The organism is Streptomyces sp. NPDC019531 (assembly GCF_044903305.1).
GTDB lineage: Bacteria > Actinomycetota > Actinomycetes > Streptomycetales > Streptomycetaceae > Streptomyces.
Window position 1 is genome coordinate 1 of sequence record NZ_JBJDQL010000014.1, and the last position, 115,343, is coordinate 115,343.

General features: G+C 70.0%; 89 protein-coding genes and 2 pseudogenes. 32 read left to right on the forward strand and 59 right to left on the reverse strand.

Going from position 1 to position 115,343, the window contains the following annotated elements; genetic code table 11:
* From ACI2L1_RS18520 to ACI2L1_RS18595, 16 genes and pseudogenes are all read right to left on the reverse strand, one after another.
* Nucleotides 1-176 (reverse strand): annotated as a pseudogene (locus ACI2L1_RS18520) (sulfate adenylyltransferase small subunit); the annotation flags it as partial.
* Nucleotides 173-736: an adenylyl-sulfate kinase gene (gene cysC / locus ACI2L1_RS18525; protein WP_362656982.1), complete on the reverse strand. Its 564-nt coding sequence runs from the start codon at nucleotides 734-736 to the stop codon at nucleotides 173-175. The pseudogene ACI2L1_RS18520 and the gene cysC, both read right to left, overlap by 4 nt.
* Nucleotides 736-1,443, reverse strand: coding sequence for a phosphoadenylyl-sulfate reductase (locus tag ACI2L1_RS18530; protein WP_404740387.1), 708 nt, complete (start codon nucleotides 1,441-1,443; stop codon nucleotides 736-738). Before ACI2L1_RS18530 ends, cysC begins: the two co-directional genes overlap by 1 nt.
* Complete coding sequence (locus tag ACI2L1_RS18535) at nucleotides 1,440-1,619, reverse strand: hypothetical protein (RefSeq protein WP_404740388.1); 180 nt, start codon at nucleotides 1,617-1,619, stop codon at nucleotides 1,440-1,442. Before ACI2L1_RS18535 ends, ACI2L1_RS18530 begins: the two co-directional genes overlap by 4 nt.
* On the reverse strand, nucleotides 1,616-3,313 hold the full coding sequence (locus ACI2L1_RS18540) for a nitrite/sulfite reductase (RefSeq protein WP_404740389.1): 1,698 nt from the start codon (nucleotides 3,311-3,313) through the stop codon (nucleotides 1,616-1,618). Before ACI2L1_RS18540 ends, ACI2L1_RS18535 begins: the two co-directional genes overlap by 4 nt.
* 126 nt (nucleotides 3,314-3,439) lie before the next feature.
* Nucleotides 3,440-3,523: a putative leader peptide gene (locus ACI2L1_RS18545; protein ID WP_349817346.1), complete on the reverse strand. Its 84-nt coding sequence runs from the start codon at nucleotides 3,521-3,523 to the stop codon at nucleotides 3,440-3,442.
* A gap of 127 nt (nucleotides 3,524-3,650) precedes the next feature.
* A complete protein-coding gene (locus ACI2L1_RS18550; protein WP_404740390.1) occupies nucleotides 3,651-4,223 on the reverse strand; it encodes a GNAT family N-acetyltransferase in 573 nt (190 codons plus the stop codon).
* A gap of 17 nt (nucleotides 4,224-4,240) precedes the next feature.
* Nucleotides 4,241-5,536 (reverse strand): hypothetical protein, encoded by a 1,296-nt coding sequence (locus ACI2L1_RS18555; RefSeq protein WP_404740391.1) that lies wholly within the window; start codon nucleotides 5,534-5,536, stop codon nucleotides 4,241-4,243.
* A gap of 149 nt (nucleotides 5,537-5,685) precedes the next feature.
* The gene (locus ACI2L1_RS18560) at nucleotides 5,686-6,975 is read right to left on the reverse strand and encodes a GAF domain-containing protein (RefSeq protein WP_404740392.1); all 1,290 of its coding nucleotides are present in this window, start codon (nucleotides 6,973-6,975) and stop codon (nucleotides 5,686-5,688) included.
* Between the two features lie 340 nt (nucleotides 6,976-7,315).
* Entirely contained in the window at nucleotides 7,316-8,950 is a 1,635-nt protein-coding gene (locus ACI2L1_RS18565) for an acyl-CoA dehydrogenase family protein (RefSeq protein ID WP_404740393.1), read from the reverse strand.
* A 776-nt stretch (nucleotides 8,951-9,726) separates the two neighbouring features.
* Nucleotides 9,727-10,710 (reverse strand): 2,3-diaminopropionate biosynthesis protein SbnA, encoded by a 984-nt coding sequence (gene sbnA, locus ACI2L1_RS18570; RefSeq protein WP_404740394.1) that lies wholly within the window; start codon nucleotides 10,708-10,710, stop codon nucleotides 9,727-9,729.
* Nucleotides 10,711-10,741: 31 nt separating this feature from the next.
* Nucleotides 10,742-11,773, reverse strand: a complete 1,032-nt coding sequence (gene sbnB, locus ACI2L1_RS18575) for a 2,3-diaminopropionate biosynthesis protein SbnB (RefSeq protein WP_404740395.1) — start codon at nucleotides 11,771-11,773, stop codon at nucleotides 10,742-10,744.
* Nucleotides 11,770-12,756, reverse strand: coding sequence for a TauD/TfdA family dioxygenase (locus ACI2L1_RS18580; RefSeq protein WP_404740396.1), 987 nt, complete (start codon nucleotides 12,754-12,756; stop codon nucleotides 11,770-11,772). Before ACI2L1_RS18580 ends, sbnB begins: the two co-directional genes overlap by 4 nt.
* A 13-nt stretch (nucleotides 12,757-12,769) precedes the next feature.
* Entirely contained in the window at nucleotides 12,770-14,857 is a 2,088-nt protein-coding gene (locus tag ACI2L1_RS18585) for an amino acid adenylation domain-containing protein (RefSeq protein WP_404740397.1), read from the reverse strand.
* A gap of 80 nt (nucleotides 14,858-14,937) precedes the next feature.
* Nucleotides 14,938-17,415 carry a Pls/PosA family non-ribosomal peptide synthetase gene (locus tag ACI2L1_RS18590; protein ID WP_404740398.1) on the reverse strand — a complete coding sequence of 826 codons (2,478 nt, stop codon included), beginning with the start codon at nucleotides 17,413-17,415 and terminating at the stop codon, nucleotides 14,938-14,940.
* A 35-nt stretch (nucleotides 17,416-17,450) separates the two neighbouring features.
* A complete protein-coding gene (locus ACI2L1_RS18595) occupies nucleotides 17,451-18,629 on the reverse strand; it encodes a heparan-alpha-glucosaminide N-acetyltransferase domain-containing protein (RefSeq protein WP_404740399.1) in 1,179 nt (392 codons plus the stop codon).
* 615 nt (nucleotides 18,630-19,244) lie between these two features.
* Here ACI2L1_RS18595 and ACI2L1_RS18600 point away from each other — a divergent pair.
* Both ACI2L1_RS18600 and ACI2L1_RS18605 read left to right on the forward strand, forming a co-directional pair.
* A complete protein-coding gene (locus ACI2L1_RS18600; protein WP_404740400.1) occupies nucleotides 19,245-20,387 on the forward strand; it encodes a YihY/virulence factor BrkB family protein in 1,143 nt (380 codons plus the stop codon).
* 111 nt (nucleotides 20,388-20,498) lie between these two features.
* A complete protein-coding gene (locus ACI2L1_RS18605; protein WP_404740401.1) occupies nucleotides 20,499-21,164 on the forward strand; it encodes a helix-turn-helix domain-containing protein in 666 nt (221 codons plus the stop codon).
* On the opposite strand, the gene ACI2L1_RS18610 is transcribed toward ACI2L1_RS18605, so the two are convergent.
* The 9 genes from ACI2L1_RS18610 to ACI2L1_RS18650 form a co-directional block, all read right to left on the reverse strand.
* A complete protein-coding gene (locus ACI2L1_RS18610) occupies nucleotides 21,147-21,548 on the reverse strand; it encodes a VOC family protein (RefSeq protein ID WP_404740402.1) in 402 nt (133 codons plus the stop codon). The genes ACI2L1_RS18605 and ACI2L1_RS18610 overlap by 18 nt on opposite strands.
* A gap of 52 nt (nucleotides 21,549-21,600) precedes the next feature.
* Complete coding sequence (locus ACI2L1_RS18615) at nucleotides 21,601-22,233, reverse strand: VOC family protein (RefSeq protein ID WP_404740403.1); 633 nt, start codon at nucleotides 22,231-22,233, stop codon at nucleotides 21,601-21,603.
* Between the two features lie 425 nt (nucleotides 22,234-22,658).
* Nucleotides 22,659-23,702 (reverse strand): LacI family DNA-binding transcriptional regulator, encoded by a 1,044-nt coding sequence (locus ACI2L1_RS18620; protein ID WP_404740404.1) that lies wholly within the window; start codon nucleotides 23,700-23,702, stop codon nucleotides 22,659-22,661.
* Between the two features lie 178 nt (nucleotides 23,703-23,880).
* On the reverse strand, nucleotides 23,881-25,695 hold the full coding sequence (locus ACI2L1_RS18625; RefSeq protein ID WP_404740405.1) for a family 43 glycosylhydrolase: 1,815 nt from the start codon (nucleotides 25,693-25,695) through the stop codon (nucleotides 23,881-23,883).
* Complete coding sequence (locus ACI2L1_RS18630; protein ID WP_404740406.1) at nucleotides 25,692-26,600, reverse strand: carbohydrate ABC transporter permease; 909 nt, start codon at nucleotides 26,598-26,600, stop codon at nucleotides 25,692-25,694. Before ACI2L1_RS18630 ends, ACI2L1_RS18625 begins: the two co-directional genes overlap by 4 nt.
* On the reverse strand, nucleotides 26,600-27,484 hold the full coding sequence (locus ACI2L1_RS18635; RefSeq protein ID WP_404740407.1) for a carbohydrate ABC transporter permease: 885 nt from the start codon (nucleotides 27,482-27,484) through the stop codon (nucleotides 26,600-26,602). The genes ACI2L1_RS18630 and ACI2L1_RS18635 overlap by 1 nt, the downstream gene beginning before the upstream one ends.
* Nucleotides 27,485-27,503: 19 nt before the next feature.
* On the reverse strand, nucleotides 27,504-28,835 hold the full coding sequence (locus tag ACI2L1_RS18640) for an ABC transporter substrate-binding protein (protein WP_404740408.1): 1,332 nt from the start codon (nucleotides 28,833-28,835) through the stop codon (nucleotides 27,504-27,506).
* Nucleotides 28,836-29,218: 383 nt separating this feature from the next.
* Nucleotides 29,219-30,307 (reverse strand): LacI family DNA-binding transcriptional regulator, encoded by a 1,089-nt coding sequence (locus ACI2L1_RS18645; RefSeq protein ID WP_404740409.1) that lies wholly within the window; start codon nucleotides 30,305-30,307, stop codon nucleotides 29,219-29,221.
* A 250-nt stretch (nucleotides 30,308-30,557) separates the two neighbouring features.
* A complete protein-coding gene (locus ACI2L1_RS18650) occupies nucleotides 30,558-31,571 on the reverse strand; it encodes a hydroxyacid dehydrogenase (protein WP_404740410.1) in 1,014 nt (337 codons plus the stop codon).
* A 298-nt stretch (nucleotides 31,572-31,869) separates the two neighbouring features.
* Between ACI2L1_RS18650 and ACI2L1_RS18655 the strand changes: the two genes are divergently transcribed.
* From ACI2L1_RS18655 to ACI2L1_RS18675, 5 genes are all read left to right on the forward strand, one after another.
* Nucleotides 31,870-32,145 carry a hypothetical protein gene (locus tag ACI2L1_RS18655; protein WP_404740411.1) on the forward strand — a complete coding sequence of 92 codons (276 nt, stop codon included), beginning with the start codon at nucleotides 31,870-31,872 and terminating at the stop codon, nucleotides 32,143-32,145.
* Nucleotides 32,142-33,674, forward strand: a complete 1,533-nt coding sequence (locus ACI2L1_RS18660; RefSeq protein WP_404740412.1) for a glycosyl hydrolase family 28 protein — start codon at nucleotides 32,142-32,144, stop codon at nucleotides 33,672-33,674. The genes ACI2L1_RS18655 and ACI2L1_RS18660 overlap by 4 nt, the downstream gene beginning before the upstream one ends.
* Nucleotides 33,675-33,679: 5 nt before the next feature.
* On the forward strand, nucleotides 33,680-37,021 hold the full coding sequence (locus ACI2L1_RS18665) for an alginate lyase family protein (RefSeq protein WP_404740413.1): 3,342 nt from the start codon (nucleotides 33,680-33,682) through the stop codon (nucleotides 37,019-37,021).
* A 28-nt stretch (nucleotides 37,022-37,049) separates the two neighbouring features.
* Entirely contained in the window at nucleotides 37,050-38,303 is a 1,254-nt protein-coding gene (locus ACI2L1_RS18670) for an alginate lyase family protein (RefSeq protein ID WP_404740414.1), read from the forward strand.
* Nucleotides 38,304-38,395: 92 nt separating this feature from the next.
* Entirely contained in the window at nucleotides 38,396-40,003 is a 1,608-nt protein-coding gene (locus tag ACI2L1_RS18675) for a carboxylesterase/lipase family protein (RefSeq protein WP_404740415.1), read from the forward strand.
* Between the two features lie 52 nt (nucleotides 40,004-40,055).
* On the opposite strand, the gene ACI2L1_RS18680 is transcribed toward ACI2L1_RS18675, so the two are convergent.
* Both ACI2L1_RS18680 and mmuM read right to left on the reverse strand, forming a co-directional pair.
* Nucleotides 40,056-41,111: a LacI family DNA-binding transcriptional regulator gene (locus ACI2L1_RS18680; protein ID WP_404740416.1), complete on the reverse strand. Its 1,056-nt coding sequence runs from the start codon at nucleotides 41,109-41,111 to the stop codon at nucleotides 40,056-40,058.
* 199 nt (nucleotides 41,112-41,310) lie between these two features.
* Nucleotides 41,311-42,252: a homocysteine S-methyltransferase gene (gene mmuM, locus ACI2L1_RS18685; protein WP_404740417.1), complete on the reverse strand. Its 942-nt coding sequence runs from the start codon at nucleotides 42,250-42,252 to the stop codon at nucleotides 41,311-41,313.
* An 88-nt stretch (nucleotides 42,253-42,340) separates the two neighbouring features.
* Between mmuM and ACI2L1_RS18690 the strand changes: the two genes are divergently transcribed.
* Entirely contained in the window at nucleotides 42,341-43,462 is a 1,122-nt protein-coding gene (locus ACI2L1_RS18690) for an aminoglycoside phosphotransferase (RefSeq protein WP_404740418.1), read from the forward strand.
* A gap of 98 nt (nucleotides 43,463-43,560) precedes the next feature.
* Here the strand turns inward: ACI2L1_RS18690 and ACI2L1_RS18695 are convergent, their stop codons facing one another.
* The gene (locus tag ACI2L1_RS18695) at nucleotides 43,561-45,657 is read right to left on the reverse strand and encodes an autotransporter (protein WP_404740419.1); all 2,097 of its coding nucleotides are present in this window, start codon (nucleotides 45,655-45,657) and stop codon (nucleotides 43,561-43,563) included.
* 189 nt (nucleotides 45,658-45,846) lie between these two features.
* Between ACI2L1_RS18695 and ACI2L1_RS18700 the strand changes: the two genes are divergently transcribed.
* Nucleotides 45,847-46,935, forward strand: a complete 1,089-nt coding sequence (locus ACI2L1_RS18700) for a family 43 glycosylhydrolase (protein ID WP_404740420.1) — start codon at nucleotides 45,847-45,849, stop codon at nucleotides 46,933-46,935.
* A complete protein-coding gene (locus ACI2L1_RS18705) occupies nucleotides 46,932-48,344 on the forward strand; it encodes an RICIN domain-containing protein (RefSeq protein WP_404740421.1) in 1,413 nt (470 codons plus the stop codon). Before ACI2L1_RS18700 ends, ACI2L1_RS18705 begins: the two co-directional genes overlap by 4 nt.
* Before the next feature lie 22 nt (nucleotides 48,345-48,366).
* Here ACI2L1_RS18705 and ACI2L1_RS18710 read toward each other — a convergent pair whose 3' ends face one another.
* Together ACI2L1_RS18710 and ACI2L1_RS18715 are read right to left on the reverse strand one after the other, a co-directional pair.
* Nucleotides 48,367-49,440, reverse strand: coding sequence for a pectinesterase family protein (locus ACI2L1_RS18710; protein WP_404740422.1), 1,074 nt, complete (start codon nucleotides 49,438-49,440; stop codon nucleotides 48,367-48,369).
* Nucleotides 49,441-49,491: 51 nt separating this feature from the next.
* Complete coding sequence (locus ACI2L1_RS18715; RefSeq protein WP_404740423.1) at nucleotides 49,492-51,174, reverse strand: rhamnogalacturonan lyase B N-terminal domain-containing protein; 1,683 nt, start codon at nucleotides 51,172-51,174, stop codon at nucleotides 49,492-49,494.
* Between the two features lie 193 nt (nucleotides 51,175-51,367).
* On the opposite strand from ACI2L1_RS18715, the gene ACI2L1_RS18720 reads away from it, so the two are divergent.
* The 3 genes from ACI2L1_RS18720 (at nucleotide 51,368) to ACI2L1_RS18730 (ending at nucleotide 56,173) form a co-directional block, all read left to right on the forward strand.
* Nucleotides 51,368-52,405: a rhamnogalacturonan acetylesterase gene (locus ACI2L1_RS18720; protein ID WP_404740424.1), complete on the forward strand. Its 1,038-nt coding sequence runs from the start codon at nucleotides 51,368-51,370 to the stop codon at nucleotides 52,403-52,405.
* A gap of 69 nt (nucleotides 52,406-52,474) precedes the next feature.
* Entirely contained in the window at nucleotides 52,475-54,166 is a 1,692-nt protein-coding gene (locus ACI2L1_RS18725) for a DUF2264 domain-containing protein (RefSeq protein ID WP_404740425.1), read from the forward strand.
* Between the two features lie 24 nt (nucleotides 54,167-54,190).
* On the forward strand, nucleotides 54,191-56,173 hold the full coding sequence (locus ACI2L1_RS18730; protein ID WP_404740426.1) for a PE-PGRS family protein: 1,983 nt from the start codon (nucleotides 54,191-54,193) through the stop codon (nucleotides 56,171-56,173).
* Nucleotides 56,174-56,195: 22 nt separating this feature from the next.
* Here ACI2L1_RS18730 and ACI2L1_RS18735 read toward each other — a convergent pair whose 3' ends face one another.
* The 3 genes from ACI2L1_RS18735 to ACI2L1_RS18745 form a co-directional block, all read right to left on the reverse strand.
* A complete protein-coding gene (locus tag ACI2L1_RS18735; RefSeq protein WP_404740427.1) occupies nucleotides 56,196-57,662 on the reverse strand; it encodes a hypothetical protein in 1,467 nt (488 codons plus the stop codon).
* 199 nt (nucleotides 57,663-57,861) lie between these two features.
* Nucleotides 57,862-58,653, reverse strand: coding sequence for an alpha/beta fold hydrolase (locus tag ACI2L1_RS18740; protein ID WP_404740428.1), 792 nt, complete (start codon nucleotides 58,651-58,653; stop codon nucleotides 57,862-57,864).
* Nucleotides 58,646-59,233: a TetR-like C-terminal domain-containing protein gene (locus ACI2L1_RS18745; protein WP_404740429.1), complete on the reverse strand. Its 588-nt coding sequence runs from the start codon at nucleotides 59,231-59,233 to the stop codon at nucleotides 58,646-58,648. Before ACI2L1_RS18745 ends, ACI2L1_RS18740 begins: the two co-directional genes overlap by 8 nt.
* A gap of 89 nt (nucleotides 59,234-59,322) precedes the next feature.
* Here ACI2L1_RS18745 and ACI2L1_RS18750 point away from each other — a divergent pair, with 89 nt between their 5' ends.
* The 4 genes from ACI2L1_RS18750 (at nucleotide 59,323) to ACI2L1_RS18765 (ending at nucleotide 63,140) form a co-directional block, all read left to right on the forward strand.
* Nucleotides 59,323-59,862, forward strand: a complete 540-nt coding sequence (locus tag ACI2L1_RS18750) for a hypothetical protein (RefSeq protein ID WP_404740430.1) — start codon at nucleotides 59,323-59,325, stop codon at nucleotides 59,860-59,862.
* 631 nt (nucleotides 59,863-60,493) lie between these two features.
* The gene (locus ACI2L1_RS18755) at nucleotides 60,494-61,120 is read left to right on the forward strand and encodes a sigma-70 family RNA polymerase sigma factor (RefSeq protein ID WP_404740431.1); all 627 of its coding nucleotides are present in this window, start codon (nucleotides 60,494-60,496) and stop codon (nucleotides 61,118-61,120) included.
* 7 nt (nucleotides 61,121-61,127) lie between these two features.
* Entirely contained in the window at nucleotides 61,128-61,832 is a 705-nt protein-coding gene (locus ACI2L1_RS18760; RefSeq protein ID WP_404740432.1) for a hypothetical protein, read from the forward strand.
* 63 nt (nucleotides 61,833-61,895) lie between these two features.
* Nucleotides 61,896-63,140, forward strand: coding sequence for an MFS transporter (locus tag ACI2L1_RS18765; RefSeq protein WP_404740433.1), 1,245 nt, complete (start codon nucleotides 61,896-61,898; stop codon nucleotides 63,138-63,140).
* Nucleotides 63,141-63,159: 19 nt separating this feature from the next.
* Here the strand turns inward: ACI2L1_RS18765 and ACI2L1_RS18770 are convergent, their stop codons facing one another.
* The 10 genes from ACI2L1_RS18770 to ACI2L1_RS18815 form a co-directional block, all read right to left on the reverse strand.
* Nucleotides 63,160-63,960, reverse strand: coding sequence for an ABC transporter permease (locus tag ACI2L1_RS18770; RefSeq protein WP_404740434.1), 801 nt, complete (start codon nucleotides 63,958-63,960; stop codon nucleotides 63,160-63,162).
* Nucleotides 63,961-63,965: 5 nt separating this feature from the next.
* Nucleotides 63,966-64,769: an ABC transporter permease gene (locus tag ACI2L1_RS18775; RefSeq protein WP_404740435.1), complete on the reverse strand. Its 804-nt coding sequence runs from the start codon at nucleotides 64,767-64,769 to the stop codon at nucleotides 63,966-63,968.
* Between the two features lies 1 nt (nucleotide 64,770).
* Nucleotides 64,771-65,775 carry an ATP-binding cassette domain-containing protein gene (locus ACI2L1_RS18780; RefSeq protein ID WP_404740436.1) on the reverse strand — a complete coding sequence of 335 codons (1,005 nt, stop codon included), beginning with the start codon at nucleotides 65,773-65,775 and terminating at the stop codon, nucleotides 64,771-64,773.
* Between the two features lie 165 nt (nucleotides 65,776-65,940).
* A complete protein-coding gene (locus tag ACI2L1_RS18785; protein WP_404740437.1) occupies nucleotides 65,941-68,808 on the reverse strand; it encodes a glycoside hydrolase family 2 TIM barrel-domain containing protein in 2,868 nt (955 codons plus the stop codon).
* Between the two features lie 25 nt (nucleotides 68,809-68,833).
* Nucleotides 68,834-69,706 (reverse strand): carbohydrate ABC transporter permease, encoded by an 873-nt coding sequence (locus tag ACI2L1_RS18790; RefSeq protein WP_404740438.1) that lies wholly within the window; start codon nucleotides 69,704-69,706, stop codon nucleotides 68,834-68,836.
* Complete coding sequence (locus ACI2L1_RS18795; RefSeq protein WP_404740439.1) at nucleotides 69,703-70,668, reverse strand: carbohydrate ABC transporter permease; 966 nt, start codon at nucleotides 70,666-70,668, stop codon at nucleotides 69,703-69,705. Before ACI2L1_RS18795 ends, ACI2L1_RS18790 begins: the two co-directional genes overlap by 4 nt.
* A gap of 20 nt (nucleotides 70,669-70,688) precedes the next feature.
* A complete protein-coding gene (locus tag ACI2L1_RS18800) occupies nucleotides 70,689-71,954 on the reverse strand; it encodes an ABC transporter substrate-binding protein (RefSeq protein WP_404740440.1) in 1,266 nt (421 codons plus the stop codon).
* Between the two features lie 229 nt (nucleotides 71,955-72,183).
* Nucleotides 72,184-74,028, reverse strand: a complete 1,845-nt coding sequence (locus ACI2L1_RS18805; protein WP_404740441.1) for a glycoside hydrolase — start codon at nucleotides 74,026-74,028, stop codon at nucleotides 72,184-72,186.
* Nucleotides 74,029-74,186: 158 nt separating this feature from the next.
* Nucleotides 74,187-75,434 (reverse strand): ROK family transcriptional regulator, encoded by a 1,248-nt coding sequence (locus tag ACI2L1_RS18810; protein ID WP_404740442.1) that lies wholly within the window; start codon nucleotides 75,432-75,434, stop codon nucleotides 74,187-74,189.
* A 116-nt stretch (nucleotides 75,435-75,550) separates the two neighbouring features.
* A complete protein-coding gene (locus ACI2L1_RS18815; RefSeq protein WP_404740443.1) occupies nucleotides 75,551-76,804 on the reverse strand; it encodes a D-arabinono-1,4-lactone oxidase in 1,254 nt (417 codons plus the stop codon).
* 99 nt (nucleotides 76,805-76,903) lie between these two features.
* On the opposite strand from ACI2L1_RS18815, the gene ACI2L1_RS18820 reads away from it, so the two are divergent.
* The 4 genes from ACI2L1_RS18820 to ACI2L1_RS18835 all read left to right on the forward strand — a co-directional run bounded on the left by ACI2L1_RS18820 (nucleotide 76,904) and on the right by ACI2L1_RS18835 (nucleotide 82,140).
* Nucleotides 76,904-77,911 (forward strand): hydroxyacid dehydrogenase, encoded by a 1,008-nt coding sequence (locus ACI2L1_RS18820; protein WP_404740444.1) that lies wholly within the window; start codon nucleotides 76,904-76,906, stop codon nucleotides 77,909-77,911.
* Between the two features lie 46 nt (nucleotides 77,912-77,957).
* Nucleotides 77,958-78,656: a pyridoxamine 5'-phosphate oxidase family protein gene (locus tag ACI2L1_RS18825; RefSeq protein ID WP_404740445.1), complete on the forward strand. Its 699-nt coding sequence runs from the start codon at nucleotides 77,958-77,960 to the stop codon at nucleotides 78,654-78,656.
* Between the two features lie 59 nt (nucleotides 78,657-78,715).
* Nucleotides 78,716-80,038, forward strand: a complete 1,323-nt coding sequence (locus tag ACI2L1_RS18830; protein WP_404740446.1) for a radical SAM protein — start codon at nucleotides 78,716-78,718, stop codon at nucleotides 80,036-80,038.
* 623 nt (nucleotides 80,039-80,661) lie between these two features.
* Nucleotides 80,662-82,140: a cellulose binding domain-containing protein gene (locus ACI2L1_RS18835; RefSeq protein ID WP_404740447.1), complete on the forward strand. Its 1,479-nt coding sequence runs from the start codon at nucleotides 80,662-80,664 to the stop codon at nucleotides 82,138-82,140.
* A 239-nt stretch (nucleotides 82,141-82,379) separates the two neighbouring features.
* On the opposite strand, the gene ACI2L1_RS18840 is transcribed toward ACI2L1_RS18835, so the two are convergent.
* The 7 genes from ACI2L1_RS18840 to ACI2L1_RS18870 all read right to left on the reverse strand — a co-directional run bounded on the left by ACI2L1_RS18840 (nucleotide 82,380) and on the right by ACI2L1_RS18870 (nucleotide 88,883).
* Complete coding sequence (locus ACI2L1_RS18840; protein WP_404740448.1) at nucleotides 82,380-83,069, reverse strand: GntR family transcriptional regulator; 690 nt, start codon at nucleotides 83,067-83,069, stop codon at nucleotides 82,380-82,382.
* 64 nt (nucleotides 83,070-83,133) lie between these two features.
* On the reverse strand, nucleotides 83,134-84,135 hold the full coding sequence (locus tag ACI2L1_RS18845; RefSeq protein WP_404740449.1) for a proline racemase family protein: 1,002 nt from the start codon (nucleotides 84,133-84,135) through the stop codon (nucleotides 83,134-83,136).
* A 76-nt stretch (nucleotides 84,136-84,211) separates the two neighbouring features.
* Nucleotides 84,212-85,141 carry a dihydrodipicolinate synthase family protein gene (locus ACI2L1_RS18850; RefSeq protein ID WP_404740450.1) on the reverse strand — a complete coding sequence of 310 codons (930 nt, stop codon included), beginning with the start codon at nucleotides 85,139-85,141 and terminating at the stop codon, nucleotides 84,212-84,214.
* A gap of 28 nt (nucleotides 85,142-85,169) precedes the next feature.
* A complete protein-coding gene (locus ACI2L1_RS18855) occupies nucleotides 85,170-86,567 on the reverse strand; it encodes an FAD-dependent oxidoreductase (protein ID WP_404740451.1) in 1,398 nt (465 codons plus the stop codon).
* Entirely contained in the window at nucleotides 86,560-86,859 is a 300-nt protein-coding gene (locus ACI2L1_RS18860) for a (2Fe-2S)-binding protein (RefSeq protein WP_404740452.1), read from the reverse strand. Before ACI2L1_RS18860 ends, ACI2L1_RS18855 begins: the two co-directional genes overlap by 8 nt.
* Nucleotides 86,856-88,010 carry an NAD(P)/FAD-dependent oxidoreductase gene (locus ACI2L1_RS18865; RefSeq protein ID WP_404740453.1) on the reverse strand — a complete coding sequence of 385 codons (1,155 nt, stop codon included), beginning with the start codon at nucleotides 88,008-88,010 and terminating at the stop codon, nucleotides 86,856-86,858. Before ACI2L1_RS18865 ends, ACI2L1_RS18860 begins: the two co-directional genes overlap by 4 nt.
* Before the next feature lie 54 nt (nucleotides 88,011-88,064).
* Nucleotides 88,065-88,883: a hypothetical protein gene (locus ACI2L1_RS18870; protein WP_404740454.1), complete on the reverse strand. Its 819-nt coding sequence runs from the start codon at nucleotides 88,881-88,883 to the stop codon at nucleotides 88,065-88,067.
* A gap of 191 nt (nucleotides 88,884-89,074) precedes the next feature.
* Here ACI2L1_RS18870 and ACI2L1_RS18875 point away from each other — a divergent pair.
* The 3 genes and pseudogenes from ACI2L1_RS18875 to ACI2L1_RS18885 all read left to right on the forward strand — a co-directional run.
* Nucleotides 89,075-89,360 (forward strand): annotated as a pseudogene (locus ACI2L1_RS18875) (GTPase RsgA); the annotation flags it as partial.
* Between the two features lie 407 nt (nucleotides 89,361-89,767).
* A complete protein-coding gene (locus ACI2L1_RS18880; RefSeq protein ID WP_404740455.1) occupies nucleotides 89,768-91,240 on the forward strand; it encodes an ATP-binding protein in 1,473 nt (490 codons plus the stop codon).
* Between the two features lie 346 nt (nucleotides 91,241-91,586).
* Nucleotides 91,587-92,498, forward strand: a complete 912-nt coding sequence (locus tag ACI2L1_RS18885) for a helix-turn-helix domain-containing protein (protein WP_404740456.1) — start codon at nucleotides 91,587-91,589, stop codon at nucleotides 92,496-92,498.
* Nucleotides 92,499-92,779: 281 nt separating this feature from the next.
* Here the strand turns inward: ACI2L1_RS18885 and ACI2L1_RS18890 are convergent, their stop codons facing one another.
* From ACI2L1_RS18890 to ACI2L1_RS18900, 3 genes are all read right to left on the reverse strand, one after another.
* Nucleotides 92,780-93,574, reverse strand: coding sequence for a hypothetical protein (locus ACI2L1_RS18890; protein WP_404740457.1), 795 nt, complete (start codon nucleotides 93,572-93,574; stop codon nucleotides 92,780-92,782).
* 262 nt (nucleotides 93,575-93,836) lie between these two features.
* Nucleotides 93,837-95,297, reverse strand: coding sequence for a glycoside hydrolase family 76 protein (locus ACI2L1_RS18895; RefSeq protein WP_404740458.1), 1,461 nt, complete (start codon nucleotides 95,295-95,297; stop codon nucleotides 93,837-93,839).
* A gap of 33 nt (nucleotides 95,298-95,330) precedes the next feature.
* Nucleotides 95,331-96,944: a glycoside hydrolase family 27 protein gene (locus tag ACI2L1_RS18900; protein ID WP_404740459.1), complete on the reverse strand. Its 1,614-nt coding sequence runs from the start codon at nucleotides 96,942-96,944 to the stop codon at nucleotides 95,331-95,333.
* A gap of 205 nt (nucleotides 96,945-97,149) precedes the next feature.
* Between ACI2L1_RS18900 and ACI2L1_RS18905 the strand changes: the two genes are divergently transcribed.
* The gene (locus ACI2L1_RS18905) at nucleotides 97,150-98,319 is read left to right on the forward strand and encodes a glycoside hydrolase family 76 protein (RefSeq protein WP_404740460.1); all 1,170 of its coding nucleotides are present in this window, start codon (nucleotides 97,150-97,152) and stop codon (nucleotides 98,317-98,319) included.
* Nucleotides 98,320-98,464: 145 nt separating this feature from the next.
* Here the strand turns inward: ACI2L1_RS18905 and ACI2L1_RS18910 are convergent, their stop codons facing one another.
* The 4 genes from ACI2L1_RS18910 to ACI2L1_RS18925 all read right to left on the reverse strand — a co-directional run bounded on the left by ACI2L1_RS18910 (nucleotide 98,465) and on the right by ACI2L1_RS18925 (nucleotide 102,698).
* Nucleotides 98,465-99,496 (reverse strand): LacI family DNA-binding transcriptional regulator, encoded by a 1,032-nt coding sequence (locus tag ACI2L1_RS18910; RefSeq protein WP_404740461.1) that lies wholly within the window; start codon nucleotides 99,494-99,496, stop codon nucleotides 98,465-98,467.
* 93 nt (nucleotides 99,497-99,589) lie between these two features.
* Entirely contained in the window at nucleotides 99,590-100,885 is a 1,296-nt protein-coding gene (locus ACI2L1_RS18915) for an ABC transporter substrate-binding protein (RefSeq protein ID WP_404740462.1), read from the reverse strand.
* Nucleotides 100,886-100,939: 54 nt separating this feature from the next.
* Nucleotides 100,940-101,851, reverse strand: coding sequence for a carbohydrate ABC transporter permease (locus ACI2L1_RS18920; RefSeq protein ID WP_404740463.1), 912 nt, complete (start codon nucleotides 101,849-101,851; stop codon nucleotides 100,940-100,942).
* Complete coding sequence (locus ACI2L1_RS18925; RefSeq protein ID WP_404740464.1) at nucleotides 101,835-102,698, reverse strand: carbohydrate ABC transporter permease; 864 nt, start codon at nucleotides 102,696-102,698, stop codon at nucleotides 101,835-101,837. The genes ACI2L1_RS18920 and ACI2L1_RS18925 overlap by 17 nt, the downstream gene beginning before the upstream one ends.
* A 326-nt stretch (nucleotides 102,699-103,024) precedes the next feature.
* Here ACI2L1_RS18925 and ACI2L1_RS18930 point away from each other — a divergent pair, with 326 nt between their 5' ends.
* The 5 genes from ACI2L1_RS18930 (at nucleotide 103,025) to ACI2L1_RS18950 (ending at nucleotide 109,533) form a co-directional block, all read left to right on the forward strand.
* Complete coding sequence (locus ACI2L1_RS18930) at nucleotides 103,025-104,353, forward strand: glycoside hydrolase family 125 protein (RefSeq protein WP_404740465.1); 1,329 nt, start codon at nucleotides 103,025-103,027, stop codon at nucleotides 104,351-104,353.
* A gap of 215 nt (nucleotides 104,354-104,568) precedes the next feature.
* Complete coding sequence (locus ACI2L1_RS18935) at nucleotides 104,569-106,128, forward strand: hypothetical protein (protein ID WP_404740466.1); 1,560 nt, start codon at nucleotides 104,569-104,571, stop codon at nucleotides 106,126-106,128.
* Nucleotides 106,129-106,405: 277 nt separating this feature from the next.
* Nucleotides 106,406-107,497 (forward strand): ribosome small subunit-dependent GTPase A, encoded by a 1,092-nt coding sequence (gene rsgA / locus ACI2L1_RS18940; RefSeq protein WP_404740467.1) that lies wholly within the window; start codon nucleotides 106,406-106,408, stop codon nucleotides 107,495-107,497.
* A gap of 165 nt (nucleotides 107,498-107,662) precedes the next feature.
* On the forward strand, nucleotides 107,663-109,054 hold the full coding sequence (locus ACI2L1_RS18945) for a DNA-3-methyladenine glycosylase 2 family protein (protein WP_404740528.1): 1,392 nt from the start codon (nucleotides 107,663-107,665) through the stop codon (nucleotides 109,052-109,054).
* Nucleotides 109,051-109,533 carry a methylated-DNA--[protein]-cysteine S-methyltransferase gene (locus tag ACI2L1_RS18950; RefSeq protein WP_404740468.1) on the forward strand — a complete coding sequence of 161 codons (483 nt, stop codon included), beginning with the start codon at nucleotides 109,051-109,053 and terminating at the stop codon, nucleotides 109,531-109,533. The genes ACI2L1_RS18945 and ACI2L1_RS18950 overlap by 4 nt, the downstream gene beginning before the upstream one ends.
* Here ACI2L1_RS18950 and ACI2L1_RS18955 read toward each other — a convergent pair.
* Together ACI2L1_RS18955 and ACI2L1_RS18960 are read right to left on the reverse strand one after the other, a co-directional pair.
* Nucleotides 109,530-109,901: a PPOX class F420-dependent oxidoreductase gene (locus tag ACI2L1_RS18955; RefSeq protein WP_404740469.1), complete on the reverse strand. Its 372-nt coding sequence runs from the start codon at nucleotides 109,899-109,901 to the stop codon at nucleotides 109,530-109,532. The two genes, ACI2L1_RS18950 and ACI2L1_RS18955, sit on opposite strands and share 4 nt — an antisense overlap.
* A 77-nt stretch (nucleotides 109,902-109,978) precedes the next feature.
* Nucleotides 109,979-110,461 carry a DUF456 domain-containing protein gene (locus tag ACI2L1_RS18960; protein WP_404740470.1) on the reverse strand — a complete coding sequence of 161 codons (483 nt, stop codon included), beginning with the start codon at nucleotides 110,459-110,461 and terminating at the stop codon, nucleotides 109,979-109,981.
* A gap of 342 nt (nucleotides 110,462-110,803) precedes the next feature.
* Here ACI2L1_RS18960 and ACI2L1_RS18965 point away from each other — a divergent pair, with 342 nt between their 5' ends.
* On the forward strand, nucleotides 110,804-113,353 hold the full coding sequence (locus tag ACI2L1_RS18965; protein ID WP_404740471.1) for a protein phosphatase 2C domain-containing protein: 2,550 nt from the start codon (nucleotides 110,804-110,806) through the stop codon (nucleotides 113,351-113,353).
* A gap of 54 nt (nucleotides 113,354-113,407) precedes the next feature.
* Nucleotides 113,408-115,150 carry a pyruvate dehydrogenase gene (locus ACI2L1_RS18970; RefSeq protein WP_404740472.1) on the forward strand — a complete coding sequence of 581 codons (1,743 nt, stop codon included), beginning with the start codon at nucleotides 113,408-113,410 and terminating at the stop codon, nucleotides 115,148-115,150.
* Nucleotides 115,151-115,343: the final 193 nt, after the last annotated feature.

Consider the following 115,343-nt stretch of genomic DNA (forward strand, 5'->3'; position numbering starts at 1 on the left):
GCGAGGTGCAGCATGACGATCGAGTCCTTGCCGCCGGAGAACAGGATCACCGGCCGCTCGAACTCACCCGCCACCTCACGGAAGATGTGCACCGCCTCGGACTCCAGCGCGTCCAGGTGGGACAGGGCGTATGGAGCCTCCGTGCCCTCCTCCGCCTTGGCAACGGTCGTCGTCATGCCAGTCCCCTCTCGGTGAGCAGCGCGTGGACCGCGGCCGCGGACTCCTGAACGGTCTGGTTCTGCGACTCGATCCGCAGATCGGGCGACTCGGGCTCCTCGTAGGGGTCGTCGACCCCGGTCAGCCCGGACAGCTCACCCGCGGCCTGCTTGGCGTACAGGCCCTTCACATCGCGTACGGAGCACACCTCGACCGGAGTCGCCACGTGGATCTCCAGATACGCGGCACCGCTCTCCTGGTGGCGCTTGCGCACCGCCTCACGGCTGTCGGCGTACGGCGCGATGACCGGGACCAGTGCCTTGACGCCGTTACGGGCGAGCAGTTCGGCGAGGAAGCCGATGCGCTGCACGTTGGTGTGCCGGTCCTCGCGGCTGAAGCCGAGACCCGCCGAGATGAACTCGCGGATCTCGTCGCCGTCGAGCACCTCGACGAGGTGGCCCTCCTCGCGCAGCCGGCCTGCCAGCTCGTACGCGATGGTGGTCTTGCCGGCACTCGGCAGACCCGTGAGCCAGACGGTGGCTCCGGTCGTCACGTGTGACTCCTTGTCAGTGGTGGTCATCAGTGCAGCCCGCACTCGGTCTTGGCGTTCCCGGCCCAGCGGCCGGCGCGGGCGTCCTCGCCCTCCAGGACGCGGCGGGTGCACGGGGCGCAGCCGACGGACGCGTAGCCGTCCATCAGCAGCGGGTTCGTCAGAACGCCGTGCTCGCTCACATAGGCGTCCACGTCGTCCTGGGTCCAGCGGGCGATCGGCGAGATCTTGACCTTCTGGCGCTTCTCGTCCCAGCCGACGACCGGGGTGTTCGCCCGGGTCGGGGACTCGTCGCGGCGCAGTCCGGTCGCCCAGGCCAGGTAGCTCTTCAGGCCCTCTTCCAGCGGCTGGACCTTGCGCAGCTTGCAGCACAGGTCGGGGTTGCGGTCGTGCAGCTTGGGGCCGTACTCGGCGTCCTGCTCGGCGACCGTCTGGCGCGGGGTGAGCGTGATGACGTTGACGTCCATCACGGCCTCGACCGCGTCCCGGGTGCCGATGGTCTCCTCGAAGTGATAGCCGGTGTCGAGGAAGACGACATCGACGCCCTTGAGGACCCGGGACGCGAGGTGGGCCACCACCGCGTCCTCCATCGAGGAGGTCACGCAGAAGCGCTTGCCGAAGGTGTCGACGGCCCACTGGAGGATCTCCAGCGCGGAGGCGTCCTCCAGATCGCGGCCCGCCTGCTCGGCGAGCGCCTTGAGATCGTCGGTCGTGCGCTCTTCCTGAACCGTGGTCATATCTGCTTTCCCCCTGCTTCGGTCTGCTGAAGGCCCCGGGCGAGCAGCCCGAGGAACTTCAACTGGAATGCGCGGTTGCATGCCGCGCATTCCCAGGCACCGTGGCTCTGCTCGCTGGGACGGAGGTCCTCGTCGCCGCAGTAGGGGCAGTAGAAGGGGGCGGCCCGCTCGCTCATGAGAGGGCCTCCTCGCTGGCACGTGAGGCCCAGGCGGCGAACCGCTCGCCCTCCTCGCGCTCGGCCTGGAACCGCTTCAGAACACGCTCGACGTAGTCGGGCAGCTCGTCGGAGGTGACCTTCAGGCCACGCACCTTGCGGCCGAAGCCGGCCTCCAGGCCGAGTGCGCCACCGAGGTGCACCTGGTAGCCCTCGACCTGCTCGCCCTGGTCGTTGAGGACCAGCTGGCCCTTGAGACCGATGTCCGCCACCTGGATACGGGCACAGGCGTTCGGGCAGCCGTTGAGGTTGATGGTGAGCGGCTCGTCGAAGTCCGGGATACGACGCTCCAGTTCGTCGATCAGGGAGGAGCCGCGCTGCTTGGTCTCGACGATGGCGAGCTTGCAGTACTCGATGCCGGTGCAGGCCATGGTGCCGCGCCGGAACGGCGAGGGCTTGGCCGTCAGGTCCAGCGCCTCAAGGGCCTCGACCAGCGGCTCGACCTGGGCCTCCTCGACATCGAGGACGATCATCTTCTGCTCGACGGTGGTCCGCACCCGGCCCGAGCCGTGCGCCTCCGCGACCTCGGCGATCTTCGTGAGGGTGGCGCCGTCGACGCGGCCGACGCGCGGGGCGAAGCCGACGTAGTAGCGGCCGTCCTTCTGGCGGTGCACACCGACGTGGTCGCGCCAGCGGCCCGAGGGCTCGGCGGGCGCGGGACCGTCGACCAGCTTGCGCTTCAGGTAGTCGTCCTCCAGGACCTGGCGGAACTTCTCCGGGCCCCAGTCGGCGACGAGGAACTTCAGACGGGCGCGCGTCCGCAGGCGCCGGTAGCCCCAGTCGCGGAAGATGCCGACCACGCCGGCCCACACCTCGGGCACCTCGTCCAGCGGCACCCAGGCACCGAGCCGGACGCCGAGCTTCGGGTTGGTGGACAGACCGCCGCCGACCCACAGGTCGAAGCCGGGGCCGTGCTCGGGGTGCTCGACACCGACGAACGCGATGTCGTTGATCTCGTGCACCACGTCGAGCAGCGGGGAGCCGGAGATCGCCGTCTTGAACTTGCGCGGCAGGTTGGAGAACTCCTTGCTGCCGATGTAGCGCTCGTGGATCTCGTCGATGGCCCAGGTGCCGTCGATGATCTCGTCCTCGGCGATGCCGGCGACCGGCGAGCCGATGACCACACGCGGGCAGTCACCGCAGGCCTCGGTGGTGGAGAGGCCGACCGCCTCCAGGCGGTTCCAGATCTCCGGGACGTCCTCGATGCGGATCCAGTGCAGCTGGATGTTCTGCCGGTCGGTGACATCCGCGCTGCCGCGCGCGAACTCCTGCGAGATCTCACCGATCACGCGCAGCTGCTGGGTGGTGAGGCGTCCGCCGTCGATCCGCACCCGCAGCATGAAGTACTTGTCGTCCAGCTCCTCCGGCTCCAGGATCGCGGTCTTGCCGCCGTCGATCCCGGGCTTGCGCTGGGTGTACAGCCCCCACCAGCGCATACGGCCGCGCAGGTCGTTGGGGTCGATCGAGTCGAAGCCCCGCTTGGAGTAGATCGTCTCAATGCGTGTCCGCACATTGAGACCGTCGTCGTCCTTCTTGAACTGCTCGTTGCCGTTCAGCGGGGTGTGGTGCCCCGCGGCCCACTGACCCTCACCGCGGTGACGGCTCACCTTGCGGCGGGGCGCTGCGGCAGCAGGGTTCTGCGGGGTGGCGGCCATGGTTGTTACGTCCTTCGGGACAGGCGGGAAGCGGCTCATACCTGCGCGTACGGGCGCATGGGTGTACACGCGCGTCGTTGCGCAGGGAGGAGAACGAGAGGATGTGTCGGGTGACGCTGCGGCTCGTCAGCGCACCGGACAGATGGCGCTGGACATGCGGCCGAGGTCGACGTGCCGCCGACTCACCAAGGCAATTCCAGTTCCAGACATGACGGAAGCGTGGCACGGCGATCTGGACACAGTCCAGCTTTATCCGCCATGTGGACACCCTTGTCTCGTCAGGCGAGACGAGGGTGTCATTGGTCACAAAGGTTCCGAGGCCCCTTGTTCCCGCAGGTCAGGCCGGGTAAGCCCCAGGCCAGGGGCCCGGTGCGGGCACCTCCGCCTCCTCCTCGACCTTGGTGTCGAAGAGCCTGAAGCCGCGGCGCTGGTAGTTGTCCATCGCGTGCTCGCCGTCCTTGCTGCAGGTGTGCACCCAGACCCGCTTGGTGTCCGTCAGTCCCGGCCAGCGGTCCGCGAGGTCCCAGGCGCGGGCGGCGCCGTAGGACAGAAGGTGACCGCCGATCCGCCTGCCGCGGAAAGCCGGGATCAGGCCGAAGTAGACGATCTCGACGACGCCGTCGTCCTGGGGTTCCAGCTCCACGTAACCGGCGGGGGTGCCGTGGTCGTAGGCCACCCAGGTCTCCACGCCGGGGCGCTCCAGGTGCTCCTGCCAGTGGACGTACGTCCAGGAGAGCCTGTCGGTCCAGCGGATGTCGCCGCCCACCGAGGCGTAGAGGTAGCGGCTGAACTCGGGGGAGGGGAGTTCGGCACGGCGGACCTGCACGTCGCCCTGCGGGGCTTCGGTGGGGAGGAGGTCGGTGGGAGCGGTCTGTTCCAGGGACCAGGTGGTCACGGGGATGTTCGGCATGAGGGCCAGGGAATCATCTAGCCCAGAGATCTGTCGATCGACGCCAGTGGCACTGCGAACAGCGTCCTGCCCGACTGGGACCACACATCGCCCGTCTGTTCCCAGTACGACAGGGACTCCGACTCTCCGCTCCAGCAACTTCGGGTCTCGTCCGCGCCGCAGCGGGCGGCCTTCGCCGGGGTCGAGCCGTTCTGGCGCCACAGGGTGCCGTGGTCGCCTTCCGTCTCGGCCGCCCGGCCCAGGTACCACTGGGAGTCGTACGACAGGACCGGGCCGGAGCCGGAGGCCTTGGTGGCGTACGCCTCGGCCACGCGCGCGTAGCCGCCGGTGTCGGTGGCCAGGAGGCCGGAACGACCCGGGTCGCCACTGAAGTCGTAGCGCCACAAGCGGCCGGCCGTGTCGCCGTCGCCGGAGACCCACTCGCTCGCGACCAGGCTGTCCGGGGCGGTGCTGCGGTCCAGGGAGAGGTAGTCGGGGCGGGCGGCGCCCGCCTCGGACGTCAGACGGTAGGAGCCCACGGCGGGCAGGACCCACTGGGCACCGTTCGCCGACCAGCCGCCGCGGACCTTGCCGACCAAGCTGCTGTCGACGGTGGCCCGCTGGACGCGGTTCATGTCGTAGACGTACAGCGCGTCGCCGCCGTCGCCGCTCGCGGTGACCAGCAGTTTGTTCTGGTACCAGACCATTCCGGAGACCTGCGAGACGAGGCCGCGATAGTCGCGCCCGCCGTCCACGGGGACGGCGAGGAGGACCCAGGAGTAGGTGAGCCGGTTCAGATTGTCGGCGTCGACGAAGGCGACCCGGGCGAGGCCCCCGCCGTTCGCAGTGGTGCCGGTTCGGCTCCACGCGGAGAGGATCACGCGGTTGGTGCCCCACAGGCCGTCGTCGTCGGCGTCCCCGGAGGTGGTGACCGCTCCGGCCCGCCAGGACCGGGTGTCGGCGGTGTCCCAGCAGTAGGCGGCGGTGGCCGCCGGTGCCACGGGCAGCGCCCTGCGCTCGCCGGCCGTGCAGCCGGTCGCGTCGCGCAGGCTCCGGTCGGCGGAGTCGAGGACGGCTGAGACGCCGACCGGACGTCCCATCGAGGAGGAGAGGCGGTCGAGGGAACCCTGCGGGACCTGGGACTCCCTGAGCCGCAGCGGGTCGGTCTCGGCGGCCGAGGTGAGCGCCTTGAGTGTCCCGGGATTGGCGGCGACCGTGGCCTGTGAGGCGCTGATCATGGTGGCGGCGGCGGTCAGCGCTATGGCGGTCCCGGCCAGGAAGGCACGCAGCGCTCGGCCCCGCTTCTGCCTGCGGTGTCTGCCACGTTGCTTCATACGTCCTCCCGAGGCGGGCCAACTGCGCCTGATGATCCGTACGTTGACCGAGAAGCAGGTGGGGCGGCCCGTAGGGGGATGCTACGGCAGTGAAGCGCGGTTGGGGACGAAGACCCTGCAATTATGCGGAAGTCGCACACTAGGGATGGTCAGTCCGTACCTTCGGACGCACGGGCGCCGAGCACGGCCGGTGCGGTCGAGTGCGGCAGCAGGTCACCTGGGCTTTCCGGCAGCAGCACCTCGACCTCGGCGTCCTCGCAGAAACGATACGGCCGGTGTTCCAGGAACGCCCCGAGATACCGCCGTACCCGGGACATCTCCGCCCGCACGGTCACCGTACGGCCCGGATCACCGAACATGTCCTCGGCCAGGCCCGCCGCACTGCGGCCCGAACGGTGCAGGGCCAGCAGGTAGAGCAACTCGGCATGCCGGGGACTCAGTTCGTGGCTCCAGCTGCCCGCGCCGCCCGACACCGTCACCGTCCAGCGGCGCTGATGCGCGAGGTCGAGGACGATCCGGGTGACACTCTGCGGCTCCGGCTGATCGGCGGCGCGGATCAACCAGCCGCCCGCCAGCGGCTCCAGCGCGCACAGCCCGAGCGCCGGCAGCCACCGGCGGCCCGCCGAGGGGGACTTGGGCAACGCGATCCGGTTCGGATACGGCATTCCGGTCACCGCCGCCGTCCAGCCGCCCTTGTCGACCACCAGGGCCCGGCCGCCGAGCCGGGCGAGCACCGGCGCAGCCACCGCGCGCAGTCGCTCCAGCGAGGTCAGATGCAGCTCGCGCAGCCGCGCCTCGGCGAGCTTGGCCACCGAGTCGACCCAGGAAAGGGTGGCCGGGTGCATGGTCTCCAGTGGGCCGCTCACGTCGACCACGCCGATGAGCCGGCCGTCCCGGGGGTCCTTGATGGGGGCGCCGGTGCAGGTCCAGGAGGTCTGCGAGCGCACGAAGTGCTCGGAGGCGAAGACCTGTACGGGGCGGCGCACCACCACCGGGGTGCCTATGCCGTTGGTGCCGACGACGTTCTCCCGCCAGTCGGCGCCGAGTGCGAAGCCGGTGCCGTCGGCCTTGCGCAGCACGGGGGAACTGCCCTCCCGCCACAGCACCCGGCCGTCCTCGTCGGCGACCACCATGATGTGGTGGGCCAGGTCCGCGACCGACAACAGCCCCTCCCGCAGCACCGGCAGGACGTGCCGGAGCTGGGTGCCCTCGCGGCGCCGCTGCACCTCATCGGGCGGCAGCAGACCTGACCGGAAGTCGTGGTCCGGGTCGACGCCACCGCGCAGCATGCGGCCCCAGGACTCCTCGATCACGGGGCGCGGAGCCATGGGCGCACGCCGGCCGGACAGCGTGGCGGAGCGGACGTCGCTCAGCACCCGGGCCGCGCGTGCCGAGTCCACGGCGGCGAGCTGGGTCACATGTGTCGGCGAGAGCGGCACGGGTCCGTCCTTTCCGGTCCGTTCTGACTGTCCGTCCAATAGTGCCGTTCGTCTCTGAGTGAGGAACACAGTCCGCTCATAGACGCCAGGAAGTTGCAACCCCCTGCAACCCTGGTGGTGCGGTCCGGCCTGTTTGAAACTTGAGCGAACGCCGTCTCGCAGCGGCGTGTCTCGGCCTCTGGGCCATATCGGGGGTGGTGCCGTGTCGGCGCAGCACCACCCCCGTTCACTTCCGCGGTAGGGGCTGCCTCGATCGGTGCGTCGGCGTCTGCGGGACCGTGGTGGTATCTCGCGCCCCGCGGCGGAGCCGCAGATCGATACAGCCCCGCGCCCCTGGGGCTCAGGCCTGCGGCCTGGCCCCATTCACCACCTTCGCCAGATCCAGGCTCGGCGGCAGCGTGCCGAAGGCCGTTCCCGCGTCACCGCCCAGGCGGGATGCGCAGAACGCGTCGGCCACCTCCGCAGGGGCGTACCGCACCAGCAGCGAACCCTGGAGGACCAGCGCCAGTCGTTCGGTGAGGCGCCTTGCCCTTCCCTCGATGCCGTCCAGGTCGGCCAGTTCCGTGAAGAGGCTCTTTGTCGCCGCGTCCAGACGGTGGTCGGCGCCCCGGGACTCGCCGATCTCCAGGAGGTAGGCGTTCAGGGACTGGGGTTCTCGTTGCAGGGCCCGTACGACGTCCAGGGCCTGGATGTTGCCGGCGCCCTCCCAGATCGAGTTCAGCGGCGACTCCCGGATCAGGCGGGGCAGGCCCGACTCCTCCACGTAGCCGTTGCCGCCCAGGCACTCGGCGGCCTCCGCCGTGAGGGGGGTGCAGCGCTTGGTGATCCAGTACTTGGCCGCCGGCACCGCGATCCTCAGGAAGGCCCGCTCCTGCTCGTCGCCCTCGTCGTAGGCGGCCGCGAGACGCAGGGCGAGGGTGGTCGCCGCCTCGGACTCCAGGGCCAGGTCGGCCAGGACGTTGCGCATCAGCGGCTTGTCCACGAGCTTGCCGCCGAAGGCCTCGCGATGGGTGCAGTGGTGGATCGCCTGGGCCACGGCCTGGCGCATCAGTCCCGCCGAGCCCAGGACGCAGTCGAGCCGGGTCGCGGCGACCATCTCGATGATGGTGCGGACCCCTTGCCCCTCGTCGCCGACCCGGCGGGCCCAGGTCCGGTCGAACTCGACCTCGCTGGAGGCGTTGGAGCGGTTGCCGAGCTTGTCCTTGAGGCGCTGGAGGAGAAACGTGTTGCGGGTTCCGTCCTCCAGGACGCGGGGGACGAGGAAGCAGGTGAGTCCGCCCGGGGCCTGGGCGAGGACCAGGAAGCCGTCCGACATGGGGGCCGAACAGAACCACTTGTGGCCGGTGACCTCGTAGGTCTCGCCGTCGGGGAGGGGGAGTGCGGACGTCGTGTTCGACCGGACGTCGCTGCCGCCCTGCTTCTCCGTCATGCCCATTCCGAACAGCGCCCCGGCCTTGAGATGGGCGGGCCGCGGTTCGCGGTCGTAGACCATGGAGGTCAGGCGGGGCTCCCACTCGGTGGCCAGGTCCGGGTCGGTGCGCAGGGCGGGGACCGCCGCGTGGGTCATCGACAGCGGGCAGCAGTTGCCGGCGTCGACCTGCGTCCACAGCAGGAACGCGGCCGCGCGCCTGACGTGTCCCCCGGGGCGGGACCAGGCGGCGGTCAGGCCCGCCGAGACGCCCTTGCCGAGCAGTCGGTGCCAGGCCGGATGGAACTCGACCTCGTCGATACGGTGGCCGTGGCGGTCGTGGGTGTGCAGCCGGGGCGGGTTCTCGTTCGCCTGGACGCCCCACTCCTGCACCTGTGCCGAGCCGCAGGCCCGGCCGAGCGCCGACAGCTCACCGTGCACCTCGTCGAGCAGGCCCGGGTCGAGGTGCCGTTCGACGGCCGCCCTCAGAGCGCGGTCGGCGCAGTAGACGTCGTAGCCGATCAGGGGCGGGGGCTGGTTGGTCACCATGTGCGTGCTGCCTGCCATGTCTGCGAACGTACCCCGGGGTACCGGGTCGGTCACCTCACGGACGGCGCGTGGCGTGCTGATCGCGGAAGGGGCCCGCGGGTCTCCGGCACTGTCGCGGACCTGGTCGACGGACCTCCGCACCGGCCGGGGAGCAGACCGGTGGGCTCGTGTGTTGGCCGCAGTGCCGGTTCGCGGGCCTCCGTATGGCTGTGGGGCGGGTCCGTGCCCCTGTGCTGGCGCAGTGCCGGTTCGTGGACCCCGGGGCGGGACCGGCGACCCCGTGCGGGCTGTGGCGCCGGCGTGGGAATCCCCTTCTGTTTCTGTGCTGCGGGGCCGGGCCCGTGTCTTCTGTGTCGGCCTGCGAGTTGGTCTTGAGGTCCCGTGTTGTGCCGGGGAGCCGTTCCGTGGGCCCCGTGTGGGCTGTGGCGCCGGTCTGAGATCCCCTTCTGTGCTGTGGGGCCCGCTCGTGGCTTCTGCGTTGGCCTGTGCTGTCTGTCTTCGGGTCTCATGTGTGCCCGTGGAGTTCGCCGAGGCATCGTGTTGGCCGCAGCGCCGGGTTCGTGGGCTTCGTGTCGGCCGCGGGCGCGACCGCGCCCCACTGCGTGGGCTGTGGCGGCGGCCCGGGAATCCCCTTCGTACCGGGACCCCCGTGTCGGCCCCCGGACCGTGTGTGTCGCGGCGTCGGCCCGAGGCGTGCAGTGCAGGGGGTGCCGCCCGAGGAGCTTCCCCGGAGGCGCCGCGGACGCCCGCCCTGGGGGAGGACGGGCGTCCGCATCCATGGGCGGGGGCCGTGCTCACGCGAGGTGGGCCATCACCTCCGCCGTCTGGTGGACCGGGTCCGCCTCGGGGATGCCGTGCGGCCAGCCCGCCCGGTACACCGTGTCGAGATAGCGCTCGCCGAGGTCCGGGGCGATCGCGACCGCGGTGAGGCCACGGCGGCCGTGGGCGGACAGCCACTGGTGGGCGCCGCTGACGACTGTGCCGGTGGAGCCCCCGAACATGAAGCCCCGGGCGGCCAGCCGGCGGCAGATCTGGAGGGTGTCCGGCTCCTCGACCAGCACCACGTCGTCGATGTACGACTTGTCGAGCAGTTGCGGCGGCACGCTGGTGCCGAGCCCCGGGATCATCCGGACGCCGGGCGGCCCCCCGAAGGTGACCGAGCCGACGCTGTCGACGGCGACGATCCGCACCGGGCGCCGCCACTGCCAGAACCAGCGGGCGCAGCCCATCAGGGTCCCGGTGGTGCCGGCCCCGACGAACAGGACGTCCAGGTCCGGGAAGCGCCGCGCGATCTCCGGGGCCGTGGTGCGGTAGTGCGCCCGCCAGTTCCCCTCGTTGCGGTACTGGTTGAGCCACACGTACCGCTCGTCCGAGGCGCACAACGCCCGCACGTACGCGATCCGGGCGCCCAGGTAGCCGTCGTGCAGGTCCGGTTCCCTGACGATGTGCACCCGGCTGCCGAGCGCCTCCATCAGCCGGATCGACGCCAGGTTGCAGCGCGAGTCGGTCACGCACAGGAAGCCGTAACCCCGGCTCGCCGCGATCATGCTCAGGGCCACCCCCAGGTTCCCCGACGACGACTCGACCAGGACCGACCCGGGCCGCAGGATGCCGTCGCGCTCGGCCGCGTCCACCATCTCCCGGGCCGCCTTCAGCTTGATCGACCCGGCGAAGTTGAAGCCCTCGCACTTCAGGAACAGCGCAAGCTCCAGCGCGGCCCGCAGGTCGACGTAGAGGTCTGACTCGTTGAACTCCGAAGGATCGGATATGACGGGCATGACGCCCCCCTCCTCATGCGCCACAGGTCTTTCAGCCGTACCGGCGCAGCTCGTTGAAGAACCCGTCGACGACGTGCAGTTCGCCGCGCCGGGCCAGTTCGTCGTGGACGAACCGGCCGACGGCGAGGTCCAGCACCCCCAGGCCGAAGGGGGAGAACACCACCGTCCGGTCCGTCGGGACGGTCACCCGTCCGGTCAGCACGTCGTCGAGCGTGCCTTCGATGAAGTCCCTGCTCCCCGTGAGCTGTTCGGCCAGATGCGGGGAGGTCTCGGCCTTGAGGCAGTGCTCGACGTCGTCGACGAAGTTGGCGGAAGCGAGCAGGATCTCCGGGTCGAGATCGCGCAGGGAGACATGCAGGACCAGGGGGTGATGGCCGAACCACGACGGATCGTGGACGTGCGGTTTGCCGGCGACCGTGGCGAAGACCACCAGGTCGCTGGAGCGGATGAGGGATTCGGCCGTGTCGTGCACGACGGCCTTCCCCGGTGCCCCGGACCGCTCCAGATAGCCGCGGAACCCGGCGGCGCTCTCGGCGGACAGGTCGTGCACGCCCGTCTCCTCGAACTCCCAGCCGGTGGCGGTGAGATGGGTGTGGATGTAGCGGGCGATCAGCCCGGTGCCGATGAACCCGACCCGGCTCGGCCGGACCCGTCCCGCGCTGAGCTTCCCGGCCGCCAGCGCCGCCGACGACGCGGTGCGCGTGGCGCTGATGACCGAGCTCTCCAGACAGGCGAACGGATAGCCGGTCTCGGGGTCGTTGAGGATCAGCACCGCCGACGCGCGCGGCAGCCCGGACTTGATGTTCTCCGGGAAACTGGAGACCCACTTCAGACCGTCGACCCTGAGCGGTCCGCCCAGCGAGGCGGGCAGCGCGATGATCCGGGACGACGGACGGTCCGGGAACTTCAGGAAGTACGACGGCGGGTTCACCGAGTCGCCCGCGCCGTGCAGCCGGTACACGGCCTCCACGAGGTCCGCGATCTCCGGTTCCCTTCCGTGCAGGGCCTGTTGGACCTGCTCGCCGGTGACGAGCGCGAAGGACGGGGCGCCGACGGTGCTCATACGCCGCTCACCTCGCCGTCGGCGCGCAGCACCGGGTTGCCGAGCGCGGCCAGCACCTCGCGCGGCCCCTCGAAGGGCTCACGGCCGTGCGCCGTACGGATGTTGTCGACGAGCAGCAGATCGCCGTCCTGCCACGGCTCGCGCACGGTGTGGGTGTCGTACACCTCGTTGATCGTCCGCACGACGTCCACGTCGATCGGATCGCCGTCGCCGAAGCGGGTGTTGAAGGGCAGTCCGTCGGCGCCGTACATCTCCACCAGGTATTCGTGCACTTCGGGCTCCATGGTCCACTCGTTGAGGAACGCGATCTGGTTGAACCAGCAGGGCAGGCCGGAGTCGGAGTGCCGGAGCACCGCGCCGCGCCGCTGCCGGGTGTGAAGGGAGCCGTCGCTCTGCCAGGCGAACTCGATGGCGTGCCGGCGGCAGTAGCGCTCGACGGCTTCTCGGTCGCCCGTGCCGAAGGCCTCCTCGACCGACGCCCCGATGTCCTCGTGGTAGGCGCGGGTGAGCATCCAGCCCTCGCGTTCGAAGCGGGAGACCAGATCCCGGGGCAGGTCTCGCAGTACCGCCGACGCGTCGGCGAGCGCGGTCGCACCTCCCGACCCGGGCGCCTCCAGGCACGCGTACAGCAGCACGCTCGGGAACTCCAGGCCGTAGCTGATCTCGTGGTGCATGCACATCTGCTGGTTCGGCGGCCACTTGGTGGACGAGTACACGCCGTCCGCGTAGCGGCGCCGGGGCGCGAAGGGCTCGCGGTCGGGCATCAGTCCTTCGGCGAGCCGCCGGAAGACGGCCTCGGTGGTCGCGGGGTCGGCGAGACCCAGACCGCGCACCAGGACGGAGCCGTGCTCAAGGACGAGGGCGTGCAGCGGGTCATGGTGCTCCGCGGCCCAACTCGCCGGGTCGCCAACGGACTTGGCATGCAGGATCGGCGGAGTGCCGGGGGCCAGGTCCAGGTACGGAAGGAGACTCGTGGATGACATCTCGGGGTTCCTTTCAGCTGCGCCGGTCGAGCAGGTCCGCCAGGTCCGCGAGGACCGGGTGACGGACGACGTCCTTGAGGGTGATCGCCCGGTCCAGGGCGATCGCGAGACGCACGGCGGACAGCGAGCTGCCACCGCGGTCGAAGAAGTGGTCGAGCCGGCCGATCCGGTCGACGGGCACGCCGAGCACCTCGGCCCAGGCGTCCGCCAGCCGCCGCTCGCCGTCCGTCACGGGCTCGCCCGCCACCGTGGCGTCGAGATCCTCGGCGAGCGCGGTGAGCGTGCGGCGGTCGGTCTTGCCGTTGGCGGTCAGCGGCAGCCACTCCCGCCAGTGCACGACGGCGGGCACCATGTACGACGGCAGCGACGCGGCCAGCCGCTCCCGCACCGTGTCGGCGGCCACCGGCTGGGGCCCGGTGCAGAACGCGGCCAGCTGCGCGCCCCGTACGACCACGACGGCCCCGTCGCGCACCCCGTCCACCCTCAGCAGCGCGTTCTCGATCTCGCCGATCTCCACGCGGAACCCGCGGATCTTGACCTGGGTGTCCCGGCGGCCGAGGAACTCCAGCCTGCCGTCGGACCGCCAGCGCCCCACGTCACCGCTGCGGTAGAGCCGCTCACCGGGCCGGTACGGGTCCTCCATGAACGCGGCCGCGGTGCGCTCGGGGTCGTTGACGTAGCCGCGCCCCACGCACACCCCGGAGAAGACGATCTCGCCCGGCGCGCCCAGCGGCACGGGGAGCAGGTCCTCGTCGACGACGTAGACCCGCACATTGCGCACCGGCCGCCCGAGCGGGACCCGGTCGCCGTCCGGCACCCGGTCCATCACCTCGTGGTTGGTGTCGTCCGAAGTCTCGGTCAGACCATAGGCGTTGGCCAGCCGGATGCCGGGCGCGGTGGCGAACCAGCGCTGCACCAGCTCCCGCTTCACCGCCTCGCCGGTCACCGACACACAGCGCAGATCGGCCAGTTCGCGCGGCCGCTGCCCCAACTCGGCGAGCACGGCCTCCAGATACGACGGCACGATCTGGAGCACGTTGACCCGCCCCCGGACCACCGTGTCCACGAACCGCGGGACGTCCAGGATGGTCTCCTGGTCGATGACCAGTGTCCGCCCGCCCACGATGACGGCGGCGTGCAGCTGCCACAGCGAGATGTCGAAGCACTGCGGCGCGGTCTGCGCGACCACGTCGTCCTCGCCGATCCCCAGGTCCTCGACCTTGGCGAGCACATGGTTCAGGAAGCCGGCGTGCTCGCACATCGCGCCCTTGGGCTCACCGGTGGAGCCGGACGTGAAGTAGATGTAGGCCAGTTGACCCGCCGCGACCGGAATCCCGAGGTCGTCGTCCGGGTGGCCCTCGGCGTACGCGGCGTCCACGAACAGGGTCCCGGCCGTCGTGCCGGAGAGCGAGCCGGTGCTGTCCTGCTCGGTGACGACGAGCCCGCAGCCCGCCCGGGACAGCGTCCTCGTCACCCGCTCGGCCGGGAAGTGCGGCTCGATCGGCAGATACACCCCGCCCGCCTTGAGCACGCCGAGCACGGCCGCCATCCAGTCCAGGTTCCGTTCCATGACGACGGCGACGACACCCTCGGCCTCAAGGCCGCGGGCCAGCAGCGCCCGACCGACCTGGTTGGCCCGGGAGTTGAGCTCGGCGTACGTCCACTGCCGCTCGCCCTGTACGGCGGCCACGGCGTCCGGGTGCTTCTCGACCCGCTCCTCGAAGAGCTCGTGCACCCGCCGGTCCGGGAGTTCACGCTCCGGGCCCGCCAACTCCTCCAGCTGGAAGCGGAGTTCGTCCTCGGACAACAGGCTTGCGCGGTCCGGGTGGGTGAGTGCGGTGAGGTGGTATCCGGCGATGCGGGCGGCGGCCTCGGAGTCCAGGACCCCGGCGCGGTAGCGCAGTCGCAGGGTGCCGTCGGTGACGGTGACCCGCAGGTCGTCGCCGGGAGCGTTCTCCGCCTCGCCCGAGAGGGCGGCGAGGACCCTGGTGTGGGCCGTCAGCAGCGCGGCGGGATCGGTCGGTGTGCCCTCGGGCAGCCGGACCGCGTACTCCATGACGTCCGGTATCGGACCGGGCCGTCGGTGCGGAACAGTTTCCATGACTTTCTTCCCCCTGTTTTCTTCGTGCAGGCAGTGCAGGCAGTGCAGGCAGCGCAGGCAGTGCAGGCAGTGCAGGCAGCTCAGGCGCTTGGGACGCGTCGCAGCGCCACCGCCGGATTCCCGCCCCAGTGCGCCCCCGGCGGCATCTCCTCGCCCTTCATCAGGAAGGCGTCGGCACCGAGCACGGCGCCGTCTCCCATCTGGACGCCGTAGTGGACCAGCGCGCCCGCCCCGAGGGTGCAGCCGTCGCCGATGACGATGTGGTCGGACTTGAAGGTGCCGTCCTCCTGGGAGTGGGCCTGCACCTTGGAGTGATGGCCCAGCGTGGTGTCGCTGCCGATCGCGACCAGGGTCCGCTCGGTGACATAGCAGCCGTCGTCGAAGACCCGGCGGCCCAGGCGCATACCGAGCGCCCGCCAGACCAGGCTCTTGAACGGGGTGCCGTTGAACACTGCCAGATGGTGGTCGGGCACCTTCCACAGCCGCTCGTGCCACCAGAAGTACGGGTCGTAGATGGAGCACAGCCGCGGCTGGAGCGGCCGGAACCGGGTGATCACGCGCTCCACCAGCACCCAGTAGCCGGTGGCCAGCAGCAGGCCGGCCATCAGATAGCCGCCGATGAGCAGGCCGCCGACAACGCCCTGGCCGCCGTAGAGATCGACGGTCGCGAAGCCGAGCAGGGTCAGCAGGAACCAGTGCAGCCAGCGCAGGAACAGGAACAGGGCCATCGTGCGGGCGTTGGAGCGGTTCTTGGCCGACAGACGGCGGCGCAGTTCGTCGCCCTCCCGCAGGTGGTCGAAGCGGGTGTCGCGCTCCACCGTGCGCGGGATCTCGAAGGGAGGCGAGCCCAGCAGGCCCACGCCCTCGCGGAGTTCGCCGTCGAGCGGGACCATCACCTTCGTCGCCAGCAGGCAGTTCTCGCCGGTACGGCCGCCGGCCGGGTAGGCGATGTGGTTGCCGAGGAAGTTGTGCCCCCCGATCGCCACCCGGGAGACCCGGAACGATGTACTGGAGTACTCGGCGTTGAGGATCGAAAGACCGTCGGCGACCATCGTGCCGCTGCCCACGGTGGCCAGGTACGGCGTCTCGTGCGAGACCTCGGTGCCGAAGTTCGAGCCGGTCTGCTCGACGTGTGAGAGGTCGTAGCCGATGGACCGCAGGTAGTGGACGATGTACGAGCTGTCGCCGCACAGCCACTTGAAGAACCTGATGTTGGTCATGCGGGCGATCGCGCGCTGTACCGAGTAGTGGAAGCCGTACAGCGGATAGACCCGGTCCGCCTTGAGCGTCAGGTTCAGCAGCCGGGGCAGCACGGTGACGGTGACGAGGCCCAGGGCCACGGAACCGATGAAGAGGGCGACGGACAGGGGCAGCGCCTGGGCGTAGAAGGCCGTTGAGGTCAGTTCCTTCGCGTTCGGTTCGAGCAGCGGGTCGAGCGCCGGTATCAGGTCCATCAGCAGGAAGCCGCCGCCGAGGCCGAGCGGGACGTACACCAGCAGCGTCTGGAGCAGCGCCACCAGGGCGTAGCCGGCCCGGCGCGGGGTGGTGCAGCGGGCGGCGGGCACGCGGACGTGGTCGACGTCGGTACGGCGGGCCGGTGAGCCGTGCCAGCGCTCGCCGGCGGGGATCGCGGCGCCGTCGTACAGCGCGGAGGAGTGGCCCAGCTGGCCGCCGTCGCCGATCGACGTGCCGATGTCGAGGACGGTCTTCTCGCCCACGAAGACGTCCCGGCCGAGGGTGACGGGGCCGGTGCGGATACGGCCCGCGTGTGCCCGGTAGCCGAGGAACAGGGCGTCCTTGCGGATCACCGTGCCGGCGCCGACGGTGAGCAGGTCGGTGCAGACGGGCACCGAGTGGGACAGGATCGTCACACCGGGCCCGATGCGGGCGCCGAGGGCCCGCAGGTAGAGGACGTACAGCGGGTTGCCCGTGAACAGGACCATCGGGTTGGCGTGCAGCAGCGCCTTGACGAGCCAGAAGCGGACGTAGGCGAGGCCCCACACCGGGAACTCCGTCTCCTTCCACCGGCCCACCAGCAGCCACTTCGCCACCACCGGCAGGGTGCACACGGCGAGGAACAGGGCGCCGCCGAAGACCAGCGAGCGCAGATAGACGGAGAGCACCCCGTCACCGCCGGATATCCAGGAGTACCCCCCGGCCAGGGCGGTACCGGCGACGAAGCAGTACACGGCGAACGCGAGGAACTGCAGGGCCCCGCACAGGACATAGCGGGCGGTGCTGCCCGGCGGCGGGGGCGGCTCGGCCGGCCGTGCGGGCGCCGGTTCGGCGGCCGGGGCCTCGGCGAGCGCCGCCGCCAGACTGCGGATCGTCGGATGGCCGTAGACGTCCCTCATCGACACGGGCGGAAGGTCGTCCCGCTTCCTGACCCGGGCGCAGAACTGCGCCATGACCAGCGAGTTGGCGCCGAGGTCGTCGAAGAAGTGGCTGTCGAGGGGCACTTGATCCGTTTTCACGACACCGGCCAGCACCTCGGCGAAGACCTGCGCGGTGCCGTCCACCGGGGCGACTGTCGTGATCTCGCCGGGATTTACCACCACTTGAGCTCCTAGATCATTACTTTTGGCCTTATGGACTATTCGGTGTGCCTGCTAAGTCGGGCCGGGCTGTCCACCGGTTCCGGGGTCGGCGGCGGTGTTACGGCCTCGCGACACCGCCGGGCCGCGCCTGCGACGACCGTTTCCAGCGGGCCACGCCCGACGTGCCGCCAGGAGAGGGCGAACAGGAGCGCTCCGGTGGTCATCACGGCGTAGAGGAGCTCGGGGGAGCCGGAGAGCGCGCCGGTGGCGAGCAGGAGCACATGGGCGGCGTAGAGGGTGAGCGGCATGCTGCCCGCCGCAGCGAGCGGCGTGAGCGCCCGCGTGAGAAGGGCGCTCCTGGTCAGCAGCAGGGCGCCGCCGAGGATCGCCGCCGCCGATCCCAGGGTGAGGAACATGTCGAACGGCGTGGTCGCGTGCGGCGCGCGGGAGAGCAGCGCCCACCAGGTCGCGCCGTCCGGGCTGTCCCACAGCGCCTCGGCGCGGGAGGCGCCCGGGAACTCCGCGCGCCACAGGTGCCGTAGCCCATCGAACCGGAACAGGACCAGCGACGACACCAGCCAGACACCCGCCACCAGGGCGAGGCCGCCTCCGAGGAGCCGGGACGCGACCTTTCGTGATGTCAGGTCAAGCCGCCCGATGGCGAGTCCGGCACACAGATAGGCGGTCCAGGCCAGCACCGGGTAGCCGCCGTGCACGAGCAGGTCCGACACCAGGCCGAGCGGGTCGGTGACCACGTCCTGGAGGGTCGGGTCGCCGTCGAAGACGGGCTCGGGCAGTACGCCCCGCAGCGCGTGGACGGCGAACGGTGCCCCCGCGGCCAGGGTCAGGGAAAGACCCGCCAGGGCCCGTGGGCCGAGGCCCAGCAGCGGGATCGCGATCAGGAACAACAGGGCGTAGAACGCCAGGATGACGTCGACGTCCAGGTCCGCGGCGCGTGAGGCGTAACCGAGCAGCAGCCCGATCAGCGCGATGACACCGGCCCGTGCCGCCACCGCGGCGGCCGCGGGCCGACCGGTGACCGGCCGGCGTCCGCCGGTCGTGAACGCCAGTCCGATCCCGGCCGTCACGGCGAACGTCGCCGAGGAACGGCCGCCCGCGAACATCCAGGCGGGCGTGGGTGACCCGGCCGCGTCGAACGCGCCGAACACGTGAACGGAGAACATTCCGAGCAGCGCGAGACCCCGTGCCACATCGACCCCCACGATTCGCGGCACGGCATGTTTCGGTACGTACGGAGCAGGCATGAGAATTCTCCAGAGAGGAATACGACGGAATAGTGCCCGCTGTTCAGCACGCAGCGGAAAACCATGATGAAGAACCCCCGTGGTTCCGGTGTGCCGGAAGAAAAAGAAGTGCCGTGAGACACTGAATGAGAGAGGAGGAGGAGCGGTTCGGTATGCGCCTGGAGTGACCACGCGGCGGTTGCGGGGCGGTCGGTTCGAGCCTTGGTCAGGGCCCTGAGAATGCAATCCGAATTCTTTCGAGGTGCTCATGAACGGGTCAAGCACGTTTCAGTCAATGGCGGTTTCTTGCTGGTCGACCGTTCGCTGGCGGTATGACCCGTTCGTGCCGTTCGATGGCGTCACCGGGGAACTCGCCTCACGGATGGCGCATATGTCATCCGGCATTCCGGTTTCCGGGGGCCATAAATTCAGCCACCGGGTTCATGACAGAAAAGGGGTTCGATTTCCTTGACGATTTCCGCGGAGTTGCCCGACGTTTTCTGCCGCATGACGGAACCGAACGCGAGCGGGCGTTCCCCGCACGGATGTGCCCCGGACCGGGACCGGGGGATGAGTGCACGCTCCCACGGCGGATACCTTTAGGTCGTGCAGCCAGCAAGCGAATCCCCTCAGCGGCCCTCCGGCCGTCTCCACCGGGCGCGTGCCCTCTACCGGAACGTGTCGAAGCGCAGGACCGCCTGGCTGCTGCTCAAGGACACGGTCAACTCGTGCATCGAGTACCGCATCCTGGGGCTCGCCGCCGAGGCCGCGTTCTTCTCACTGCTGTCGGTGCCGCCGCTGCTGCTCAGCCTCATCGGCCTGCTCGGCTACGTCGACGACTGGACCGGCACCGACACCATCACCAGCCTGGAGGCCAACCTCCTGCACGCCGCGCGCACGGTGCTGTCGGACAAGGGAGTACGGCAGATCGCGCAGCCGATCCTCGACGACGTGATGAAGGGCGGCCGTCCCGACGTCATCTCCGTCGGCTTCCTGTTCGCCCTGTGGTCCGGATCGCGCGCGGTGAACGTCTTCATCGACACCATCACCGTCATGTACGGCCTCGACGGGGTCCGGGGCATCGTCAAGACACGGCTCGTGGCGTTCGCGCTGTTCATCGCGGGGCTGCTGCTCGGGTCGGTGGCGCTGCCGCTGGTGGTGGCGGGGCCGGACGCGGTCGTACGGATCGTGCCGTGGTCGGAGACCCTGGTGCAGGTCCTGTACTGGCCCGTGGTGATCGTGCTGTCCATCGCCTTCCTGACGACGCTGTTCCACGTCTCGGTACCGGTGCGCTCACCGTGGATCGAGGACGTCCCCGGCGCGCTGGTGGCCCTGGCGATGTGGGTGCTGGGAAGCTTTTTGCTCCGCATCTACCTCCAGAACACCATCGAGGGCGCGACGATCTACGGCTCACTGGCCGCGGCGGTGGCGGTGCTGCTGTGGATCGGGGTCTCGGCCTTCGCGGTCCTGGTCGGCGCCGCGGTGAACGCCGCGATCGACCGCGTGTGGCCGGCGGCGGCCACGGCGGCGGCGCGCGCGGCGAACGAACGGATGCGGGAGGCGCAGGTCGCGGAGTATGTCGCCCGGGCGGCGGCGATCCGTGACTCCGACCCGGACCCGGAGGATCCCGACATGCCCTCTGAGTTCCCGGAGAGGTGGTCGCGCTTCCTGCCGCCGGAGGATGTGTCGTCCCGTCTGCGGACCCATGCGAAAACGACGCATCCCCCGCACAAGCCGGAGGGTTCCTGACGGGGGGTACGTCCTCGGCCGCGGGCCGGTGGGGGCTGGTCGCGCACACGCGGCTGAGCCGCATGTAGATACAGCCCCGCGCCCCTGAAGGGTGCGTCGTAACCTGGGTTTGTGTACGTGGAACGTGCGTCCAGGCTTGAGGGCGCTGTCATCTGGGCCGGGGACGGTGCCGGACGCGTCCTGCCCGACGGGTGCATGGATCTGCTCTGGAACCAGGGGCGACTGCTCGTCGCCGGGCCCGACACTCGTGCCTACGTCACCGGGGGTGCCCCGAGCAGCTGGGTCGGGCTGCGCTTCGCGCCCGGTTCCGCGCCCGCGTTCCTGGGCGTGCCCGCACACGAACTGCGGGACCTCCGTGTCGAGTTGGCCGATCTCTGGCCGGCTTCCGAGGTACGGCGGCTGCGTGGCCGTATCGCAAAGGCGCAGGACCCCGCCACGGCCCTCGAAGGGATCGCCCTGGAGCGAGCCGATCCACCCCACCCCGTTCTCCGTGCCCTCGTCGCATCCCTCGACGCCGGTCGTCCCGTCGCCGTGATCGCCGATGAACTCGGCCTCGGCGCACGGCAGTTGCACCGCCGCTCGCTCGCCGCCTTCGGGTACGGGCCGAAGACCCTCGCCCGCATCCTGCGGTTGCGGCGGGCGCTCGTGCTGGCTGGGGCCGGGGTGCCGTTCGCGGAGACGGCGGTGCGGAGCGGGTTCGCGGACCAGGCCCATCTCGCCCGGGATGTACGGGAGTTGACGGGGCTGCCGCTCGGGCGGCTACTCGCCGTCGGCTAGCGGGGCGTACAGGTCGACGCCGTTGCCGTCGGGGTCGTGCAGACAGGCGTAGCGCTGGCCCCAGTCGGCGTTCCAGGGCTTGAGTTCGCCGTGGAAGCCCTCTGCCACCAGCTCCTCGTAGACGGAGTCGACCTCGGTGGGGTCGGCGCAGCGCAGTGCGAGGCCGGTGCGGCTGCCACCGGTCGGTGGCTGCCAGGCGGGGTGGAAGGAGCGGACCGTGTCCTCGGTGTCGAGCATCAGCCGCACACCTCCCGGGAGTTCGGCCTCCGCGTGCGGCTGTGACTCGGCCCCTTCGGGGAACGGGAACCCGAGCCGCCGGTAGAAGGCGACCGAGGCGGCCATGTCGGAGGCCACCAGACCGATGGCGTCGAATCGTGGAGTCATGGGGCCACCGTAGGCAGGGACCGGGCCCCGGGTCTTGAAGGAATCGGACACGTCAGTCGAAGGTCACCGGCCCTTGGGGGGTGTCCACCGTGAAGGAGAGGCCCAACGGGCCCTCGGTGAGGGTGAGTTCGGTGTCCAGTGCGGCCAGCAGGGGGAGGATCTCGGCCGGCGTCGGAGCGGTCGCGGTGAGGGAGAGGAGGGGCGTGGTGGGGAGGTTCGAGGTCGTGGGATGGGCGGATGTACCCCAGTCGATGAGGAAGGGGACCAGACCGGAGGGGTGCTGGGTGTCGCCGTCCGTCAGGCGCCACCGCAGGAGAGTGCCGTCGGGTCTGCGACGGCTCATCGGGCGGATGTCTCCGGGGTCGTAGCCACGGGCCCGGGCGGTCGCCACCGCCGTGTCCAGGTCGGGCGGGCTGATCGCCCAGGTCACCGTGCGGGCGGTGGTGAGGGTGCCGACGTCGAACGGGCGCGGGCCCATCGGCTCCGGCTGGTCCGGATCCGGGCCGATGATCTCCAGGTAGGCGGTGCCGCCGAGGGACACCAGGTGGTTGCGGGTGCCGAGACCGACGTGCACACCGCCCGGGGCGGGCGTCACCCCGGTGCGCCGGGTGAAATCGGCGACCGTCGCCGCCAGGTCGGGGGTCGCGAGGACGAGATGGTCGAGGTGTGCGGGAATCGCGTTCACCGCGCCGAGGCTACGCACCGCCGACCGCACGATGGAACACCTGTACGGCGACACACCGGTCATCCACCGGGTACGGACCACTCCGCCGTAGCGGGACGGACCGTCCCCGGCCGGTCCCGGGACGCGGGGAGGTCTCGCCGTGCGCACCTCGGGACTGTGGCGCTGCGCCGTGCCAAGCGAAGCGAGCCGCCCCAGGGGGAACCACGGGGGGAACCACGGCGGTTCGGAAAGGGAGACCTCCTCGGAAGCCAATAGGGCAGTGGCCGCCGGCGCGTCATGGTCGTCCGCAAAGTGCTCGCCGCCGCCCTGACCGGGACAGCGGCCCCCCTTCCGTGCCGCAACGTTCGACGCCCGTCCGCCCCGGCCAGTTCCCGAGACGGGCCGGCGTGGAGGCGCACGCCGGGGCACCGGGCGCAGACCCTGATTCAGCCGCGCGGCGGCGCCGTGCTCGCCCGTTCCACGAGGCGTGTCGACAGCTCCGTGCGGGTGCTCTCCGGGCGGTCGCCCTCCATCATGCGGACCAGGAGGCGCAGCGCCGTGGCCGCCATCTCCGACAGGGGCTGGCGGACGGTGGTGAGGGGTGGGCTGGTCCAGCGGGCCTCGGGGAGGTCGTCGAAGCCGATGACGCTCATGTCGTCCGGGACGCGCAGGCCCCGCTCGGCCAGGGCCTCGTACACGCCGAGGGCCATGTGGTCGGAGCAGACGAAGACCGCGGTGGGGGGTTCGGGCAGGTCGAGGAGTTCGAGCATGCGGCGGTGGGCGATGCTCTCGTCGAAGGCGGCGTGACGGACGTACTCGGGACGCTGCCGTATGCCCGCCGCCGCCAGCGCGGAGCGGTAGCCCGCCACCCGCGCCCCGCTGCACATCTTGCGGTGGTGCCCGGCGACGACCGCGATGCGCTCATGGCCCAGCGCGAGCAGGTGCTCGGTGGCCGTCACTCCGCCCTGCCAGTTCGCCGCGCCCACGGAGACCGCGCCCACCGGTGGCTCCACGACCGGGTCGATCAGGATGTAGGGGATGCGGTGCTGGTCCAGCCAGCCGTACTGCGAAGGGGTCAGCTCGGCCAGGTTGAACAGCACTCCGGAGGAGCCGCGCGCGGTGAGCTTGTCCATCCAGCCGCGGTCCGCGCGCCCCGCCCGGGTCCGGGTCAGCCCGGCCGAGACCACCACCTCAAGGCCCGCGTCGTGGGCCGCCGCCTCCACTCCGTGCAGCACCGCCCCCGACCAGGAGGTCTCCAGCGAGTGCACGACCAGGTCGACCATCCCCGATGCCTTCGCCGCGTCGAACCTCGGTCTGCGGACGTAGCCGAGTCTGTCCAGTGCCTCGGTGACCCGGCGACGGGTCTCCGGGGCCACGTCCTCCCGGCCGTTGACCACCTTGGACGCGGTCGGCACCGACACGCCCGCCTCCCGGGCCACGACCGCCAGCGTCGGACCGGCAGCCACGCTCGCACTTCCCGTGCGGACCATCGGGAACCACCTCTCCGGCCCGCCCGAGGGCCATGAAAGTTTCGACCAGCGCGGAAACTGTCAGCGCGAAACAGTAAGCGCTTCCTACCCTAGGTTCGCCCAGTGAAGTGGGGAAGAGGTCGGGCTTCGCAGGTCTTGGTGTTTCCGTCACTTTCGAAACTTCGAACGCGCCGGCGAGCTATCCACAGCTGAGCCGGAACCCGCGGAAGTCAGCCGTGAAGGCCGCGTCGACCAGGTCCACCGCGTGGATTCCGGCCATCGCACCCGTGAACCGCAGCTTGGATCCGTGATCGTCGGAGAGCCGGCTGAAGTCCAGCCCCGGACCGACGGGAGTGCGGACGCGGTCGTCGTCGGTGTCGTCCGTGCCGCGCGCGTACCAGAAACGGGCCACCCCCTCCTCCACGGTCACACCGAGCGTGAACGCGCTTTCCGCGTCGGCGTCCAGCACGGCCACCTGCCGGGTGTTCCCTTCGTCCCGCTCGACCAGGCTGAGCACGGTCCGCCCGCCGCCCCGCCACTGCTGCCCGCGCTGCTCCTCGCCCTCGGGCTCCGCCCAGGTCAGGTCGAGGGCCAGATACGACTCGGTGTTGTACCAGAGCGCCAGCCCGGCGGCGTGCGTGAAGGTGCGCGGCCGCGCCTCCACGACGACCTGCGCCTCCGCCCGGTGCTCGGTGATCCGCTGAGCGAGCAGACTGTGCGCCCACCGCGATTCCGGTCCGTGCCGCCCGCGCAGCCGGATCCAGCCGGGACGTACGGCGGTGTCCGCCCAGGACGGGTCGGGAGCGGCCCGCAGGGAACTCCAGGGCCAGCCCAACGGGTCTTCTGGGTCTTCTGGGGTCGCGAGTTGCTCCGACGGGTACGGATCCGTGGGTACGTCGACCTCGGCCGCGGGGCGCGGAGGCGCGGGCACGTCGCCCCCCGGACGTGTGGGTACGGCGGTCTCGGTCCGTGGGTGCGTGGGTACGGTGCCCTCGTCCTCCGGGTGCGGGTGTGTGGGTACGGTGCCCTCGCCCACCGACCGTGGCTGCGTCGGTACGTCGACCTCGCCCACCGACCGTGGCTGTGTCGGTACGTCGACCTCGACCGCCGGATGCGCACCCCCGTGTCGCATCCTCGGCCAGCCCTCCGCGTTCCACGTCACCGCCTGGATCGCCGTCTCCCGGCCGAGCGGGCAGCGCGGCCCGTCCGGTGTGTGCAGTGGGCGGGCCGCGAGGTGGCTCAACACCCAGCTGTCGTCGGGCAGTTGGACCAGCTCACCGTGTCCTGCCTTCTGCAGCGGCAGCGAGGGATCGTCCCGGGACGTCAGCAACGGACGGTCGTCCAGTTCGTACGGCCCGGTGATCTCCCGGCTGCGGGCCACCAGCACACCGTGCTCGAAACCGGTGCCGCCCTCGGCGAGGACCAGGTAGTACCAGCCGTCCCGCCGGATCAACTTCGGCCCCTCGACGAGCCGTTCGTGCTGAAGCAGCAGGTGTGCGTCACCGACGGGCGCCAGCGTCTCCCGGTCAAGCTCGGTCAGCACGATCCCGGCGAAGCGCCGACCGCCGGGACGATGGTCGTTCTGGAGGTTGAGCAGCCACAGTCGGCCCTCGTCGTGGAAGAGCGCGGGGTCGAAGCCGTGGCTCGCGATCCTGCGCGGTGCCGTCCACTTGCCGGCCGTCTCCGTGGCCGTGGAGACATAGGTGTCCGTGTCGAAGTACGGCGTTCCCACCGAGCGGACGATCGAGTAGACCACCCAGAAGCGCTCGCCGTCCCAGCTCAGGGAGGGCGCCCAGATGCCGCCCGAATCGGGGACGCCCGCAAGGGAGTCGCCCGGGACCGCGCCCTCGACATGCCCCGCGTACTCCCAGTGCGCGAGGTCGCGTGAGCGGTGCAGCGGGATCGTCGGGAACCACTCGAAGGAGCTGGTCGCCACGTAGTACCGGTCACCGACGCGGACCATCGACGGGTCGGGGGCGAAGCCGCGGATCACCGGGTTGTGCAGCAGGGTCACTTGAGGGCCCCGAGGGTGACTCCGGAACGCCAGTAGCGGCGCATCGCGACCATCATGATCGCCATCGGGACGATGGACAGCAGGGCACCGGTGAGGACCAGGCTGGTGAGGTCGACGCCCGACTCCAGGCGCTTGCCGGACCAGTTGTAGAGGCCGATGTTGAGCGTCCAGTTGTTCTCGCCGCGCAGCACGGTCAGCGGCAGGAAGAAGGCGTTCCAGGTGTTCACGAAGGCCAGCAGGAAGACCGTCGCGCCGCCCGTCGTCATCATCCGCAGCACGATGCTGAAGAAGATCCGCAGCTCGCCGGCGCCGTCGATACGGGCCGCTTCGAGGAGTTCGAAGGGGATCGTGGCCTCGGTGTACACCTTGGCGAGGTACACGCTGAACGGGTTGATCAGACAGGGGACCAGCATCGCCCAGGGCGTGTCGACCAGGCCGATCTCCGAGAACAGCAGATACAGCGGCAGCGTGAGCAGCGCGATCGGGATCAGGAAGGAACCGACGACACACGCGAACACCAGGTTGCGGCCCGGGAAGTCGAAGCGCGCGAGACCGTAGCCGGTCGCGAGCGCCAGCAGCGTGCCACCCAGCGAGCCGACACCGGCGTACAGGAACGAGTTGGCGGTCCAGCGCAGGAAGATGCCGTCCTCATAGGTGAACAGCTGATGCAGGTTGTCCCACAGATGCCAGCCGGAGAACCACAGGCCGTTGGACTGGTAGAGCCCGGTGCGGTCCTTGGTGGAGGCGACGATCAGCCACCACACCGGAAACAGGCTGTAGACGCTCGCCAGGGAGAGGCCCACCAGGAGGAACCGCTGCCCGCCCCGTGAACGGGCAGCGGAGTCGGGTGTGTTGAGACGGCGGACGTGCTGCGTCCTGCGAGGGCGTTCCTCGGTGAGCGTCATCAGTCGGCCTCCTTCGAGGTGAACCGGTAGAACAGGAAGGAGGCGACACCGAGGATCAGGGCGAGCAGTACCGAAAGCGCCGCCGCGTAGTGGTAGTTGCCCGCGTTGAACGCCTGGTTGTAGATGATCATGATCGGGGTGAAGGAGTCACTGACCGTCTGCGGGGTGACGTTGCGGAACAGCGCGGGCTCGTTGAAGATCTGCAGCATCTGGATGATCGACAGCATGCCGGTGAGCACCAACGCGCCCCGCACGAACGGGATCTTGATGCTCAGCGCGATCCGCCACTCCGTGGCCCCGTCCAGGCGCGCGGCCTCGAACAGCTCACGGGGTACGCCCTGGAGCGCCGAGTAGATGATGACCATGTTGTAGCCGATGCCGTGCCAGGTCAGCAGGTTGCCGATGGACGGCCACACCATCGAGGGCGCGAAGAAGTTCCAGGAGAACCCGAAGACCTCGCCGAGCGGGGTGAGCGGACCGACATCCGGGCTGTACAGGTTGAGCCACACGATCGCGGCGACCACGCCCGGAATCATGTACGGCACCAGCAGCAGGATCCGGAACCGCCCGGCCGCCTTCGAGGACAGCGCGTCCAGGAGCAGCGCGAGCACCAGACTGACGAGCAGCATGACGGGGATCTGCACACAGGCGAACAGCACGACCCGCAGCACGGAGCCCATGAACGCCGAGTCGGTCAGCCCCTGTTGGTAGTTGTCGAGCCCGGAGAACTCATCGGTCGCGCCGCCGAGCCCCAGCCCGGAGGACTGCGACCGGTACAGCGACTGGTAGACGGCGTACCCGATCGGCAGCAGGTACAGGAAGACGAAGCCGAGCTGGAAGGGCACCGTGAAGGCGGCACCCTTCCAGCGCAGAGAGCGAATCATCAGAAGCAGCCCTCAGCCTCTAGCCCTTGACGCTGATGCCGCGGGACTTCAGGTCGTTGACCGTCCACTCCTGCATGTGGGCGAGGAGCTCGGTCACCGTCTGCTCCTTGCTCACCACCTTGGCCCAGCCGGCCTGCATCTCGGTGAACATGGCGGTCCAGTCGGGCCCGAACGTCCAGTCGGTGGTGACGGTCTTCAGACTGTCCTTCACGATCTGCTGCCCCGCCTGGTAGTTGGACCCGAGCAGCTTCTCGGAGACCGCCTCGGGCACATACGAGTTGCTGTCGGCCAGCGCCGGCATCACGCCGTTGCCGGTCTCCGGGCTCGCCATCGTCTTGACCGCGCCGGTGTTCGTGGACATCCACAGCGCGGCCTCGGCGGCCTGCTCCTGGTTCTTGCAGTCCTTGGTCACCAGGGTCACGCTGCCGGTCAGGTTGGTGCCGGCCGGAGTCTTGGCGGCCTCACCGGCGAAGGCCGGCCAGGGCGACAGCGCCCAGTCGCCGAACGACTTGGTGAAGTTCTGCACCATGCCGGCCATCTGCCAGGTCGAGATCTGCCGGGTGGCGGTCCCGCCGTTGTCGTAGTTGCGCTGCACGGCCGCGTAGTCGGCGAACGACAGCTTGCTGTTGAGGTCGTTGTCGACGATCTCCTGGATCACCTTGGCGGCCTTCAGGGTGCCCGCGTCCTGGAAGTCCACCTTCCAGGAGTTGCCGTCGATGGAGTACCAGTGCGCCCCGGCCTGCATGGCCAGCACCTCAAGCGTGCTCGGGTCCTCACCGGCATAGTTGGTGATCTTGATGCCGTGCTTCTTCAGCACCTTGCCCGCGGCGATGAACTCGTCCCAGGTCGTCGGCGCCTCGATGCCGTACTTCTTGAAGATGTCGGTGCGATAGATGGTGAAGTTCGGCGAGGAGCTGGTGGGAACGCCGTACGACTTCCCCTGCACCTGCGCACTCGCCCACGACCCGGTGTTGAACTTGGCCTTCTCGCCGTCGACGTACTTCGAGATGTCGGCCAGCGCGCCCTGCGCGACCCAACTGGTCACGTACTCGGCGGTGTTCTGCACCAGACAGGGCGCGTTGCCCGCCTTCACCGCGTTGGTCAACTGCTTCTGCATGGTCAACTGGTCGGTGACCTTCGTGTACTTCAGCTGGATGTCCTTGTGCGAGGCGTTGAACGCCTTGACGACGGCATCCTGGCCGTTGGCCCAGCCCCAGAAGGGGAGGGTGACCGGGCCCGACGACTGCGGGTCGCCGGAGTCGGACCCGCCGCACGCGGTGAGCAGACCTGACAGCGCGAGTCCCGCAACGGCGGCGCGGGCGACCTTTCTCCGGGGGCTGCTGAAGTTCATCTGACCGTGTTCCTTCGCGAAGTAGGGCGTCTCGGAGAGGAGAGGGGGGCGGCGGCTCGGTGTCGGACCGGAAACGGCGGCCGGAAGTTCATCGGCTCGCGGTTGTGGGGGTCGGCGCAGCAGAAGCTGTAGTAACCGGTTGCTGGGACGTTAGGCCGACGGTCCTGTGGTTAGCAAGAGGTAGACGGCAATTTGTTACGCCGCTTTGTCCGTGAGGTTAGGACCGAGTGCGCGCCGCATGACGTCCCGGGATTGACGTACTGCCAGCTCAGAGAGCTCTTGGCGGGACGGAGACACGGCCCGGCCGAGCCGCTTCTCCGGCTCGCCCCGATCCGGATGGCTTACGAGAAACCGTTTACGAAACGATCTCTTTCCTCTTCCCGCTAGCGGGGTTGGGCGGGCGGCCGCACGGAGTTCCGTACGACGACATGGGTGCCCAGCACCAGATGGTCCCCGTCAGCCCCCCTGCGCCGGGTTCCGCCCCCTTCGCGGCGATCGGCGACGGCACGCAGGGCGACCCGGCCCATCTCCTCGTAGGGCACGTGGACGGTGGTGAGCTGGGGGGTGAGCTGGGAGGCGAGCGGGATGTCGTCGTACCCGACGATCGACACGTCCTCGGGCACCCGTAGCCCGGCCGCGCGCAGGGCCTGCATGGCGCCGGCCGCGACGACGTCCGTGCCGGCGAGGACGGCGGTGAAACCGAGCCCGTCGCGCAGGCACTCCTCGACGGCCTCGTACCCGTGCTCGTAGTCGTAGGGCCCGTGGCGCACCATGCCGGCCTCGAACGGCACGCCGTACGCCTCGAAGGCCCGCCGCGCCCCCTCCAACCGCCCTTGGGCGGTGGTGAGTTCGGAGTGCCCCGGCAACACGAGCACTTTCCGGTGCCCGGCCGACAACAGATGGCTGGCCATCGCGTAGGCGCCGCCCTCGTTGTCGTAGTCGACCGTGGTGGCCGGTACGTCGCCTTCGAGCGGAGGCCGGCCGACGAGCACGAGATGCGACCCGGCGGCGTCCAGGGAACGGGCGAACCTGGCCATGCGCAGCTGGTACTCGTCGTAGTCGTAGGCGCCGCCGAGCAGCACCACGGCCGCGACCCCCTGCTGGCGCATGAGGTTGACGAGGGTGAGCTCCCGCTCCGGATCGTCCCCGGTGGTTCCCACCAACGACAGCCATCCCCTGAGCGTGGCGGCCCCCTCAACACCCTTGGCCACGTGGGCGAACGCCGCACCGGTGATGTTGTTGATGAGGATCGCGACGGTGGGCGTACCCCCGCCGGCCAGCGACCGGGCATGGGCGTTGGTGACGTAGTCCAGGTCACGAACGACCTTCATCACCTTGCGGCGCAGGTCCTCGGAGACCGGATAGTTCCCGGACAGCACCCGCGAAACGCTGGCCACGGACACCCCGGCCCGCTCCGCCACGTCCCGGATGGTGGCCCGTCCGACGTCCCCGGACGCCTTGCGCTGACTCACCCTTGCGGCTCCTTAGCGATAGTGCCCCGGCCCCACAGGACCCAGGGTTCGGAAACCGTATCCCATTGTTACTCCGGCCCTGGTCGGGCGGTGCGAGCCTCAAAGGGTCGGCGAGCGCCCACCAGTTTCCACCGCACTCAGGACACCGGCAGGAGCCCGGCGGCAGGCGAACCGGTCGCGGGGCAGGCGAACCCCGGTCGCGGAGCAGGCGAACCAGTCGCCCCCACGGAACCCCGCAATCCGCATCACCTCAAGCCACCCGAGCCATGTCCGCGTACCGCACCTCATGCACCAACCCCTCCCCGGCCCCCACCCGCTCCAGCTCCTCCACCACGATCCGCCCGAGCCGCTCCAGCTCGTTCCCGAGCGACCCGGCGATATGAGGTGTGAGAAACACGTTCGGCAGTCGGTACAGCGGTGACTCCGAAGGCAGCGGTTCGGGCTCGGTCACATCGAGCACCGCACGCAGTCGCCCGGAAACCAGCTCGGCGGTCAGCGCGTCGGGGTCGACGAGCGCCCCCCGTGACGTGTTGATGAGCACGCCCCCGTCCCGGATCAGCCCGAGTCGCGCCCCGTCCAGCATCCGGTAGGTCTCCGGAATGTCGGGCGCGTGCAGCGACACGATGTCGCTGCGCCGCAACAGGTCCTCCAGCGACGTCGGTTCGGCCCCCAGCGCGGTCGCCTCCGCGGGACTGACGTACGGGTCGTGCAACAGCACGGTGAAGTCGAAGGGCCGCAGCAGCTCCAGCAACCGCCGGCCCACCCGGGACGCCCCGATGACCCCGATCCGCCGCCCCGCGTTCCCCGTGTCCGCGGTCTCCGCCGGAGCCGGATACACGTGGCCGACCCGGAACCGCTCCCGGTGATCGAACGCGTCCTTCCCGCACAGCAGGATCATCGCGAGGGTGTACTCCGCGACCGGCAGGGCATTGCCGGTGACCGCGCTGGAGACGGCGATCCCGCGTTTCCACAGCTCTTCGCCGACCAGTGGGCGGACGGAGCCCGCGGCGTGCAGGACGGTGCGCAGTCGGGGGGCCGCGGTGAGGACGCCGGCGTCGAGGCGGGGGCAGCCCCAGCCGGTGATCAGGACCTCGGCGCGGGCCAGGGCGTCCGCCGCGGCGGGGTCGGTGAAGTCCTGGACGACGAGCGCGGGATCGAGGTCGGCCGCCTCGCTCAGCCGGGTCATCAGGGGTGGGGGGAAGAGCAGGGGGAGGTGCACGGGATCCATCGCGAACACGGCCCTGGGTGGCTGAGGGCTGGGCATGTCACTCCTGACGCACTGGTAGAAACGGTTTCTGAAAACGCCTTCTACAGCAGATCTACCGTAGGTCTGAGGTCGAGGGGTGGTCAATCGGTGAACGGGTGGATCAAACAACCGGTTTCCATCCGCCCTCGGTGTCGGCGAGGTTACACAGTCTTTTCGAAAACCCGTCAATGGTCTTGACGCCGTTTCCGGACAGGGCAGAAGCTCTGCCCCAACGCAGCAACCGGTTGTCTTCCTGTCTTCCTGTCTTCCGGTTGCCGCGTTTCCATGACCGGACAGAGCAGGAGGTGGGTGTGTCGTGGACCAACATGCCGGTGCCGCGGCGGGGGCGGCAACGCTGAGCGGTCGCGCGATGAAGGTGTCGAGCGCGGTCGGCGTCGCCGGCGAGACCGTCACGGTGATGGCCGACGTCGACGACATCTCCGTGGACCTGATCAAGCAGGCGCAGACCGACATCGGTCGTCCCGATCCTGCTGATCTTCCTCGTCGCCCAGCGCGGCTTCGTCGCCGGCATGTCGACGACCGGTCTCAACCAGCCGTCCCCCCTCATCTGTTCGCAAGGAGCCACGCATGAACCCGCCCTTGTCCCGCCGTACGGCCATCCAGGCGGCCGGCGCCACCGCGCTCGCCGCGGGTCTGACCAACCTGACGGCCACGGCAGCACGGGCCGACGACACCGCCGCCGCTGCCGCACCGAAGCTGGTGACCTACCCCCGCCCCTCCGGGATGCCGACCAACACCAGCTTCCGGGTCCGCGTCCGTACCGCCCCCGATGGCGAGTGGCAGACCCTGGACATCTGGCGGCCCCAGCTGGGCGAGATCAACCCGACCACCGGCTCCAGCAAGACCTACGACTCCTCGCTGGCGTACTTCGACTTCCAGGGCTCCGTCGAGGTCGAGGTCACCTACCTCAAGGGCGGCACCAGCAAGGTCAGGGTGCGACCGGACTCGTACGGCATCACCCCCGAAGTCGGCGGCGACACCCTGGTGTTCACGCTCGACCAGCCGCGCAACGTCGTCGTCCAGATCAACGACGACATCTTCGACTGTCTCCACCTGTTCGCCCGCGCCATCGACAAGAAGCGGCCGGCCGAGGACGACCCGAACGTCCTCTACTACGGCCCCGGCGTCCACACCACCGCCGACGGCAACCTGCTCGTCCCCTCCGGCAAGACCGTGTACCTCGACGGCGGAGCCGTCCTCAAGGCCACCGTGATCTTCCGGAACGTCGAGCACGCCGGGATCGCCGGACGCGGTGTGCTCGCCGGGACCGTGGCCGGCGGTGCCCTCGTGGAGAACTCGCGGAACATCTCCATCGGCGCGGTCACCGTGCTCAACCCCAACGGCTACGCGGTCCAGTTGGGCGAGGCCACCGGTGTCACCATCAAGGGCCTCGGCTCCTTCAGCTCCAAGGGCTGGGGCGACGGCATCGACGTCTTCTGCTCCAGCGACGTCGTCATCGACGGCGTCTTCATGCGCAACTCGGACGACTGCATCGCCATCTACACCCACCGCTGGGACTACTACGGCGACACCACCAACGTCACCGTCCGCAACTCCACCCTCTGGGCGGACGTCGCCCACCCCATCAACGTCGGCACGCACGGCAACACCGACAACCCCGAGGTCCTGAAGAAGCTCACCTTCAAGAACCTCGACATCCTCGACCACCGCGAACCGCAGATGAACTACCAGGGCTGCATCGCCCTCAACCCCGGCGACTCCAACCTGATCAAGAACGTCCGCATCGAGGACGTCCGGATCGAGGACTTCCGCTGGGGCCAGGTCATCTACATGAAGGTCATGTACAACACGAAGTACAACACCTCGGTCGGCCGCGGCATCCAGGACGTCTACGTCAAGAACCTCAGCTACACGGGCACGAACGCCGAGCCCTCGCTCTTCCTCGGCTACGACGCCGACCACGCCATCAAGGACGTCACCTTCGAGAACCTGGTGATCAACGGGCTGGTCGTCGCCGACTCGATGAAGAAGCCGAGCTGGTACTACACCACCGACACGATCCAGTGGATCTCCAACGAGCACGTGACCAACCTGAAGTTCATCACCACTGCCGAGGCCGAGGCGGTCGCCACATCATGAGCACCATGCCCCCGCGAACCATCGCTCCGAGCCGTCGTGGCTTCCTCGGCGGCACAGCGGCCCTGCTGCTGGTGGCGGGTGCGAGCGGACTGCTCGCACCCGGCACCGCCCGGGCCACCGACCAGAAATCCGGCAGCCGCGCCTTCGCGCACCCCGGCCTGCTGCACAGCGCCGCGGACCTCGCGCGCATGAAGGACGCGGTCGCCGCCAAGCAATCCCCCGTCTACGACGGCTACTTGGCGTTCGCGGCCCATGCGCGCTCGAAGTCGACGTACACCGTCCAGAACACCGGACAGATCACCTCCTGGGGCCGTGGCCCCTCCAACTTCATGAACCAGGCCGTCGCCGACTCGGCCGCCGCCTACCAGAACGCCCTGATGTGGGCCGTCACCGGCGACCGCGCCAACGCCGACAAGGCCCGCGACATCCTCAACGCCTGGTCGGCCTCCCTGACCATGGTCACTGGTGCCGACGGCCCCCTCGGCGCGGGCCTCCAGGCCTTCAAGTTCGTCAACGCGGCCGAACTGCTCCGCCACACCGGCTACGACGGCTGGACGGACGCGGACATCGCCCGCTGCGAGCGCTCCTTCCTGGACGTCTGGTATCCGGCCGTCTCCGGCTACATGCTCTACGCCAACGGCAACTGGGACCTGACGGCCATGCAGACCATCCTGGCCATCGGGGTGTTCTGCGAGGAGCCGACCCTCTTCGAGGACGCGCTGCGGTTCGCCGCGGCGGGCGCGGGCAACGGCTCCATCGCGCACCGGATCGTCACCGACGCGGGCCAGGGCCAGGAGGCCGGCCGCGACCAGGGGCACGAGCAGCTCGCGTTGGGGATGACCGGGGACATCGCGCAGGTCGCCTGGAACCAGGGCGTCGACCTGTGGGGCTACGACGACAACCGTATTCTCGCCAACTTCGAGTACGCGGCCCGCTACAACCTCGGCAACGACGTCCCCTTCACCCCCGACCTCGACCGCACCGGCAAGTACATCAAGACGGCCGTCTCCGCGATCAGCCGCGGCAACATCCCGCCGGTCTACGAGATGGCCTACGCCCACTACGCCGGCGTCCGCGGCCTCGACACCCCGTACACCAAGGCGACCGTCTTCCGAGGTACCGGGGGCGCCCGGGTCGTCGAGGGCAGCAACGACGACGTGCCCAGCTGGGGGACCTTCGCCTACGCGACCACGACAGCGTCCTCGGAGACCGTGCCGACCCCTCCGGCGGGGATCACGGCGGCCGGGGACCGCACCCGGGTCACCGTGAACTGGCTGCCGTCCACCTGGGCCACCGGCTATACGGTCCGTCGTGCCACCCGGCCCGAGGGGCCCTACGAGGAGATCGCCACCGGCGTCGGCAAGCCGACGTACACGGACGACCGGGTGCGCCCGGGGCGGACGTACCACTACACCGTCACCGCCACCAACTCCCGGGGCAGCAGCGACGATTCGGCCCTTTGCTCGGCGACCGCCGGTCTCCCCGAGCCCTGGTCGACCCAGGACATCGGGGACGTCAGGATCCCCGGCTCGGCGGTCTTCGACGGCGAGCGCTTCGTGCTGGAGGCGTCCGGCACCGACGACACCCACCGGCTCGTGCATCTGCCCCTGCGTGGCGACGGCACGGTGACCGCGCGGATCGTGTGGCCGCTGAGCTCGCAGTACTCCAAGATCGGCGTCAGTGTGCGGGCATCCCTGGACGCGGACGCGGCGCACGCGGCCATGGTGATCCAGGGGCTGCCGCTGCACACCTGGAGCGGGGTCTTCTCGACGCGGCCGACCACGGGGGCCGCCGTCTCCGGGACCGGCAGCACACCCGTACCGCCCTCGCAGCAGACGGCGATCACCACGAGTGCGGCCTTCCCGATCTCCAGCCTCGGCGTGCTGCCGGAGTCGGCGACTCCGCTGGAGGCGCCCTACGTCGAGGCCGCGGGTGACGGCTACCGGCTGCGCACGCCCTACTGGGTGCGGCTGACCCGGCGCGGCCGTCGCTGCACCGGGGCGATCTCCCCGGACGGCATTCGCTGGACCGAAGTCGGCTCCGCCGAGGTCGAGTTGGGGCGCACCGCATACGCGGGCCTGCTCCTCACCTCCTGCCTGGGCGTCGACAAGGACTACGCCGAGACCGGCACCGGCGCCTTCGACAACGTCACCGTGACCTCCGCGTCCGGCGACGAGATCTGGTCGGTGCCCCACCCTGCCCGTACCGCCGGCGACTTGAGCGCGGTGAGCGGTGCCGACGCCGTCGAGCTGGCCTGGACCGACCCGGACCTCTCGGCCCGGTACAAGGTGCTGCGCGCCACCGATGCCGACGGCCCGTACCTCACCCTGGCGACCGGAGTCGGCCCGGTGGGGTCCGGCACCCGCATCCAGTACGCGGATGCCACGGGTGTGCCCGGGACGACCTACCACTACGCCGTCGCCAAGACCAACACCACCGGACGCGGACCGCTCTCGGAGCCGGCCGCCGCGCAGATGCCCACCCCGTCCGTACCGCAACTCACCTCCGCCGCCAAAGCGTTCGCCAACAAGGGGGTCGCGTTCCGGCACGTCCTGCGCGCCTCGCACGAGCCGGTCCGCTTCACCGCCACCGGCCTCCCCGACGGCCTCCGCGTCGACAAGCGCACCGGCCTCATCCACGGAACCCCGCGCGAGACCGGCGAGTTCACCGTCACCACCACCGCCGGCAACGCGGCGGGCGACGGCGCCGCAAGCCTCACCCTCACGGTGGGCACACCCCCGCCGTCCCCGTGGACGTACGGCGACCTCGGCGACGTGGTCCTCGACGACCGCGCCTTCGGGACCCTGGGTGTGGCCGCGATCCTCACCCCCGGCAGCACCGCCCACGATGACGGGACCTTCGTGGTGCGCGGTGCCGGAGTGGATCTCACCGCCAACAACCAGGGGATGACAGGGCAGTTCGTACGGCAGCCCGTCACCGGTGACTGCCAGGTCACCGCCCGCCTCGTCTCCCGTACCGGAGCCACCGCCGACCGTGTCGGACTGCTGATGGCCAAGTCGCTGTCGCCGTTCGACCAGGCGGCCGGGGCGATCGTCACCGGCGGCACCACCGCACAGCTCATGCTGCGCAAGACCGTCGCCGCTGGCTCCGCCTTCACCGGCAGCGGCGCCGTCCAACTCCCCACACTCCTGCGGCTGAGGCGCACCGGGACCGCCTTCACCGCAGCCGTCTCCACCGACGACGGCGCCACCTGGACCGACCTCGCCTCCGGCGAGATCCCCGGCTTCGGTGACGCCCCCTACTACGTGGGTCTGGTGGTCTGCTCCCGCAGTCCGCTGGCCCTCGGCACCACCACCTTCGACGAGGTGAGCATCATCCCCATCTGATTCCCCCCACGGAACGGAGATGCACCGAATGAGCCGCACTTCCCCCCACCAGCACCTCCAGCACGCCGAGTTGAGCCGCCGCGGTCTCCTCAGGACCGCCGGCGGTCTCGGCGCCGCGCTCGCTCTCGGCAGCGGTGCCTTCGCCGCCGGCACGGCGGACGCGGCGCCCTCGACCTGGACCCACCCCGGGATGCTCCACAATGCCGGGGACATCAACCGGGCCAAGGTCAGGGTCGCCGCGGGCAACGACCCCTGGCTCTCCGGCTGGAACAAGCTGGTCGCCAACTCCCATTCCCAGTCCACCTGGACCAACCGGGCCACGGCGACCATCATCCGCGGCGGCACCGGAGAGAACTACTCGCTGCTCTACAACGACATCGCGGCCGCCTACCAGAACGCCCTGCGCTGGAAGGTCGGCGGCACCGAGGCCAACGCCGTCTGCGCGGCGAACATCCTCAACGCCTGGTCGACCACGCTCACCACGGTCACCGGCAACGCGGACCGCTTCCTCGCGGCCGGCATCTACGGCTGGCAGTTCGCCAACGCCTGCGAACTCATGCGGGACTACGGCGGCTTCGACCTCGCCGCCGCCCAGGACATGATGGCGAGGGTCTTCTACCCGCTCAACAACGACTTCCTGACCCACCACAACGGCGCCTGCATCACCAACTACTGGGCCAACTGGGACCTGTGCAACATGGCCTCGATCCTGGCCATCGGCATCCTCAACGAGGACAGCGCCAAGTACGACCAGGCCGTCACCTACTTCAAGTCCGGCGCGGGCAACGGCTCCATCGCACACGCGGTGCCCTACCTGTACACCGACTCCGACGGCTATGCCCTCGGTCAGTGGCAGGAGTCCGGCCGCGACCAGGGTCACACCGTCATGGGCATGGGCCAGATGGGCGCCGTGTGCGAGATGGCCTGGAACCAGGGCGACGACCTCTACTCTTACGACAGCCGCCGCTTCATGAAGGCCGCCCAGTACGTCGCGAAGTACAACCTCGGCAGTGACGTCCCCTTCACCACCTACAACTGGGGCACGGGCACGACGTGCGCCGCCTCCTCCCAGACCGTGATCTCCTCCGCCTCCCGCGGCCAGGTCCGTCCCGTCTGGGCGATGCTCCACTTCCACTACAACCGGCGCCTGTACCTGGACGACAAGTACATCTCGCAGATGTACTACGACCTTGTCGCCCCCGAGGGAGGAGGCGGCGACTACGGCACCACCAGCGGCGGCTTCGACCAGCTGGGCTTCGGCACGCTGATGTACGCCAAATAGCCCTGAACCCCGCTCGTGCACCGGAATACCCGGAGCGACTGTGGTGCTCTGGTGATAGCGGTGCACGAGCGCGGCGAAGGGCTGGTGGGCGGATGACGGCAGACCAGGCGAATCCCGTGGCCAGGACGCCCGACGGGGACCCCGTGGCGGGGACGCCGTACGGCGCGGTACGCGGCAGGTACGAGCGGGGCGTGGCGGTGTTCCGTGGCATCCCGTACGCGGCACCCCCGGTCGGTGCCCTGCGCTTCCGGCCGCCCGTGCCCCCGGAGGCCTGGGACGGGGTGCGCGAGGCGGTCGACTTTGGGCCGACGGCGCCGAAACCGCCGTACTCCGACGCCTTCGCGCAGTATCTGTCCGACCCGGTGGTGCCCGGCGACGACTACCTCAATCTCAACGTGTGGACACCGCAGCCCGGCCCCGGTGGCCGCCTCCCGGTCCTGGTGTGGCTGCACGGCGGCGCCCTGACCAGGGGCTCGTCCGCGGTGCCCGTGTACGACGGGCATGCCTTCGCCCGGGACGGCGTCGTGTTCGTCTCGGTCAACTACCGCCTCGGCGTCGAGGGCTACGGCCTCTTCCCGGACACCCCCGCCAACCCCGGCCTGCGCGACCAGCTCGCCGCTCTGCACTGGGTCCACGAGTCCATCGAGGCCTTCGGCGGCGACCCCGGCCGTATCACCGTGGCGGGGCAGTCGGCCGGCGCGATCAGCGTCGGCGCCCTGCTGGCCGCCCCGCAGGCCCAGGGCCTGTTCCGGCGCGCGGTCCTGCAGAGCGGGCCGCCCGAGGCGAGCGACCGCGACAAGGTACGGCGGATGGTGCGCCGGATGGCCACCCGGCTGAAGATCCCCGCCACCGCGGCGGCCTTCGCCGACGTCGACCGGGACCTCCTGCTGCGCACCCAGGCCGAGGTCGGCCGGCTGAGCAGCCCGGTCCTGGGCGGTCCCGCCTTCGGGATCGTGGTCGACGGCGACCTCGTACCCCGCGACCCCCTGGAGGCGCTGGTCGAGGGCTCAGTGGCGCGCGGGGTCGACCTGATGCTGGGCTGGACCAGCGACGAGTACCGCCTCTGGCTCGTCCCCGGCGGTCTCCTGGAGCGCGTGGACCGGCTCGGACCGGTCGCCCTCGCCGGTGCCATGGCCCGCTGCCACTGCGGCTCCGAGGTGGTCCGCGGCTACCGCGCCCTGCACCCCGAGGCCGGCACCGCAGAGACTGTCGGCCAGATGGTCACCGACCACCTGCTGCGCATCCCCCTGCACCGTCTGGCGGAGGCCCGGCCGGGCACGTCGTACGTCTACGAGTTCGCCTGGCCCTCGAACCTCCCGGGCCTCGGCGCCTGCCACGCCCTTGAGCTCGGCTTCGTCTTCGACACCGGGGAGACCCCCGAGTCGGCCAAGCTCGCCGGCGAGGGCGCCCCGACCGAGCTGGCCGACGCCATGCACGGGGCGTGGGTGCGCTTCGCCGCCGACGGCGACCCCGGCTGGCAGCCCTGGGACGCCACACATCCGGTCCAGATCTTCGGCAAGGGCGACCCCTACCTCGCATCCGGCCCCCGGGACGGTGATTTCGCGGTGTGGACCGCCGACACGACCACGGCCGAGAGCGCGCCCGTGTCGGAACCGGCGGAAGGCTGGCCGGGGCGGACGGCGGAGCTGCGGTCGGTGGTACGACGGCTGCGGCGCACGGGATTGGCGCGGCGGCACTGAGATCTGGCCGCCGCGCGGGCCGGGGCAGGCCGCCCGTGCGGGGCCGTCCGTCTCAGGTTCCGGTCGGTGTGACCGAATCCCGGACCACCACGTGGGTGCCCAGCAGAAGGTGCTCGGCCGGGTCCTCCGCCGTACGGCCCAGCGCGGTGCGTACGGCGAGGCGGCCCAGTTCCTCGTAGGGCACGTGGACCGTCGTGAGCGCCGGGTGCAGGTCACGGGCGAAGGGGATGTCGTCGTAGCCGGCCAGGGACACCTCCCCGGGCACGTCGATGCCGGCCTCGTGGAGGGCGGTGAGGGCACCCGCGGCGACCATGTCCGTGGCGGCGACCACGGCCGTGAACTCCACGCCGTCCTTCAGGGCCCGGCGCACCAGACGGTGGCCGGAGTCACGGGTGAAGTCGCCGTTCAGAAGCAACGCGGGGTCGGGGTCAAGGCCGCGGGCGCGGTGCGCTGCGAGATAGCCGCGCTCACGGCCCTGCGCGGTGGTGTGGTCGGCCTTGCCGCCGAGGAACAGCACCCGACGGTGGCCCTGGGACAGGACGTGGGCCACGAGGGCGTAGGCGCCGCCCTCGTTGTCGTACTCGATGACCGTGACGGGCGCGCCGGGGCCCAGCGGCGGTCTGCCGCACAGCACCAGCCGGGACCCCGCCGACGCCAGCGAGTCGGCCATACGGCGGGTCCGCTCGCGGTACTCGACGGTGTCGGCGGCGCCGCCCACCAGGATCACGGTGGCCGCGCGCTGGGCCCGCATCATCTCCACGAACTCCAGTTCGTGCTCGACGTCGCCCTCCGTGCTGCACACCAGACACAGATGTCCGAGCCGGGTCGCCTCACGCTCCACACCGTGTGCCATCAGCGCGAACGACGGTCCGGTGATGTCCTCAAGGACGAACGCGAGGGTGGGTGTGCCGACGCCCGCGATCGCCTTCGCGCGCGCGTCCGCGACGTAGTCCATCTCCCGCACGGCCCGCATCACACGCGTGCGTGTCGCCGCGCTCACCGGATACACCCCACCGAGCACCCGCGACACGGTCGACGCGGACACCCCGGCCCGCGCCGCCACATCCCGGATCGTGCTCCGGCTCGTGTCCTCACTCTTCCTGGTCATCCCTGATCGCCCCCCTCCGGAACAGCGGCAACACCGATGGAAACCGGTTCCCGAGCGGAGGCTAGCAGGGCGAAGGGGCCGAGGCCATGGGGCGGGTAGCGCCCCCCAGGGGCGCGGGGAACCGCGCGAGCAACCACAACGAAAAGCGCGGCCGCAAGCCATCAACAGCCCTACGGAGAACAGACGCACCGTTCTTCCCTCAGCGCAGCGCCTCCGCGATGCCCGAGATCGCCTCTGGCCCCACCCGGCAGCACCCTCCGACCAGCCGTGCCCCGGCCTCCTGCCAGCCGCGAACCTCCTCCGGGGCGAACGACGAACTGCCCTCCCACGCGCGCGTGCCCGCGTTCCAGGACTCCCCGCTGTTGGGATAGACGACGACCGGCTTGCCGGTCACCCGCGCGGCGGTCTCGATCGCGGGGGCCGCATCCCCGGGGACGCAGCAGTTGACGCCGACCGCGATGACCTCGTCCGCGTCGGCGGCCAGGGCGAAGGCCTCCTCCAGGGGCTGCCCCGCACGGGTGCGGTCCCCCGCGACGGAGTAGGAGAGCCAGGCCGGGACGCCGAGACCGCGGACCGCCCGCAGCAGCGCCTCCGCCTCGTCGGTGTCCGGGACGGTCTCCAGCGCCAGCACGTCGGGCCCGGCCGCCGCCAGGACTTCCAGCCGGGGCCGGTGGAAGGCCTCCAGCTCGGCCACGCTCAGCCCGTACCGGCCCCGGTACTCCGAGCCGTCCGCGAGCATCGCGCCGTACGGCCCCGCCGAGGCGGCCACGTACAGCGGTCGCCGGACCCCCTTCGCCGCTGCCTGCCGCGTCGCCTCCAGTGCCAACTCGACGCTCAGGGCGAGGAGTTCAGCCGCCCTCTCGCGCTCGATCCCGCGCTTCGCGAACCCCTCGAACGTGGCCTGGTAGCTGGACGTGATCGCCACGTCCGCGCCCGCCTCGTAGTACGCGAGATGCGCCTCGGTGATCGCCTCGGGCCGCTCCGCGAGCAGCCGCGCCGACCACAGCTCGTCGCTCAGGTCGTGGCCCGCGGACTCCAGCTGGTTGGACATGCCGCCGTCGAGGACGACAGGACCGGCCGCGAGGGCCTCGGCGAAGGCGATGGGGTGGGCGGCAGGGGCTTCAGGGATGTCGCTGGTCATGCCTCGACGCTAGTCGACGGGTCGCGAGACGGCCGTATCCGTCCGCTGCGCGAACACCATGCCCACCATGCGGGACTACCCTCTGCGCATGACCGACTTTGACATCGACGTCGTGTCCTCCGAGGTCGTCGAGGTCCTCGGCCCCGGCACCGGGGTGGCCTTCCTCTCCTCACTCACCCACAACTCCCTCAACGGCGTCACCGCCGGAGTCTGGAGCGTCACCGCGGACGAGCGCACGGCCGTGCTCAAGGTCCTCACCCGCACCAAGGATTCCGCCGACCACTGGGCCGCCTCCGACGACCCCCGGCACTGGAACTACTGGCGGCGCGAGGCGGACGTCCACACCTCGGGGCTCGCCCAGGCCTGGGAGCCGTACGGCATCCGCGCACCCCGCCTGCTCGCGTGCGTCGAGCGGGCGGACGGAGACGTGGCGCTGTGGCTGGAGACGGTCCGGGGCAAGGCGGCCCAGCGCTGGTCGATCGACGCGCACGTACGGCACGCCCACCGGATGGGGCTGGCCCAGGGCGCCGTCGGCGCATGTGACGAACCCTGGCTGTCCCGGCGCTTCCTGCGGGAGTACATCGGCGCCAAGACCCTCGGCCTGGAGCTCCTCGACGACGACGAGGCCTGGCAACAGCCCCTGGTCCGCGATCACTTCCCCGCCGGGCTGCGGCACGACATGGTCCGTCTCCACCACGACCGCGAGTGGTTCCTGCAGATCATGGAGTCCCTGCCGCGTGCCTTGTGCCACCTCGACCATTGGCCGGCGAACGTCCGCGCCGACGGAGCGAACAGCGTGATGTTCGACTGGGCGTTCGCGGGCGACGGCGCGCTCGGGGAGGACCTCGGCAACTACCTCCCCGACTCGGTCTTCGACCTGTTCGTCCCCGCCGCCCGGTTGCCCCGGTTCGCGGCGGCGGCCTATCACGCCTATCTGGAGGGTCTGCGGGCGAGCGGGTGGCAGGGGGACGAGCGGTTCGTACGGCTCGGAGTGTGCGCGTCGGCCGTCAAGTACGACTGGCTCACCGGGCTGATGCTGGCGCGTGCAGGGGAGGAACGGCAGCTGCACTACGGGGGTGAGCGGGAGGTTTCGGCGGAACTCCGGTACCGGGAGCGGGGGTTGGCCCTGGAGTTCCTCGCCGGGTGGGCGGCCGAGGCGCGTGCGCTGGCACCCCGGTTGGGCTTCCCGAAGGCCCCGAGCGACAGATGAACGGGGTGTGCAGTCCCACCCAGGGGCGCGGGGAACTGCGTGACGAGCCACGACGGCGCCGCAGACGGCCGCGCTCAAGGGGCGGGCGTGCCCCTTCCCTAGCCGCGCGCCGCATGCCGTCCACCGCGCCTCTTACCGGCCCTGCGCAGGGTCGGCGGCACCACCAGCCCACCCAGCAGCCCGAGCGCCAGCACATACGGCCACCACCCCAACCCCTCGGCCACCGCACCCGTCGTGTGCGGTGCCGCAGCCGCCGTCCCCGGCGACGACGACGTGTCCGCGCGCACACCAGGCGATGCGCTCGCCGTGACCGCCGTCAGTACGACGTCGTTGCCGTCCCCGCCCCGGTAGCTGATTTGGTACGTCGTGTCGGCCAGTTTGAGCCGCGTGCCCTCCTTGAGGCCCTTGAAGCCGCCCGTGGTCTTCGAAGTGCCCTTGTGGTTCAGCACGGTGATCCTGCGGGCGGGGTCGGTCCCGGCTGCCGAGAGGTCGAGGTCACCGGCCAGCCGTACCGGCCCCGACACTGTCAACGGACTGTCTCCCAGGACCAGTTCCCCCTTGGCGTGCTGCGTGTAGCCGCCGGACACGGTGAGACCGCCCGCGACCACACCGTCATTGGTGACCGCCCCCTTCACCGTGCCCTTGCCGGACAGCGAGGAGGCCACCCGCAGACCCGCCGTCCCCACGTCCAGCCGTGCCGCCGCCGAGGTGAGCCGAATCGCCTTGCTGCGAGCGAGAGTTGCCCCACCCCGCAGGGCCAGCGTGCCCTTCTTGACCGTTGTCGTCCCCGTGTACGTGATCGCCCCGCCGGTCAGTGTCGTCGTCGCCGCGCCCGCCTGCGTGAGGGAGCCGCTGCCGCTGATCCGCGGCAGGGTCAGGGACTTGCTCGTGTTGCTGAGGACGAGCGAGCCGTTGTTCACGACCTTGTAGAGGCTGCCTCCGGTGTAAAGCCCGCCGTCACCGCCGGACTTGCCGCTGCCGAGGCGGAGCACCGCGCCCTTCTCGACCGTCGTGGCGCCGTCGTAGTACTGGACGGCCGCGAAGGTGACGTCGTTGCCCTTCGTCCCCTTGATGACGATGTCACCCGCGCCGGGCGCGGACAGGGTGTCGTGGTACCGGCCGCCACCGATCGGGGCGCCGAGCGTCACGGGACCGTTGTAGTCGAAGGTGAGCCTCGACCGCTCACTCGCCGCCAGCAGGTTGATGTACACCGTCTTCGCCGTGCCCGGCATGAAGACCCGGTTCGTCGTCCCGTCGCCCCACTGGACGTTCGCGCCCTTGATGTTGGTGCCGCGCTTGTTGACGTTCTTGGCGGCGGGCGTCCAGTTCAGGGCGGGGTCGCTGAGCGAGGGGTCGGTGTCGCCGCCCTGGTCCGACCAGCTGTACTGACCTGTGAGGATCACCTTGCTGCCCGGCCGGGACTGGACGTTGATGTCGCTGCCGTACTCGCGCTGGTAGAAGTCCATCCGCTGGGTGACGGTCCGGCCCAGCGGGGTGTCCACGGTCCAGGTGCCCTGGTTGAGGACCTTGCGCAGGTTGGGCAACGAGGTCGCGTACTCGGGCCGCCCGGCGTTGGCCTGCGTACCGTTGTCGATCACACCGGAGAACGATCCGGACGTCAGGTCCCAGGTGCCCCAGAGGAAGCGCGGCTGGGTGATCAGGCCGGAGCCGCTGACTGCGCCCAGGTTGTAGGCGCTCTTGAGGGACAGCCGCAGGGTGCCGTCGACCCGGATGTTGTCCTGGTTCAGCCGGAACGCCGGTGTGCCGTACGGGAAGTGGCCGATCAGGCCCGTGGTGCCGCCGTTGCCGTACTGGAGGGTCGCCCCGCGCTCGACCGTGATCGCGGGCGGGTCGGGGTTGGTCGTGGTGACGTAGGGGTGGTTGCCGCCGAGCGTCCGCACCGTCTGCCGCTGTCCGGACTTCGGCAGCGTGAAGTCGCTGTCCTTGGTGAGGACCAACGTTCCGCCGCCGCGCACGGTGAGTGTGCCCACGCCGCGGAACACCCCGTCGTAGGTCGTCGTCCCCGCCGGCACGGTGACGACCGTGTCGCCGGTCAGTGTCACGTCCCGGTCCGCGAGGACGTCGGCGGTGACGTCCCGGGAGCCGGCGGCCAGCGCCGGGGGAGCGGAGACGGTCAGGGCGACCGCCGCCAGGGCTCCGGCGGCCGCTGCTGTTCTGTGGAAATGGCTGCGCACATGATCGGAGACGGACGAGGCGGGCGCCGATAACAGAAAACCGAAAACAGAAAGCGCCTTCTTTTGGTCTCGTCGGACCCGTTGACCTCCTCGTTCCCCAGCCTTACCTTTCGGCTGTTCGCAATGACAACAGATGTTCTCAATATCGAACATCGCTCTCAGGACACCCCCACCCGAGAGGCAGTCCGCATGAGCCGCGCCCCCGAGGTCCCCAACCGACGACTGCTGCTGAAGGGTGCCGTAGCCGCCGGCGCCCTGGCCGCCACCCCCACGGTCGCCGAAGCCGCTCCCATCCCCACCCCACACCCGAAGCGGGCCGCACCCTTGGTGAACCCGCTCGTCCGCAACCGCGCGGACCCGTACATCCACCGTCACTCCGACGGCTTCTACTACTTCACGGCCACCGCCCCCGAGTACGACCGCATCATCCTGCGCCGCTCCCGCACCATCAACGGACTCGCGACCGCCGACGAGTCCGTCATCTGGACCAAGCATCCGACCGGTGTCATGGGCGCCCACATCTGGGCCCCGGAGATCCACCGCGTCGGCGGCAAGTGGTACGTCTACTTCGCCTCCGCGCCCGCCGAGAGCGTGTGGGACATCCGGATCTGGGTCCTGGAGAACGCCAACCCCAACCCGTTCAAGGGAAGTTGGGTGGAGAAGGGCCAGATCAGGACCGCCTGGGAGACCTTCTCCCTGGACGCCACCACCTTCACCCACCGGGGCACCCGCTACCTCGCCTGGGCCCAGCACGAGCCCGGCCTGGACAACAACACCGGCATCTTCCTGTCGAGGATGGCGAACCCCTGGACCCTGACGGGCCATCAGATCAGGCTCTCCACCCCGGAGTACGACTGGGAGTGCATCGGCTACAAGGTCAACGAGGGCCCCTCCGTCATCGCCCGCAACGGCCGCCTCTTCATGTCCTACTCGGCCAGTGCCACCGACTGGCACTACTGCATGGGCCTGCTCACGGCCGATTCGGACGCCGACCTCATGAACCCGGCGAGCTGGTCCAAGTCGCCGACGCCGGTCTTCACCAGCAACGACACCACCAAGCAGTACGGCCCCGGCCACAACTGCTTCACCGTCGCCGAGGACGGCCGCAGTGACGTCCTCGTCTATCACGCACGCCAGTACAAGGAGATCGTCGGTGATCCGCTGAACGACCCCAACCGCCACACCCGTGTCCAGAAGCTCGGCTGGCACGCGGACGGCACCCCGGACTTCGGCATACCGGTGGCGGACACCGCCACGGACACGGAGGTCGTGTCATGAGACGTGCGTACGCGGTACTGCTCGCCCTCTGCCTGGCGCTCGCCGGTGCCCTCGTCACCGCCGGGCCGGCCCAGGCGGCCACCCTGACGATCCCGAACGGCGTCCAGTTCACCGACACTTCGGGCAACGCCCTGCACGCCCACGGCGGCGGGGTCATCAAGGTCGGCTCCTACTACTACTGGTTCGGCGAGGACCGCAACTCCGACAACACCTTCCGGTACGTGGACGCCTACCGCTCCACCGACCTGAAGAACTGGGAGTTCAGGAACCACGTCCTGACCCAGTCCTCCGCCTCCGAACTGGGCACCGCCTACATCGAGCGCCCGAAGGTCATCTACAACGCGTCCACCGGCAAGTTCGTGATGTGGATGCACAAGGAGAACGGCACCGACTACAGCGAGGCCCGCGCCGCCGTCGCCGTCTCCGACACCGTCGACGGGAACTACGCCTACCAAGGCAGCTTCCGCCCGCTCGGCAGCCACATGTCCCGTGACATCACGACGTTCGTCGACACCGACGGCACCGGCTACATGGTCTCGGCGGCCAACGAGAACTACGACCTGCACGTCTACAAGCTGACCGCCGACTACACGGCCATCGACAGCCTGGTCGCCAACCCATGGGCGGGCGGCCACCGTGAGGCCCCGGCCCTGTTCAAGCGCAACGGCGTCTACTTCATGCTGACGTCGGGCGCGACGGGCTGGAGCGCCAACCAGCAGCAGTACGCGACGGCGACCTCCCTGGCGGGTCCCTGGACGTCCATGGCGAACGTCGGCGACTCCACGACCTACAACTCGCAGACCGCGTACGTCCTTCCCGTGCAAGGGACTTCGGGCACCTCGTACCTCTACATGGGCGACCGCTGGGGCAACTCCTTCGGCGGCACCGTCAACGACTCCCGGTACGTGTGGCTGCCGTTGACCTTCCCGACCTCCACCACGATGTCCATGTCCTGGTACCCGCAGATCGGCGTCGACACGGCCGCCGGGACGATCAGCGGCACGAGCGCCACGTACAACACGCTGATCGCACGCAACAGCGCCAAGTGTGCTGACGTGCCGAACCAGTCGCTGTGGCAGGGGATCGCGGTCAGTCAGTACACCTGCAACAGCGGCACCAACCAGAAGTGGTGGTTCAAGGACCTCGGCACCGGCTACTACCAGCTGGTCGGCCGCGGCAGCTCGCTGTGCCTCCAGGAGAACGCCTCCACGGTGACCCAGGAGAACTGCTCCTCAAGCGCCACCACCCAGCAGTGGTCGTTGGTCACCTCGGGCTCGTACGTCAACATCAAGGCCCGGACCACCGGAGAATGCCTGGACGTGAACGGCGCGTCCACCGCCAACTCCGCCGCGATCATCACGTACACGTGCAGCGGAGCGACCAACCAGCAGTGGACGCGGGGTAGTTGACCCGAATCCGAGCCCCTCGGGGCTATCGGACCGGATTCCAGCCGTCCGTGCCCGCCAGGTACTTCTGGGCCGTGTAGCTCGCGGCCTGGGAGTCGGTGAGCTGCGGGCGGTTGGAGTTCACCGTCGCGCCCGCGCCCGTGTTCTTGTACTCGAAGAACCGGGCGTTCTTCCAGGAGTAGCCGCTCATGTCGGTCCAGGGTCCGGCGACCTTCACAGCGGCGGGCAACGACGTCTGCCGGATCACCAGTTGGCCCACCGCATCCGAGGTCGGATGCCAGGGGCGGCCCAGGTAGTACGTGTTGGCCGCCGCCGAGCTGGTGACCGAGCTGCCGGTGACGAGGATTCCGTACGTCTTGGCGGAGCTGGTGTTGGGCGCCGACAGGAAGCCGTTGAGACCGCCGGTCGCGGCGCCCGAGTTGCGCAGCTGGATGTTCACCCGGTCGTAGACGGCGGTGGCGTTGCCGAAGACGAAGTCCACGTCACCGGAGATGAAGGACGAGTAGAAGTACTGCCGGTACTGACCGGTCGACGACGGCGACCAGTTGAGCACGGTGTCCTGGCGGCTGATGAACCGGTCGTTGGTGAAGGTCTGCCGGTCGCCCTGCGCCGTGACCGCGACGGCCTGGGTGTCCGTGATGTCGGGGTGGGCCGCCTTGTCGAAGGTGTTCTGGACGGTGATCCCGCTGACCGTGAGACCGCTCGCCGAGAAGGTCGCCACCGAACTGCCCAGCGTCCCGTACTTGGTGCCGCTGGAATTCGTGTACCCGGCGGCCCGGTCGTAGGTGATGACGACGTCCTCGGCGTTGCCGGTGGCGCCCTGGATGGTCAACCCCGTCTTGCTCACCGGGACGTTGACGATCTCCGTGTACGTGCCCTTCCCGACGGAGATCGTGTCCCCGGCGGCCGCCGCGTTCACGGCGGCCTGCACGGTCGTGTACCGGCCCGAACCGTCCTTGGCGACGGTGATGACGGTCGCTGCGTCCGCGTGGGGCACCAGCGACACCGCGGCCAGCCCGAGGGCGGCCGCGGTACCGGCGGTCACGGCGGCGGTACGGCGCCAGGAGGGGGAGCGGCGGTGCGTGTTCGGCTCAGTCATGCCTTCAAGTCGCCGCTCCCCGCCCGGAGGTTGCCGCCTGAGCGGTGGCACTCACGCGAGCAGGTCGATCGCGTCGATCGACGTGCCCGCGCTGAGATAGGCCGTCGTCCCCGAACCGCTCACCACGTAGATCTTCAGCGTGTTGTACTGGCCGGTGTCCGTGAGCCAGGCGCTGGCCGGAACGCTGTAGGTGAACGTGTAGTTGTTGCCCCGGTAGGAGCCGTTGGTCAGCGACCGGGTGCTCGGCTGGGTGGGCGGGGAGGGGATCGCCGACGTCCAGGTGTCGTTGACGACGACCTGGGGGCGCCCGTTGGCGTAGGCCGTCGTCACGCCGATCCGCAGGGTGTGCGCGGCGGCGGCCTGGGCCGCGGTCAGCTTGAAGTACACGATCAGGCCGCTGTTGACGTCCTTCCAGAGGTAGCAGGGGAAGGCCGAGGTCTCGGTGCCGCTGCCGATCACGACATTGCCGGTCCAGGACGCGGCACGGACGTCGGACGGATGGGCGTACGTCATCAGGTCGGCGTTCTTGAAGCCGCTCGGGGTGCCCGTCCAGTCGTTGATCCGCCAGATCGCGCTCGCGTTGCTCGGGTCGTTGGACGACGGGATCGCGATCGAGTTCAGGGTGGTCGTGCCGCCGGCGGTCACCGTCACCGAGGTGGTGTAGACGGCGAGTTCGCTCTTGAAGACGGTCAGCGTGTACGTCCCCGGCAGGACGCCCCCGATGGAGAAGTAGCCGTCCGAGGAGCGGGCCGAACCCCAGTACTGCGCCGCGGAGTTGGCGAGCCCGACGGTGTACGGGTACGCCGTGTTCCGGCCGGTGATGCCCACGCCCGCGACCCGGCCCCGGCCGCCCGAGGCGACGTATCCGGAGATGCCGAGCGAGTCCGCCCAGGAGGTGGTGAGGGTGCCCGGGTACAGCGAGGAGGAGGGCGCGCCGCCGTCCGTGAGGGCGATGACGTAGGGGCCCTGGAGGCCGAAGCGCTCGTTCTCGGTCTGGTTCTGGCCGTAGTGCAGGATCTCGTACAGACCGCCGCCGTCCGCGCTCTGGTGACGCAGCAGCGAGCGGTAGAAGGGGCCGCCGGACGCCTTCTCGTGGTTGGAGCGGACGATCCACAAACCGACGCTGCCGGTCGTCCAGCCGATGTAGTTGTAGTCCATCACCCGCAGCTTCGAGTAGTGCTTGGAGCGGGTCTGGCCGTCGGACTTGGCGAACACGTCCGAGGCCTCGATGGTGGTGGGCGCGTAAGTGTAGGAATCCGGCTCGTCGTTGAGGAACAGGCCGGCCTTGACGCGCAGGATGAAGCGGGTGGAGGCGACCGAGGTGTCGGCCCGGTTGGTCCACAGGTAGACGTTGTTCTCGCCGCTGCGGGCCGCGTAGTAGTGCCGGAGCGTGCCATAGGCGACGGAGATCAGGATCGTCGTCCCCGACTGTTTGATCGTGACCGTCGAGGTGCCGAGGCCGGACTCGATGTGTGAGTTCTTACCGCCGTAACCCTGGTACTCGGTGCCCTTGTAGACCAGCGAGGTCAGGTCGCCGTTGGTCTTGCTGACCTTGAAGACCAGGCTGGCGCCGGTGTCGACGACGTAGTTCGAGCCGTCGTCGCTGTACCCGAAGCTCGCGGCGGACGCGCTCTCGGCGAGCGGCCCGGCGAGCGCGGCGGCGGACGCGGCGGCCGCGGTACCGAGGACGAAGGTACGGCGTCCGACCGGTCTGTTCACGGCGGATTCGGACATGGGGGTGCCTCCTTCGAGACGTGTGGGGGTGGTGCCGGTGTTTGGGAGAGTGACAGTTGAATCGATTTCGCGAAAGGGCTTTCGCCAGTTGGAGGTTGGCAATCTGGTGAAGTTGGTTCAAGGTCTAGAAAGCGCTTGCCCATAGGGGTACGGTCCAGCCGCCAGGCCCTGTCGTCTGTCGGAGGATCCTCGAATGAGACGTTTCAACCTCGCCCTGCTGGCGGCGGTCACGCTGGCCGCGGGCCTCGCCGCCCCGGCGCAGGCGCATACCGGACGTGCCCTCGGAATCGCGAACTGCACGGGGAACGCCTGCCACTTCGACGTACCGCCCGGAACGTACGACGTGAAGGTCCTCCTCGGCGGCGACGCCGCGTCGAGCACGGCCATCACCGGCGAGACCCGCCGCTCACTGCTGCCGGAGACCGCCGTCCCGGCCGGCGAGCGGGCCGCCCGCAGCTTCACCGTGAACGTACGCACCCCGGAGGGCGAGCCGACCGGCCCCGACGGCACCCCCGGACTGGACCTCGCGCTCGGCGGCACGGCCCCCGCGCTCGCCGACATCAGGGTCACCCCCGCCCGGCACGTCCGCCAGATCCTCCTCGTCGGCGACTCCACGGTCTGCGACCAGCCCGCCGACCCCTACACCGGCTGGGGCCAGCAACTGCCCCAGTACCTGCGCGAGGGCGTCTCCGTGGCCAACTACGCCGACTCCGGCGAGAGCACGGTGACGTATCTGTCCGAGCCGCGTCTGTGGGCCACGGTCCAGCCGCTGATCCGCCCCGGCGACCTCGTCCTGGTCCAGCTCGCCCACAACGACAAGACCACCGACGAGGCGACGTACCGGGCGAACCTGGAGACACTGGTCGCGGGTGTGAGGGAGAAAGGCGGGAACCCTGTCCTCGTGACGCCCATCGTGCGACGCTGGTTCAACTCCGACGGCACGCTGAACAACAACACCGCGCTGCTGGTCAACGGTCTCGGGGTGGACCACCCCGCGGTCATCCGCTCGGTGGCCGCCGAGGAGGACGTCCCGCTGATCGACCTGACGGCGAAGACGAAGTCGCTGGTGGAGTCCCTGGGTGTGGAGGGCTCGAAGGCGATCTACCTCTACAACGAGAAAAAGGACAACACCCACACGTCCATGCACGGCGCCACCGTGTACGCGGGCCTGGTGCGCGACGAACTCGTCGCACGGCATCTGGTGCCGAAGGGCCTGGTGAGGGTGGGCTAGACGCCTGGGGCGTCCCGACCGGAACCGGGGCGCCCCAGGTTTGTACGGCACGACCCGGAGAGAGAACCGATGCACCTGCCCCCGGACGACCGCATCCTCAGTCCGCACACCGGCTACACCCGCGCCCACTGGGAGGCCGCCGCCGACTCCCTGCTCGCCGCGGTCGCGCCGTACGCCACCGAGGACCATGCCCTCTACCACTTCCCCGGCGACCGACAGAGCTGGTCAGGACGTCTCTCCGACGGCCTGGAGGGCTACGCCCGTACGCTCCTGCTGGCGGCCTTCCGCCGGGACGAGACCGCGCTCCAGCGGTACGCCGAGGGCCTCGCCGCCGGAGTCTCCGGCGTCTGGCCCCGCATCGAGGACCGCGGCCAGCCGCTGGTGGAGGCCGCGTCGATCGCACTCGCGCTGCGCCTGACCCGGGAGTTGCTCTGGGACCGTCTCGACGACGCCGTACGGCAGCGGGCGGCGGCCTGGCTCGGCGACGCGCTGACCGCTGAAGCGTGGCCCTGCAACTGGGAGTTGTTCCCCGTCACGGTCGCCGGCTTCCTCTCGTCGGTGGGACACCGACCCGATGCGTCCCGCAAGGCGATCGACCGCGGCCTGGAGCGGATCGAGAAGTGGTACGTCGGCGAGGGCTGGTACACCGACGGCGACGGCCGCAAGTTCGACTACTACAACGGCTGGGCCATGCACCTCTACCCGGTGCTGCACGCCTGGTTGGCGCAGGACGACCGGTTGACGGCCCTGTACGGCGACCGCCTCTCCCGCCATCTCGACGACTACGCCCGTCTGTTCGGAGCCGACGGCGCCCCGATGCACCAGGGCCGCTCACTGACGTACCGCTTCGCGACGACGGCCCCGCTCTGGCTGGGCGCCCTGACGGGCCACACCCCGCTGCCGCCGGGCGAGACCCGACGCCTGGCCTCCGGAGCCCTGAAGTACTTCCTGGACCGGGACGCGGTGGATGCGAACGGCCTCCTCACCCTCGGCTGGCACGGACCCAACCCCACAGTCCTGCAAGGCTATTCGGGACCGGCCTCCCCGTACTGGGCGAGCAAGGGCTTCCTCGGCCTGCTCCTCCCGGCGGACCACGAGGTGTGGACGGCGGTGGAGGAGCCGGGCCCGGCGGAGCGCTCCGACGCCGTCACGCCGATCACGTCCCCCAACTGGCTTCTCCAGTCCACCAGTTCGGACGGCCTGGTCCGCCTCCACAACCACGGCAGCGAGGACGTCCGCTACGACCCGTACTACACCCGCCTCGCCTACTCCACGGTGACGGAGCCCTCGCCGTCGTACGACAACAGCCTGATCGTGGGCGGCGATCCGAGCCGTACGGGGATCGAGCCGTTGGGGGTGGGGGAGGGGTGGGCGGCTTCGCGGCACACGGCGGCCGGAGGTGCGCGGGTGTGCGGTGTCGTACTCGCGCGGGGTGCCGTGGAAGTGCGCGTCTTCCTCGTGTCCGGGGCCGAGCCGGGGACGTCGGTGCGCGTGACCGGGTGGGCCGCGCGGGACGGTGTCCGGGCCGAACTGCTGCCCGCCCTGGGTCTGGACGGTGAGCTGGGCGGGGTGACGGCGGACGGCGACACGCTGTTCGTCGCGCTGGCCCGGCTGACCGGTGCGGCGGACGCCGTGCCGTTGGGGGAGACAGTGACTGTACGGGCCGAAGCGGCAGGGGAGTTGACGGTCCTGTGGAGGGGAGGGCCCGAGGTGCGGGTCCGGCTGGACCGCTCCGGAGTGGACATCGCCGCCGGGGACTGAGCCGCCTCGGGCAGTATGAGGATCATGGGTGGGAGAGACGAACAGGTCGAACTGCTGGGCAGAGCCGGGCTGGAGGTCGTGGGGGACGGGCGGGTCGAGGAGGTGCCGCCGCCCCCGTTCCTGTGGCGTCACGTCATAGGGTGGGAGACCGAGCCGACCGTGGCGGTCGCGGACGACCGGCCGGACCTGATCACGGAACTCAACGCCGAGTGGCACCGGCTGGCGTCGGAGGCGGGAATCCTCGCCGGTGACGGCCTGTTCCTCATCGCCTGCTCCGGCGCCGGGAGCCGACGTTGGACCCGCGTCCGGCTCATCGACGGCTGGGATCTCGCCGGAGTGCTGGGCGAGCGGCCGGGACAGCCGGAGTTCCTCACCCTGTCCCTGGACGGGAACGCCATAGTGGGGGTCACGACTGAGGAGTACGCGGTCTGGCTCGTCGCGGTCGACCGGATCGGGGAGCGGCGGGAGGAGGCCGCGCGGGCGGTCGCCGACGAGACACCGGGGGACCGGAACGCCGCCTGGGCCTCGCTGTTCAAGGGGCCGAAACCCATGCAGAGGCAGCTCGACGCGTGGGCGCGCGGGCTCTCGTACAACCCGGCCGCCCCGGTGGACCTGCGTATCCGGCTCCTGGACCGCTACCCCTCCGTCCTCTACGGCCATCTGCCGACGGAGGTCGTGGACGCGGCCCTGGCCCACCCCGATTGGCAGTTGAGGGGGCGGGCGGCCGAGACCTCGCCGGACCTCACCCCCGCGCAGTGGGGCCGTGTGATCCTGGGCGAACGCAACGAGCGGCACCGGTGGATCCTCACCATGCTGGCCGCGGACCGCCGGGCCGAGATCGACGAGGACACCTCCCGCAGGCTCGCCGTGGATCCGTCACCGCGCGTACGCGCCGAGACCGCCCGCCTCAAGAACCTGCCCGCCGCCCTTTCGACCGCGCTGGTGGCCGACCCCGACGGCGGTGTGCGGGCCGAGGCCTGTGGGGCGGCCTGGCCGCATCTCGACGCCGCGGCGCGGGAAGCGCTCCTGGCCGATTCCCACGGCACGGTACGCGCGAGGGCTCTGCTGCTGCACCACCGGGAGCAGCCCATGCCGCGGTCGGTGTTCGATGCCCTGGACGTGCGGCGCGAGGCGCTGGAGACCTGCCTTCTGGAGCGCGGCCTCGCCGAACACCTGGTCCGCCACGGGGAGCGCGACGAACGCCGTCGCCTCGCCCGCAACCCGTGCCTCGCCTCGGATCTGGTCGCTCTCCTCGCCGACGATCCCGACGCCGACGTCCGCTTCCAGGTGTCGACACGGGCCGACCTCACCGAGGAGCAACGGGCGGGCGTCCGCATCGACTTCGACCCGCGCGTTCACCACCACCCGCTCGACTGGGTCGTGGCACTCCACCACGACGAGGCCGCCATGCGCCGCCTCGCCTGTTCCGTCCACCCCCTCGTCCGCAGAAGCGTCGCGCACGCCCGGCGGCTGCCGTCGGACGTCGTCGCCCTGCTCGCCCACGACGAGGACCGCGTCGTTCAGCTCTTTCTCGCCGAGCGCTGTGACGACGCGCTCGCCGACATGCTGATGCGGGTGTGGCGGTGGTGGGACGGCAGCCTCAGCACCCCCGACCGCCCGCGCGGCCACCCCAACTTCCCCCGCCACGACCTCGTGCGGTACGCCGACGACCTCGACCCCCGTATGCGCAGACTGGCCCTCGACGACCCGGAGTCCACGCCCGAGCTGGTGGAACGGCTCAGCCGGGACCCGAGCGAGGAGGTACGGCACCGGGCCGTCAGCGACCCGCGGCTGTCGCCGTCGGCCGCGGTACGTCTGCTGGAGGACCCGCACGAGCACATCCGCGGCGCGGCCGCCCGCCATCCAAGTCTGCCGGCCCGGCTCCTGACACAGGCGTTGCGGGGCAACGACACCGCGGAGGCTGCTGCCCGGAACCCGGCACTGCCCGTCGAGGTCATGCGGCAGATGGTCGAGCGGCTCGGCCCCTCCACCACGGCAGCCGACTGACCCCGACGGAGTACCGCTCCGATCAGGGCTTGAGGCGGGCGATCCGCAGAGTCGTCGAGGTCGGGGACGCCCCCGTCAGCGGACTCGCGTACGACGGTGTCACCGGAGCGTACGCCCAGGTCAGCGTGCCGTCCTTCTGAACCGCGATGTCACCGGTGATCCGCGCCGACACCACCTTGTCCGCGCTCTGGACCTTGCCGTTCCAGTCGATGAGACGGAAGTGGGTGCCGGTGAATGTGCCGGTGCAGGTGCCGCTCGCGCACTGGGCGTTCTTCAGGGACTCCCAGGACACGAGGAGACGGTCCTTGCCGTACGGCGCCACGTGCACGTTGACGTTCTCGACGGTCTTGGCGCTGGTGAGGTAAACCGCCTTGCCGGGGCCGGAGTTGCGGTTCTTGAGGAAGGCCACCGCGACCTGGTGGGTGCTGGTCTTCGGCGTGACCGTCCAGCCGCGGCCGCTGGAGTCGTCCGGGTTCTTCTTCGCGGACCCGGCACCGCGCGAGGCGAAGGCGGTCACATAACGGCCGGTGGCGGACTTCACCAGCTCACCGGTGCGGGAGGCGAAGGTGCCGCCGCAGTACCCCGCCCAGCACTGCTCACGCTGCACCACCGGGGCCACGTCCGGGGCGCCGATGCCCGTCGACACGAACAGGCCCGAGCGCCAGTCGTCGAAGCACAGCGAGGTGAAGTTGCCGGTGGTCTCGGCGTGCAGCGCGATGCCCTCGTTGTGACTGCACCCCCAGCCCCAACCCCCGCTGAGCTTGGCGCCCTTGGCGCTCACGTAGGTCAACTTGTCGCCGAAGTGGCCGTCGGCGAAGCCGCCCGCGCCGTGCACGACGAAGTAGGCGCCGTACTTCGAGCCGTTCCAGGTGAGTTGGCCGTCGAGGGTGGGGGAGGTGTCCTGCGATGCGGTGCCGGTGAGCTTCGTCCGGAACGTCTGCTTGCCGTTCGTGTACCGGACGATCGCGGCCGCCGTCTCCTTCCACTTGTTGGTGTCGGCGACCCGGGTGAGCAGCGCGAAGCCGTCGTTGTGCGCGACCAGCCCGCCGACCTCCTTCGCGCCCTTGACGACCGTGTCCGCGCCCGAGCGCTTCCCGGCGGACGTCAGCGGGGTGACGTGGACGCCGTCCGAGGCGGGCCAGGCGACGCGCAAGGTGCCGTTCGGCGCCACCGCGGTCGTCGTCCGGGTCCACTCGCGGGTGTTGTTGTAACCGGCTGACAGGTAGGGGAACTTGGCGGCCAGGGTCACGGCCGTGGTGGTGGGGACGAGGGTGGGAGCGGTGGCCGCGTCGGCCGTCGCGTACCAGGCACCGACCAGCGCGGCCGTCGCGGCGAGACCGGCGATGACGGGCTTACGGGCGGCGCGGACCCGGCGGTGGCCGGCGCGAGGGGCGTCCCCGGAGGAGTCGCCGGCGGTGTCACGGAGGGTGCCAGGGCGGCTGTCGCGCGGGGTGTCGCCGTCGCGCGGTGTGCGTCTTGCGGAAGTCATACCCCCAGGTCGCCGCAGGGTCCGGGAAGGTTGCCGTCGGCCTAGACGTGATCAACCCGGTCCCCGACTATCCCCGCATGACCTCCACCATCCGCCACACGACCTTCGACTCCGTCGCCGCCTACGTGCTCGCCGACTTCTGGTCCAAGGCCCTCGGCTCCTCGACGACCAGCGCACGGGCGACGGCATGGGCGACCTGTCACGACCGCACGTCGGCCCCGAGCAGTGTCCGCGTGAGCCGTTCGGCGAAGCCCGACGCGTCCTGGAGGATGCCGAGGTGGCCGCCGGGGAACTCGACGAAGTCGGCCTGCCGGTCCTTGGCCAGGAACTCGGCGGTCCGGTAGAGGAGTTGGCCACGGGAGTCGTTTCCGGCGGCGAGGGTGAGGCGAGCTCGCGAGGGGCCCGCCTCCGGGACGTACGACGTGAAGGGGCCGATGACATGCGCGAGGGAGAGCGCCATCGGACTGACCAACTCCTCCTCACGGGACAGTGGTTGACCCTCCGGAAGCTCTCCCGCCTCCCGCTCCTCCAGTACGGCGGTCATCAGCGCGCCCGCCGCAGCGAGCCCCTTGGCCCGGTAGACCTCGCAGACCTCACGGAACGCGGCCTGATGCCGTGCCCCGTCCGGCAACACCCCCACACACGGCGGCTCGTGCGCGACGACGTGCCGCAGCCGCTCCGCATGCCGGGCGAACAGATCGAGCGCGGCAATGGCACCGGCGCTGGTACCGAAAACGTACGCCGACTCGCCCTCCGGAAGCGTCGCGTCCAGCACGCGCCGAGCGCCGTCGCTCCAGTCCTGGACCCGCTGGTCCGTGACGGGTTCGCCGAGGCGGCCGTGGGCGAGGCCGAGGGGGTCGTAGGTCACGACGGTGAAGTGCGCGGAGAGTGCGTCCGTCATCGGGCCGAGGCCCATGGGGTGGCCCGCGCCGCCGGGGACGATCAGCAGGACGGGGCCGTGGCCGGTGATGTCGTAGTGCGGGTCAGTCATGGGTGTTCTCCTCCTGGGGCCAGTTGGTGAGAGCCACGTGCAGGGCGTCGACCGCCCGGTCCCAGGACTTCTGTACGTCCCGGGGCGCCCCGAATCCGCCGCCGGACTCCAGGGCGCAGTAGCCGTGGAAGGTGGCGCGCAGCAGGCGTACCGCGTCGGTGAGGTCGGGTTCGGTGAGGCCGTATGCGCGGAGCATGCCGTAGGTGATCTCGGCGGTGCGGTGGAAGGCGGGGGTGTCGCGGATCAGGGCCTGGTCGATGCGGATCTGCGTGGCCGCGTACCGGCCGGGGTGCGCGAGGGCGTACGCCCGGTAGGCACCCGCGAACGCCGCCAGCGCGTCCTTCCCCGCACGTCCCGCCACGGCCACCGCGATCCGGTCGATCATCTCGCCGCCGGCGAGCAGGGCGACCCTGGTGCGCAGGTCTTGGAGGCTCCTGACGTGCGAGTAGAGGCTCGCGTCCTTCACGCCGAAGTGCTTGGCGAGGGCGGCCAGGGTGACGTTCTCGAAGCCGATCTCGTCGGCCAGGTCGGCTGCGGCTGCGGTGAGACGGTCGGGGGTGAGGCCTGCTCGGGGGCTCATGGGAAGAGGTTACCTAGGGCCCCTAGGTTGCTGGCTAGTGATTTTCGGAGAGCCGGGTCTGGTTGTCGCGCGGACAGTAGATTCACGCCATGAGCGACGACGAGGAGTACCTGGACAAGAGCCCGGCCGCCGCGCGGATGGGGAAGGCCGCCGAATACCTGGTCGCGGCTTCCTGCATCCTCGCCACGGGAGGGGAGTTGAACGTCTCCACCTCGCTCGTGGACGACGAAGGAGTGGACCTCGTCTTCCACCGGCGTGGGAGTTCCGCGACCCTGGCCGTGCAGGTGAAGGCCAGGATGTCGACCGGAGTCCAGGTGCAACAGGGCAGGCTGATGGCCTTCGTTCGGTCGCAGACGTTCCAGCCGCGGTCCGACCTCGACATGCTGTTCGTCGCCGTGGACGTGGAGCGAGGGGCGGTCATGACGGCATGGCTGGTACCGAGCCGCGCGTTCGCAGAGATGGTGGGCGAGCCGAACAGCAAGGGGCGCTTCCGGTTCTCCGCATCCATGAAGCGGGACTCCATGGATCGCTGGACCCCTTTCCGGCTGACGGCAGCCGAACTGCCCAGGCGCGTCCTCACTCGACTCGCCGAGCTGGAGAAGGGGCCGGCGCCGACGTCAGCTCCGTGAGGCGAACTCCAATGAAGGGCCGACGTCAAGACGGCTTGCCGAGGCTGCTGGGAGTGGTGGAGGTGCGGCGAGGCGTCGGGGCCGCAGTAGTGAAATGTGACCTGCGACACACCTGAAAATCGAGCGACCATCGTCACGTTCGCGCAAATTTCGATCGAAGTTGGCCTCTCTTGGGGGATGCCCAGCTCGGGCAGGGGTGGCGTGCGAGAGGCTCGGGGTGGCGCGCCCTGGCGATAAGCGACTGCGAATTAACCTATGGCCAATAGTTAGCGGAAAGATACGCTCCGTTAGAAAGAAGTGCTCGTAGGGCTGCACATTCTCGGGGTGGCGTCCGCTTGTCTGTTCTCCGGAGCAACGACGCTCCGGGTTCCGTACCCGCAACGGGCGGGGGACGAAGCGGTTACGGCGCCGACCGAACGAGAACGGAAACAGTCACTGTGAGCTACGACGTAGTCAGCCTCGTGCTGGCCACCTCCGCCGCGGCGCGTTCGTTCGCGCCCGACGTGTGGTTCTTAGTGCGGCGCCTTCTGGGCGCCGGAGTCCGCATCGGGGCGAGTGCCCTGAGCGAACCGCACCCTCAGCACCCCTCGACATCCGCCGCCCAGGCCCCCTGGAACGAAGGAGGCCGCCGATGACCAGCCGGCAACCCGACCACGCGAGACCCGCGACGCACCGTCCGGAGTCCGTGATGCCCCCCGAGTTCTGGGAGTTCCAGGCCCGCTACGACCGGGCGTGCTTCGAGTACAGCCGAATTCATCTCGATGACGATCCAGTCGCCGCCCGTCGACTGGTCGACCGCACCTTCCTGTACCTCGCCACCATCTGGCCGCGCTTGCAGAGGATGGACAACCCCGGCGGCCACGCCTGGGCGCTGTTCAAGGAGCGTGTCCACGGCGAACTCGCCGACCGGGGCCGCAGCCCGGACGCGACCGAGACCCTGGCCTTCAAGCGCGCCATCAAGGCGGCGAGCCAGCCCCTGCTCGACGCCTTCCGTAGGGAGTTCCACGCCGAGCACGCGGAGGAGATCACCGAACTGGAGGAAGGACTCGGGCTGTTCAGGCGCATGACGCGGCTGAGTGAGCGACAGTTCGACGTCATGGTCCTGCGTGACGTGCTGGAGTTCGACACCCGCAATACGGCCCTGATCATGGGCATCAGTGAGGCCACCGTCCGCTCCACCCGACGCACCGCGATCCTCCGGCTCGCGTCCGCCATGGGGTACCGGGTCGAGAGCGCGCCCGAAGACGACAAGGAGTGACTCACCGGTGAGCCGCACCCCGCGCAGCATCGAGGAGGCCCTGCGCCGATCCCGGGTCTTCCAGGGCGAGTACACCCACGCCGACCTGGAGGCCGCACGGCAGCGTCTCGCACACGAGCTGCACGAGCTGCGCTGGGTGCGGTTCATCGACACAGCGGAACACGGCGGCCGTCGAGCTCCCTCGCCCCCTGCCGCACTGCACGAACGGGCCGCGCACGATCTGCGCGTGCTGTGCCGGGGCGCGGTGCGTCACGAGGGCGCCGCCCGCCGTATCACCGCCTTCGACGACGACCGCGACCCCGACGGTGCCCTCACCTTCGCCTGCCTTCTCCATCTGGCGGACCAGGAGGAGGGCGCCCAGTTCTGGTGGCAGTACACCGCGGGCTCCGGGAGTGTCACCGCGGCACTGTGCCTTTACCTGCTCCATCTGTGTCACGGCGAACTGCGCGACGCCCAGCACTGGGCCGACCAGATCCACCGGCTCAAGAGCATCGGCTGGAACGACTACACACCGGTCGCACACCACGCCGACACCGCCACCGGCCAGGCAGGTGTCCGCTACGTTCTGCCCGAGCGGTCCCCCGTCGTCTCGGATCGCGCTGTCAGGCATGTGGCCGACGAGTTGGAGGTTCCGCACATCGGACGCCTCGGCCCCGTCCCGCAGCCCATCCCGGAACTCGCCGACCACTGGGAGGACTTGGTCGCGACCTGAATATCCGGTGCGAGCCGTCGCCCGTCGACCGTAGGGTGACCGACGGACATCCGAGGGAGGGGCGTGACGTACGAGACGCAGCGCGACGGAGGTGCGGACAGCCGTGCGCTTCCGGCGTCGCGGCCCCTGTGGCGGCAACGGGACTTCGCCGTCTTCTGGGCCGCCCAGACCCTCTCCGTCCTCGGTGACTCGTTCGCCTTGATCGCCCTGCCGTTGCTGGTCCTTGAGGCGACCGGATCGATCGCCAGGATGGGGCTGCTGACTGCGGTGGGCGGGGCGGCCTCGGTCGCCGCGGCGGTGTTCGCGGGGGTGGTCGTGGACCGGGTCGACCGGCGTCGGCTGCTCATCGGCTGCGACCTCGTGCGCATGGTGCTGTACGGGGTGATCCCGGCGGTGTGGCTCTTCGGGCCGCAGGTCTGGCTGCTGTACGCGGTCCTGCCGGTGTGCGAGGCCGTCGGCATGCTGTTCGCCGTCGGGTACGTCACTGTCGTACGGAGTCTCGTCGGTACCGGTCAACTCACCGAGGCCAACGGGAGGTTGAACGCGACAGCGGCAGCGGCCGGGGTCCTGGGGCCGGTGTGCGCGGGTGTGGTCGCGGCCTGGACCGGCCCCGCGACCGCGGTCGGAGTGGACGCGGCCAGCTTCGGGGTGTCGGCGCTGTGCACGCTCTTCGTGCGCTTCCGCTCCCGCCCCGCCGAGACCGCCGAACGCACCGGCCTGTGGCGGGACTTGCGCACCGGAGTGGCCTTCCTGCGCCGCCACCCGGTGCTCCGCTCACTCACCGTCCTTCTGTTCGTGTTCAGCTTCCTCACTCTCGGCCTGAACGACCTGGTCATCTACCACCTCAAGCACGACCTCGGCCACGACGACGGCACGGTCGGCACCGTCATGGCGATCGGCGCGCTCGGCACCATCACCGGTGCGCTGCTGGTGGCCCGGGTGCGCCGGGGCCTGGGCTTCGGTGCGGTCTGGACCGGCTCGGTCGCCCTGTGCGGCCTCGCCTTCGCCGGAATCGCCTGGGCCAGGGACGTCCCGGCCGTCGCGGCGTTGTGCGCGCTCTTCCTCGCGGGCGGCGGCATGGCGGGCACCTGCTCCATGTCCCTACGCCAGGAGGTCACCCCCGAACCCCTCCTCGGCCGCGTCACCTCAGCCTTCTGGACCCTCCACTACGCCGCGGCCCCGATCGGCGCTGCCGTCCTCACCTGGGCGGCGGAAGAGCAGGGCACCGCACCGGTGGGTCTGGCCGCGGGCGCCTGCTGCGTACTCGTCGCGGTCGCCGCCCTGCTCACTCCGATTCGACGCGCTTGACAGCACGGGTACACACGACTCACCCGTTCACCCCCGCATAATGCCGAAGACTCCACCGCCACAGCACCCGCGACCCCAGATAGGCCACCACCCCCAGCAGCGGCGACACCGCCGCCAGCCAGTACGGGACGCCCGTGTCGTGGCCGTGGCCCGTCAGTACCGCTGCCGGGAAGTAGGCGACGAAGGCGAGGGGGAGGCCGTAGGTGAGGAGGGCGCCTACTGCCGTCGGGAGGACGTTCAGGGGGTAGCTGCCGAAGGTGCCGAGGAGTTCCTCCAGCCAGCGGCTCCAGTAGTCGGCGGCCGGGAAGCGCAGGGCCGCGCAGGTGATCGCGGTGAAGAGGGCCGCCTCCAGGAACATGCCGCCGATGATCGCCGCGATCAGGTAGGAGATCCGGCCCGGTGTCCAGTCCAGATGGCTGCGGCTCAGTGCGCCGACCATCAGGCCGACCGCGACCGTCAGGTCGCCGATCGCGTTGGTGGGGAAGAACGCCAGCTGGAGTTGGCGGTACACCGGCATCGGGCGGGTCAGGTAGATGTCGATCCTGCCCTCCTGGATCTGCCGGCCCGCGCCGTGCACCCGGCCGAGCAGGAGCACGAACAGGCCGTGTGCGAGCATCCTCGTCGCCGGGATCAGCAGGACCTCCGAGCTGTCCCAGCCGCCCATTCCGGTGAACCGGGTCAGCAGTACGGTGGCGAACACGATCACCGACACCTGCCAGATCGCCCCGATCGCGATCATCAGCAGGAACTCGGTGCGGTACTCCAGCTGGGCACGGAAGTTGAGACGCGTGACGCGCCACGCGATCCGGACGGCGTTCATCGGCCTCAGCCTCCCTGGGAGATGACGCGGCGGGCGGCCCGCCGCCACAGGAAACGGGTGAACAGAGTGAGCGCCACGACCCAGAACGCCTGGATCGCCAGCTGCGCACCGGCGTCGGAGAGCGGGATACGGCCGATGTAGATCGACAGCGGCACGCTCAACGTGGCCTGGAACGGCAGGAATCCGCTCAGGGTGATGAACCAGTCCGGGAAGAACCACAGCGGCGCGTACACACCCGACAGCAGGTTCTGCGCGAAGATCAGGATCAGCATCGCCGCGTTGTTGCGCACCGTCCAGAAGCACAACTGGTCCAGGATCAGCATCACGTGGTACAGCACCCACTGGCCCAGGAGGAGGCTCAGCGCGAACACCCCTGCCACCGCAGCCGACTTGGGTGGGTCCACCACCCCGGCCGCCAGACAGACCAGGTATCCGCCGAGCGCCCACGCGAAGCCGTACAGCTGCTCGCCGAGGGCGCGCAGGGCGTGGTAGCGCTGGGGCGGCAGCGGGCGCAGATACCAGTAGACGATCGTGCCGAAGTGCATGTGCTGGAGCACGGTGTCCCGGCCCGCGTACTGGTCCAACTCCCTCAGCCGGGAAGCGAGTACGGCCAGCGCGGCGTAGGTCACCGCCTGGCCCTCGGCGAGGCCCGCGGTGGTGCCGGTGTGGGCGTACAGTCCGTGCCACAGGGAGGCCACCAGGACCACCTGGACGGCCAGCCGGACCAGTACGGCGGTCATCCGTGGCGGTGCGTGCAGTTCGCCGAGCGGGGTGACGCGAGCGGTGCGCCAGGCGTACAGGGTGGCCATGTCAGACCGCCTCGGCGTGCACGTAGGCCGCCCGCATGACGTCTTCCAGGTCGGCCTCGTCGATGGCGACGCCCGTCACCTCGTACCGCTCGATGACCGCCTTCAGCGCCTGGTGCACGGTGGGGGAGTCCGGCCCGTCCGGGCTCTCGGGGCCGAACACGACCTGCGGGCCGTCCTTGCGCAGCACCGCGATCCCCGGCAGGGGCACGACGTCGGTGTGGGCGTCGGCCAGCGTCGCCCGGACCTGCCAGGTCGAGCCGAACTTGCGGCGGATCTCGTCGAGGCCGCCGTCCAGGACGAGCTTCCCGTGGTTGATGAGGACGACCCGCTCGGCGAGCCGCTCGACCTCGGTCATGTCGTGGGTGGTCAGCAGGACGGTACGGCCCCGCTCCTCGACCTGGTGCCGCAGGAACTCCCGCACCTGCTCCTTCACGACCACGTCCATGCCGATGGTCGGCTCGTCGAGGAAGACGACCGGCGGGTCGTGCAGCAGCGCGGCGGCGAGGTCGCAGCGCACCCGCTGGCCGAGGGAGAGATGGCGGACCCGGGTGTCCCAGAACGTGGAGAGCTCCAGGATGTCGTCGAACTCCCCGAGCCGGGCCGCGTGTTCGGCCTTCGGCACCTCGTAGATGTCCCGAAGGATCGAGAACGACTCCCGCACCGGCAGGTCCCACCACAGCTGGGTGCGCTGCCCGAACACCGCGCCGATGTTACGGGCGTTGCGTTCACGTTCCTCGTACGGCACCACGCCCGCGACCCGGGCCTCGCCGGAGGTGGGCGTGAGGATGCCGGTGAGCATCTTGATGGTGGTGGACTTGCCGGCGCCGTTCGGGCCGAGCAGGGCGAGGAGTTCGCCGGGCGCCACGTCGAAGGTGATGTCGGAGACGGCGTGCTTGGCGACCCGCTCCGGGTTGACCAGGGAGCGCAGGGTGCCGGTGAGGCCGGGGCGACGGACGGTGGTGTGGAAGGTACGGGACAGACCGCGTACCTCGATGCTTCCGGTCACGCTGTGAACTCCCTTGTGTTGAACAAGAGTTGCGGCCGGTCGGCTTGGAGGGCCGACCGGCCGCGGGTACACCTTGACCGTGGCAGAATGTCGATCAATCCGGCAATGGATTAATCGACCTGTGAATTGGACTAATCGATCACCGGGAGATCACCGGCCGGGAGATCACCGGGAGATCACCGAGAACACGAACGAGAACTCCGTCGGCTCCGCCCGCAGTTGGTACTGCGGCAGCGGGCCGGGACCGCAGGACTGCGAGCCGACCCCGTGGTGGCCGTGGTCGAGGTTCACCCACACCGTGTCACCGGCCCGGAGATCCGTCAGATGCGCCGCCGCGTCCAGTTGCTCGGTCGTCCAGCGCCGGGCGGTGAAGGAGAACTCCGGGTCGCCCTCGATCCTGAGACCGCCGAGCTCCACCCAGCGGACGTCGGCGCGGGCGCCGTTCTCCTGCGGGCGCAGATACGGCGTCTGCAGCTCGTCCACGGTCGCATGCCAGCGCCCCACCATGGAGGCCTTCCGGGTGTCCGGGTAGGCCTCACCGGGCCCTCCGCCGAACCACCTCACCTGGTCGGCCTCGGGGAGCCCGAGCCGGATGCCCAGCCGGGGCAGCGGCTGCGTCCACTCGCCGTCGGGGCCGACGGACACCGTCAGGCGCAGCCGCGAGCCGTCCGAGGTCCAGCGGTAGACCACACCCAGCCCCACCTCGCGGGCTGCGGGCGCCACCCGGGTCCGTACGACCAACGCCTGCGAGTCGAGCTCCACCCCGTCAACGCGGTGCCGCATCCGGTGCAGGCCGAGGTTCCGCCACAGCTTGCTGTAGCAGGTGCCGCCGTTCCACTCGCCCTCGTCGTTGTCGGTCGTCGCCCGCCACACGTCCAGACGCGGGCTCTCGACGGCGACCCCGCCGATCGTCCGCAGCGCACCGGTACGCACGTCGAAGGACGCCGGGCCGAGGGTGATCAGCTTCTCGCCGCGCACGGGCCGGTCGGTGGGCGCCACGGAGGGCCGTACGCCCGAGGAAGCCGGGAACTGTCCCCACGCGACGACATGGTCCTTGGTCCCCCAGGCCGTGTCGGACGCCAGCAGCGCCCGCACGGTCCACTGCGCCTCCGCGCTCTCGTGGGTGGGCGGCTCCGGCAGCTTCAGGTCCGCCGACTCACCGGGTGCCAGGGCCGGTACCGACAGCGTGCCCGCCTCGACCGTCTGGCCGTCCACCTGGTACGACCACTCGAAGGCGAGAGTGGACAGGTCCGCGAAGTCGTACTTGTTGGTGACGCGTACGGTGCCGTCGGCGCCTTCGATGCGGACCGGCTCGATGACCTTCTTGTACTCGACGAGCCCGGGGGAGGGCGTGCGGTCCGGGAAGATCAGGCCGTCGCAGACGAAGTTGCCGTCGTGCAGCTCCTCGCCGAAGTCACCACCGTAGGCGTAGCCCAGCTCGGGGTGCTTGACGCCGTGGTCGATCCACTCCCAGATGAAGCCGCCCTGGAGACGGTCGTACTTCTCGAAGATCTCCTGGTAGTCGGCGATGCCGCCGGGACCGTTGCCCATGGCGTGGCCGTACTCGCACTGGATGAACGGCAGCTCACGGCGCTTGTGCGGGCCGCCGTCCAGGCCCTTGCCGATCTGCTCGACCTCGTCGTGGAAGGCGTACATCCGCGAGTAGACGTCGGTGTCGCGGCAGTTCCAGTCGCCCTCGTAGTGCACCAGGCGGGAGGAGTCCCGGGCGTGGATCCACTCGGCCATCGCGGTCAGGCCGCGGCCGGTGCCGGCCTCGTTGCCCAGCGACCAGAAGACGATCGAGGGGTGGTTCTTGTCCCGCTCGACCATACGGGCCGCGCGGTCCAGCAGGGCCGGGGTCCAGCGGTCGTCGTCGACGGGGTTGTCCCGCCAGTCCTGCTCGGTGAAGCCGTGGGTCTCCAGGTCGCACTCGTCGATGACCCACAGGCCGTACTCGTCGCACAGGTCCAGGAAGGCCGGGTGCGGCGGGTAGTGCGAGGTGCGCACGGCGTTGAGGTTGTGCCGCTTCATCAGCAGCACGTCCTGGCGCATGGTCTCCAGGTCGAGGGTGCGGCCCGTCTCCGGGTGCCACTCGTGCCGGTTGACGCCCTTGAACAGGACCGCCCTGCCATTGACCTTGATCAGGCCGTCTTCGAGGACGACCGTACGGAAGCCGATGCGCAGCGGGACCCGCTCGCCCTCGGTGACCAGTTCCCCGTCGTAGAGCCGGGGGCTCTCGGCGCTCCACGGGGCCACCAGGGCCGTCGCCGGGTCCCCGGTCGCGACATCGATGTCGAGCGCGGGCACGAGCACCCGCCCGTCGACGTCGGAGTCGACGCGCAGGGTGCCCTCGCCCGTGCGGTGGTCGTAGGAGGCGTGCACGAAGAAGTCCAGGACGCTGTCGGCCGGGCGGTGCAGCAGGGTCACCTCACGGAAGATGCCCGGCAGCCACCACTGGTCCTGGTCCTCCAGATAGGACCCGGCCGACCACTGGTGCACGCGGACGGCCAGGACGTTGCCCTTCGGCTTCAGCAGATGGCCGACGGCGAACTCGTGCGCGAGGCGGGAGCCCTTGAACTCGCCGATGTCCGTGCCGTTCAGCCAGACCCGGGCGCAGGACTCGACACCGTCGAACCGGATGACGGCCCCGCCCTCAGCGGGAGCGGGCCAGTCCTCCGGCAGGTCGAAGACGCGCAGGTGGTCGCCGGTCGGGTTCTCGGTGGGGACGCGCGGCGGGTCCACCGGGAAGGGGTACAGGTGGTTGGTGTAGATCGGCAGCCCGAAGGCGCCGTCGCCCTGGAGGACCCAGTGCCCGGGGACCGTGACCTCGGCCCAGTCAGCTGCGTCGTACCCCTCCTCGGCGAAGGAGTCGTCCTCGGCGTCGGCGGTCGCCGAGAGACGGAAACGCCAGGTGCCGTCGAGGGACAGGGCCTTCGCGTCGGAGGAGGCGTACCAGGCGCGGGGCGGAAGGGCCCCGCTGCCGGGTGACACGTCCTCGACGTAGTCGATGGCTGTGGTCGTGCGGAAAGTCATCGGTCTCCAGGTCCTGAGAGTGGTGTCAGCCCTTGATGCCGGTCTGCGCGATCCCCTGGACCAGCCAGCGCTGGAGGAAGAGGAACACGAACACCAGGGGCAGGATGGAAATAGCGGTCGCCATGAAGATCTGGTGGAAGACGACGGTCTGGCCCGTGGTGTACGAGGAGAGCGCGACCTGGACGGTCCACGCGCTCGGGTCCTGACCGATGACCAGAGGCCACAGGAAGGAGTTCCAGCCGTTGATGAAGGTGATGGTGGCGATCGCGGCGAAGAAGTTCAGCGAGTTGGGTACCACGACACGCCAGTAGGCGCCCCAGTAGCCCAGCCCGTCCACCCGCGCCGCCTCCTCCAGTTCCTTCGGGAATCCCAGGAAGTACTGCCGGAAAAGGAAGCAGGTGAAACCACTGAACAGGCCTGGGACGATCAGGCCACGATACGTGTCCACCCAGCCGAGCGACGACACCAGCACGAAGCTGGGTACGAAGGTCACGGCGGTCGGGACCATCAGGGTGCCCAGGACGACGTAGAAGATCTTGTTGGCGTGCCTGTACGGGATGCGGGCCAGTCCGTAGCCGGCGAGGGAGCACACCAGCAGGACGCCGACGGTGTGCAGGACGGCGACGACGGTGGAGTTCCACAGCGACTGGGCGAAGGGCACCGAGGAGTCGCCGAACAGGTCGCCGATGTTGCCCCACTGGAGATGGGTGGGGAAGAACTTCCAGTTCTCCCCGGTGATCTCCGCATCGGTGGACAGGGCGTTGCGGACGATCAGGTAGAAGGGGACCAGGAAGAGGAAGGCGGCGACACCGGTGGCGATGTAGAGGCCGGTGTTGCTCATCACTCCTCGGCCGCGGCGGCTCTTGGTCTTGCGTATCTCGGGCGTGGTCGTGGTCACTTGGACTCGTCCCCCCTTCCGAAGCCCATGATCTTGCCCTGGAACAGGGTCACGATGATGATCAGCACGGTCAGGATGACCGCGCCGGCGCTGCCCGCGCCGTAGTCCTGGCTCTCGCCCAGGGCCTTGTAGTACAGCTCGACGAGGGGCGGACGGCCCCATGTGGTCTTCGACAGAAGGTTGAAGAACTCGTCGAAGGCCTGGTAGGCGGCGACCAGCAGGAGCAGGACCACCGCGGTGGAGGTGGCCCGCAGTTGGGGCAGCGTGATGTACCGGAAGGTCTGCCAGCCCGGCTTGGCCCCGTCGATCGAGGCGGCCTCGTACAGCTCGCCCGGGATGTTCTGCAACGCGGCCAGGAACAGGATCATGTAGAAACCGGACTGCAGCCAGAGCCGTGCGGTGACGATGACGAACCAGTACCAGGGCGGGCTGGGGTCGGCCAGCCAGGCGATGTTCTCGACCCCGAACCAGCCGAGGACCGTGTTCATCAGGCCGAAGCGGACCCCGCTGAAGATGGACATCTTCCAGATCAGCGAGGCGGCCACATAACTGCACGCGGTCGGCAGGAAGAACACCGACCGGAAGAACGCCCGCATGAAGCGCAGCCGGTTCACCAGCAGGGCCAGGCTGAGCGAGAGTGCCCAGGTGGTGGGCACGATGAACGCGGCGAAGAGGGTGAAGGTGCCGAGCGAGCCGACGAAGTCGTCGTTCGTCAGCATGTACGTGTAGTTGTCGAAGCCGATGAACTTGTCGGGAGTGACGGTGAAGCGGGCGTCGAAGAAGCTGAGCCAGAGGCTCCAGAGGATCGGCGCGTAGACGAAGATCGCCAGGCCGATGAGGAACGGCCCGGTGAAGAGCCAGAAGTTGAAGGTGGGGCTGCCCCGCAGAGCCCGCCGCGGCTTGGCCGGGGAGGCCTTCGCCGGGGCGGGGCCCGCGAGGTCGAGCTTCGTGGTCGTCGACATGTCGTGTTCCGTCCGCACGCCTATCCGAAGAGCTTCTTGAGCTCGCGGTTGACGGCCGTGTCCGCCTTGTCGAGGGCGGCCTCGGGGTCCATGTCCTTGCGGACGGAGTCGGCGAAGACGTCTTCGAGGGCGGTGATCATGGCCTGGGTCCAGCCGATGTTGTCGAAGTGCCCGAACTCGTTGAAGAGCTTGACGCCCTCGGCGGCGTTGCCCGACTTGAGCTTGGTGGCGGACTGGGCGAGCGAGCTGCGTGGCGGGATGTGGAAGCCGTAGGAGGTGGCCCAGTCCTCCTGGTACTGCTTCTGGTCGATCCACAGCCACTTCACGTACTCCTTGGCCGCGTCGACGTTCTTGCTCTTGGCGTTGACGAACATCGACCAGCCGCCGTTGTAGACCGACTGCTTGCCGGAGTCGACGGTCTTCGGGAAGGGGAACACACCCCAGTCGTCGCCGAGCGCTTCCTGGATCGCCGGCATCGCCCACATGCCGCAGAACTGGATGGCGGTGAGGCCCTGGTTGAACGAGGAGGGGTCCCAGGACTCGGTCGGCGCGCCGAGGAGAAGGTTGCCGCTGGTGAACAGCTTGCGCATCTTCTTGATGCCCTCGATGACGCCGGGGGTGTGGTACGCGATCTCGTTCTTCTCGTTGAGGGTGTCGGCGCCGGCCGACCAGATCATCGGGTTGATGACGCCGTGCAGGTCGTTGCCCATGTACAGGCCCTTGACCTTGCCGGTGGTGAGCTTGGCGGCGGCCTCGGCCAGCTCGTCGAGCGTGGTCGGCACCTCGACCTTGGCCTTCTCCAGCATCGACTTGCGGTAGAAGAAGAACTGCGGGTCGTCGATCATCCGGACGCCGTATATCTTCCCGTCGACCGTGTGCGACTTGATGTCGGCCGGGTTGAAGTCGCTCTTGACCGGGTCGATGATGTCGGTCAGATCCGCGACCTGGCCGCTCTTGACCATCTGGATCTGCGGGTGGAACTCGAACAGGTCGGGCGCGTTCTTGGTGAGCAGCGTCGCGAAGAGCTTGCTCTCGAAGTCGGCGCTGGTGATCCACTGCGTGGTCACGTTCGCCTTGTCGTAGGCCTTCGCGTACTTCTTGATGGCCTGCTCGGTCCCGGCCTCGCCGTACGCGTGGAAGTACTGGTTCAGGGTCGGACCCGAACTGGACCCGCCGCTGCGCCCGTTGTTGCCGCCGCACGCGGCCAGCCCGCCGGCGGCGGCCAGACCCATCGCGGCCCGCAGAACGTTTCGACGGTTCCAGTTGTTGCTGCTCATTGCCGACATGCTGACGTCCTTGTCTCGAATACGGCTGCGGCTCTGCGCCATGGCTCCGCGGCTCAGCGCCAGATGGCTCAAATGGACTTGCGGTGCGGGACGTTAACCTTCGGCTAAGCCTTCGGCAAGGGGTTGGACGAAGTCTGCTCGAAGCGTTGTGCAGCGTTCGGGATACCGGACGTCACGGGTTGCGGGCCGCCGCACCAGCGGCCCGCAACTCCCTTGAGGATGTGCTGGGTTACTGCTTGGACCAGGCCTGGTTGGACCCGCCGTTGCAGCTCCACAGACCGACCTTGCTGCCGTCGGCGGTCGCCTGTCCGCCGACGTCCAGGCACTGGCCCGAAGCCTCGCCGACGATCTGGCCGTTGGCGTTCAGCAACCATTGCTGACTGCCGTCACGGGTGGGCTCCGGGCTCGTCACGAGCCCCGAACTCCCCGCCGTCAGATAGCCGTTCACGCCCTTGAGGCGGCCCTTCGCGTCGTACGACCACACCTGCTCGGCGCCGCCCGTGCAGCCGCTGATCGCCGCCCCCGAGGTGTCCGCGGTCAGGCACTTGCCGGACTGCTTGCCCGCCAGCGCGCCGTTGACCGCCGAAGTGCCGTGGCCCTTCTGGTCGAGGACGTACGTCGTGATGGACCGGGCCGGCAGAGTCGCCGTCGCCGAGCCGCCCTTCACCGTGGGCTTGGTGACGTTCGCCCAGCTCTCGGTGGCCGACGTCCGCACCGCCTTGCTCGCCCGCACCGGCGACTTGCTGTTGAAGCGCAGGTTCAGCGCGGTGTCGGTGGTGTTGTGGTTGTTGACCACGACGACCCACTTGCCGTGGTCGTCGTACGTCGACACCTCGACGCCGTCCGGAACGCCGGTCACGTTGTGGGCGACCGCGCCCGGTCGGACGAACTTGCTGTACTGGCCGAGCGCGTAGTAGCGCTTGGTGTAGTACAGGGTCTGGTTGCCGTTCGTGGCGTAGTTCGGGTCGTAGTAGATCAGGCCGTCGTTCCAGCCCTCGTCGTTCTTCGCGAGGGGGTCGGAGCCGATCATCTCCGACAGGGCGACCCACCACTGGAACGCCGAGTCGTGCGCGGTCGCGAAGTCCTTGTAGATGATCCGGGAGAGATTCAGACCACCGTCGATGGTGGGGTCGTACTCCTGGGCCCAGCCCGTGCCGCCCTTGCCGAAGCAGCAGATCTCCGTGGACCAGGACTGCTTGCCGACCGACTTGGAGGTCTCGTAGATCTTCGCCCGCTGGTCGTCGCCCGGGTTGTTGTACGTGTGGTGGGCGAGCTTGTCGACGTACTGCGCGGTGTCGGGCTGCGAGATCCACTGCGGGACCTCGGTGTTGAAGCTGACCGTGCTGCTGGACTCGTCCGCGATGATGCCGGTCTTCTGGCCGCGGGCCTGCTGCTCGGCACCCAACGCCCGCACGATGTCGTCGCGTTGGTCGACCGGCACCAGCATGCCTTCCTGGCCGCAGCTGTCGAAGCTGTTGGTCGGCTCGTTGAAGGGGCTGATGTAGTCGAACTTCACGCCCTGTCCGGCGAAGTGGGCGGTGACGTCGGCGACGTACTTCGCGTAGTCCTGTTCGTTCTCCGTCCTGAGGTAGCCGCCGCAGCTCTTGGCGTTGGTCTTCCACTGTGCGGGCGCGCTGTTGACGAAGGCGATCAGGTCCTTCACACCGTACTTGGCGGCGGCGTAGAGGAAGGTACGACCGGCCTTGTCCTTGCTCCAGTCGTACGTGCCGTCGTCGTTCAGGAAGTCCTCGGGGGCACGCGGGGCGTAGGTCACGCCGGTGCCGCCACCGCCGATGTTGTAGCGGTAACTGCTGAGTGCCAGGCCGTCCGTGGAGAAGAGCAGCTTGGCCACCTTGGCCTGGATCTTCGGGTCGAAGTTCTTCAGATCGTTGACCCACCAGGCGCCCGAGGCACCGATGTTGTCGATGGTCTGGGCCGCGTGGGGGGACACTTCGGCCACCGTGGGGGTGGCGGCCGACGCGGGCGGAGCGGATATCAGGGGTCCGGCGACAGCGAACGCGGCTGCGGCTGTCAGCAGGGCCGATCTCCTGCGGTGGGGCTGAGACACGTGCATCCCTTCCGTCGTCATGAAGGTGGTGCGGTACGGCTCCTGGCGGGGGTGGTGCGTGACGGGGCTGGTGCCCAGGGGTGGTGCCTGGCGGGGCTGGCGCCCAGGGGGTGGTCCTGACGAGGACGATTCCTAGCGGGTGTGGTGCCTTGCGAGGACGGTTCCTAGCGGGGGTGGTGCGCCTTCGTCCTTGCCGGGGTGGTGCGCTTTGCCGCCGACCTCTGCCCGACCGACTGGAGCGCCCCTTCGAGCGCGAACGTCGCCGCGCCCAGGCACGCCGGGTCTGTGGGGATCGGGGAGAGGACGATCTCGGTGGCGGCCATCGGGCGCGGCAGCGCGTGCCGGGCGACGGCCTCGCGCACCTCCGCGACCAAGGGCTCGCCGAGGGCGGCCGCGACCCAGCTGCTGAGCACGACCACCTCGGGGTTGAACAGGTTGACCAGGTGCGCGATGGAGGCGCCCAGGTAGCGGGCGGTGTGCCGGACGACCTGGAGCGCCACCGGGTCCTCGGTGCGCATCCCCCGGGCCAGCGCGGCCACGGTGGCCGTCTGGTCGCCGGGGTGCAGCAGCTCGCTGTCGGGGCTCAACTCCCGCAGGTTCAGCATGATCCCGGGCGCGCCCACGTATGTCTCCACACAGCCGTGGTTGCCGCACCGGCACAGGCGTCCGTCCAGGACGATCGTGTTGTGGCCCCACTCGCCGGCGCTGTTGGAGACACCTCGGTGCAGTCCGCCGCCCAGGATCAGTCCGGCGCCCACGCCGGTCCCGAGGTTGACCACCACGGCGTTCACGCGCCCGCGCGCGGCCCCGAACCAGAGCTCGGCCACCGCACCGGCGCGCAGCGGGTTGTCCAGGTAGAGGGGGTAGGCGATGTACTCGGAGAGCAGGTCGAGCAGCGGTACGTCGTGCCAGTCCCAGTTGGGGGCGTACTCCGAGATGCCGGTGGCGCGGTCCACCTGCCCCGGCACGCTCACACCGACGCCGAGCACCCGGGCGCCCTCGATACCGGCCTGCGCGACCACCGAGCCGACGGCGGCGGCGACATGGCCGACCACCTGCTCGGGGAGGCTCTCGCCGGGGCGGAGGTCCTCCTCGGCGCGGGCCAGGACGTTCAGCGCGAGGTCGAACAGCTCGACATGGACGTATGTCTCCGCGATGTCGACGCCGATCAACGCGCCCCCCGACGCGTTGACGGCCACGAGCCCCCGAGGGCGTCCGCCGGCGGACTCCTCGAACCCGACCTCGGTGATCATGTGGAGGTCGAGCAGTTCGCCCACGAGCGTGGCGACGGTGGCCAGGCTCAGCCCGGTGGCCGCCGCCAGTTCCTGCCGGGACGTGGGCGACTCGGCGATGATCTGGCGCAACACCTCGTAGCGGTTCACGGTGCGGATGTCACGTGATGTGCGCTTCACCAGGGCCGACCCCCATCCCTTCAGCTCGGGCCGGGACGTCAGAGGCACCGGCGCGGCGCAAGGCTATGGTCTGCGGGGGACTTTGTACAAGGGGTTAGGAAAGGGGCTTTATAAAGTCAGTCGGCGAGTACGGCCCGGACGAACGCGTTGGCGAATTTCCCCTCGGGGTCCAGCTCGCTTGCCAGCTTACGGAAGTCACCGAGGCGCGGGTATCGCTCGCGCAGCACCTCCGCGGTCGTGGTGAACACCTTTCCCCAGTGCGGCCGTGCGTCGAAGGCGTCCAGCGCCTCCTCCAGCCGGCGCACCACCGGCAGCACGGCCGCCCTGTCCTCGATCCAGGTGAAGTGGAGCGCCACGGTGTCCCGTCCGTGGGCGGGGCTCAGCCACTGCTCGTCGGCGGTCATGGTCCGCACCTCGCAGGTCTGCAGCACCCAGGCGACCGTCTCCCGGATGCCGTCGACCGCGTGCAGTGCCTCGACGGCGTGCTCGCGCGGCAGCAGGTACTCCGACTGGAGTTCCGCCCCACTGCTCGGTGTGAACTCGGCCCGGAAGTGCGGCAGTCGGTCGTGCCAGGGCCCCGGCACCCCGAACTGCTCGGTGCAGTTGACCGCGGGCATCCCCGGCACCGGGTGCAGTTTCTCGGTGGCGGCCGTGGCCCACGGGAAGTCGGTGAGCGGCTGGTCCGTCCGCCGCTTGACCCACACCTGCCGGAAGCCCGGTGCACGCCAGTCGGTGAACAGGCTGACGCTGTACGCCGCCGACATGACCGTCTCGAAGCCTGCCAAGTCCAGCCCGGCGAGGGGGAGTTCGGTGAAGACGTACTGTTCCACGTCGAAGGTCGGAACGAGGTCCAGGGTGAGCGCGGTGACGACGCCCAGGGCGCCCAGTGAGGTGACGGCGCCGCCGAACCCCGGGTCGTCCCGGCCGATGGTCAGCGCGGAGCCGTCCGCGGTGATCAGCTCGACCTCGCGCACGGCCGAGGCGAGCGGACCGTTGCCGACGCCCGAGCCGTGGGTGCCGGTCGCGACCGAGCCGGCCACGGAAATGTGCGGCAGCGAAGCCATGTTGGGCAGCGCGAGGCCGTGGGCGTGCACCACGCGGGCGAGTTCGGCGTAGCGGACGCCGCCGGAGACCCGTACCGTACGGGCCTCGGTGTCCACGTCGATCACCGGCGGCAGGTCGGCGATGGACAGCAGGACGCCCTTGGGACCCGGCTCGGCGATCTCGTTGAAGGAGTGCCCGCTGCCCAGCACCCGCACCCTCGCGCCGCCCGCGACCAGGGCGGCGATCCTGTCGAGCGAGCAGGGCCGGTGCAGTTCCTTGGCGGAGTAGGTGATGTTCCCCGCCCAGTTGGTGATCGTCTCCGACATGTCCGTCGTTCCTCCCGGGGTGCACGTATGCATTGACCCTCTCATTTCCCGACACCTAACGTAGAGAGCGGTTTCTACGCCCTCTGGAGGATCCCCGCCTTGACCGAGCGACCCCGGGCGCTGTTCGCCATGACCGCCGAGAACGTGCCGCTCGTCTTCCCGCCCGAGGTGCTGGCCCGGCTGCGTGCCGTCGTGGACATCGATCCCGCGATCGTCGCCGAGGACCTCACCGACCCGCGGCTCGCGGACGTTCTGGTCCGCACCGAGATCCTCGTGACCGGCTGGGGCTGCCCCCGCCTGGACACGGCCGTCCTCGACGCGGCCCCGAGGCTCCGGGCAGTCCTGCACTCGGCCGGCTCGGTCAAGGGCTTCGCCACTCCCGAGATCTGGCGGCGCGGCATCGCGGTCTCCTCGGCCGCCGAGGCCAACGCCCTGCCCGTCGCCGAGTACACGCTCGCCATGATCCTGCTCGCCGGCAAAGACGTCTTCGTGCGCCGGGAGCGGCTGCGGACCGAACGGGCCTCCCCGGGCTGGGGGATCGAGCGGGGCATCGGCAACCGCGGACGACGGGTCGGGGTGATCGGGGCGTCACGGATCGGGCGCAAGGTGATCGAGCTGCTGCGACCGTTCGACCTCGCGGTGAGCCTGACCGACCCGTACGTCGACGAGGCGGGGGCCCTGGAACTGGGCGTCCCCTTGGCGGAGTTGGACGATCTCCTGCGGACCTCCGAGATCGTGACCGTCCACGCCCCGGAGACCCCCGAGACCCGGCACCTGATCGGGCGCCGTGAGCTGGCCCTGATGCCCGACGGGGCGGTACTGATCAACACCGCGCGTGGGAGTCTGGTCGACACGGACGCCCTGGTCGGGGAACTGCGCACCGGGCGGCTCAGCGCGGTCCTCGATGTGACCGACCCCGAGCCCCTGCCCGCCGACTCGCCCCTCCATGACTTCCCGAACGCCTTCGTCACCCCGCACCTCGCGGGATCGCAGGGGAACGAGCTGGCGAGGCTGGGGCTGGCCGTCGTAGCGGAGGCGGAGCGGGTTGCGGCCGGGGGAGCGGTGGCGCACCCGGTGGAGTTCGAGGCGCTGGAGCGCGGGGCCTGACCTCCGCGTGGTCCCTGGCTCCGGCCGCTGGGTAGCCTGCCTGGACATGACGTCCGAACCTGACCCCGAAGGCCTCCCCGAGCCGCTCCCCGAAGTCCTCCCGGTGACCGACCTCACCCGGCATCGCCGGCTGCGTGAACAGGGCAGCCTGGACCGGGCGGACCTGGAGGCGATCCTCGATGCCGGCTTCGTCTGTCATCTGGGTGTGGTGGTCGAGGGGCGGCCGCTGGTCGTGCCCACGGTGTACGGGCGAGACCAGCGGCAGTTGTATGTGCACGGGTCCGTGGCCAGCCGCAGCCTCGCGGGCGGTGCCTCCGTCTGTGTCACCGTCACGCATGTGGACGGGCTGGTGCTCGCCCGGTCCGTGTTCGAGCACGGGGTGAACTACCGCAGCGCCGTGATCCACGGAGTGCCCCGCAAGGTCACCGACCCGGAGGAGAAGCTCGCGGGCCTGCGCCGGCTGACCGAACACGCGACCCCGGGGCAGTGGTCGTACGCGCGTCTGCCCAGTCGCAAGGAACTGGCCGCCACCACCCTGCTCGCCCTGCCCCTCGACGAGGCCTCCGTCAAGATCCGCACCGGCGCGCCCGACGACGGGGACGGGCCCGACGCCGAGCTGGGGCTGTGGGCCGGTGTGCTGCCGCTCACCTCGGTGTGGGGCGCGCCCGTCCCCGACCCGGTACTGCCCCCGGAGACCCCCGTACCGCCACATATCGGTCGCCGTGCGGGGACCCGGCACGGGTGATGTCGGAGCGAGGGCATAACGTGAGGAGTCGTACGTCCGATCCGGGAGGAGATAACGGGATGGGCAGCCGTACCGCGCTGGTCGAGGATCTGATGGAGCGGTTCCCGCAGGTTCCGCGGGAAGCCGTCTTCAAAGAGGACCTGCTGCGAGGTGGCGTGGCCTTCGACCCGTCCGCCCTCAGCGACAACGAGTCCGGTGAGGTGAAGCCGAAGTCGTACTTCATCTTCTCCTTCGACCACGGCACCCTGCCGGAGCTCGGCGAGGCCGCGCTGCGTCGCCCGCCGGAGGAGATCATCCTCACCGGCGGGCCGTACGACCTGCGCAGGACCGTGGTCTCGGTGCGGGTGAACCCGGCCTCGCCGTATCGCGTAGCCGCCGACGACGAGGGCGTGCTCGGGCTGTACCTCGACGGGAAGCGGATCGCCGACGTGGGCGTGCCGCCGATGCCGGAGTACTACCGGCACACGCTCTCCAACGGAAAGTCCGTCATGGAGGTCGCTCCCACCATCCAGTGGGGCTATCTCATCTACCTGACCGTCTTCCGGGTCTGCCAGTACTTCGGTGCCAAGGAGGAGTGCCAGTACTGCGACATCAACCACAACTGGCGCCAGCACAAGGCGGCCGGCCGGCCGTACACCGGGGTCAAGGACGTCGAGGAGGTCCTCGAAGCCCTGGAGATCATCGACCGGTACGACACCGCGAAGGCGTCCACCGCCTACACGCTCACCGGCGGCGCGATCACCAAGACCGTCTCCGGGCGGGACGAGGCCGACTTCTACGGCCACTACGCCAAGGCCATCGAGGAGCGCTTCCCGGGCCGTTGGATCGGGAAGGTCGTGGCGCAGGCACTGCCGCGCGACGACGTGCAGCGGTTCAAGGACTACGGCGTGCAGATCTACCACCCCAACTACGAGGTGTGGGACGAGTACCTGTTCAAGATGTACTGCCCGGGCAAGGAGCGGTACGTCGGGCGGGACGAGTGGCACAAGCGGATCCTGGACTCGGCCGAGGTGTTCGGGGCGCGCAATGTGATCCCCAACTTCGTGGCGGGCGTGGAGATGGCGGAGCCGTTCGGCTTCAAGACGGTCGACGAGGCGATCGCGTCCACCACGGAGGGCCTGCGCTTCTTCATGTCGCAGGGGATCACGCCCCGCTTCACCACCTGGTGCCCGGAGCCGACCACTCCGCTCGGCAAGGCCAACCCGCAGGGCGCGCCGCTTGAGTACCACATCCGGCTGCTCCAGGCCTATCGCCAGACGATGGAGGACTTCGGGCTCTCCTCGCCTCCCGGATACGGCCCGCCCGGACCCGGCCGCGCGGTGTTCTCGGTGAGCTCCTTCATGGACAGCCTTCCAGCGGCTCCGGAGCCGGCCGAGGTCTGACGGTCCGAGGGGCCGGCGGTCCAGGGGCCGACGGTCTGGGGCTGGGGGCTGGGGGCTGGGGGCTGGGGGGCTCAGGGTTCGACGGCCGTCGCGCAGGGCGTCACCTGGCGTCCGGCGCCGAGGAGTGCGGTGCCCCGGCGGCCCGGAAGGGGTGTCCACGCCGGGGCCGGGGCCGACTTGGTGACCACCGCGCCCACCCACTCCGGGGGCACCGGACAGGCGGACCACCTTCGCCCCGGACACCTTCCCGGGCGGCGCCCGTCACTCCCGCGTTGACGACCCTGGTCCACGGGATCGCCGCGACCGTCTCGGGCACCCATGCTCGTGGTGCTCCATGTCGTGCCCGTCTGAGCACCGCGCACGCGCCGTTGCGGACTCAATTCTCTGTGACGACTGGTTCCTGTGAGTCGGAATTGATACGTTCCCGTCTCCGGTCCGTACAAGAGGGTGCAACTCCGTGCGCCGGTGTGCCGTGGGCTGTGGACCGAACCCCCGGTAATCGAATTGAATAGCCTGCTTGTCAGTTGTGTGGGAGACGTGAAAGGCTCCTGTCCTGCCGCGAGGTTCCCCCCAACTCCATTGCCAGTATGGCGAGTTGACCCCGCTTTCGATGCAGGAGACCCATGCCCGACCTGCCGACCCCCCAGGACGCCGCCGAGGCCGCGCTGTTCTCCGAGTGCTGGGATGCCGTGCTGTCGTACGCCGATCTGTGCACGGCCGGCTCCACCGCCGCCACCGAACTGGCCACGGAGGCCTTCTCGCTCGGGATGCGCGAGGTCCGTGACGCCGAGACCGCCGTCCGCGGCGTCGGCCGCCGTCCGGTCCGGCTGCCCCGAATACCCTTGCTGCTGACCGCCGTTCGTGTCACGGCGGCGGACTGGGAAAGACGGAGCCTGGGCCACCGGCTCGACCCCGACCTGAGGCTGTGGCTCAACTCCGACAAGGCCTTCCGCTACACCGGGCCGCCGCTCCAGCGTCCGATAGCGCTCCGCGGGCTGCGTGATCTCCAGGCGGCGGACGCCGAACTGCTCTGGCTGGCCGAGGTGGAGGCGCTGCCGCTGCCCGCGCTGGCCCGTCGGCTCGGCCTCGACCCGGCCACCGTGGACGACGAACTCGCCCAGGTGCGCGGCCTGTTCCGGGACCGCAGCCACCGCAACCACCTCGACACACCGATGGACGCCCAGTGCCGCAGCTACGCCCGGCTGCTGGACGCGGTCACCCGGTCCACCTCGGGCGAGACCCCGGGCGACCTCTCCCGGCACCTCGCGCGCTGCCAGCACTGCGCGGAGGCCGCCTCCTGTCTGAGGCTGCACGGCGGCGGGCTGCCCGCGGCCCTCGCGGGCGGGGTCATCGGCTGGGGCGGACTCGCCTATCTGGAGCGCCGCCGCCGGGCCGCCGAGGTGCGGTTGGGCGCAGGACGCCCGGCGGCCCTGGAGAGCGGGCCGCCGAACCCCGGCGCGCAGAAGGCGAAGGTCGTGCGCAACGGACTGCTCGTCGCGGCCGTCCTCGTCTCCCTGCTCGCCCTCGCCGTCTCGATGATGCCGGGCGACGACATGGAGAACGGCGCCGCCAAGCCCGGTCCCGGCACCACCGCCGAGGGCCTGCCGGTGGCCGACCCCAGCTCGTCCATTCCCGCCGCCACCTCACGGGCGCCCGGCTCCGCGAAGCCCTCGCGGACCAACTCGGCGAAGCCGTCCGAGTCCACGGGTGCGAAGAACTCCGACCCGGAACCCCAGGGCACCTCCTCCGCCGGTGTCGAGGAACCCGAACCCAGCGAGAGTGCCACGCCGTCCTGTCAGGTCGAGTACACCCTCGTCAACCAGTGGCCCGACGGCTTCCAGGCCGCCGTCACCGTCACCACCACCGAGGCCCTCGACGACTGGCGGGTCACCTGGTCCTTCAAGGACGGGCAGAAGGTGACCCAGATGTGGGACGCCGGCTTCACCCAGAGCGGCGCGAAGGTCACCGCGACCGCCGCCGACTACAACAGGTCGGTCCCAGCGGACGGTTCGCTCTCCTTTGGCTTCCTCGCCTCCTGGCAGGGCAAGAACGCCCCGGCATACGACTTCACCCTCAATGGGCAGGAGTGCGTGAAGTCCTGACTTGGCGGGTAGCCGGGGCGCCAGCGCCGGTGCCGGTGGCGCGCCTCCTGGCGCCCGAAGGAGGCGCCGGTCGGGTGAGGTGCGTCGCCGGGTGCGGGCCCGGTGGGGGCTGGTCGCGCAGTTCCCCGCGCCCCTGAGGGAGTTACAGCTAGGCATGCTTGGACTGCACCCACCTGTTGGGGGGCGCGGGGACTGCGCGACCAGCCCCCACCGGCCCGCGCCTTGCCTCGAAACGCTTCCTACTTCGCCGCCCACAACCCCCGCACATGCCCGATGTGCCGCGTCATCACCTCATGTACCGCCCCCTCGTCGCGGGCGACCAACGCGTCGAGGAGCTCCAGATGTTCCTCGGCGGACGCCAGCAGTCGGCCCGACTTCACCAGCGGGGTCAGACCATAGAGCCGGGACCGCTTACGGAGGTCCCCGACCACCTCCACCAGGTGCGCGTTGCCCGCGAGGGCCAGGAGGCCGAGGTGGAAGCGGGTGTCGGCCTCGACATACGCGATGAGGTCACCGGCCACCGCCGCCTGGACGATCTCCCGGGCGGCCGGGCGCAGTGCCTCCAGGGAGACCGGGTCGGCGGTCGTGGCCAGCTCCACCACGGTGGGGATCTCGATGAGCGAGCGGATGTGGGTGTACTCGTCGAGCTGCTTGTCTGAGACCGCGGTGACCCGGAATCCCTTGTTGGGCACGGTGTCGACCAGGCCCTCCTTGACTAGGTCGAGCATGGCCTCGCGCACGGGGGTGGCCGAGACACCGAACCGTGCGGCGAGCGCCGGCGCCGAGTACACCTGCCCCGGCATCAGCTCGCCCGCGATCAGCGCGGCCCGCAGGGCATCGGCGACCCGCTCCCGGTAGCTGCTCTTCTTGCCGCCCAGCACGGGCAGGGCGGGAGCGGCGGCTGGGGTGCTGGATCGCTGGGCGGCCATGAGGGCATCTCCTAGTGGTGCAATGTCACGCGGCACCCGGCATTATCCTCGACGCCGTCAGGGCTCACAGCACGAACCCCGCCGGGAACGGGTCGGTCGGGTCGAGCAGGTACTGGGCAGTGCCGGTGATCCAGGCGCGGCCGGTGAAGCTGGGCAGGACGGCGGGGCGCCCCGCGACCTCGGTGGTGCCGAGCAGCCGCCCGGTGAACCGCGTACCGATGAAGGACTCGTTCACGAACTCGGTGTGCAGCGGGAGTTCGCCGCGCGCGTGCAGCTGGGCCATGCGTGCGCTGGTGCCGGTGCCGCAGGGGGAGCGGTCGAACCAGCCCGGGTGGACGGCCATCGCATGCCGGGAGTGGCGGGCGGTGGAGCCGGGCGCGATCAGATGGACGTGGTGGCAGCCACGGATGGACGGGTCCTCCGGGTGGACGGGCTCCTCCTCGGCGTTGATCGCTTCCATGAGGGACAGCCCCGCCTTGAGGATGTCGTCCTTGCGGGCCCGGTCGAAGGGCAGCCCGAACCGGTCCAGCGGCAGGATGGCGTAGAAGTTGCCGCCGTACGCCATGTCGTATGTCACCGTCCGCCCGTCGGCCAGTGCGATCTTGCGGTCGAGGGCGACGGAGAACGACGGCACGTTCTGCAGCGTGACGTTCTTCGCCCTGCCGTCCTCCACCGCGACCTCGGCGACGACCAGGCCTGCCGGGGTGTCGAGCCGGATCGTGGTGACCGGCTCGACGACCTCGACCATGCCCGTCTCCACCAGCACGGTCGCCACCCCGATCGTGCCGTGTCCGCACATCGGCAGATACCCGGAGACCTCGATATAGACGACACCCCAGTCGCAGTCCGGGCGGGTCGGCGGTTGCAGGATCGCCCCGCTCATCGCCGAGTGCCCGCGCGGCTCGTTCATCAGAAGCTGCTTGATGTCGTCGCGGTGCTCACGGAAGTACAGCCGCCGTTCGTTCATGGTCGCGCCGGGGATCGTGCCGATTCCGCCGGTGATCACGCGGGTGGGCATGCCCTCGGTGTGCGAGTCGACGGCGTGCAGGACGAGTTTGCTGCGCATGACGCTCCTGGTCATCGAGGGGGTGGGGGAAGGCGGCCTCCGCGGGTCCGACCTCCGTGAGTTCGGCCTCCGCGGGTCAAGCCTCCGTGGGTCCGGCCGGCGGGCCCGGCTGCACGAGTCCGGCCGCGACCGCCCGCTCGGTGGCCGCCCGCACGACGGCCTCCCGCTCGGGCGGCAGCGGGACCCGTGGCGGACGGCACCTCCCGCCATGGCGACCGACGATGTCCATCGACAGCTTGATCGCCTGCACGAACTCGACCTTGGAGTCCCAGCGCAGCAGCGGGTGCAGCTGCTCGTACAGCTTCTTCGCGGTGGCCAGGTCGCCGCCCACGGCCGCACGGTACAGCTCGACGCAGGACCCGGGCAGTGCGTTCGGGTAGCCGGCCACCCAGCCCTTCGCTCCCGCGATGGCGAGCTCCAGCAGGACGTCGTCGGCCCCGATCAACAGGTCCAGTTCCGGAGCAAGTTCGGCCAGCTGGTAGGCGCGACGCACATCACCCGAGAACTCCTTGACCGCCCGGATGTGCCCCTCGGCGTGCAGCTCGGCCAGCAGCTCCGGGACCAGGTCGACCTTGGTGTCGATGGGGTTGTTGTACGCCACCACCGGCACGCCCGCCTTCGCGACCTCGGCGTAGTGCGCGAGGACCGAACGCTCGTCGGCGCGGTACGCGTTGGGCGGCAGCAGCATCACGGACGCGCAGCCCGCGTCGCGCGCCTGCTCGGCCCAGCGCCGGGACTCCGCCGAGCCGTACGCGGCGACCCCCGGCATCACCCGCTCGCCCCCGATCGCGGCCACGGCCGTCTCGACGACCCTGGCCCGCTCCTCGGGCGTGAGCACCTGGTACTCGCCCAGCGAGCCGTTCGGCACGACACCGTCACAGCCGTTCTCGACCAGCCAGGCGCAGTGCTCGGCGTACGTGTCGTAGTCGACGCGGAGGTCGTCGTCCACCGGGAGCGCGGTGGCGACGAGCACTCCGCGCCAGGGACGAAGATCGGTGCTGGTCATACGGTTCCTCTCAATGCGGTGTGACATATCACATATGCTCGGCCTCCCCGTCCCGGGCCAGCACCCCCAACGGCACCGGCCGTGCGAACGGCCTGCGCCCCGCCGTCTCCGCACACCCGGCGATCCCCGCGACCCCGGGCCCGCACATCCGGCCCTGACACCAGCCCATCCCGGCCCGTGTCAGCAGCTTCACGCTGCGCGGATCACCGGCGCCCAGCTCACGCACCGCCGCCCGCACCGCACCGGCCGGCACCTCCTCGCAGCGGCACACCACCGTCTCGTCGGTGACCTGCTCGGCCCAGTGCGCGGGCGGCGCGTACACGGAGTCCAAGGCGGCGAAGAACGCGCGCAGTTTCTCCCGGGTCCGCGCGACGGCCGCCCACTCACCCGGATCCGGCGCCCGCCCGGCCAGCCGCGCCGCCACCGACCGCCCGGCGATGTGCCCCTCGGCGAGGGAGAGGGCGGCGCCGCCGATGCCGGTGGTCTCACCCGCCGCCCACACACCCGGCACGTCGGTGCGCTGCTCGTCGTCCACGTACACGTCCGTCCCGTCGACACGGCAGCCCAGGGCTTCGGCGAGATCGGTGTGCGGCAGCATGCCGTGCCCGACGGCGAGGGCGTCGCAGGCGAGGCGCCGCCGGGTGTCCGCGCGCACCCGCCCGTCCCGGTCGAGCGCCGCGATCGTCACCGCCGCCAGCCGCTCGTCGCCGTGCGCCGCCACGACGGTGTGCCGGAAGAGGGTGCGTACCCGGTGCCGGAGCAACTCACCCCCGTACCGGGCGCCTTCGGCGACCTTCCCGGGCATGGCCGCCAGCTGCCGGGACCGCCGTACGAACGCCCTGGGGTCGGCCGAGTCCACCAGTGCCGCGACCGTGGCACCCGCCGAAGCGAGGCCGGTGGCGACGGGCAGCAGCAGCGGCCCGGTTCCGGCGACGACGACGGTACGGCCGGGCAGCACGAGGCCGCCCTTGAGCATGGCCTGCGCCCCGCCCGCCGTGACGACACCGGGCAGTGTCCAGCCGGGGAAGGGCAGCACCTTCTCGTAGCCGCCGGTGGCGAGGAGGACGGCGTCGGCGCGCTCCTCGGCCGGCTCCTCCTGCTCCGGGCCGAGCAGGGCGTGCACGGTGAGGTCGGCGGAGCCCCGGCGCTCGACGAACCAGACATGATGGTCCGTCAAATGCCTTACCGTTCCGGCCCGTACGTGGGCGTCCAGGCCGTCCCGCAGCCTCTCCCAGGTACGCCACTGATGGTGCAGCGCCCGCGGCCGTCGGGCCCCGAACCCTGGCGCGGGCTGTCGGTAGAACTGCCCGCCCGCCTCCTGGGCGGAGTCGATCAGCGTGACACTGACACCGCGTGCGGCTGCCGCGAGGGTGGCCGCGAGCCCGGCCGGACCCGCACCGATCACCGCCAGACGCGGTTCACTCATCGTGGCCTGTCCCCTTCTGTGTGCGGATCGCGTCGCCCGGACGCAGGGGGACCAGGCAAGCCCGTTGGTTGGGGCGGTCGTTGACGGTCACCAGGCAGTCGAAGCAGACGCCGATGCCGCAGAAGATGCCACGTGGGCGGCCCTCGCCCCGGGTGGTGCGCCAGGAGGTGACCCCCGCGGTCCAGAGCGCGGCGGCGACGGTCTGGCCGGGCAGGGCCTCGATCTCCCGCCCGTCGAACGTGACGGCGAAGGCGGCACCGGGCTCGGCGCCCACGAGTTCGAGCGGGTTCACGAGGCCTCCTCGAAGGGGAACCGGTCGGGACGGAACGGCGCGAGATCGAGGTCGGGAGGCAGACCGGCGATCACCTGGGCGATCAACTGCCCAGTCCCCGTGGACAGTCCGATGCCCGCGCCCTCGTGCCCGCACGCGTGGAACAACCCCGGCACACGCGGGTCGGGCCCGAGGGCGGGCAGGTGATCCGGCATGTACGGCCGGAAGCCGAGGTACGTCCGCATCGCCCGCACCCGTCCAAGGAAGGGGAACAGCCGGGTCGCACCCGCCGCCAGCGCGCGCAGGGCGGGCAGCGACAACGACCGGTCGAAGCCGACCCGTTCGCGGCTCGCGCCGATCAGGACGGGTCCGGCGGCCGTCCCCTCCACCACCGGCGAGGTCTGCAGGGCCGCCGAGTCGCTGGCCACGTCGGCCACGTAGTCCGCGGCGTACACCTTGTGGCGGACCAGGCGCGGCAATGGCTCGGTGACCAGGACGAAGCCGCGCCGGGGGAGTACGGGGAGGCGCACCCCCGCAAGCGCGGCCAGCTCCCCGCCCCAGGTCCCGGCGGCGTTGACGACATACGGCGCGTGGACCTCGCCCCGGTTGGTCCGCACCCCGCGCACGGCACCGCCGGCACCGCGAAGGACCTCGGTCACGGTCGCGCCGGTGACCAGACGGGCACCCGACATCCGTACGAGATGGGCCGCGGCCAGCGTCGGCATGACCTGGGCGTCCTGGGGATACAGCACACCGCCCGCGAGTCCCGGCGCCAAGTGGGGTTCCAGGTCCAGGAGTTGATCCGCGCCCAACCGGACCGCCTCGACACCGGCGGTCCGTTGCCCGGTCGCGAACTTCTCCAGGGCTACGAGGCCGTCGGGGGAGGCGGCGACGACCACGCCGCCCTTGGGCTCGTACTCGATCGCCTCGCCGACCTCCTGCGCGAGGTCGGCCCACAACCGGCCGGACAGCAGGGCGAGTTCGAGCTCGGGCCCCGGCTCCTTGTCGGAGACCAGGAGATTGCCCTCACCGGCGCCGGTCGTGCCGCCGGCCACCGGGCCCCGGTCCACGACGATCACGTCGAGGCCCGCCCGGGCGGCGTACAGGGCGCAGGCAGCGCCCACCATCCCGGCTCCGACGACCACGACATCGCAGGTCAGTGGCTTGCTCACGCCAGTACTATGTCACATGCCTCTCATCGCGGGAACACCCTCGACACCCGGACGTCAGTCGATCTCGCCGGGGTCCGCCGCCGGTGTCCTGCCCGCGCGGACGTCCTTGAGACGTTCCGTTCCCAGCTTCGCGGCGCGCTCGGTGCTGTCGCTGTCGGCGCCGTCGAGGCCCCCGTTGGTGATGGTGATCGCGTCCGTGCCGACCCGCAGGGCCGCGACATCGAGGGTGAGGGTGGTGGGCTCCCCGCCCGAGGTGCCCCGGACCGTGACCCGCAGCCCCTGCCGGGCGTCGCCCTCCTTGGGCAGGGAGGTCTCGATCACCTGGACCGTCCGCTCTCCGCCCGAGTCGTCGGTCGCCGTGAACTGGTCGCACTCGACCGGTAGGCTCTTCAGCCAGGCGAAGGAGTCGTTCAGCCCGGCCTTGTCGTAGGCGGCCACCTGGTACAGCAGCCGGGACTCGCCCTCCTCGAAGCCGGTGAGCGCGGACGCCCCGGACGGCTTGCCCAGGAGCTGGTCGCCGTAGAGCCGGTCGAGCAGCTTCTGGCAGTCGGCCGCGTCGGCCTTGGCGGTGAGGAAATCGGCGACGTCGACCTTGCCGACCAGGAGGCTCTCCCGCCAGTCGGCCGCGTTCTTGACCTCGTTCCAGTCGTCCTCCAGGTCCGCCTCGGTCACCAGCGCGGCCCGCGCCCCTGCCTCGGTGAGCGCGGCCGGGGACTCCTGGGCCAGCGGCGAGGACGAGATCTCGGTGGTGTCCGCGGTGCCCGACCCGCTGCTGTCGCCACCGTCGGAGCAGGCGGCTGTGGCCAACAGAGCACCGGCTGCCAGGGCCGAGGCGAGCACACGGGCGGGGCGGGACGGGCGGTGGATCGTCACGAGGTCTCCTGGAGATGTGGGCGATGACTTCCATGCCACAACCCCTCCTGCCGTACGACCAGCGCACGGGGCTGTTCGAGTGAATGCTGGACGGAGTCCCAGGGGGCCGGAGAACCAGCGGCACCCCGCACCGGCACCCCTACGGTGAGGACCGCTTCTCACGGCGGCGGCTCGGCTGCCGTGGCCGACGAGTGAGGTGCTGGGGCGAGGCATGGGCGGACGCGTCCGGCCCCCTACGAGCCCGAGGGGCTCCTGCCGGACGAGTCGTCCGGGTGGACCGTGGACAGTGCGACCTCGTCACCACCGACGGGATGGTGCGGGCCGACACCGCCTTCGTACGCTCCACCTCCTCCAAGTGGTCCGAGGGACAGACTCTCGCGGTCAACGGGGACCCCGCGATCGTCGCCGTGTCGCCAGCCGCAACCCCGACCTCGGCCGCCTTGAGCGGTCCTCGCCCTCGCCTGGGAGAGCGGGGCGACTGCGCAGCGGTGGGTGGAGGCAGGGCGGGCTCCGGGACGTGCATCCTGGCTGTCAATCCCTGGAGCTGCGGAGCCTTTCTACGCGGCCAGCCCCACGGTGCCGCTTGGCCCATCTCGCCTTCCTTGACCCGCTTAACCTGGCACGCTGCGCAGTCCGCGGGTGCTGTCGAGCTCCGGCGATCTTGATCCAGGCCTTGGTCCTGGGCGGAAGGTGTGACGGCGGACGTGCTCAACCTTGAGAAGCTAACCCGCCTCCCGGACCGCGACGCTCCCAGTTGGCGGCAAGCGCTGGGCAAACCTGCGGGGTCGGTCCCGCCGGACTCACCAGCCATCGTCACGTGATCATCTTAGATATAGGGGTACAGTTTATAGTTCGGTGGTTCTGCTTCTTGGGATCGGAGGGGTATGGACAAGCCCGTCGAGATGTTCGACCGCGACTACGAGTGGTCGGCACTGACACGGTTCATCGAAGATGAACAGCCTGGAGCGACGCTGGGTGTGGTCTCCGGCCGGCGCAGACAGGGTAAGACCTTCTTGCTCGACGCGGCCTGCCGTGCCGCGGGAGGGTTCTACTTTGGGGCGACCGAGGCCGCCGATGCGGAGTCCCTGCGGCGTGTCAGTGCTGCGCTTACCGCGCATGTGCGACCTGCCAGTCCGTACCACTTCGCCGACTGGGCCGAGGCCGTGGACGCGCTCCTCGCGCTGGGCACCGAGCGGCCTGTGCCTGTAGTGATCGACGAGTTCCCGTACCTTGCCAAGGCGAACCCGGAGCTTCCCTCGATCATCCAAGAAGCTCTGCGGACTCTGCGCGACCAGCGCAGCGGCTCCCGCACCCGGCTGCTGCTTTGTGGCTCGGCGCTGTCGTTCATGGGCAGGCTGCTGGCCGGCAACGCACCTCTGCGTGGCCGTGCAGGGCTGGAGTTGGTTGTCCGCCCTCTCGACCACCGCCTGGCGGCCGAGTTCTGGAACATCACAGACCCACGCCTAGCCCTGCAGGTCAACGCGATCGTCGGTGGTACACCCGCGTATCGACGAGAATTCGCCCGCGGTGACACTCCGAACGGCGCCGGCGACTTCGACGACTGGGTCGTCCGCACTGTCCTCAACCCGGAGACTCCGCTGTTCCGCGAGGCCCGTTATCTACTCGCGGAAGAACCCGACCTGCGAGACACTGCCCTGTACCTCTCCGTGCTGGCCGCAGTCGCCGACGGCAATGCCACCCGTGGAGGTATGGCCGGGTACCTGGAACGCAAGGCCACCGACATTGCGCACCCCATCAACGTCCTTGAAGACGCTGGCTTGCTGCACCGGGATGCCGACGTCTTCCGCGACAACCGCCCCACCTACCGCATTGCTGAACCGCTGATCGGCTTCTATCACGCCATCATGCGACCGGTCTGGGATCAGTTGGAACGCCCCGGCAGCGCAGCCCGGGTCTGGCAGGCCAGCCGCCGCCGCTTCACCAGCAACGTCCTCGGCCCTCATTTTGAACAGGTCTGCCGCGACTGGGCGCTGCACCACGCCGACCCGGAACTGATCGGCGGTCTGCCCGCCCGGGTCGGACGCGGCGTGGTGCACGATCCCAAGGCTCGCGTCGGACATGAAGTGGATGTGGCGGTCATCGGTATCGCCGACGGCTCCAAGCCACCGCTTCTGGCCATTGGCGAGGCCAAATGGAACGACACGATGGGCATCGCTCATGTCGAGCGCCTTCGCCACATCCGCGATCTCATCACCCAAGCTGGACGCTACGACACCACCAGTACTCGGCTTATGTGTCTCAGCGGCGCGGACTTCAACGACAAGGCATACGCGGCCGCGCAAATGGACCCTCGTGTCCAACTGATCGACCTGGAGACCCTCTACGGCATGGGATGACCCGTGCCCCGAGGACACCAAGATGGCCAGGTCAGGACATCGCCTGCGGCCCATTGTGCGCGGACGGCGTCATTTCGGTCCGGTCACTCCCGGCGCGACCACCCTCTATGACCCGGGTCCACCAGTCGTTCGCGCGCAGCGCGGGTGACATGGGACAGCCTGGTTTCCTGTTTCCAATTCTCGTTGGAAACAGGAAATGCCTAACATTCCGACCCTGTTTGGGAGATGCTGCTTCCCTGCACTGGGGCGATCCTGTGAGGGTGGGCATGTTGGTTCAGCCGGGCGTCCTTGGCGTTATCGGTGGGGCGGACTGTGCCGCGAAGAAACTGAGGAGGCGCTAGGAGTTGTGAAAGAGATTCCTTGTGATTTCGGCAGCGAACTGCGAAGGAGGCGTGGCGAGCGTGGGTTCAGCCTGACTGCCTACTCCAGGATGATCTCCTGCAGCAAGAGTCATCTCAGCAAGATGGAGACGGGGCAGGCGATGCCGTCCCGCGAGTTCGCCAAGGTCTGCGACGAGGTCTTGGCAGCAAATGGTGAACTGGTGGCGCTCGTCAGTGGTGAAGGTCCAAGGGGAACGAGGCGCAGCAAGATGAGCGCCCTGGTCGGACTTCCCAGCTCGCCCTCTCATTTTGTCGGGCGCTCCGAACTGCTGGCTCGCATCGTCAACTGCCTCACAGACGACTGTGGAAGCACCGTGTGCGCGGTTAGTGGTATGGCGGGAGTGGGCAAGACCGCCTTGGTCCTCCGAGGAGCTTGGAACGCAGCGGATTCCTTCCCCGATGGATGCTTCTTTTTCGACTTCGGAGAAGAATCACCCGGTGGCGCACGAGATATCCTTGACTCGTTGCTTAGGTTGCTCGGAGTACCCAAGGACCGCATACCATCCCGTCCGGACGCGATGGCTAATCTTTGGCGAAGTCAACTCAGTGGAAAGCGTCTGCTGCTCGTCCTCGACAATGTCCCTAGCATGGCGGACATCGCTCCGTTGCTTTCGGCTGAGCCCGGGTGCAGATTCCTCGTCGCCAGCCGGAGACGCCTGAGCGCTCTTGATGACGCGGTACACCTGTCCGTCGGAGTCCTGATTGGTGCAGAGGCCGATGTGCTGTTCCGTACGGTCGGAGGGGACCGAGCGGCGCACGCCGCAGACCAAGTCGTCCGCGCGGTGGTCGAGCACTGTGGTCGGCTGCTGCTGGCGGTGCGTATCGCTGCCGCTCGATTCCGCAGCGCGCCAAGCTCAGAGCGTGTTTGCTGGAGCTGATCGGCACACTGCCCGCGGAGATGGTCCCGCTCGGCAGGCGAGCCCTCGCCCTGGACGGTTCTGGTGCCGAGCGGTTCGGGCAACGGCTGGTGCGTATCGCAGCACTGCTCGACCGTGACGCGCGTACCGCCCGGCGGCGCGTGGACGCGGTACTTCAGCGCCTGGCGGAGGCGGCGGTGGCCGGCGTCGACGTTTCGGCGGGCCGTGATCAGAGCTCGTGCCCCTGGTCCCAGCGACGGGCCAGGTCTCTTCATGGCTCCTGGCCCGCGGCCTACAAGAGGTCAGTTGCCGTCAGACGGGAACCGATCCCGAAGACCCCCCTCATCGGCTTCTTCCTGCGCGGCCATCGCGGCCTTCCACACCACGTGCCGTTGCTCGGGACGACCGCCGACACAGTCGAGCAGCAATGCAGGATCGGCTGTGAGGATGTCCGCGGGCGAGGTCAGCCCCGCCCGGGCAAGGTTGAGGTAGACGGGCCTGAGGAGCGGGATCTCCGCGTGCCAGGCGATGGGTACCAGACCTGCGACGATGCCCAGTTCGAGTTGGGCAGGCAGAACATCAGGCAGGATGCCGAGGTCGGCGGTCGGGTGGACATGGAAGGCGATCTCGACGACCGTTGCCAGCACGTCGGCCGTCCGTTGCGCCGCGTGCTGGACCGGGCCGGGAGACTCTCGCCTCGTGAGCGTCTGCTGATCGCTGATCGCGCGTTCGATGTTCCCGAGCTTGACTCCCTCCGCCCACATCAGGCAGGCGAGGCTCTGCCGGGCGCGGCCTGTGCCGATGCCACTCTTCGACGGCGTGCCCATGAGCCTGGAGAGCACGGGTTCGGCAGTCCCGCACTCTCGCAGCCTCTTGGTGAGGCGGGCGCGTTCCTGGTACGGCGCTCGACCGATTCGGTTGAACCGGACGTCATCCAACTCCGTGGTCAGATGGGCAGCGCAGATCAGCGTGGCACAGTTGATACTGTCCGCGGGGACGGCTGCCAAGGCCTCCGTCACCGCCTCGACGGAATCGAGGCCGAGGCCGCTCCGGACCGCGAGGCTTCCGAGGTCCGTCAGGGCGAGCCCGCTCGGCAACTCGTCCGATCCGTTCGGTGTGCCCTTGAGGAACCCGGTGGCGACCAGCTCACTCACGATGTGCCGGATCTCCGTGGGCGGGAAGGGGCCGGCGTGCCACTAACATCGATCACGTCGTCATGTGTAGTCGCTTGCGGTCGAACTCGACCTCGGGCGCATCGAGTGATTCCTGGCTCTCGTCATGTCCAGTTCGAACGGTGAGACACTGTTGCATAACGCAGCGGACTCCTGGGAGAGCGGAACGGTGAAGTGACGGTGTGTGTCAGTTCGCCGCGTTCATCAGGTCGAGCGCGCTCTGTTGCCGGGCAGCGTCGAGGGAGTCCAGTGGTCCGGCCCAGTGGAGCCCGTACGCGTCGAGGGCGTTGCGGTCGTTCGCGTAGGCGGTGTCGGCCTGTCGTTTGATGTACGAGGTGTAAGGGCGGTCGGGCAAGCGGGAGTTGAAGGCGTTCAGGCCCCGGATGTACGCGCCCTTGAAGGAGAGGTTGTCGCCGTCGCAGTCGCTCGGCTCGCACGGCTCCCGCAGGATTCCGCCGGAGTTGAGGGCCGCCGCCGTGGTCGAGGCGTCCCCGATCTGGCGGCCAGCGGTGAGCAGGGCCGCGTCCCCGGTCGCCCGGTGGAGCTCCGCGAGGCCGCCGAGGAGGACGCCCTGGTTGTACGACCAGGTGGTGGCGCCGTTGTTGCCGCAGGTGGACAGGTCGATGCCGTCGTTGACCAGATGAGAGCCGTTGATCATGCCCGTGCCCTTGAACCACGACCACTCGGCGGCGGCCCGGCCCAGATAGGTCGTGTCACCGGCGATGCGGTTGTGCAGGGCGGCGTTCAGCTCCAGGTAGAGGGAGTTGGCGATGGCGTTCTTGTACGTCTTGGCGGTGCTCCACCACACACCACCGCCGCAGGTGGAATCCCAGTACCGCGCCATGTAGTCGGCGTCGGCGCGGGCGGTGTTCAGATACCTGCTGTCGCCGGTCAGGTCGTACGCGGCCACCCAGGCCAGACCCCACCAGCCCGTGTCGTCGATGTAGTCGTTGGTGAAGTCGCCGCCCTGGGCGGAGATGTTGCGGTCGTAGGTGGTGGCGATGGCGTACTTGTAACTGGCCATTCCGGTGGCCCGGATGTTGTCGATGAGGGCGGTCAGCGCGTTGGCCGAGTTCCACCAGCCGGTGGTGTCGAACAGGCCGGTGCCGAGGTTGTACGACTGCATCAGCGCGGTGGCCGCCGCGGTCGGGCGGCTGCCGGCGTTCCAGGTCGTGCGGGCCCAGGGCGTGCAGGCGATCTCGGTGCGGTCACCCGCCTTGCCGCAGGCGCGCAGGGCGCCGACGCCAAGGTTGTTCCAGTCGTCGACGTTGTACATCAGGGTGCGCCAACCGCTCTGTCCCGAGGGGATGGTGGTGTCGCCGAGCTTGCTGCCCGAGGTCCAGGTGCGGCCGCCGTCGAAGGACCGGTCGAGCCAGACCTCGTCGCCCGGGCTCCCGTTGGTGATCGAGGCCCAGCCCATCGCGTCGGTGTCGTCGAAGTGCAGCGCGATGGTGCGGGAGTAGAGGGTGGTGGTCACCGGTTGCCGGTCCTGCGGGGACAGCGCCGGGTCACGGGCGTCGCAGTACCGGTTGCACACGCTCGCCCGGGCGGCGGCGACCGCAGTGCCGCCGCAGGCCGGGACGAGGAGGGCGAGGGCCGCGATCAGACCGGCTCCGGTTCTGCGAACGCGCTCTGTCGTCGGTGTCATGCCGGCTCCGTGGAGGTGGGGGGATGCGGGAGGTCAGCCCAGGCGCCACTGCTGGTTGGCGCCGCCGTTGCAGGTCCACAGTTCGATCTGGGTGCCGTTGGCGTTCCCGGCGGGCTTGTCGCCTCCGGTGACGTCGAGGCACAGCCCGGACTGGGTGCCGGTGATGGTGCCGTTGGGGTTGAGGCTCCACTTCTGGTTGGCGCCGCCGTTGCAGGTGTAGAGCTGCACCTTGGTGCCGGGAGTGGTCTGGTTGTCGTAGGCGTCCAGGCACTGGGTGCCGCCGTAGAGCCGGAGTTCACCGGCCGCGGTGAGAGTGACGGCCTGGTTGGAGCCGCCGCCGCAGTCCCAGATCTCGATCTTGGTGCCGGGGGTGGTCCGGCCGTCGTAGGCGTCGAGGCAGCGGTTGGAGGAGGCTCCGATCAGCGGGTGCGTCGTACCGACGCTGGTGCCGCTGCCGACGGACACCCGGTACATGACCGAGCCGTGCCCCGGGACACTGGCCGCGATGCTGCCGTTGGTGCTGCTGATCTGGTGGGACCAGAGGTTGTTCAGCCGGTACGACGAGGCGGCCGGGAGACCCACCGCGGAGGCCGAGGTGGTGATGGTGGCGGCGGAGGAGTTCTCGTTGAAGAGCACCACCGACACGTCACCGTTCGCCAGCGGTTTGGTCAGGACGTGGAGGCCACCGGAGGAGGACACCTCGGTGCCCTGCTTGCCCAGGGAGTCCTGGTCGACGGCGATGACGTCCTTGTTGCCGTACAGCGAGAGGGTGGCCGCCGAGGCGCTGCGCATGTCGTTCCCGGCGATCAGCGGCGCTGCCATCTCGGCCCACAGGCTGAAGTGGGAGCGGTCCTCGGTGAACGACATGCCGTTGCCGACCTCCAGCATGTCCGGGTCGTTCCAGGCACCGGGCTTGGCGTACGGGGCGAGCTTGACGTTGGCCTTGTAGATCGAGACCACCGTGGAGAAGTTGACGTTGATGTCGTCGGTGGTGCGCCAGCTGTTGCCGACGCCCGCACCCCAGGTCCACACGTCGGCGAGGCCCCAGTTGCAGAGGCTGTAGACGATCGGGCGGCCGGTGTTGGCGAGGGCGTCGCGCATCGCGGTGTAGCGCTGCTGGTCGGGCACGTTCTGGTGGTTGCAGTTGTCGTACTTCAGGTAGTCCACGCCCCAGGAGGCGAAGCTGTTGGCGTCCGTCTGCTCGTGGCCGAGGCTGCCGGGGTAGCCCTGGCAGGTGGCGGTGCCTGCGCTCTCGTAGATGCCTAGCTTGAGGCCCTTGGAGTGCACATAGGCGGCGGTGCCGCTGATGCCGCTGGGGAACTTGACCGGGTCCGGCACCAGTTGACCGGCGGAGTTGCGGGCCGAGGTCATCCAGCAGTCGTCGATGTTGACGTACTGGTATCCCGCGTCCTTGAGACCCGAGGAGACGAGGTAGTCGGCGGTCTGCTTGACCAGTTGCTCCGTGACGCTGCAGCCGAAGGCGTTCCAGTCGTTCCAGCCCATCGGGGGCGTCCTGGCCAGGCCGTTGTCGAGGGCCTGTGCGGGCGGGGCGGCGCGAAGCACCAGCAGGGCGGGGGCGAGGACCAGCAGCAGCACCATCGTGAGGGCGGCGCTCAGGGGTCTCTTGACGGGGGAAGGGACGGTCATCTCGATGTCTCCTGCTTCGCCGTGCGGGGAACGGACGAACTCACCATTGGAAACGTAACCATCGAGAAGATCCCACCAGTCGGGTCCAGCCGTCAATGGTCTGGACTACTTCGTCGTGGAGCTGAATTACTGCTGCTGTGAGAGGCGTTGACGACCTCATGAGTCGATGGGAACGTTTCCATAATCCACCCTAGGAGGCCCCGCCATGCCCCTTCATCCCTCCCGGCGAGTGATGGTCGGCTCCGCCCTTGCCGCGCTCACAGCAACGGCCACCGCCCCGGCGGCCGCAGCCCAACGCCCGACCCCCTCCCGGGCGTTGTCGCGCGCCGTGGCCGCGTACTCCGCGCTGAAGAGACACTTCGACACCAACGACGGCTCCGGGCTGGTCCGCGAGCAGACTCCGGCCGCAGCCGACGACAAGCCGTACTCGTACGAATGGCCCTTCTCGCAGGTGCACATCGCGGCCCTCGATCTCACCGCCGTGGACCCGGCGTTCGAGCCGGAGCTGGCCCGACGGGCAGCGGCGCAGGAGCACTTCTGGAACGCCGGCGGAGGGACCACCGGGCTGCCCGGCTACGCCTCCTACCCCGTCGCGCCGTACGGCTCGGGCGGCGACATGTTCTACGACGACAACGAATGGGTCGGCCTGGCCAAGATCCAGCGCCATCTGCAGACCGGGGACGCCGCCGCCCTGGCCCGCGCGAAGGAGATCTTCGCCCTGGTCAGGTCCGGCTGGGACACCGACACCGGGCATGCGGCCCCGGGCGGGGTCTTCTGGACCCAGGCCGACTGGAGCCACGACCGCAACACCGTCTCCAACATGCCGGGTGCCCAACTCGCCCTGCGGCTGCACCAGATCACCGGCGAGGCAGACTATCTCGACTGGGCGAGACGCTTCCACGACTGGACGAACACGCATCTCCAGAGCCCGAGCGGCCTGTACTGGGACCACCTCGACCTGCAGGGGACCATCGAGAAGACCTTCTGGTCCTACAACCAGGGCGTGCCGGTCGGCGTCGCCGTGCTGCTGTACGAGATCACCCGCGACCGTACCCATCTGCGCCGGGCCGAGCGGATCGCCGAGGCCGCGTACGACTACTACGTCACGCAGGGGCGGCTGTTCACACAGCCCGTGTTCTTCAACTCGATCTTCTTCAAGAACCTGCTGCTCCTGGAGTCGGTGACCGGGAAGGACACCTACCACCGGGCGATGGCGGACTACGCCGACCAGGTCTGGGACACCATGCGCGACCCCGCCACCGGACTCGTGCACTTCGACTCGGCCGGCGGCACACAGGCGATCCAGCAGGCGGCACTCGCGCAGATCTACGCCGTACTCGCTTGGCCCCGCGCCAAGTGGCGGACGCTCTACTGACCAGGGTCTGTCCGGCGGATCAGGCCGACTGCAAGAAACCGTGCTGGGGGGCCGAGTCGAGCGGGGTCATGGGGGCTGGGTGCACCCCCTCTGGGGGGAGGGCGTGCACGACCCCGCGACGCCGGCATGATCCGCCGGACAGGCCCTACGGGTGCGCGATCTCTCCCGTGCCGCGCGCGATCAGCTGGACCGGGAGCACAGTGCGGCTGGAGGGCGCGTCGTCGCCGTCGATGCGGTCCAGCAGGATCCGGGCGGCGCGGCGGCCGAGTTCCTCGGTGTCGGAGGTGACGACGGTGACCGGCGTGGGGAGCATGTCGGCCAGCTTGAAGTCGTCGAAGCCGACGATCGCGACGGAGGTTCCCAGCTCACGACAGGCCCGTAGGACACCCTCGGTGAGGAAGCCCGTGGTGGAGAAGACCGCGGTGGGCGGGTCCGCGGAGGTGAGCAGGGCGCGGGTGGCGGCGCAGGCCTCTTCCGTGGTGCCGCGGCGCAGGGTGACGACCAGGTCGTCGTCGGGGGTGATGCCACTGCGGCGCAGAGCCTTGCGGTAGCCGCGCAGCCGTCGGCCGGTGGTGTAGTAGGAGGGGGCGACGAGGATGGCGATCCGGCGGTGGCCCTGGTCGACGAGGTGCTGAGTGGCCTTGCGTCCCCCGTCCTCGTTGTCGACGAGGACCACGTCGGCCTCGGTGCCGGTGGCCGGCCGGTCGACGAAGACGATGGGCACGTGGTCGTGGCCGTTGATCTCGTCGAGGAAGGCGTGATCGCCCTGGTCGGGGACGATGATGAGCCCGGCGACACGTCGTCCGATGAGCTCGCCCACGGCACGGCGTTCGACCGCCGGGTCCTCGTCGGCCGTGCTGAGGAGGACCGCGTAACCGGCCCGGCCCGCGACCTCGACGGCGGCCTTGGCGAGGGACGCGTAGAACGGGTTGGTGAGGTCGCCGAGGAGCAGCCCGATGGTCATCGAGTTCTGTCCGGGGCGCAGCGAGCGCGCGATCTCGTTGCGCTGGTAGCCGATGGCCGCGATCGCCGCGTTCACACGCTCGGCCGTTTCCTCACGGACCGTTCCGATGCCGTTGACGACGCGGGAGACGGTGACGACGGCGACCTGGGCCCGCTCCGCGACATCGCGCATCGTGGGCCTGGCGTTCTGGCGGTGCGGGGGACGACTGCTCACGTGAGTTGAAGACCAACCTTCCATCGCCTACCGGGGGCCGGGACCGCCCTCAGGATACGTTTCCAGCCCCGGCCCGTTGCCCGGCCCGGGTGGCTAACCGTTGTTCTTGATCACGTCGTTGATCTTGTCGGTCATCGTCTGGAGGTCGGAGAGCGGCTTCTTGCCGTTGAGGATGTCCGGCCAGTAGGCGGTGATCAGGTCGTTCGACTGGCTGGCCCACTGGGTGGTGAAGCGCACGCCGATGGTGGACGGAGTGTTCAGTCCCGTCTTGACAGTGGACGCGACGGTCGTCAGACCGGCCTTGTCGAGGGCGCCGAAGTAGGCGTCCTGAGCCGAGAGATAGGCCGGGGCCGCCACCGGTGAGTCGGGCAGCACCTTGGTCCACACGGTGGAGTCGAGGTACTTGAGGACCTTGAAGGTGGCGTCCGCGTTCTGGGTGTACGACGGGGTGCAGATGCCCACGGCGTCGTAGAGGGTGGCCGGCTTGTTCACCTGGGGAAGGGGAGCGAACCCGTACTTGATCTTCGGCTTGTCGGTGAGGAAGCCCGCGGCCAGCCACTGGCCGCTCCACAGCATGGGGATCTGCCCTGAGGCGAACAGGGCCTGCTGGTTGCTGATGTCGTATCCGGGCGGTGCGATGGCGCCGCTCTTGATACCTGCCACGACCTTGCCGACGCCCTCGGTGTACGTCGCGTCGATGGTGGTCTTCGTCGGCTGGTGGACGGAGTCGGCGAACGGCGCGCCACCGGCGGACAGGGAGTACGTGCTGAGGGTGAAGGGGCCGTCCAGAGAGGTCATGGCGTCGGCGACCAGGCCGTACTTGGCGCCCTTCGCGTGCAGCTTGGCGGCGGCGTCGAACATCTGGTCCCAGGTCCAGCCGGCGGCGGGCACGGCTATCCCGGCGGCCTTGAAGGCGTCGATGTCGTACCAGATGCCGTAGGTGTTCATCAGCGAGGGAACGCCGCCGATCTTTCCGTCGGCGGTCTTCCAGTTCTTCATGGTGGAGGAGACGAAACTGTCGGCGCCGAAGTCACCGGAGCCGGAGAGTCTGGGGGCCCAGTCGGTGAGCAGGCCCTGGCTGGTGTACTGCTGCTCGGTGTCGTTGCCGCACCAGAACAGGTCGGGCAGTTTCTTGGCCTGGGTCAGCGCCGAGAGCTTGTCGCTGTAGTTGCCGTTGGGTGTGTCGATGCGCTTGACCGTGATGTTCGGGTCGTGGAAGCCGGCCAGGGCCTTGTCGATGGCTTTGTTGGTGGCGTTGGACTCCCAGGTCATGAGGGTGACCGTTGCCTTGCCGTCCGACTGCTTTCCGGAGGAGCCGCCGCAGGCCGCCGTGGTGAGCAGTCCCCCCGCCGCCAGTAGTGCTCCGGCGAGACGGATCAATCGTTTCATCATGGCCTCCTGATACCTGGCTGGTGCATGGCTCATGTGCGGGTCGGATGCGGATCAACGCTGGTTGACGGTGCCCAGAGCGCTCAGGCCCTGGATGAAGTAGCGCTGGGCGACGAAGAACACGGCCAGCGGGGGGAGCATGTAGAGCAGGTTGGTGGCCATGTAGAGGTTCCAGTCCGGGGTCTGGCCGGCGAACTGGGAGACGAAGGAGGCCATGCCCACACTCAGCGGCCACTTCTCGGACGAGTACAGGTAGATGAGCGGGTTGAGGTAGTCGTTCCAGGACATCTGGAAGGCCAGGATCGACATCGTTATCCAGGCCGGCCGGGTGATCGGGAGCATGACGCTGACGAAGATCCGGACGTGGCCCGCACCGTCGACCTTGGCCGCCTCGTCTATGGAGTGAGGGATGGACAGGAAGTACTGACGGGCAAGGAAGATGAAGAGCGGGTTGCCGCCCAGGAAGGCCGGGACGATCAGCGGCAGCCAGGTGTCGTACCAGCCGATGTCCTTGAACAGCTGGAACAGCGGGATGATGCCGACCACAGGGGGCAGCAGCATGCTGCCGACGAAGACGTAGAACCACGCCTTCCGGAACGGGAACCGCAGCCGGGCCAGGGCGTATCCGGCCATCATCGAGGTCATCACGCCGCCGACCACCGACAGGCCGGTGATGACGAGGGAGTTCAGCAGCAGCCGCGGGAAGTGGATCGCCTTCGGCCCGTCGACGAAGTTCTTGAAGTGGAACTCGTGGGGAAGCAGTCTTGGCGGGACCTCGAACACCGCCGAGGGGCCCTTCAGCGCGACGGTGAGCATCCACAGGATGGGCAGGATCATCACCGAGCTGATCAGCAGCGCGGTGGCGTACCAGGACGCCTTGCGTACGGTCCTGCCGCGCGGCTTGGCTGCCTGGGCTGTCGTCGGCGCCGTCACCGGCGCCCTCGTGACGTCAGGAGACGTGGTCACTGTAGGTCCAAATCGACGAGAAGCGGGCGGTGGCGGCGATCACGACGACGATGGCGAGGAAGAGCACCCACACCTGCGCGGAGGCGTAACCGAGCTGGGAGACCTGCCCGAGTTTGGGGAAGCCGTTGGCGTAGATCGACAGCATCATGGTCCTGGTGCTGAACCCGGGACCGCCCAGGCCGTCCGGCGAGAGGATCTTCGGCTGGTTGAAGGCCTGGAGGGCGGTCACCATCTGCAGGACCACCTGGAGCACCATGATCGGGCTGATCAGCGGGAGGGTGATCCGGAAGAACACCGTGCGGGGGCCGGCGCCGTCGAGCCTGGCCGCCTCGTAGAGCTCGGTGGGGACCGCCTGGAGCGCCGCGAGGAAGATGATCATTGTGGAGCCGACGCTCCACAGCATGACGATCACGATCGAGGGCAGCGCCGAGTCCGCACCGGACAGCCACTCACTGGTGGGCAGGTGAAACCACGTCAACACCTGGTTGGCCAGGCCGACTTGGGGGTTGAACACGAACTTCCAGAGCGTGATCGTGGCCACCACGGGCAGCACGACCGGCAGATAGCACAACGTGCGCAGCAGACGGACACCCCGCAACCGCTGATTGCAGAACACCGCCAGAGCCAGCCCGATGGCCAGGGACAACGGCACGTACAGGACGACCAGCAGCAGCGTGGCGCGCACAGAGGGCCAGAAGGACGGGTCGGTGGTGAACATCCTGCGGAAGTTGTCGAGGCCGATGAACTTCGGGTCAGACAGGCCGTTGTAGCTGGTCAGCGCGTAATGGGCGGACCGGATGAGCGGATAGACGACGAACGCCGCGAAGCCGATGACTGCCGGTGCCATGAACACGTACGCGGCCAGGGTGTCCGAGGAGCGCTTGCGTCGCCGTCGCCATGGCCCTCCGAGGCGCCCCGGGCGCCCCCGGCCGGGCGGCCGGTCCGCAGGCGGTGCGGTGGTTCGCGTCTCTTGGTGCGGAGTGGCTGTCACCCGCGCTCACCTTCTCCCTCCGAGGAGTTGGCGATGACCCAGACCAGGCGGCCCGGCCGTCTGGTGGTCTCCAGCTCCCTCAAGGTAACGTTTCCATTCCCTGTTGATCACACGGTGGCGCACGTCACATGAGGGAGTCAAGAGGCGCGATGGTAACGTTTCCCGGATCAACATCCGGAACAGTGTGGGCGGTTCCGGACTCGCTGAGGACGCTCGGCCGACGGCTGGCCACCGAACTGCGGGGCAATCCGGCGGCAGACATCGTCGAGGGTTGCCTGACCAACACATGGACCACATCGATGAGTTGGGGCACTTCGCCGGCCGAGGTCCCGGACGTCTTCGTCAAAACCGGGGACATCCCCGCGATGTGGCTGCGGGACAGCACGGCCCAGGTCCGCCCCTACCTCGCCGTGGCCACGGACCCGGAGGTCGGCGACGTCCTGGTCGGCGTCTCGCGCCGCCAGATCCGCTGCGTCCTCGTGGACCCGTACGCCAACGCCTTCAACGACGGCCCCACGGGGGCGCACGGCGAGCCCGGTGATCGGCCCACGCCGGGCGCATGGGTGTGGGAGCGCAAGTACGAACTCGACTCCCTCTGCGCACCGTTGCAGCTGGCGTACGCCATCCGGCGGGCGACCGGCCGTGAGGACCACCTCGACGAGGCGTTCCACCGAGCCGCCCGGCTGATCGTACGGCTGTGGCGGGTGGAGCAGTCCCACGCGCAGTCGCCCTACCGGTTCGTCCGGCCGTCCGGGCCCTTCGCCGGTGACACTCTTCCCCTCGACGGCCGCGGATCCAGCGTCGGGCGGACCGGCATGACGTGGTCTGGCTTCCGGCCGAGCGACGATCCGTGCGCCCACGGATACCTGGTCCCGGCCAACGCGCTGGCCTCAGCGAGCCTGCACGGGCTGGCCGAACTGGCCGCCGCGGTCCTCAAGGACACCGAACTCGCCCAGGAGTCCCGGCGGTTGGCCGACGAGATCGACGCCGGAATCCTGGCGCACGCGGTGGCCGAGGCCGACGGCGAATCCGTCCTCGCCTACGAGGTCGACGGCCTCGGGGCGGCGCTGCTCTGCGACGACGCCAACCTCCCGAGTCTGCTGAGCCTGCCCCTGAGCGGCTGGTGCGCACCCGAGGACCCGCTCTACCGGGCCACCCGGCGTTTCGCGCTGTCCGAGTCGAACCCCTCGTATTTCAGCGGTGGTTACGCGTCCGGGATCGGCAGTACGCACACGCCGGACGGTCATGTCTGGCCGCTGGCGATCGCCACCGCCGGCCTGACCGGTGACGCGGACGAGGCGGCACGTGCCCTGGAGAGACTGGCGGCCACCACTGCCGGTACCGGTCTGATGCACGAGAGCTTCCATGTCGACGCCCCCGGCCGGTTCACCCGGGACTGGTTCGGGTGGGCCAACGCGATGTTCTGCGAACTCGCCCTCGACCTGAGCGGGGACGGCGTCCGGCAGCTGTTTCCCGTGCACCCACGAACTTTGCCCGCCCCGCAGGCCTGACCTACGCCGGCAGGCCTGACCTACGCCGGCAGGAGAGGCCCGCTGTCGGTACGGCGGTGCCGCGCGTCAGCTCGGACGAACGCGCCCGGGCCGGCGAACTCCCGTTGCCGCATGGCCCGTTCACGACCAGCACACCGCGACATCGCCGCGCCCGAACCGTCGTCGTCCCGCCCGAGGAGCCCACTGTGCTGTGCCTGCCCGACTCCGTCCACGTCATGACCGACGACACCCGGCCGCATACGGCGGTCCAGGTCACCGAAGGCAGCTGGACGGTACGCGGCGTCCGGATCACCGCCGAGTGGACGGCCGACGGTCTGCGGGTGGGCGCCCGCGCGGGCGCCGAGGGCCTGTCGCGGATCGTGCTGCGCTGGCGGCACACCGCACCCGAGGACGCACGGATCCTGGGGGACGCCTGGGAGCGCGGCTACGGCGATCTTCAGTGGCGGACGCTGCAACCGGACCGCGCGCTGCCCTGGTACGCCCTGATCACCAGCGGTGCGTCCGGGGGACCGACGACCGGCTGGGGGGTGCGGACCAGAGCCGGTGCCCTGTGCTCCTGGACGGTCGAGGAGGGCGGCATCGCCCTCTGGGCGGATGTGCGCAGCGGCGGCCTGCCGGTGCTGCCGGGCGAGCGCGAACTGGACGTGGCCACGGTGGTGACCGCCGCGGCCCCGACCCCGTTCGCCGCGCACGAAGCGCTCTGCACCGCCATGAACCCGGACCCGCTGCCCGCCCCCGGCCCTGTCGTGGGCAGCAACAACTGGTACTACGCCTACGGGCGCGGCTTCGGTCCCGACGCCGTGCTGCGGGACGCGCGGACTGTCGTGGAGTTCGCCGACGGGCATCCCGTGCGCCCGTACTGCGTGATCGACGACGGCTGGACCGAGGGCGGCGGAACCGCGCCCGGCGGCCCCTGGAACACCGGACTGCCGGGCGTGTTCGACGACATGGCGGGCCTGGCCGCCCGGATCACGGAGACCGGCGCCCGCCCCGGCCTGTGGTTCCGTCCGCTGCTCTCCCGGACCGAGACTCCCGCCGTCCGGCCCGGCCTGCTGCGGGACGCCGGCTTCCCCCTCGACCCGTCGCTGGACGTGGCGCTCGAAACGGTCGCAGGGGACGTGACCCGGTTCCGCCAGTGGGGGTACGAACTGATCAAGCACGACTTCTCGACGTACGACGTGTTCGGCCGGTTCGCCACCGGCTGCCCCGCCGAACTCGCCTCGCCGGGCTGGTCGTTGGCCGACCGGTCCCGCACCAGCGCCGAGATCCTGGTCCGCCTGTACCGCACGATCGCCGAGGCCGCCGGGGACACCGTGGTGCTCGGCTGCAACACGGTCGGGCATCTGTCCGCGGGCCTGGTGCGGGTCCAGCGGTCCGGTGACGACACCTCGGGCCGCAGTTGGGAACGGACCCGGCGGATGGGCGTGAACACGCTCGCCTTCCGACTGGCCCAGCACAACAGGTTCTTCACCGTCGACGCGGACTGCGTGCCCTGCACACCGGGCACGGACTGGAACCTCAACCGGCAGTTCCTGGACCTGGTGGCGCGCTCCGGTACGGCCCTGTTCGTGTCGGTGGACCCCGCCGCCCGCACGGACCGTACGGACGAGGATCTCGCCGCGGCCGTCAGGCTCGCGCTGGACGGCGGGACACCCGGTGGTGTCGAACCGCTGGACTGGCTGTCCACCACCGCTCCTCGTCGCTGGCGGGCCGGTGCCGAGACGCTCGTCTACGACTGGGCCGAGCCCTGGGGTGCGACGCCCCTGGATGTGTGAGTTCAGGGTGTGATGGCCCTCGGCGCTGTGCCCCGGCCGGAAAATCAGTGGTGCCCGAGTGTGCGCGCCTCTAGGGTTGGATCCGCTTCACGCAGCGGCTGCCGGCCGCTGCCGCCGGCCGAGTGGACAACGGGAGGTGTGACCGATGGCTGTCTTTGCGATGGGCGCTGCCCGCAACCAGAAGTGCATCAAGTCCACCTCTGCGGCCACCGGCTGACCTTCCACATTTCTCCGCGCTCGATCGCGCGTGCCGGGCCGCCCTTGTGAAGGGTTTCCCTTGACTTCCAGTTCTGCTTTCTCCGCGCTCGCTCCCTACGGCTGGGACGAGGCATGGGCGGACGAGTTCGCCCCGTACGACACCGAAGGTCTGCTGCCCGGGCGGGTGATCCGCGTCGACCGCGGCCAGTGCGACGTGATCACCGACGACGGGGTGGTACGGGCCGACACCGCGTTCGTCACCCCGCACGACCCGATGCGCGTCGTGTGCACCGGCGACTGGGTCGCCGTCGAACCCGGCGGCAATCCACGCTACGTACGGACGTATCTGCCGCGCCGTACCGCCTTCGTTCGCTCCACCTCCTCCAAGCGGTCCGAGGGGCAGATCCTCGCCGCCAACGTCGACCACGCGATCGTCGCCGTGTCGCTCGCCGTCGACCTCGACCTCGGCCGCATCGAACGCTTCCTGGCGCTGGCCTGGGAGTCCGGCGCGCAGCCGGTGGTCGTGCTCACCAAGACCGATCTGGTGCCGGACGCGGCGACACTCGCGCATCTCGTGCAGGACGTGGAGACGGCGGCGCCGGGTGTGCCCGTGCTGACCGTCAGCGCGCTGGACGGGGAGGGGCTCGACGTCCTTGTCGCGGTCCTCTCCGGCGGTACGTCCGTGCTGCTCGGCCAGTCCGGCGCGGGGAAGTCGACACTGGCGAACGCGCTCGTCGGCGAGGACGTGATGACCGTGCACGCCACCCGTGACGTGGACGGGAAGGGACGTCATACGACCACCACCCGCAACCTCCTCGCCCTGCCGGGCGGAGGTGTGCTGATCGACACGCCCGGCCTCAGGGGTGTCGGGCTGTGGGACGCCGGGACCGGTGTCGGGCAGGTGTTCTCGGAGATCGAGCAGCTGGCCGAGCGGTGCCGCTTCCAGGACTGCGCGCACGAGAGCGAGCCGGGGTGCGCGGTGCTGGCCGCGATTGCCTCCGGCGAGCTGGGGGAGCGGCGGCTGGAGAGCTACCGGAAGCTGATCCGGGAGAACCAGCGGATCGTGGCGAAGACCGATGCGCGGCTCCGTTCCGAGATGCGGAAGGAGTGGAAGAAGAGGGGCGCGGCAGGGAAGGCGGCGATGGAGGCGAAGCGGGGGCGCAGGTACTGAGTTCGGCTGCGGCTGGGTGGGGGCTGGTCGCGCAGTTCCCCGCGCCCCTGGGTGGGTGCAGGCACGGTCTGCCTGGCTGTACCCACCTGCAGCACACCTCCTCCCACCGCCATGTCCGATTTCCGCCAGCGCCACCCCCGCGCACGGCGGAGACTGGATGGCGTGATGGACGAAGACACCAGGTACGAAGCCGTACGCAGCCGGGACGCCCGGTTCGACGGGGAGTTCTTCTTCGCTGTCGAGACGACCGGGATCTACTGCCGGCCCAGCTGCCCCGCGGTGACCCCGAAGCGCCGCAACGTCCGCTTCTACGCGACGGCCGCCGCCGCGCAGGGCTCGGGTTTCCGGGCCTGCCGGCGGTGCCGTCCGGACGCGGTGCCCGGTTCCGCGGACTGGAACGTACGGGCGGACGTCGTGGGCCGGGCGATGCGCCTGATCGGCGACGGGGTCGTCGACCGGGAGGGCGTCTCCGGACTCGCCGGCCGCCTCGGCTACAGCGCACGACAGGTCCAGCGCCAGCTCACCGGGGAGCTCGGCGCGGGACCCGTCGCCCTGGCCCGCGCCCAGCGGGCCCACACCGCGCGCGTGCTGCTCCAGACCACCGGCCTGCCGGTCACGGAGATCGCGTTCGCGTCGGGCTTCGCCAGCGTGCGGCAGTTCAACGACACGGTCCGGGAGATCTACGCCTTGACGCCGAGCGACCTGCGCGTCGCCGCACGCACCACACGTCAGGCCGCCACCCCCACGGCGGGCATTCCGCTACGGCTCGCCCACCGCGGCCCGTACCGGTCCGCCGCCGTCTTCGACCTGCTGGAGAGCGAGGCCGTATCCGGCGTCGAGGAGGTGAGCGGGGCACCCGGGCGGCGCACCTACCGCCGTACCCTCCGCCTCCCGCACGGCACCGGCATCATCGCCGTACGCGAACGCACCGGCACGACCGGAACCGCCTCCGGCGCCAACCCCGGCGGCTGGCTCGACGCCCAGCTGCACCTCACCGACCCCCGCGACCTGACCACCGCCGTCGGACGACTGCGGCGCCTGTTCGACCTCGACGCCGATCCGTACGCCGTCGACGAGCGGCTCGGCGCGGACCCACGGCTCGCCCGGCTGGTCGCCGCCCGCCCCGGACTCCGGTCGCCCGGCACAGTCGACCCCGAGGAGTTCGCCGTACGGGCACTGGTGGGCCGTAGCGAATCCGAACGGCTCGTGCGGCGATACGGCAAGACCCTGGACGCTCCTTGCGGAAGCCTCACCCATCTCTTCCCCGACCCGCATGTTCTCGCGGAGGCCGAGTCGTCCGGGCCGTTGGCGGCGCTCACCACCGCCCTCGCCGACGGCACCGTACGACTGGACCCCGGCGCCGACCGGGACGAGGCGGAGCGTGCGCTGCTCGCCCTGCCCGGTCTGGACGGTCGTACCGTCGCCGTCATCCGCACCCGCGCCCTCGGCGACCCGGACGTCGCCCCGCCGGGACCGGACGTCCCCGAGAGCTGGCGCCCCTGGCGCTCCTATGCCTGGCAACACCTGCGTGCAGCAGGAGAGTTGGAGTTCCGATGACCACCTACTGGACCACGATCGACAGCCCTGTCGGCGCCCTCCTGCTGACCGCCGGTCCCTCCGGCGTCCTGACCTCGCTCTCCGTGCCGGGACAGAAGAACGGCCGTACCGTTCAGGAGGCTTGGCGCCACGACCCCGGCCCCTTCCGGGGCGCCGAGGAGCAGCTCGCCGCCTACTTCTCGGGCGAACTCAAGGAGTTCCAGCTGGAGTTGAGCCCCGAGGGGACCGACTTCCGGCGCCGGGTCTGGGACGCCCTCGACGACGTGCCGTACGGGGCGACCACGACGTACGGCGAGATCGCCGCGCGCGTGGGCGCCTCCCGGATGGCCGTACGGGCCGTCGGCGGGGCGATCGGCGCCAACCCGCTGCTGATCCTCCGCCCGTGCCACCGGGTGATCGGCGCCAACGGCACCCTGACCGGATACGCGGGCGGCCTGGAGCGCAAGACCACGCTGCTCTCCCTGGAAGGCGCCCTCTAGGAGTCCTCCAGCCCCCAGCTGTGGATCCGCCGCGGATGGATGCGGATGACCTCCTCACTGAAATGCGCGCCCAACTCGTGCGGACCGGTGAGGAGTTCCGCGTCCCCGCGGATGTCGATACCGCGCACCCGCCACGGCCGCAGGCTGACGATGTCGTCGACGACCAGCGCGACCTTCGGGTTCTTCCGGAGGTTGCGCCACTTCTTGGTCCGGCCCATCGCGTGGCCGCCGACCAGGATGGTGCCGTCGTCCTGCGGGAAGAAGCCGACCGGGTTCGCCTGCGGCTGCCCGTGCTGGTCGACGGTGGCGAGTCGTCCCAGCCGCTGGGACCTGAGGTACGCGCGCTCGGCCTCGCTGAATTCGGTCATGGCAGCCACCCAAACACGCCCGCGCCTCCCGCACATCGGATCGTCGGCCTAGGTCTCACTAGGGCCGCGGTCCTACGTCAGCCCCACAGCACCGCCCCCAGCCACGCCCCCATGATCAGCAGACAGGTGAACAGCTCCGCCAGCACACTGGAGCCGCCCGAGCGCATCGCCGTACGCAAGGCCGCCCTCGCCTCGCCGTGACGGCCCAGGCGGAGCCGCTCCGAGAGGTAGACGCCGCCCATGAAGCCGGGGATCGCGCCGAGCACGGGAACCAGGAAGAAACCGACGAACGCCCCCACCCCGGCGTACGCCCACATGCGCGGGGTGGCCCCGCTCGCCCGCAGCCGGCGGGGCGGCAGCACCCAGCGCACCACCTGGGACAGGAACAGGGCGACGGTCGACCCCACCAGCACCCACCAGGCGACCGGCTGCGGATCCTTCAGCGCCCACCACAGGACCGCGGCCCACACGAGCCACGACCCCGGCACTCCGGGCACCAGCACTCCGACCAGGCCGAACAGCAGGACCAGGCCGACCAGCAGGAGGTCCCACACTCCCATTCGTCCAGGGTGCCGGAAGGCGGCAGGAAGCGCAGGTCAGCGATGTTCGCTCGGGTCGGCCCCGGATCACAGCTCCACGACAGGAAGGCAGGTCAGACTCAGGGCCGATCCGGTCGGTGCCGACGGCACGTCTGCGTCCCAGACCGCGGCCCGGCCAGGTCACACCGAGGTCGCCGGGCGGTTCTCCCGTGGGGGGTGGAACCGTCCGGCGACCTCTTTCGCATCATCTGTTCGGCAGCTCACTCGACACGCCGCTCGACACGCCGCTCGACGCGCGGGGTCGCGCCCCCATTTTCGGGATGCCCCGTTTCCATACGGCCCGCGCGGTGGACAATTGGGGGCATGAGCCAGCAGGGGGGAAGGCCCACCGGTCACGAGGACGACTGGTGGGGGCAGCTGTACGACTCCACGGACGACACGGGTCCCACACCGGCCCCGGACTCACTGGACGACCGCTACGCCTCGGCGGCGGGGGCGGTGCGGGACGGGTCCGGACCCGACGCAGGCACCGCGGACGAGCGGGACCGCAGGCCCGGCACCGCAGTCCCCGCACCGCGCTCGCGCCTCCCGGAGACACCGGAGGCCCCGGCCCGGTCGGGCCCCCAGGATGGGGCTGGGCCGAGTGCCCAGGACCCGGCCCGCGGGAGTGCGAGTCGGCACCGCGCCCCCTGGGAGCCGCCGCCCGACGCATCCGAGGGCCCGGCGACCTACCCGCCCGGCCCCAAGCCCCCCGGCTTCGCCGAGCGCATCCCCGATGACCGCCAGGTGCCGCCGTCCGGCAGTCCCACGTCCACGGAGACACCTCCCGCCACGGGCCTTCCGGCCTCCCGGAGGCGATCCGACGTGCCGCCCCCGCCATCTGCGGCGCCCCCGGCTCCGTCCGTCCCGCCGCGCCCCGCGGACCCGCCCGATGCCATCGCGGTCACCGCGGGGGACGGCACCGACTCCGGCACACGCCGTGCCGTAGAGGACTGGTGGGCCGCCGCCCCGTCCGACTCCGAGACAGACCCCGCCCAGAGTCCCCCCACCGCAGCAGCCCGCACCGGCCCAGGCTCCACACAGCCCAACCCGACCGCAGAGCCCCCCGACCGCGGCCGGGACACCGGCTCCCACCAGTCAGGACCCACCGACCCCGCCACCCAGCAGGACCACGACGGCGGCCTCGGCCAGGCGGGCCCGACCGGGCGGCCTGCTTCCGGGCAGTACCGGGACGACGGTCCCGGTCAGGCAGGCCCGACCGACCCTGCCACCCCGCGGGACCGCGACGGCGGCCTCGGCCAGGCGGACCCGACCGGCCGGCCCGCTTCCGGGCAGTACCGGGACGACGGTCCCGGCCAGGCAGGCCCGACCGACCCTGCCACCCCGCAGGACGGCGACGGCGGTCTCGGCCAGGCGGGCCTGACCGGGCGGCCCGCTTCCGGGCAGTACCGGGACGGCGGTCCCGGTCAGGCGGGCCCGACCGATCCCGCCACCCCGCGGGACCGCGACGGCGGTCTCGGCCAGGCGGACCCGACCGGCCGGCCCGCTTCCGGGCAGTACCGGGACGACGGTCCCGGCCAGGCAGGCCCGACCGGCCCCGCCACCCCGCGGGACCGCGACGGCGGCCTTGGCCAGGCGGACCCGACCGGCCAGCCCGCTTCCGGGCAGTACGGGGACGACGGCCTCGGCCAGGCAGGCCCGACCGACTCCGCCTCCGGGCAGCCCAGGGAAGACGCCCCTCGCCAGGTAGCCCCGACCGACCCCGTCCCCGGGCAGCGCAGCGAAGGAACCCCCCGCCACCCCCGCCACGGAGCCCCGACCGCGGACGCCTCCCCCCGGCACCGCGACGGCGCCGAAGCCGCGGCAGACCCGGATCCCGACCCCCACCCCGCCCCATCGCCGCCCGCACCCCGCACCGCCACCCATGTAGACCTCCGTACGCTCCCTCCCGCCCCCGTCGGCTTCGTGGGATCCGGTCCGCCCACCTACGACGCCGAACCCACCGTCCTCCCGCCCGCCGACCCCGATGAACTCGACGACCTGGTCGCGGACACCGTGCTGGACGGAGCCCGGTACGGAACCTGCACCCTGCGGGCCGTCTCCGTGCGCGGGGACTCGGCCAGGTTCCGGGGTGAGCCCCGCAGGGACTCCCTGCTCACGGCCCGTTTCGGCACCGGCGAGCAGGCGTTGGTCCTGGTCGCCATGGCCACCGGCGCCCGCGCCACCCCCGGCGCCCACCGGGCCGCCGCAGAGGCCTGTCACTGGATCGGGCGGGCTGTCGGACGCAGTCACGCCCGGCTCGCGCAGGACATCGGCGCGGCCCGCCGCGGTGATCTGAAGTCCGGCCTGCACCGGCTCACCGACCGCAGTCTCGGCAAGCTGCGGGCCAGCGCCGCCGAGCAGGGCATCGACCCGGAGGAGTACGCCGCCACCCTGCGCTGTCTGCTCCTGCCCGCAGACCCCGACTGCCGGATCCGGGTCTTCTTCGGCGTCGGAGCGGGCGGTCTCTTCCGGCTCCGCGACGGCGAGTGGCACGACATCGAACCCATGATCACCGACGTCACCGGCGAACCGGTCGTCGGCTTCGGCTCACTCCCCGCCGAGACCCCCGAGGGCGACCGCCTGACCATGGACCTCGGCATCCCGACACCCCCGAGCCCCTACGAACCCGCCCCGCAGCCGTCCCGCGAACCCTTCCGCTTCCGCGCCTCCGTCGCCCGCCCGGGCGACACCCTCCTGATGTGCACCGGCGGCCTCGCCGAGCCCCTGCGCGGCGAACCCGAACTGTGCGAGTACCTCACCGGGCGGTGGTCAGGACCTCCGCCCGGCCTCGCCGCGTTCCTCGCCGACAGCCAGGTCAGGGCCAAGGGGTACGCGGACGACCGTACGGCCGCGGCGGTTTGGGAGGCGTGATGGCGGCCATTGTGGATTGATGGACCCAAGGAGACCGAAGGGGTGCATGGATCCATGGCCAAACAGAACGTCGCCGAGCAGTTCGTGGACATCCTCGTCAAGGCCGGAGTGAAGCGCCTCTACGGCGTCGTCGGCGACAGCCTCAACCCGGTCGTGGACGCCGTCCGCCGCAACGCCGCCATCGACTGGGTGCACGTACGGCACGAGGAGACCGCCGCCTTCGCCGCGGGCGCGGAGGCCCAGATCACCGGCAGGCTGACGGCCTGCGCGGGCTCCTGCGGCCCGGGCAACCTCCACCTCATCAACGGCCTCTACGACGCCCACCGCTCCATGGCCCCGGTCCTCGCCCTCGCCTCGCACATCCCCTCCAGCGAGATCGGCCTCGGGTACTTCCAGGAGACCCACCCCGACCAGCTGTTCCGCGAGTGCAGCCACTACAGCGAGCTGATCTCCAGCCCCAAACAGATGCCGAGGCTGCTGCAGACCGCCATCCAGAACGCCGTCGGCCGTTCCGGCGTCAGCGTCGTCTCCCTGCCCGGCGACATCGCCGACCAGCCCGCCCCCGACAAGGCCGCCGAGACCGCCCTCGTCACCTCCCGGCCCAGCGTCCGCCCCGGTGACACCGAGATCGACAAGCTCGTCGCGATGATCGACGCGGCCGACAGGATCACCCTGTTCTGCGGCAGCGGCACGGCGGGCGCGCACGCCGAGGTCATGGAGTTCGCGGAGAAGGTCAAGTCACCGGTGGGACACGCCCTGAGGGGCAAGGAATGGATTCAGTACGACAATCCCTTCGACGTCGGCATGAGCGGGTTGCTCGGATACGGCGCCGCCTACGAGGCCACCCATGAGTGCGATCTGCTGATCCTGCTCGGCACCGACTTCCCGTACAACGCCTTCCTCCCCGACGACGTCAAGATCGCCCAGGTCGATGTTCGCCCCGAACACCTGGGCCGCCGCTCCAAGTTGGACCTCGCGGTCTGGGGCGATGTGAAGGAGACCCTGCGGTGCCTCACGCCGCGGGTGAAGGAGAAGAACAACCGGCGTTTCCTCGACAAGATGCTCAAGAAGCACGCCGACGCACTGGAGGGGGTCGTCAAGGCGTACACCCGGAAGGTCGAGAAGCACGTCCCGGTCCACCCGGAGTACGTGGCCTCGGTCCTCGACGAACTCGCCGACGACGACGCGGTGTTCACCGTCGACACCGGCATGTGCAATGTGTGGGCGGCCCGCTACATCACGCCCAACGGCCGCCGCCGTGTGATCGGTTCGTTCTCGCACGGATCGATGGCGAACGCGCTGCCGATGGCGATCGGGGCGCAGTTCACCGACCGTCGGCGCCAGGTTGTCTCCATGTCCGGCGACGGCGGATTCTCCATGCTGATGGGCGACTTCCTGACCCTCGTGCAGTACGACCTCCCCGTGAAGGTCGTCCTCTTCAACAACTCCTCTCTCGGCATGGTCGAGTTGGAGATGCTGGTCGCAGGGCTTCCCTCCTACGGCACCACGAACAAGAACCCCGACTTCGCGGCCGTGGCCCGCGCCTGCGGTGCCCACGGTGTGCGTGTCGAGAAGCCCAAGGACCTGGCCGGGGCACTGAAGTCGGCGTTCAAGCACAAGGGTCCGGCGCTCGTCGACATCGTCACCGACCCCAACGCCCTCTCCATCCCGCCGAAGATCAGCAAGGAGATGGTCACCGGGTTCGCCCTCTCCGCCTCGAAGATCGTCCTCGACGGCGGAGTGGGCCGCATGCTCCAGATGGCCCGCTCCAACGTCCGGAACGTGCCGCGCCCCTGAGGAGTCCCGTGGGTGCGAGACCGGCCGGATGCCAGACATCGCCTTCACCGACGTCGCGCCCGTCGTGCCGGTCCGGAACCTCGACGAGGCCCTGGAGCGATACCGATCCTCGTCGCACCGGAGCCGTCGTCTACCTCTATGTGAGTGACGCCGACGCCGTCCATGCCGAGTGGACGGCGTCCGGCGTCGAGGG

Bases quoted from the DNA above. Each gene is read 5' to 3' on its own strand.
- cysC (WP_362656982.1), bottom strand. From the start codon at position 736: ATGACCACCACTGACAAGGAGTCACACGTGACGACCGGAGCCACCGTC.
- ACI2L1_RS18530 (WP_404740387.1), bottom strand. From the start codon at position 1,443: ATGACCACGGTTCAGGAAGAGCGCACGACCGACGATCTCAAGGCGCTC.
- ACI2L1_RS18535 (WP_404740388.1), bottom strand. From the start codon at position 1,619: ATGAGCGAGCGGGCCGCCCCCTTCTACTGCCCCTACTGCGGCGACGAG.
- ACI2L1_RS18540 (WP_404740389.1), bottom strand. From the start codon at position 3,313: ATGGCCGCCACCCCGCAGAACCCTGCTGCCGCAGCGCCCCGCCGCAAG.
- ACI2L1_RS18545 (WP_349817346.1), bottom strand. From the start codon at position 3,523: ATGTCTGGAACTGGAATTGCCTTGGTGAGTCGGCGGCACGTCGACCTC.
- ACI2L1_RS18550 (WP_404740390.1), bottom strand. From the start codon at position 4,223: ATGCCGAACATCCCCGTGACCACCTGGTCCCTGGAACAGACCGCTCCC.
- ACI2L1_RS18555 (WP_404740391.1), bottom strand. From the start codon at position 5,536: ATGAAGCAACGTGGCAGACACCGCAGGCAGAAGCGGGGCCGAGCGCTG.
- ACI2L1_RS18565 (WP_404740393.1), bottom strand. From the start codon at position 8,950: ATGGCAGGCAGCACGCACATGGTGACCAACCAGCCCCCGCCCCTGATC.
- sbnA (WP_404740394.1), bottom strand. From the start codon at position 10,710: ATGCCCGTCATATCCGATCCTTCGGAGTTCAACGAGTCAGACCTCTAC.
- sbnB (WP_404740395.1), bottom strand. From the start codon at position 11,773: ATGAGCACCGTCGGCGCCCCGTCCTTCGCGCTCGTCACCGGCGAGCAG.
- ACI2L1_RS18580 (WP_404740396.1), bottom strand. From the start codon at position 12,756: ATGTCATCCACGAGTCTCCTTCCGTACCTGGACCTGGCCCCCGGCACT.
- ACI2L1_RS18585 (WP_404740397.1), bottom strand. From the start codon at position 14,857: ATGGAAACTGTTCCGCACCGACGGCCCGGTCCGATACCGGACGTCATG.
- ACI2L1_RS18610 (WP_404740402.1), bottom strand. From the start codon at position 21,548: ATGACTCCACGATTCGACGCCATCGGTCTGGTGGCCTCCGACATGGCC.
- ACI2L1_RS18620 (WP_404740404.1), bottom strand. From the start codon at position 23,702: ATGGTCCGCACGGGAAGTGCGAGCGTGGCTGCCGGTCCGACGCTGGCG.
- ACI2L1_RS18630 (WP_404740406.1), bottom strand. From the start codon at position 26,600: ATGACGCTCACCGAGGAACGCCCTCGCAGGACGCAGCACGTCCGCCGT.
- ACI2L1_RS18635 (WP_404740407.1), bottom strand. From the start codon at position 27,484: ATGATTCGCTCTCTGCGCTGGAAGGGTGCCGCCTTCACGGTGCCCTTC.
- ACI2L1_RS18640 (WP_404740408.1), bottom strand. From the start codon at position 28,835: ATGAACTTCAGCAGCCCCCGGAGAAAGGTCGCCCGCGCCGCCGTTGCG.
- ACI2L1_RS18650 (WP_404740410.1), bottom strand. From the start codon at position 31,571: ATGCCCAGCCCTCAGCCACCCAGGGCCGTGTTCGCGATGGATCCCGTG.
- ACI2L1_RS18660 (WP_404740412.1), top strand. From the start codon at position 32,142: ATGAACCCGCCCTTGTCCCGCCGTACGGCCATCCAGGCGGCCGGCGCC.
- ACI2L1_RS18665 (WP_404740413.1), top strand. From the start codon at position 33,680: ATGCCCCCGCGAACCATCGCTCCGAGCCGTCGTGGCTTCCTCGGCGGC.
- ACI2L1_RS18670 (WP_404740414.1), top strand. From the start codon at position 37,050: ATGAGCCGCACTTCCCCCCACCAGCACCTCCAGCACGCCGAGTTGAGC.
- ACI2L1_RS18675 (WP_404740415.1), top strand. From the start codon at position 38,396: ATGACGGCAGACCAGGCGAATCCCGTGGCCAGGACGCCCGACGGGGAC.
- ACI2L1_RS18680 (WP_404740416.1), bottom strand. From the start codon at position 41,111: ATGACCAGGAAGAGTGAGGACACGAGCCGGAGCACGATCCGGGATGTG.
- mmuM (WP_404740417.1), bottom strand. From the start codon at position 42,252: ATGACCAGCGACATCCCTGAAGCCCCTGCCGCCCACCCCATCGCCTTC.
- ACI2L1_RS18690 (WP_404740418.1), top strand. From the start codon at position 42,341: ATGACCGACTTTGACATCGACGTCGTGTCCTCCGAGGTCGTCGAGGTC.
- ACI2L1_RS18700 (WP_404740420.1), top strand. From the start codon at position 45,847: ATGAGCCGCGCCCCCGAGGTCCCCAACCGACGACTGCTGCTGAAGGGT.
- ACI2L1_RS18705 (WP_404740421.1), top strand. From the start codon at position 46,932: ATGAGACGTGCGTACGCGGTACTGCTCGCCCTCTGCCTGGCGCTCGCC.
- ACI2L1_RS18710 (WP_404740422.1), bottom strand. From the start codon at position 49,440: ATGACTGAGCCGAACACGCACCGCCGCTCCCCCTCCTGGCGCCGTACC.
- ACI2L1_RS18715 (WP_404740423.1), bottom strand. From the start codon at position 51,174: ATGTCCGAATCCGCCGTGAACAGACCGGTCGGACGCCGTACCTTCGTC.
- ACI2L1_RS18720 (WP_404740424.1), top strand. From the start codon at position 51,368: ATGAGACGTTTCAACCTCGCCCTGCTGGCGGCGGTCACGCTGGCCGCG.
- ACI2L1_RS18725 (WP_404740425.1), top strand. From the start codon at position 52,475: ATGCACCTGCCCCCGGACGACCGCATCCTCAGTCCGCACACCGGCTAC.
- ACI2L1_RS18730 (WP_404740426.1), top strand. From the start codon at position 54,191: ATGGGTGGGAGAGACGAACAGGTCGAACTGCTGGGCAGAGCCGGGCTG.
- ACI2L1_RS18735 (WP_404740427.1), bottom strand. From the start codon at position 57,662: ATGACTTCCGCAAGACGCACACCGCGCGACGGCGACACCCCGCGCGAC.
- ACI2L1_RS18740 (WP_404740428.1), bottom strand. From the start codon at position 58,653: ATGACTGACCCGCACTACGACATCACCGGCCACGGCCCCGTCCTGCTG.
- ACI2L1_RS18745 (WP_404740429.1), bottom strand. From the start codon at position 59,233: ATGAGCCCCCGAGCAGGCCTCACCCCCGACCGTCTCACCGCAGCCGCA.
- ACI2L1_RS18750 (WP_404740430.1), top strand. From the start codon at position 59,323: ATGAGCGACGACGAGGAGTACCTGGACAAGAGCCCGGCCGCCGCGCGG.
- ACI2L1_RS18755 (WP_404740431.1), top strand. From the start codon at position 60,494: ATGACCAGCCGGCAACCCGACCACGCGAGACCCGCGACGCACCGTCCG.
- ACI2L1_RS18770 (WP_404740434.1), bottom strand. From the start codon at position 63,960: ATGAACGCCGTCCGGATCGCGTGGCGCGTCACGCGTCTCAACTTCCGT.
- ACI2L1_RS18775 (WP_404740435.1), bottom strand. From the start codon at position 64,769: ATGGCCACCCTGTACGCCTGGCGCACCGCTCGCGTCACCCCGCTCGGC.
- ACI2L1_RS18785 (WP_404740437.1), bottom strand. From the start codon at position 68,808: ATGACTTTCCGCACGACCACAGCCATCGACTACGTCGAGGACGTGTCA.
- ACI2L1_RS18795 (WP_404740439.1), bottom strand. From the start codon at position 70,668: ATGTCGACGACCACGAAGCTCGACCTCGCGGGCCCCGCCCCGGCGAAG.
- ACI2L1_RS18800 (WP_404740440.1), bottom strand. From the start codon at position 71,954: ATGTCGGCAATGAGCAGCAACAACTGGAACCGTCGAAACGTTCTGCGG.
- ACI2L1_RS18805 (WP_404740441.1), bottom strand. From the start codon at position 74,028: ATGCACGTGTCTCAGCCCCACCGCAGGAGATCGGCCCTGCTGACAGCC.
- ACI2L1_RS18815 (WP_404740443.1), bottom strand. From the start codon at position 76,804: ATGTCGGAGACGATCACCAACTGGGCGGGGAACATCACCTACTCCGCC.
- ACI2L1_RS18825 (WP_404740445.1), top strand. From the start codon at position 77,958: ATGACGTCCGAACCTGACCCCGAAGGCCTCCCCGAGCCGCTCCCCGAA.
- ACI2L1_RS18830 (WP_404740446.1), top strand. From the start codon at position 78,716: ATGGGCAGCCGTACCGCGCTGGTCGAGGATCTGATGGAGCGGTTCCCG.
- ACI2L1_RS18835 (WP_404740447.1), top strand. From the start codon at position 80,662: ATGCCCGACCTGCCGACCCCCCAGGACGCCGCCGAGGCCGCGCTGTTC.
- ACI2L1_RS18840 (WP_404740448.1), bottom strand. From the start codon at position 83,069: ATGGCCGCCCAGCGATCCAGCACCCCAGCCGCCGCTCCCGCCCTGCCC.
- ACI2L1_RS18845 (WP_404740449.1), bottom strand. From the start codon at position 84,135: ATGCGCAGCAAACTCGTCCTGCACGCCGTCGACTCGCACACCGAGGGC.
- ACI2L1_RS18850 (WP_404740450.1), bottom strand. From the start codon at position 85,141: ATGACCAGCACCGATCTTCGTCCCTGGCGCGGAGTGCTCGTCGCCACC.
- ACI2L1_RS18855 (WP_404740451.1), bottom strand. From the start codon at position 86,567: ATGAGTGAACCGCGTCTGGCGGTGATCGGTGCGGGTCCGGCCGGGCTC.
- ACI2L1_RS18880 (WP_404740455.1), top strand. From the start codon at position 89,768: ATGGACAAGCCCGTCGAGATGTTCGACCGCGACTACGAGTGGTCGGCA.
- ACI2L1_RS18895 (WP_404740458.1), bottom strand. From the start codon at position 95,297: ATGACACCGACGACAGAGCGCGTTCGCAGAACCGGAGCCGGTCTGATC.
- ACI2L1_RS18900 (WP_404740459.1), bottom strand. From the start codon at position 96,944: ATGACCGTCCCTTCCCCCGTCAAGAGACCCCTGAGCGCCGCCCTCACG.
- ACI2L1_RS18905 (WP_404740460.1), top strand. From the start codon at position 97,150: ATGCCCCTTCATCCCTCCCGGCGAGTGATGGTCGGCTCCGCCCTTGCC.
- ACI2L1_RS18915 (WP_404740462.1), bottom strand. From the start codon at position 100,885: ATGAAACGATTGATCCGTCTCGCCGGAGCACTACTGGCGGCGGGGGGA.
- ACI2L1_RS18925 (WP_404740464.1), bottom strand. From the start codon at position 102,698: ATGGCACCGGCAGTCATCGGCTTCGCGGCGTTCGTCGTCTATCCGCTC.
- ACI2L1_RS18935 (WP_404740466.1), top strand. From the start codon at position 104,569: ATGACCGACGACACCCGGCCGCATACGGCGGTCCAGGTCACCGAAGGC.
- ACI2L1_RS18945 (WP_404740528.1), top strand. From the start codon at position 107,663: ATGGACGAAGACACCAGGTACGAAGCCGTACGCAGCCGGGACGCCCGG.
- ACI2L1_RS18950 (WP_404740468.1), top strand. From the start codon at position 109,051: ATGACCACCTACTGGACCACGATCGACAGCCCTGTCGGCGCCCTCCTG.
- ACI2L1_RS18955 (WP_404740469.1), bottom strand. From the start codon at position 109,901: ATGACCGAATTCAGCGAGGCCGAGCGCGCGTACCTCAGGTCCCAGCGG.
- ACI2L1_RS18960 (WP_404740470.1), bottom strand. From the start codon at position 110,461: ATGGGAGTGTGGGACCTCCTGCTGGTCGGCCTGGTCCTGCTGTTCGGC.
- ACI2L1_RS18965 (WP_404740471.1), top strand. From the start codon at position 110,804: ATGAGCCAGCAGGGGGGAAGGCCCACCGGTCACGAGGACGACTGGTGG.
- ACI2L1_RS18970 (WP_404740472.1), top strand. From the start codon at position 113,408: ATGGCCAAACAGAACGTCGCCGAGCAGTTCGTGGACATCCTCGTCAAG.